Here is an 89,788-nt window from a genome sequence, read left to right as displayed (position 1 = left end):
AGTAAGCATTAGTAGCTAAGTTATATTAAGAAGAAATACGCCCATAGTCCGACAACAAAGGTGGCAATAATATTAAGAATAATACCCGTACGAACCATCTCTGTTTGTTTGATAAGTCCTGTACCAAATACGATCGCGTTTGGCGGTGTCGCAACGGGCAGCATAAAGGCACACGATGCACCAATACCAATGACCAATACTAATACTTCATGCGGTAAGCCCATTTGCTCAGCGATAGCAGCAAATACTGGCACCAACAATGCGGCAGAGGCTGTATTAGAAGCAAACTCGGTTAAGAATATAATAAATGCAGATATCGCAATCATTACCACCACCAGTGGTGCAGCAGATAATGCGTTAGCAACCGTTTCACCAAGTACTAAAGACGCACCTGAGACTTTCAAAACTGTCGATAGCGCAATACCGCCACCGAACAGCATGAGCACGCCCCAATCGGTATTATCAGAAACCTGCTTCCATGATACCAATCCTAAGCTGACCACTGCTGCGGCTGCTGACAAAGCAATGATGGCATCAGTATCAGAAATATCTAAGGCGGCACCAATTTTTTTGGAAAATATCCAGCTTAAAGCAGTAATAATAAAGACAATAATTGTCGCTATACGCGGCTTATTCCACGCAATAGGATCATCTTCTGTCAGCGTGATTTTACGATTCAGATTGGGTTTAAGGAACAGGTACATCGCGCCCAATAATACTGGTAATAACACCAACATCATCGGTATACCAAACTTCATCCAATCAACAAAGGCAATATCAAGCGCTTTGGCAGCAATAGCATTCGGTGGTGACCCGACAATCGTACCCAAACCACCAAGACTTGCCGAATAAGCAATACCCAATAGCACAAACACAAACGTACCGCGATCTTTTTCACGATCAACTTGCGTCAAAATACCTAGCGCCAAGGGCAACATCATTGCCGCAGTGGCTGTATTTGATATCCACATTGACAAAAATGCCGTCACACCAAATATCAAAAATACCGCTGTACTAAGCTTACCACCTGACATCGACAAGATTTTTAAGGCGATTTTTTTATCTAATTGCTGCACATGTAGAGCAGCAGCCAAAGCAAAACCACCAAAAAACAAATAAATCGTTGGGCTGGCAAAGCTCTGCAAACCAATTTTGGCATTGAAATCTGGTATACCAATCAGCGCACCAACGACTACTACTAATAGCGCCGTGATGGTCACGTGCAGTGCTTCTGTTAGCCAAAGCACACCAATGAAAAACAACAATGCAAGACCTTTATTAGCATTGATATCAAATGGTAAAACATTATAGATAATCATAGCGACAATCGCCGCAATAGCGACAACTATCAACCCTTTACCAGTTCCTTTTGGAAAGGTATCGGTAAATAAATACTCATTGCCATCAGTAGGTAGATGGCTGTCTAGTTTTTGTTCTGACATAAAACGTCCTTATTTCCTCAAAGACAATGTGAAAACACCTTACATATCATAGGTACTCTAGTACTCACTTTGTCACTCACCCAAAAAAATACGTGGCTATCATAGCAGATATACAACAGAAAAATGACTTAACCAAGAACTTAATAAATTAATACCAAATTCAGGTATATCAGACATAGCTCTTATATAATTTGTATCTTACCTATACATGAAGGAACGCACCACCTTAACGCAAACAATGATGTTCTATGGTTACACATCGTCACTAAACAGGTGCATACTTTGCCTATACAAGCACATAGCGTGCGCTCATACTTGTTATTAGTTTGACTAAAAAATAAATATCAAAGATGCATTTAATAAACATATTTTCATTAGATTTTACGCTAGCAATTGAATAAAAACAAACAGGAGTATGTCATGACACATGCAAATAGAAAGGATTCCACTACTAAGATGGCACCCAAAGACATCAATCAAGACGGTTTAGCCAAAGAAGATCAGCAGCGTACGAATGATTCTGCACTTGATATGATGCAAGGTATGCATGAACATGAAGATCATAAAGAAGAAGGTGATAAATAAGTTATCGCTTTACGTTTACAGTAAAAATAATAGGCGCTTATCATTATGATGAGTGCTTTTCTCGTCTTGGTTCTCTCTTTTCTGGTAAATGACCTGAAGCATAATTATATAAAAACGCTGCTGTCAGTACAATTGTAATAGGTACTAATAATGCACCATAACCCACCTTGGCATACATAAATGCCCCTACCGCGCTCCCACCGCAAAAGCAATACCAAATAATCGCTTGAAACCCCAGTGTTGGCTTACTGATCGAGCGACCCGCTAGCCAATTACCTATTGCCGCACCCATGTCTGACGTCAAGCCCGTTAAGTGAGTAGTACGAATAACAGCACCACTATAAGTAGCAACCATTGCATTCTGCAAGCCGCACGCCATCGCCGCAGCCAACTGTCCTAAATAGTCGTGCTGTTGGTATAGCCAATAGCTAATCACTAGTAATAGCGCTTCTATATACAGCGCTTTTCCATAACCTTTACCTAGTTTTAATGAGGCTTGTCCAATAACAAAACCGCTTAATATAGCACCTGCTAAAAAAGAAAGTAACAACGCACCAATATACAAAATACTGTGTACATCTAAATAAGCAATCGCCGATGCAAATAAGCTGACATTACCCGTGACATGCGAAACCGACAAATTAGCAAAACCCATCAATGCTGCCGTGTTGACACAGCCAGCACTAAAGGCAAGCACCGCACCACCCCACAATATCCACCTTGGTAATTTAGTTATCATATCTACTACCTAAAGACTGAACTAAAAACAGCACATAGTATAACTAAAAAAGGCAGCCAATTGGCTGCCTCCTTTATTTCTTAAACATTATTTTCAGACGACATTGCTAGGATGCGTCCTCATTACAGGAAGCAATTATTTTGATTCGTCTAGCATCATTAACTGCTCGCTAATAGCAACGGTATTAAATCCTGCATCTACAAACATGATTTCGCCAGTGATACCAGAGGCCCATGGTGATAGTAAGAATAATGCCGCATTGCCCACTTCTGTCTGAGTGATGTTGCGCTGTAGTGGCGCGACTTTTTCACTGATATCGAGCATTTTACGGAATGATTTGATGCCACTAGCCGCCAATGTACGAATAGGACCTGCTGATATAGCATTAACGCGGATGCCTTCACCGCCCATAGAAGTCGCTAAATAGCGAACACTGGCTTCCAAGCTAGCCTTAGCCATACCCATGACATTATAGTTTGGTAAAACCGAGATACTGCCTTCATAAGTCAATGTCAACATAGAGCCGTGACGCATGGCTAGTAACTCACGCGCTTCTTTGGCCAGTGCCACAAAACTATAGCTTGAGATATCATGCGCGATACTGCTGCCTTCACGGGTAGTTGCGTTGACAAAATCACCGTCCAATTGGTCCATCGGTGCAAACCCAATCGCATGTACCACACCATTGATACCATCGCCCCAATGCGCAGTCACTTGTTTAAAACAAGCAGCGATAGAGTCATCAGATGCCACATCACACTCTAATACTAAATCCGCCTCGAACTTCTCTGCTGCCATATCCACACGTTTTTTGATTTTGTCATTTGGATACGTCAAGATCAATGATGCGCCTTCACGATGTAACGCTTCAGCGATTGCCCAGGCGATAGAAAGTTTGCTTGCGATGCCAGTTACGACAAATCGTTGTCCTTGCAGTAGCATAGTTTTTCCTTTTGAATCAATTAGAGTTATTTAAATTAAAAAATTATTTAGAGTTATATATGATAAATAATCAGTGCTAGTAAATCATAAATTAAAGATGGCTTATTATACACGAATTAATTTAAGTAAACAGTCGTAAACTGTATTTGCTTATAATGGCGCTTAATATTGATTAAACATTGAACTACGAGCCACAGCAGTATGAAGTTAAGCAGATTTCAAGTATAATCACAGCCCTTCCCAGCTTGCACAATTTTTATAATAATCCTTTACAACCGTTGTTTGTAAATAAGGATTTAGCGTTAAGCTACACCCACATTTTGGATGGCTGCCAAACTTATGAGTAACACCCCAACAATAACATCAGAATACCAAGAAAATATTGAGTCTTATCGTCAATTGATCGGCTCAACTGGTGAAGACTTGCATCGTCCTGGTCTTGAAGAAACACCCATGCGTGCCGCAAAGGCCTTTGCTCACCTAACCCAAGGCTATCATCAAAATTTAGATGACGTCGTCAATGATGCGCTGTTTCCATCGAGTAATCGTGAGCTGGTTTTGGTTCAGAATATTGAATTTTATTCATTGTGTGAACATCATATGTTGCCTTTTCATGGTATCGCACATATCGGTTATCTACCCAATGGTCAAGTGTTAGGTTTATCAAAATTTGCCCGTATCGTAGATATGTTTGCCCGTCGTTTACAAGTTCAAGAAAACCTAAGCGAGCAAATAGCACAAACCATTATGGACGTCACTGGCTGTCGCGGCGTCGCGGTAGTGATGGATGCCGCACATATGTGTATGATGATGCGCGGTGTTAGCAAGCAACACTCCACCACACGTACGATGTCAATGTTGGGCGAGTTTGTCCATGATAATCAAGCGCGTACGGAATTTCTAAGTGCAATACCTAAGCGTCAACCAGCTTTTTAATTATTCAATAAATCATAACTTAATCTTCAAAAACAAGAAAAGGACGCATTAGCGTCCTTTTTATTGTTTCCGTTTTATTAAAAATTAAGAAGCGATTGGTTTTACGTCATCAATCCAATCACCGTAACCTTCCTTTTCCATATCCGCTAATGGTACAAAACGTAGTGCCGCCGAATTCATGCAGTAGCGCTTTCCTGTCGGTGCAGGACCATCATCAAATACATGGCCTACATGCGAGTCAGCATAACGGCTGCGTATCTCGGTACGAACAGAGAATATACCTCTATCTTCTTTTTCAACAACCATATCTGTACTCAATGGACGAGTAAAGCTTGGCCAGCCCGTTCCTGATTTGTATTTATCACGAGAAGAATACAGCGGCTCACCCGATATCACATCGACGTATAGACCAGGTTCTTTGTTATCCCAGTATTCATTATCAAATGCACGTTCGGTGCCTTCTTCTTGAGTAACTTTGTACTGAATATCATTAAGCGATTTTTTCAATTCGCTTTGCGTAGGCTTTACAAAGGTTTCTGAATTGAAGCCCGTGGTCATTTTAGTATCAGTAGAGGTGCTTGAAGACGCAGTTGGAGTATTTTTTTCTATGCTATCTGTATCAGGTTTAAATTGACTGAAGTCTAACTGATAGTTTTTACCGTATACACTTTCGATAAACTGATAACGACCAGAATTAAAAGTATAGGCTTTATAACGAATCGGATTCTTTTTATAATAATCCTGATGATACTCTTCTGCTGGATAAAACGTGCTAGCAGGAGTAATTTCTATCACCACTGGTTTCTCATACACACCAGAATCTTGTAACGCCTGCTTGGCTGCTTCTGCTGTTTGCTTTTCTTGCTGATTATTATAAAAAATAGCAGGACGATACTGTGTACCGCGATCTACATACTGACCTTCAGCATCTGTGGGATCAGCGATACGCCATAATGCCTGCACTATACCCTCATAGGTTATTTCCGTAGGATCATAATAAACCTGCGCCGCTTCAGTATGACCCGTGCCACCCGCTGATACTTGTTTGTATGTTGGGTTTTCAGCCTCGCCACCTGTATAACCTGAGACTACTTCTACCACACCAGGAATCTTCTCATAACCCGCTTCAACGCACCAAAAACAACCCCCAGCTACTGTCGCCACAGCCAAATTAGGATCTGTCGGTGCATAAGGGTTTTCAGACGTTGGCGTGGTCTTTGCCGTTGTTTCAGTGGCGGCACAGCCCACAAAAAGAGTACTGCTTACCGCTACTACTACAGCAGCGACCCTAGTTTGTAATGTGCGGTTCATCAGGATATCCTAAGAGTTATGGTGTTTGTATAATTATAATAACTCGGTTATGTGACTACAATGCGCCTGTTTTGTTATAAAAATTTAACATGATTCAAATATTATGTACTTTAACTGAACAATAGTTTTTGGATTACGTGTGACTTGCCTGTATTAGATGCTGAGTGTAAGTATGTTCTGGATTATTAAAGATATTTTCAGTATCTCCAGACTCCACGCACACGCCATCTTTGAGTACCATTATCTGTTGACACAACGCGCGCACGACTTTTAGGTCATGGCTGATGAATACGTAACTGATTTGCAATTTGTCCTGAATTTCACGTAGTAATCTCACCACGGTAACTTGCGTGGTGCTATCAAGTGCAGAAGTTGGTTCATCTAATATTAATAAACTGGGTTGCATAATCAGCGCTCGTGCCAGCGCCACACGCTGCCGTTGACCACCAGATAGCTCATGCGGATAACGCTGCGCAAACTCAACAGGCAAATGCACAGTAGCCAAACTGTCTATGACTGCCTGCTGACGGGCACTCTTATCAACACCTTGGACGAGCAACCCTTCTTCAACAATTTGCATCACTGTCATACGAGGATTAATACTGGCAAACGGATCTTGAAACACCATCTGAATCTGCGAGCGAAAAGTACGCAGCTCACGTTTTGACAATGCCATAACATCTTGACCATTAATGACTATCTGCCCTTTAACACGTGCTTGATTGCTGAGCAACTGACTCAATGCCAGTGCCGTCGTCGTTTTGCCAGAGCCAGATTCGCCCACGATACCCAATGCTTGACCTTTCGGTAGCGTTATATCTAACGCTTTCACTGCCTCGAACCAACGCTTGATACCGCCAAATAGACTTTTTTCCATTGGAAATTGTACTTGTAGATTATTTACTTGCAGTACCGTTACCTGCTCATTTTCATTCTCAGCTGAGGTCGTGAGCGCTTGACCAAAATTCTGTTGGATAAGCGTACGAGTGTATTCTGCGTTAGGTTGATTGAACACAGTGGCTGTTTTTCCTTGCTCAATCGTCTTTCCTTGACGCATAACGATGACATCATCACTATAACGTCTGACTAAATTGAGGTCGTGACTGATAAGCATCATTGCCATATTATGCTGACGCTTTAAATCATCTAACAACTCCAGAATCTCATGTTGCAACGTCACATCGAGCGCCGTCGTTGGCTCATCAGCAATTAAAATATCGGGGCGCTGTGCCAATGCCATCGCAATCATAACGCGCTGTCGTTGACCACCTGATAACTCATGCGGATAGCGATTCAGCTTATCGGCAGGATCGGTAATATTGACGTCATCAAGCAAAGCTATACTTTGTTCACGCCATTGTTTCTTTGGAACACCGCTTAGACGCAGTGATTCCGCGATTTGTATAGCAACGGTGTGTAGCGGATTGAGCGCCGTCATCGGCTCTTGAAACACCATGCCGATGCGCTGCCCGCGTATAGTGCGCAACACAGAGTTTCGCCTTTCATTATTGGCTATTGGCAATATTGTCATGCCAGCTGTACCTGCCAGCTGTACTTTGCCCGTAATGGATAAGTTATCTGGTAATAATCCCAATAGCGCAAGACTAGAAATAGATTTACCAGAGCCTGATTCACCAACGATGGCTAAGGTTTGCCCTTGCCTCAGCTCATAAGACAATGCATCAACCAAAGCCGCGCCCATAGCGGTATGAATACTGAGCTTATCTACTGTCAGTATGACTTTATTTTGTTCGTGACCGTGGCTTTCATCTGGTCTGTTGTTTGGCTCATTAGTTATAGTCATATTAAGAACGCCTCGGATCAAAGGCATCGCGCAGCGCTTCACCAACGAATATTAGCAGTGATAAAATAAAGGTTAAACTGAAAAACCCTGATAACGCTAGCCAAGGTGCATCTAGATTGTTTTTGCCTTGTACCATCAGCTCACCAAGTGACGGTGAACCCGGTGGCAGCCCATAACCCAAGAAATCTAATGACGTTAAAGCAATAATATTCGCAGTGAGAATAAAAGGTAACTGCGATAAACTTGAGGCCAACGCATTGGGTAAAATGTGTTTTAGCATGATACGACTGTCCGATACACCCAGATTGCGAGCGGCACGTACATAATCGAAATTACGTGCGCGCAAAAACTCTGCTCGTACCAAACCCACCAAGCTCATCCAGCCAAACAATAACATCATGGCAAATAGCATGGTGATACTTGGGCTAAATAAACTGACCAGAATAATAATCATAAACAGCTGAGGCATTCCGCCCCACACTTCCATGAAACGCTGCCCAATCAAGTCTATCCAACCACCATAATAGCCTTGGACGGCACCGATGATAATACCAATCAACGCCCCTGCAAGTGTCAATGCCAAACCAAATAATAAAGACACCCGCAGTCCATAAATTATCCGCGCCAATACATCACGGCCCAAATCGTCTGTGCCAAGCCAGTTTTGAGCGTTGGGTGCGGCTGGATAAGGAATACCCAATTCAACATTGGGTGTCTGATCGGCAAAGGGAATAATCGGCATGATATAAAAACCCTGATCGTCAATCAGTGCTTGCACCGCAGGGTCTTTGTAATTGGTTTCAGTCTCGAATACACCACCAAAAGTCGTTTCAGGATACGCCTTTACTACTGGAAAATAGTAGTCGCCCTGATATTGCACCAGTAGCGGCTTGTCATTGGCAATCACATTGGCAGCCATACAAATAATAAATATCAGCGTAAACATAAACAGCGATACAACGCCCAAACGATTGCGACGAAAACGGTTTAGGCGTGCCTGCCAGATAGGATTTAGCCTACGTTTTTTTGGCATAGAAACAGGAGATTCAGATGAGGGCGTTGAAGGTAATGGATGACTTGACATTAGCGCCCCTCAAAATCAATGCGAGGATCAATCAAGTGATAACTTAAATCACTGATTAACTGTAATAATAATCCCAACAAAGTAAAGATAAATAGCGTGCCAAATATCACGGGATAATCGCGCTGCTGAATGGCTTCAAAACCAAGCAGACCTAAACCATCAAGCTTAAAGATAATCTCAATCAGGAAGTTACCAGCAAAGAATATCCCAACGATCGCGGCTGGAATACCAGCGATAATAATTAGCATGGCATTACGGAAAACATGCCCGTATAACACTTGCCGCTCTCCCAAACCTTTGGCACGAGCAGTCAACACATATTGCTTGCCAAGCTCTTCTAAAAAACTAAACTTGGTCAAATAAGTCAAACCAGCAAAGCCACCAACCGTACTTGCCAATAGAGGCAAAGCCAAATGCCAAAAGTAATCTTTTACTTTACCAAGCGCACTGAGTTGATCAAAGTTCTCTGAGGTTAATCCTTGTAATGGAAAGATATTCCAATAGCTGCCCCCAGCAAAGAACACCAATAGTATGATAGCAAAGACAAATACAGGTATCGCATGTCCAATCGCAAGCAGCATAGCCGTTGCTTTATCGATTCCTGAACCATGGTGCATGGCTTTATAGACACCGAGTGGAATCGCTATCATATAAATCAGTAACGTACTCCATAGTCCAAGTGAGATTGATACTGGCAGCTTTTCTACAATCAGGTCGGTTACTGACTGACCCTTAAAAAATGACTCACCAAAATCTAACTGAGCATAGTTCTTTAGCATCAACCAAAAACGCTCAGGAGCCGATTTATCAAAACCATATTGGGCATTGATAGCCGCTACCATGTCTTCCGATAAGCCGCGCGTCCCTTGATAAGTACTGCTATTACCACCTGCACTGCCCGCACCAATATTACCAGCCAACGCATTGTCTTTTGCGCCTTGCTCAATAAGTGCGAGCTGCTGCTCAACAGGGCCGCCAGGAGCTGCCTGCACAATGACAAAATTTGCGAGCAATATTAAAAAAAGCGTCGGTAATATCAGCAGCAATCTTTTTAGGATATAACGACCCATAACAGCAGATTCCTAACATAATGAAAGAGACAACAACGGAAAATTTGGCTAAAAATTATTTTTGAGCTCACGTAAAGCGGCAAATACAGTCAAAGACTTATCGTCGTCGAGATTCATTTTAGCCTTCACACCTGCTATCACGCTTGGTTCTTGTGTACGTAAGAATACATTAACCAGACGCTCATGCTCTAGAGTCACAGGCAATGTTGGAACACCCTCTGCCGTTTGTTCCTGTGCATAAGCGAGTGCTTGCTGCATTGCTTCATTAGCGGGTTCAATCGATAGCCCAAAGCGTAAATTGCTGGCCGTATACTCATGTGCAGGATATAACAGCGTCTCAGCCGCTAGACTATTCAAACGCTTAAAGCTGTCATGTAGCTGCTCAATCGTGCCAGTAAATACCCGGCCACAACCCGCACTAAATAGCGTATCACCGCAGAAGCAATGTTTGAGCCCATCGATATCTAAAACATAGGCTACGTGACTCGCTGTGTGACCATATACGTCCCAAACTTGTGCCGAACAGCCCCATGCACTTACTGTGCTACCGTCTTTGATTGTCTGATCTTCATCGACATTATGCTCAGTATGCGCAACCAAATGCGTCATCGGGTAAGCCTCTTGTAGCTCTTCAACACCGCCAATATGATCGTGATGATGATGCGTGGTCCAAATAGACGTTAGCTCTAGATTGTTTTCTTCTAAGTAGGCAATGACAGGCTCAGCTTGACCTGGATCAATGACAATCGCTTGCTTATTATTTTCATTAATCAATGTCCAGATATAATTGTCATTGAACGCTTTAATCGGGTGGATACGAATACTCATGGTGAATCCTTACGAATAATTATCTTTGTTACTTGTTTATCAGAGTTGCTTGTTTATCAGATATCTTTGTGAAATGCTTTAACCTTCAAAATTGTTAGCTTTTACCGTTTTAAATAGCTATCGTCTTAAACAGACACTATTTTAAACAGCTACTTTAAATAGCTACTTACTGCTTTAAATAAGCATTAACGCGCGCTTCTGCTGCCTTATCTGTCCACCAGTAGTCAATACCCACGGCATTGGTAGGCAGTTTTTCAGTGTGGCGGTATTGATTCCAATAGGCGACATTAGTACCTGACTTGCCATATAACGGCACCAGATAATAACCTGCCCGTAATAAGCGGTCGAGCACTTGGGTGTATAACACAATCTCATCACGACTCTTAGCCTTACCTAATTTTGCTATTACCGTATCAATTACTTCGTTTTTAATACCAGCTGTGTTTCTATTACCGGCTTGATCGGCAGCCGAACTGCCCCAAAACCCTGCTTGCTCGGCACCTGGAGACAAGCTTTGAGCAAAGACATCAACGACCATATCATAATCAAAATTTCGCATGCGTTCATAGTATTGCGGGCCATCGACTTGACGCAAGGTCGTGTCAAACCCCAAACGCTTTAAGTTACGAATATAAGGCAACAATACTCGTCCCATGGTTTCGCCTGTCATCAAAATCTCAATTTGAGCGAGCTTTCCATCAGGCTGATATAGCTTCATATCGTTATAGTAAAAGCCAGCATCTAGCAGCAGCTGCCGTGCTTTTAACAACCCTTGACGATTAAAACCCTTTCCGTCGGTAGTGGGTAATTGCCACGCAGCTAATGTTGCCTGACGTTGCACTGGTTCAAGCTTAGCTAATAGAGGAGTCAGCACTGCCATCTCGTTGTCTGAGGGTGTACCAGTTGCCGCAAGTTCTGAGCCATGAAAGAAGCTTTGTAAACGTTCATACTGTCCATGGAATAATGTCTTATTCATCCATTCAAAATCATAAGCCGCGGTTAATGCTTGACGAACACGAATGTCTTGAAAGATTGGCCGACGCATATTCATCACCAGACCTTGCATCGCTACTGGATTTTGACTGCTTATCGTCTCTTTACTCACCATGCCAGCATTAACTGCTGGAAAACTATAACCTGTTGCCCAATTAGATGCTTTGTTCTCAAGGCGGAAACGATATTGACCAGATTTAAAGCCTTCAAACGCAATCTCATCGCTTTGGTAATACACAAATTTAATCATATCAAAGTTATAACGACCGCGATTGACCATCAAATCACGTCCCCAATAATTAGGATCACGCACATAGCTAACTGCACGCCCTGCATCTACGCGACCCAGTTTATAAGGCCCGCTACCCATCAATGGCGTTAGCGTGATTTTCTCAAAATCAGCATCAATAGAAGACTTGGCAAAAATAGGAAACTGTCCGACCGTCAATAAAATCTCTTTATTATCAGCAGAGGCAAAGACAAACTTTACTCGTTGCTTATCGAGCACTTCAATGTCTTTAATATCACCCAAATAGCTACGAATATACATCGGCCCTTTGTTCAAAATCGCATCATAAGTGGCTTTGACATCATTGCTAGTGACAGGCGACCCATCCCAAAAGCGTGCAGCAGGATTGATATGATAAATAATCCAACTGGTATCATCAGGATCATAAGTGACCTTGCTTGCTAGCTGCGGATACATCGTAAAAGCTTCATTTAATGATCCCGTCATCAGAGTATCATATAGATAATCTGTACCAGCCATCGCCACACCAGTGGTCATCCACTTATTAGCAGCGTTAAAAGTGCCGCGCGTATCAAGCGATAGCGTACCACCTGTCGGCGCATTTGGATTGGCATATGGCATAAATGGCGCGTCAATATAGTTAGTAGGACTATTATGACCGAGCGCAGTAGTCGTGATTGGTACTGCGTTACTGATAGGCGCCCATCCCACGACAGCTACCAATAACACAGTTTTTAGCATGGTGTTTTTTATCATAATAAAGTTATAACAAGCCCTTGTGCCAAACCAATGAATATATTTAGAATTTTTCTAGAAATTACAGCTCAATGCAAAACTCACTAAAAATGATACGTAACGCAAAATTTCATCATAACAAATTTAAGTTTTTTAACCTAATGGTTTACCGTGTTAAGTACGCTGTCATACAAACGACTGACTTGATAGAAACACAATTGATTAGGGCGTGTTGATGTTCAATAAAAAAGGCGCAACTCCTAAAAGTTACGCCTTTCACTGTCTAAAGCCAACCTCTATTTAAGCGTGCTTTTTCTCAAACGCTATCATAAAGTCCACCAGTTGCTGTACCCAGTCTAGTGATACGGCATTATAGATACTGGCACGCATACCGCCCACATCACGGTGACCTTTTAGGTTCATCAAACCTGCAGCGGCTGACTCTTCTAAAAACACTTGGTCAAGACTTCTATCTGCCAACGTAAATGGCACATTCATAATAGAACGATGTTTCATGGCTACTGGGTTGTTATAAAAATCGCTGTCATCAATCGTCTTGTAGAGTAAGTCTGCTTTTTGCTGATTAATCTTGCCAATAGCAGCAACGCCGCCCTGCTCTTCTAGCCAATCAAAGACCAGTCCTGCCAAGTACCAAGAATATGTCGCTGGCGTGTTTGACATAGATTGTTTTTCGGCCTGATGCTCGTAGTTCATCAGTAGCGGGCACCACTCACTTGCCTGCCCCAATAAATCTTCACGAATGATCACAATAATCAATCCTGCTGGACCAATGTTTTTTTGCGCACCAGCATAAATCATACCGAACTTAGAAACATCAATCGGTTGTGACAAAATGCAAGAAGACATGTCGGCAATAATAGGCGCATCAACTTGTGGTGGCTCAAATATCTGTAAACCATGAATGGTCTCATTAGCACAATAATGAAAATACGCCGCATCGTCACTCAATTGCCATTCACTTTGATCAGGCACATCGGTAAAGTTACTGTCTTTGCCTGTTGCGACCACATTCGTCTCACCCAAACCCAGTTTGGCATAGCGATCGGCTTCTTTGATTGCCTTGCCTGACCAAGCGCCTGTGGTTAGATAATCTGCGCGTCCACCATTCAATAGATTCAATGGAATCGCTGAAAACTGTAAGCTGGCACCGCCTTGTAAAAATAGCACTTTATAATTATCTGGAATGTCCATTAACGAACGCAATTTCGATTCCGCTTTTTCGGTAATAGCAATGTACTCTTTACTACGGTGACTGACTTCCATGACCGACATACCACTGCCCTGCCAATCAAGCAGCTCATCTTGCGCGCGTGATAATACAGCAGTCGGTATCGTAGCAGGTCCCGCTGAAAAGTTAGGCACACGGTTAGGAGCGACAGTATTGATAGTTGATGTGGTGGTCATAATCATTATCCTAAATATGATGAAATCATCGTTGTTTGTTGGAGCGTAAAGGTTATCGATTAAAATCACTTTAACAGTGATTTTCGTTGTTTTTATTCTCTAATATCTGTTTTGTTCTTGCCAACAGTTTATGCTGACAGTTTATCACCGCACCTATGACGACAAGCCGGCCTAACCAGATAGTTTATCCCAAAGCTGACGTTTTAACCCGCTATCAGCAAGCATTTCATCTAACGTGGGCACAGCAGTAAGTGTCGGATGCTCAAGCCCTTCAGGCAGTTCAGTCAATGCTACTACTTGTATTTCTTCGCTGCGGCCGATTTTAAAGACATATCCTGCAAGGCTGGCGTTGGCAAGCTCAGCGGTATCCATGCCTTCACAAATGGGGAAAGATGTGGCCTCACAAGCGATTGATAGTGCTTGAGTGATGTTTTGCCATAGCTTTTGACTGTCATTATTGAGTGCTTGGATATCAACTAATATTACCCAGTCACCATAGCGCCCTCCTTGCAAGTCAAAAGGGGCTACTTTTTTTAAGCCATCATCGTTGGCTATACTATTAGAAATAGAAAGAGAGGATTGTTCAATAGAAGCCGTTGTTTGCTGCACGATGTGTTCTACTAGGGGTCGAACCGCCACATCAGGAGTACTGCTATCAAAGCTATAAGTGACAGGACTTTGTTCATGCGGTTGTGTTAAGCCTGCATCACTAGCATCATGATAATAGTTACTAATAGATTCATCATCAATGACAGCTGATATAGTATCAGCAGATGCTATATTCGACGTTTCAGCGTTCGCAGCAGCATTACTTTGACGTTCAATAATTGGTTGTGCAATGCTCGTAGCAGACGACGCAGTCTGAGCCGACCTATCAATGATAGAGTCAGGAATAGTAGGCGCAGCAATATCTGCCATATCGATAGTGTTGGAGCTTGGCTGTACCCACTGATTGATACCCATCATCGCTAAAATCTGACGCTGCTGCATACGATGTTGCAATACTGTTAGCGGGTCTGCAATGTCACTCATGTTTCTCTACTATCCTACTCGTCTAAAATGGGTTTACAGAATATTTGTATAAAAAACATCAAATAATAACTTCGATCATGCAATATCTGGCCAGCCCAGTACAAGTCAAGCAATGCCTACGCACTTCGCTCATTCAAAACAGCTTGCGAATACCCAACCAGCGATCAGCTAATAGCATCAAACAGTCATACTCATCTTGACTGACTATCGTATCATGTAACATCACGGTATGTAATGTACTCAGCCATTGTTGATAATGGATATAAGTGTAAGAATTATCAGTCACGTTATTATAATCTATTTGACCGCTTCCCTGTTGCTTCTCTTTATCATTATCATCACATGTATCTGCTGTTGTAGCAGATACAAATGTAGGTACAGTCTCTATCAATGCTAATAACTGGATACTGTTCAGGCTCTGCGTGGTTAATAACAGCCATTGTAAGTTTGCATCGCTCACAGCGGCTAAGTCAATATCAATCAATCGTGCATGGCGACGTAAGTCTACAATATAATGAGTCACGCTAGCATCGTTATAGCCGAGCATTGAACTTTGTCGCTCTGAGATCATTTGGCCTTTGACATCTTTTGACAAACGATAGGCCAATATAGCAAGCATCGTTTTTTCTACACTATCCAGTCCGACAAATATCTGACCAGAAGGATCGAGCTGCGCATATATATCGTTTGCACCAGCTTGCAACGTATGCTGCCAGAACTCACCTTTTCCTGCATTCAACGGCTTGTCACCCAGCACTGTTGACAGTATAGGTAGCAGCGGCTGTAAGTGCAACGCTTGCCATAGTGACAAAATAGAAGGAGCTCGAGAGACATTACTTTTAACATCTGCGTTCTCCGTATCAGCGCTTTCATCAGTTATCTTATCTGCCAGCACTTTACTTAAGTCAGCGCTCAACTGATGATTGATCAGGGCCATAATACCCTGTTGGTAGCGTGTCAGCATCGTACGATATTTTGCTTGCTGACTATAATCCTGATGGCTTTTATTGCTGTGACTGCTTTCATGCTGCTGACGTAATGTTTCAATCATGCTCGATGATAAGTCATGTTGGCTTAGTTTTTTTAGTGCCGTTGTGATGAGTACGCTATCTAAGCGACGGTCCATTGTCGCCACACTCTCTATCAATTTATTATCTATTGTGTGAGGCAAAATTTTCGTTTGGTTATCACTCTTTGTTATGTTAGTTGTAATTATGGCATCAGTCGCAATCTTGCTCCAAATATCGGCTAAGTCATAAGAAGCCGTCACCTCTAGTGCATGACCTTGATGGCATAGCATCACCGCTTCAATTAAGGCTTGCGCTCCTAGCGGATGATGGCTGTGATTAAGTACATACTGTGGTAATGAGACCTTTTTAATATCATCAATACTGATCAAGTCTGCTACCGGCAAATCACTATCAGGTTGTGCTTGCCACGGTTTTAGCTGTTTAAGAGTACCAATATCTTCTGCTTGCACCTGCAATCGTCCGTCAACAACAACATCTTGTTCGATCACAAACTCAAGGCCTTTCTCTGCCTCTAACTCATTATTCATCTCTTGATTAGATAATGATTGAGATTGAAGTGATTGTTTATTAAGTTTTGCTTTATTGCTTAGGCTATTGGCTGTTATTGCTCCCCAATCGCCAAGCCTGCGCTGCTCGTATATCTCTTTTACCTTTTTTTGATTGATGCGCTTTTCTTTGGCAACTTGGGCAGAAAACTTGTGATAAGCATTCTCATTGATGGCACTCATACGCTCAGACAAACTAGGATGCGTGGCAAACCAAGAGACATCGCCTAAGTCCGTGCCACTGCTGGCAAAGAAAAAATGACTGAGCCCATTGATATCAGTGATACCTGTCAAACGCGAGCCAAGTGAGTCCTGATGAATGGCTTTTAAGGTTTCCATGATCGCAGGAGAGCGTGTCAACTGTACACTGGTCGCATCAGCAAGCAGTTCACGCTGACGGTTAAAGCTGTGTTTGATAAGTTGAGCGCTTGCCATACTCGAAAAGCTCAATCCGTGTAACAATAACGTCCACACACTGCGAGGTGCTTGACGATCTACCACAGGTTTATTGTACAGCCACATCGATTGATTTTTCGCTGACGCCTTCTGTTTTTGCGATTGGCTCTGCCAATAAGCCACCCACTCACTGTGAGTGGTAAAGCTTGCGGTCTTCTCCTCAGTACTACGTGCCTGACTATCAATAGTGTTTTGTGATGTGGAGAGGTTTTGATTAACCGCATTATCAAAATAATGGTCATTGCCGATAGGATCACTCCAGTCATACAGTATCTGTAAGCCTGCCAGCACCACCATCAACTGCAAATTGAAAGCAGCATCGCCATGGAGTATATGGCCATACTCATGACCAATAAGTCCATACAATGCCTCATCAGACAGCTTATCAAGCGCCCCTTGAGTCACGACCAACACCATATCTTGACTGTGTCGACCCGCCACAAAGCCATTGATGCCTTGCTCCTCGGGGAGCACATACAAAATCGGCATGGTTAAACCCGAGGCAATGGCCAACTGTTGCGCAATCTCATAATAACGTCGATAGGTTGGCGGAAAATCACGCTCATTACGCACCGCAATATGGCGTGCACTGTAGCGAACCTTTTGCACAGGCTCATGCTGATGAGCAACGCCTTGGCTGTGCTCCCAAGCATCTTGACTGTCATCAATAAATAGCCGCACCGCACCAACACGCTGAGCAATAGAGCGACCACCCGCTTTTAAGCGACGATATTCTAAAAAACTACCGCCAGCGAAACTGCCTAGCGTCCAAAGAATGACCAGCACTAACGCCCAGTGATAAATACCGCCCGTAAATACCGTGAGCAACAGAATCATGACACCAAGTGCCACCGCTATATGCGCAAAGACAATGAGAAAAAATAGCCCATAAAGCAAGAGGCTACGCTGAGTACGTGTGCGCTGTTCACCAAAAAAATCCATCTGATTGTCTTACCTAAACCTTGTATTGCCTAAGCTTTATATTAAATAAACACATAAACGCATGCTAAACACACAAACGCATGTGAATATCAGCCCATATTAACAACAGGTGCTTGAGCAATCGCCTTTCTATCTTCAAACACCAACTGACTTAATGGACGAAAGCCAAAAGTCGTGCTAACCAGATTGTTTGGAAACACTTCGCGATCGTTATTATAAAACATTACACTGTCATTATAGTGCTGACGCGCAAAACCAATGCGGTTTTCGGTATTGGTCAACTCATCCATCAGCTCTTTAATCACACTGTCCGCTTTTAGCTCAGGATACGCTTCCACGACAGCGGAGAACTGCCCTAGAGCTTTGGACAACATGCTTTCTGCTTTAGCAAACAATGCCATATGTTCCATTGAATCTGGCTGATGCTTGCTTGAATCTTGCAAGCTTTGGGCATGATTACGTGCATCAATTACACGAGTGAGCGTCTCTTCTTCATGCGTCAAATAACGCTTAGCCGTTTCCACTAGATTTGGAATCAAGTCATGGCGACGTTTTAGCTGAACGTCAATCTGAGAAAAACCATTTTTTGCTTGGTTACGCGCACGTACCAATTTATTAAATATAGATACCCCAAATACAACCAATATCACCACAACTGCAATAAACAGCCAAACAAACATCTTCATAATCAAATCCTAAAACGTTTTGTATTGATATTAAAGTCTGTTGCATACTTCACCATCGCACTGACAGCGACTATTGGTGAATACTCAACACACTCTAATGTTACTAAAAAGTTAATATATTGTATATTAACTCATATTAATCAATGAAGTTTAGAAATTGAATAAGAAATTAAAATATAAAATGGATAAAATTCACGCAAAAAAAAGCCCTTTACAATAAAGGGCTTAATACATAATACGAGTATTTCTGACTGATTATAAAACCAATTATCAAATTTTAGGCAAAAAAAAGCGACTCCAAAAGCACATCCTCGGCACACACTGTGACTATTACCGTTGCTACCTTCCGGTCCTGGCGGGATTCATAGAACAATGTTGCGAGGCTACCAATGGAGCCACCAGATGCAAATTATACAAGGATTTTTTTATTTTGCAACCCCTGTTATAACATTGAGGTTAATAAATCATTTATAGCGCCCAGTTAAACGATGTTTTTTCTTCAGACACTGACCAAAGCTTGGTGGCTAGCGTCTCATCCAAAGCGACTTTATCTAATGGACACATTCCAATAGCCCCAACGGTTTGCGCGCGCTTTGTAGGCCCATAAAGCCTTTGTTGTTCAAGACCTACTTGCGTGGCACACATTACCTCGGGCCATGATCCTTTTTCAGCCGACTGGGCGATGAAGCGAGACGCAACTACCGCATCACCTGACAATCCTCTTATGGGCGTATATATCTCATTAGACACTAAGGTAATGACAGAGCTCTCAATCGAGATGCACAGTAAAGCGAATGGCGTTATACATCATCCTAAAAATACATCCCATCCCTTAGGGTTATCGCTTTCAAATTGGGACAATGGCTTTACTAAGGCATTGTTTCGGCTACTAATGCTAATAGATAACCCCGTTGATACCTTGATACTTGGGGAAAGCCGTTTACGCGAATTTTACTATGCCCTATTAAAGGGGGAATCAGGATATTCAGCACAACGCGCTTTTGGTGTGGGTAATGAAATTGCTCAATCTATCGAATACTTGTCAGCACATTTGGATGATGTGATTACTATTGAAGACATGGCCAAACACGTAGGAATGAGCCGTGCAGTCTTGCATCGTAAGTTTAAACAAGCCACCTCCATGTCACCTATTCAATTCATAAAATCCATGCGCTTGAACGCTGCTGCCATGAAGATAGCAACGGGCATGACTGTCAATACAGCAGCCATGCAAGTCGGTTACTCTAGCTCATCACAATTTAGCAGAGAGTTTAAACGTTTATATGGCAGCTCTCCCAAACAATGGACCAGTGAACACCGACCTTTAAACAATCCTGCCTATTCATAATAGTCACAAACACCCTATACAGTTATCAAAAACAAGCGATGGCTATGCTTTTCGCTGTCATATAAGTCACGTAAGTCACATAGGTCACAAAATTCTCACAGCAACTCACTCAGTATTTGCTATTTTAATGTATAAAGTTATACCCATACCAACCTTTCTTTGATATATACAAGGAATGGCTTCTTGTGCGTAACCAGATTCTTAACATATTTGTGTATGCATCATTAGAACTAATTTAGGAGACAATAATGAAAACCACGTTACTAAACAAAACAGCCTTAACGACTGGCACAGCCTTGTTACTAACAGCCATGATGGGCAGTGCGCATGCAGAGCCAACAGGTTACGATCAGCTAACGTTTCAAACAGAAGTAAAAGAAGAGATTCAAAATGATGAAGTGCGAGCCAGCTTATACAAAAAAGCACAAGCAACAGATTCAAAAGCATTGGCAACGATGCTCAACACATCCATCAATAACGCGATGAAAATCGCTAAGCGCTACCCTAGTGTGACTGTAAGCACAGGGCAGCAGCGTACCTATCCTCGCTATGACAAAGACAATAAAATTATTGGTTGGACAGGACAAGCCAATATAGATTTGAAGAGTACTGACTTTGCCGCAACCAGTCAGCTCATCGCTGATTTGCAAGAGACGCTAGTGATGGAGAATCTAAACTTTGGGGTTTCAGAGAGTAAGAAAGATGCACTAGAACAAAAACTCATGACCAACGCTTCTCGCGCTTTTCAGCAGCAAGCTAAAAATCTAACTAGCGCATGGGATGCTCGTGGTTATCGTGTGATTAATGTCAATCTCAACACAGGCGGTAACTCCCCTCGCCCTATGTACAGCAGCATGAGTATGAAAGCAAGCTCTGAGGGTGGATCAGTTCCTAGCCAAAGCTTTGAGTCTGGTAACAGTACTGTCTCAGTAACGGCAAATGGTACGATTGAGCTGACGCAGTAAAGTAGCTTGTACCAGTGGTTAGGTTCGTTTATAAACTGAGCTCTTCATACTAAAAAGGCAAGCACCATTATGGTGCCTGCCTTTTTCTTTGCGCTGTTGTTTATGCCGTCGTTATTGATCAATCAGACAAGCTCTAATCACTTTTACCTAACTTTAATAATAGTTTTTGGTATAACGATAGGTTTTGATAAGCCAACAGCTGCTCTGCTTTTCTTTTATTATCTTGCAATGTTGTGTTGTTCTGAATCACATAAATGGTACGCGCAACCTGCTGGAGCTTGCCACCTGCCTTATTGGTCACAACTGCCGTGATATTGTGCGATCCTGGTAAAAGATCTACCGTTGAAATGGAAGCACTTAAACCCTGTGCCACCTCATTACCATCCAAGTAAATACTTACGCTATCGCCCGCTTGTAGGGATGGCTGTACTTGTACATTTACATCGATATTTTGTGCAGGACGACGATAAGCACGCTCTTCGCTTGGTTCAGTGATCGTAAGCTGATAACTGACGGTCGAACTATTATTGTCCCCATCAGATGTACCAGTCGTCTCTGCGCTGGCAGCTTGTGCACTACTGCCAGACTGTTCACTTGCATTGCCATTGTTATTTGAATTAAGCGTATCATTTCTAGTCATAACGCTGGTCTGAGTAACTTGCTTATCCGCTTGCTGCTCATAATTCTGTGGACGGTCGGTAAAGGTAACTTGCCCCGTCTTTTCATCAACGACTTTATAGATAGATGCAGCACTTGCCAAAGGAGCGTTGAGACTAATGGTACTCACAATCACAGCTGTCAACAGCCCTACATTGCTTTTTGAAAAAATTAGTTTTGATGATGAGATCATAGTCAGTTACCCAGTTATAGTGTCTACTATTAATATAATGTTATGACAACCATTATGCGATATTTTTGGTGTTAAATCAGCAATGATTTTAAGGAAAGTCAGTCATGGCATTTGACCAATTATTATTTCGCGCACAAAAAAAACCAGCTAAGAATAACTTAGCTGGTCTTTTTGACTCAAAATAACTGAGTGCTGTAGCGACTAATTAGCAGCTATAGTACATATCGAACTCAACTGGATGTACAGTCACGTTCAGACGTTGTACTTCTTCTTCTTTCAAAGCAATAAACGCCTCTAGCATATCTTTGGTAAACACGTCGCCTTTTAATAAGAACTCGTTGTCATCTTTCAATGCTTGTAGAGCAACATCTAAGCTCTCTGCAACCGTTGGGATTTGTGCTTCTTCTTCTGGTGGCAAGTCATACAAGTTTTTGTCAGCAGCTTCACCTGGATGCATTTTGTTTTGGATACCGTCAAGGCCAGCCATCAACAATGCAGCAAATGCTAAGTAAGGGTTCGCTGTTGGATCAGGGAAACGTGCTTCAACACGAACTGCTTTAGGGCTGCTTACATGTGGAACACGGATAGATGCTGAGCGGTTAGACGCTGAATAAGCAAGCTTAATAGGCGCTTCGTAATGTGGCACTAAACGCTTATAACTGTTGGTTGATGGATTGGTAATCGCGTTCAAAGCACGAGCATGCTTGATGATACCACCAACGAAGAACAACGCTGTTTCAGACAAACCAGCATACTCATCACCTGAGAACGTGTTTACGCCATCTTTCGCGATAGACATATGTACGTGCATACCTGAACCATTGTCACCAACGATTGGCTTAGGCATAAAGGTAGCCGTTTTACCAAACTGATGCGCAACGTTATGAACCACATATTTTAACTGTTGAACTTCATCTGCCTTACGTACCATGGTGTTAAATGCAACACCGATTTCAGACTGGCAAGAAGCAACTTCGTGATGATGTACTTCAACACTACCTTCGCCAACGATCTCTTCAATGCGTTCACACATCACTGAACGCATATCTTGTGAGCTATCAACAGGCGGTACTGGGAAATAACCACCTTTCACGCGTGGACGATGCGCCATGTTGCCCCACTCATAAGTCTCGCCTGTCGACCATGCTGCTTCTTCAGCAGTGATTTTATGGCTAACACCAGACATATCAACTGACCACTTCACATCATCAAATACAAAGAATTCCGGCTCAGGACCAAAATAAGCAGTATCACCAATACCAGTAGACTTTAAGTACTCTTCAGCGCGGCGTGCGATAGAACGTGGGTCACGATCGTAGCCTTGTAGCGTTGATGGCTCGATAATGTCACAAGTAACCACAACAGTTACTGAATCAAAGAACGGGTCGACAAAGGCTGTCTCTGCATCTGGACGTAAGATCATATCTGACGCTTCAATACCTTTCCAGCCAGCAATTGATGAGCCATCAAACATTTTGCCATCTTCCATAACATCTTCGTCGATGGTATGCGCAGGGAAACTGATATGTTGCTCTTTACCACGGGTATCGGTAAAACGAAAGTCAACCCATTTGGCATTTGTTGATTTGATAAGATCTAGTAATTTGTTCGACATAAATAATCTCCGTTGTGTTGATCACGTTATTGCGATGTAAAGTTATTTGTTTAATTTTTTGGTTCAAGAATATTAATATTAGCTGCGTAATTCAAACTAAAGCGCGCTTTCAATATTATGCTTATTATCAGCACTGTCAATGTCTTTAGTCAAGACATCCTTCTAATATCAAGTTTGTGCTTGCCACTCTCACTTTATTCTAACAACATACGAATGATAATAGTAAGCGCTTCGGGCATTTGTTAACAAATATTTTTAAAGCATTTTTTGCTAAAAATAGTTATGACATTGTTATTGCAAAGGCTATGCCAACTTAAATAAGTCATAGCATCAAAGTACTTGAAACGTTGTTTTATTATCAATAATTACAAACATCTATAGCAGAAATATTAAATCATGATATTTATTTTTTAGCCTACTACACTATCAACTTCTTATAGGAGTGCCAATTAGATGATACATATGCATCAATTTGGTGCATAATAAATCAAGCCAATCATGTAAAAAGCATCGTTTTAGTGCAATTATAATTATTGTATTTGCTCAGCTGATAACAAACTAATGATTCATCACATATATTATCCGAGTAAGTATTTTACTGATTACTTACTCGGATAACCTGTACCCTACATTTGATAGACCTTAAAATAATGTTAAGATAACCACGCCTTATTAAGTACATAAGTCAAAAAGTAAAATAGATAGATATAAGCCCTAACAATACAATCATATCCATAAGTTGAAAACCTAATGATTTTGATGATCGATAATTACGACAGCTTTACGTACAATATCGTACAGTACTTCGGTGAATTACAGCAGGACATCACCGTCTGGCGTAATGATCAGGCCACTATTGAACAAATTCAAACCCTTGCACCAGACGTAATTGTCATCGGCCCTGGCCCCTGTGATCCAGACCGCGCTGGTATCTCTTTAGAGGTTATCGAAACATTCAAGGGTGTCATACCGATATTGGGTATTTGTTTGGGCCATCAGGCCATTGGCCAAGCATTCGGTGGTCAAGTGGTCAAAGCTGGTGAAGTCATGCATGGGCGCTTATCTGATATTTATCACAATAGTAAAGGTATATTCTCAGGTCTACCCAACCCTTCTCAAGCCACACGCTACCATTCCCTCGTGATTGACAAAACCAGTCTGCCCGACTGTCTAGAGATGACAGCTTGGACACAGTATGCTGACGGTAGTATTGAAGAAATCATGGGTATCCGTCATAAAACCTTGGCTATTGAAGGAGTGCAATTCCATCCTGAGTCTATCTTGAGCGAAGCTGGTTATCAGCTGCTCAATAATTTTTTACTGGCTCATAGTTTGTCTGTATTACCCAACAGTGAATTACCACAAGTCGGCTAAGCATCATTAAAAAATGCATCAACAGCATTTAGAACGATAAATTTGAAACAAACTTATAAAAATAGTAAGAGAGAACACCATGAGCACGATAAAGATAGAGGATAAAATGACGCCAGATCATATTGCTCAATTGCCTGATGCTGATATTCATAAGTTATTAACGGCATCTTTAGAAAGAATTTTTCAGCACATTGACTTGACCTTTGATGAGATGTATCAAGTAATGCTAATCATTATGCAAGGCAGATGCAGCGATGCCATGATGGGCGCTATTTTGGCTGGCTTACGTATGAAAGGCGAATCAATCGATGAGATTACTGCCTCCGCTAGCGCCATGCGAGCATTGGCTGCTAATATCGAGCCAAAAGGTTGTGATTATCTGGTCGATATCGTCGGTACTGGTGGTGATGGTGCCAATTTATTCAATGTATCTACCGCCTCCGCTCTTGTAGCAGCAGCCGCTGGCGCGCAAGTTGCCAAACACGGTAACCGCGGTGTGTCTAGCAAATCGGGCAGCTCAGATTTACTTGAACAAGCGGGTATTAGTTTGGCACTGAAGCCTGCACAAGCAAAAGACTGTATCGAAAATCAAGGCATCGGGTTTTTGTTTGCACCCAATCATCACAGTGCCATGCGCTATGCCATCCCCGTGCGCCGCGAGCTCAAAACACGGACTATTTTTAATATTTTGGGACCGCTAACCAACCCTGCTGGAACGCCTAATTTGGTTATAGGTGTATTCAACGCTCAACTGTGCGAACCTATCGCTAAAGTGATGAAAAACTTAGGCTCGCGCCATGTGATGGTAGTCGGTGCAAAAGATGGCTTAGATGAAATCAGTCTTGCAACTTCTACTGCCGTTGCTGAGCTAAAAGATGGTGAGATATCTGTGTACGAGATGATGCCAGAAGATGCAGGTATTGAATCACAAACGCTGATCGGTCTCGATGTCGACTCTCCAGCACAAAGTCTGGAACTGATTCGTGCTGCACTATCTGGTGCCGACACTCATGACCGCTCCGTTCTAAAAGCACGTGATATGATTGCCCTCAATGCTGGCGCAGCTATTTATACAGCAGGGCTTGCCAGTAACTATCCTAACGGGGTCAGTCGAGCACAAAAAATCATTCAAAATGGTGATGCTTTGATCAAGCTTGAATCTCTAGCCAAATATACGCAGAAGCTAGCAGCCAATACCTAATTAACGCCATACTGTTGATAGCATTCGATTTACATTTAATGATAACTGGATATAAGCATGACCAATACAGACATACCCTCAGTATTACAGCGCATTGTTGCGACCAAAAAAATCGAGGTAGAAGACGCTCGTAACGCATTACCTCTCGATGAGTTGCAAGCACAAGTGGCGACAGATACTAAACCACGCCGTGGCTTTGCCACCGCTCTAAGGCCTGCAAGCAATAAAGCAAATGGTATTGGCATCATCGCTGAAATTAAAAAAGCATCTCCCTCTAAAGGCCTTATTAATCACAACTTTGCACCCGCACTGTTTGCAGAGCAATATGAGCAAGCTGGTGCCAGTTGTCTATCAGTGCTGACAGATCGCGACTACTTTCAAGGCGATGACAGCTATCTTATGCAAGCGGCTAATGCGTCTAGCCTACCGATATTGCGCAAAGACTTTATGATTGATATATATCAAATCTATCAGTCTTATCTGATGGGTGCTGATTGCGTACTGCTCATCATGGCCTGCCTCGATGACACGCAAGTAAAAGAGCTGCATGCACTCAGTATTCAGTTAGGTATGGATGTATTGATAGAAATACACACCCAATCTGAGCTTGATCGCGCACTAAAACTACCTCGTTCAGCGCATAATATTTATGGTATCAATAATCGTGATTTAAATACTTTTGACGTTGATTTACAAACCACACTCGACTTGAAAAATATTTTAATCAACGCATTGGCTGCTGACACTGATGATACCGTGCAAAAGCCACTTATCGTTACTGAGAGTGGTATCAATAGCAGCGATGATATTCGTTTGATGTTAGACAATGATATTCAGCACTTTTTAATCGGTGAGCAGTTTATGAAAACTGACCACCCTGGACAAGCGTTACAATCCTTACTTGCGGGCGCAGCAGCAGACGAGTAAAGTAACTAAATACCTTTAGCTGCGATATAGCTCGTGAGTTTACACTAGTATAGAACTAACAACGATACAGACTATTAAGTCATTCATTCATCAACCAACGATACGTTAACTTTTATGTCAAACTCTCTATTTTCAAAAGAAATGCAAGATCAGCTCAAAGAGCTAAAAGGCCAACTGAGCAAAGGTCGTGATACCAACTCGCCTGAAGGTGAAAACCAAAAGCCGACGGAGCCAGTTTCCCTGCCAACTCAAAAACAGGTCAAAAAAACAGTCAAACAGTTAGACAGTGAACATATCGATGATGATAAAGTGCTGTTTATGCAAGCGATGCATGGTGTCAATCAGCTTGAAGACAAAAACGTACGCTCGCCTGCCAGTACCACAAAGGCAAGCAAACCTGATGCAGCTACCCTATCTAAACGTGCAGCAGCTCAAGGTAGTGAGGCAAGTGATTTAGGTGCAGGCTTGTCAGATATGCAAGCGCTACTGAATCCTGTGGCCTCTGAAGCCTTTTTGTCTTATAAGCAGCCTACGCTACAAAACAAAGTATTTACCCAACTCAAACAAGGTAAGTTACGCTGGTACGACGCTGTAGATATTCATGGTTGCACCATCGAGGAAGCGCGTGAGGCAATGACTCAATTATTGAGCCAAGCGAAACAAAAGAATGAAACCATGGTAAAAATTGTCCATGGTAAAGGTTCTGAAGCCATTTTAAAAACTTGCGTGAATGGTTGGCTACGTCAACTACCAGAAGTATTGGCGTTTTGCTCTGCTCCGCCAAAAGACGGTGGTAATGGCGCAGTATTGGTACTGTTGAAAAAATCGAAAGTTGATGGTGAGTAGTAGATAGTTTTCGTTCAGTATTAAAATAAAAGGACTGCAATTGGCAGTCCTTTTTTATAATGATAAAACCTAGCTGCTTTTGATACCAAGCGATAGATATCCACTCTATTTTCATACAAACTTTTATTCAAGTGAACTTATCATGAGCATACAAACTATTGAAAACATTGAAGCGCTAAATGAACACATCACTGCTTTGATAGCTATCGAGCCCAGATTTGCACCTGTCTATGAGCAAGTTGGCATACCAAGCCTTAGACACAATACAGGTGGATTCGAACAGCTCATGAGGGCAATGGTTGGTCAGCAGTTATCTGTCGCTGCTGCTGCTAGTATCTGGCAGCGGTTGGTCGATGCAGACTTGATCAGCCCAAAAACCATTAGCGAAGCGACAGATGAGACTTTGCGAACACAAGGTTTATCTAAACAAAAAACTCGTTATATTCGTTCATTAGTCGAGCACGACATAGACTTTATAGCATTAGAAACCATGTTAGATGAAGATATCATACACACACTGACAGCCGTTACTGGTATTGGGCGTTGGACGGCTGAGATGTACTTATTATTTTCTTTAAAACGCGCAGACGTATTCGCGGTTGATGACTTAGCCATTAAAGTAGCTGCAATGCAGTTGCTAGGTTTAGCAGAGCGGCCCACACCCAAACAACTAAAAACCCTGACCCAGGACTGGTCACCGTACCGTAGTGCTGCGAGCCTATTACTATGGTCATACTATGGTTTGTTGCGTAATAAAACAGCCATTCCTTTATAAGTCTTTAGCCACTATTCGCCCTATTGCCATATAGAAAAACCAGATCTCTTTCTTATGTGCTTAAACTTACGTCTTTTTAGCACCCTAATTTCATCTTTTAGCGCTTTTATTGGATCATATTTTTTACTTTCTACTGACTCACTTTTTTGTTCATTGGCGGTTACCTCACTATGACCTTTGTTCAAATCTATAGTAGATTTTTCATCGTTATTATCATCAACAGTAGAGTCGATATGTGACGTGTTCACTATCGACTTATTACTCTCATCTGCTTTACCATTGACTTCACTATCGCTTGCAGTATGATGTTCAAGCTCAGATTGATCGACAATAAGCTGCTGAGTAGGTAAGGCATGCTCCACTTTGTATTCTGCGACCTTTTTTAATACATCGACAAATAAAGTATTTTGTTTGTCGTAGAATTCAGTAATATCAACCGCATTAACATAAGCCTGCAACTGAACGACATAGCAATCTTGACGCAACTCTAAAATATTGACCTGATTCCACTCTTGATTGGTCAAATCATGCTCTTTTATAAACGCATCCAAGTCATTTACCATTTTGAAAATCACATCAAGATCGGCGGTACGCTTAAGATATAAATGATGAAAAAAACGAAACATATCACGAGATGTAAAGTTTTCAATTTGCATTGAAGAAAAATCACCATTTGGTACGGTCACGATAGTACGCGTCAAAGTACGTACGCGTGATGAACGAATACCAATATCGATAACCGTACCTTCATAAGTACCGAACTTACAGTAATCGCCTATTCGTACGGGCGAATCTGCAACAACAACAACGCTCCCAACTAGATTTTCGATGGTTTTTTGTGCACCCAGTGCTAATGCCAAACCACCTACCCCTAACGCGGCAATACCAGTGGTCAGATCAAAGCCCAAATTACCGAAGATAACAATAATGGCAAAAATAAGTAATAGTGCTTTGACTACTTTTCGCATCAATCCTAGGATGGAGACTCGTTCAGTATGATTTTTCCTATAGCTTAAATTCACCGCACGAGTAAAGATGGCGTCAATGACTCGAAGCAACAACCAAGTGGTCGCTACCCACGACGCTATCTCTGTGAAACGATTGACTGGCTCTCGCAGTGTTACTGACACACCAGCATAGACCATCACCTCAGACAATATTAATGCCATAGTTACGACAGAAAATGGCAAAACCACCTTGTTAGGTAACGGCAAGGGCACACCGCGCACATGCGGATAGATAAACCTCAATAGATGATACAACAACCAGACCATAAGATAAGTCAATATAAAACTACTGACCGTCATAGTAAGTGCTGCGACCAAATCGGCTAACTGATAACCGAAAAGCTTCTTACCTTCTAATGAATCAATGGTATAGCGAGATACCAAAGTTGGCTCAGTGTTTGCTATCACTTCTGGTATTGAGCTGATCGTATCACTCGAAAACTGCCAATACTTCTCATCATTTTGCGACACAACTCTTTCGAGTATCAATGACAAGTTTTTATCACCAATACTAATCGTACCTACATTTTCTTGGTTCGGTGGTAATTGGTCGGTTAGATTACCCTCAGGCTCATTACTAAGCTGCAAATCTGGTTGAAAACGGCCACCTGCATCCAGTGCTTGCTTGAACTGCCGTACGATGGTGGTTGGGTTATCGGATTTCGATAAATTTAGATAGTTACTCGCCAGCAGATAGTCATCTTCGCCTAGCGCACTGATAAACCCTTGTACTGTATGCCTTGGTGTATCTCGCCCAAATGAGTCCGGGCGTAATGATTCTACTGACTCTTCACTACTGCTTTCACTCACACCAAGTGTACTAGCCTCAGCTGCAAAGGTATGAGTTGGCCATAACAAACTCAACAGCAGCGCAAGTAAAAACACCATCGCGAGTAATGGTATTTTAATCATAGAGTATGGTGAAGATAACTCAGTGCTGGGAATCAGACGATACTTGATAGACAAAACAAACCTCTTAACTTTATGGGTAGTACAACGGAAAACAATAGATTTCTGACTATGATAGCAACTATTTATAACAGCAGTGCTTTTGATTACGCATTTTTTAGCCAGTTATGTCAGTAACTGCTATCAGTTTTGTAGCATAACCTTTATCCAAGCTTTTCCCCTTTAAGCCATATAATGAATTATTCACAACTAATCATGAATAATATTCACCTTATAATGAGGAAACATTAGGTTAAAGTGGTTTATAAAACGGTCATTTTTATAGATAATAAGCATAGTTTTGCGCATGTATTGCTTTTTGTAATTTTTAACCATTTTAACGTCACAGTGGTTATTTTTTATTTCTGTACTTTTAACATGATTACTTTGGAATTGACTATGTTTTTACCACGATCTTCTTCGACTGCCTATCTTCGCTTATGTATTCTAAGCGCACTTGGCATATTTTCTTTGAATGCAACAGCAGCAACCGATTCTACTGTCGTAAGCAACAACGAAGTACCAGAAGTTGAACTCGATGAAATCGTTGTAACAGCTACCCGCACACCTACTAAAACCAGTAATATCATTGCCCAAACACGGGTTATTGATAGCGAAGAGTTGCAGCGTTATCAGGGTCAAACAGTCACTGATGTATTAAAGAATCAGCCTGGTATGAATATTAGTCAAAGTGGCGGTACCGGCACCGTTAGCAACTTTTATATGCGTGGCTATGACAGCAAGCAAGTTCTTGTAATCATTGATGGTATTCGCTACAGCTCTATTTCTACAGGCGCGCCTGCACTTAATCTATTATCTGCCGATCAAATCGACCGTATAGAAATTTTATATGGCGCATCAGGGTCTAGCATCTATGGTTCTGATGCCATGGGCGGTGTCATTCAAATTTTTACGAAAGGCAATAATATTGAACAATCTAATGTTTCAGCCACAGTCGGGTACGGTAGTAATGATCATTACCAAGTAGGTGTAACAGGACAACTAAAAAATGATACTTCTTCATTGAGCTTAGGTGTCAGTCGCAACGAAACAGACGGTTTTAATGCAATTGCTAGCTCTAATTCTTATGATTACAATGCGGATGATGATGGGTTCGAATCTACCAATGCCAGCCTAGCATTACAACATAAGATTTCAGACAATTTAAGTGCTGGTCTCAACGCTTTATATTCTGACTCTACAACAGATATTGACTCTGCAGGCGATGCTTTTCCAAATGCTTATGCAGATCAACAAAATGGCAGCGCCAATGCTTTTATTCAATATCAAACACCATTAGCCGTCACTAAATTTAGTGTTGGACAAAGTATCGATAAATCTACGACTCACGATGCTTACTCTATCAACTATGAAGATGGTAGCCAGTTTGATACCACCCAAACACAGGTACGGTCAGAGACCAGTATTAATGCACAACCTGGTACCGTTACTATCGGTGCAGAGTGGTTGTCACAACAGTTAGACGCTTCCGATGTTTTAGATTTTTCAGGTTTTCCTGCGCCTGCCACTCTAACTGCTTATGACCCTGAAGATAGAACTGTTAAAAGTGGTTTCGTTGGCTATCAATTATCAGAGGATTATTATGACCTCCAAGCCAATTATCGCGTTGATGACAACTCGCAGTATGGTAATGAGAACACCTACAATATAGGTGCCGCTATACGACCACTAGAGGGTTTACGCATTGGTGCAAGCTATGCCACAGGGTTTCGCGCGCCAACCTTCAACGATTTGTATTATCCCGGCTATAGCAATCCAGACTTAAAGCCTGAGACTAGTAAAAATACGGAAGTGTTTGTAGAGTACAATAAAGGCAATCAGAACTCACGTCTGACAGGCTATTATACTGATGTGGATGATTTGATTAATAACGCTACTAATACTAGTGAGGCACAAATCAAAGGTTTAAGCTTAACTTCTGACTGGAGCGTTAATTCGTTTTTATTTGGTTTGGGTTATGACTATCTGGAAGCTAAAGACAAAACGACTAATAGTGCTAACTATGACAACGAGCTTGTGTACCGCCCTAAAAATAGTGGTTTAATCTATGTTGGTTATCAGCAACCTGCTTTTGATGTGCGGCTTGAAGCTAAATATACTGACGAGAGATTCTCTGATGCTGCAAATACCACCAAGTTAGATGATTACACTTTGTTAAATTTAAGTAGCTCTATTTATCTGACAAATAATCTTCGTGCTAACTTGCGCGTTGACAATATCACCGATGAAGACTATACCCTATCTAATCAATTCGGTACAGAGTACGCCACTGAAGGCACTAGCTATTTCGGCTCTCTAACCTACGACTGGTACTAAAATTATCTAGTTATTGTTACAAGAGACCATCGATTGATGGTCTTTTTTGTGGGTGACATTTTATCTGTCATCTATTACAATGACACCCTCCGAGAGGTGTTGCGCCATGACCGTAAATATTGCATTAAGAGATTAGAATCATGCAAATCATAGGTTATGTTAGGCTCGGTTAACTGTTGATTGTCCTTAACTATATAAAGTAAGGCGATTATCAGCGCAAATAACGGCACCTGCGTTTTTATTCTTTTTATCATAAATTAACCACTGATAGGAGCATATTATGGACGCAGTGTCTAACACCCCCTCTGCCCATACGATCGATCCCTCTTTCACTGACTATAAAGTCGCTGATATCAGCCTTGCTGATTACGGCCGCCGTGAAATCACCCTTGCCGAAGCCGAAATGCCTGCCCTAATGGGCTTGCGCCGTCGCTACGAAGCAGACCAGCCGCTTAAAGGCGCTAAAATTGCTGGCTGTATCCACATGACCATTCAGACTGCCGTACTTATCGAGACACTCGTCGCGCTAGGTGCTGAAGTACGCTGGACATCATGTAACATCTTCTCAACTCAAGACCATGCTGCTGCTGCTATTGCTGCTGCTGGCATCTCTGTTTATGCTTGGAAAGGCGAAACCGAAGAAGAGTATGAATGGTGCCTACGTCAGCAAGTACATGTTGGCGGCGAAGCATCAGGCCAACTTTGGGATGCTAACTTAATCTTGGATGACGGCGGTGATTTGACTGCTTTGATTCATAATGATTATGCTGAGCTTCTTGATAGCATCCATGGTATCTCAGAAGAGACGACTACTGGTGTACATCGTTTGGTTGAGATGCTTGCCAAAGGCACGCTGAAAGTACCAGCCATCAACGTTAATGATGCCGTGACTAAGTCTAAAAATGACAATAAATACGGCTGTCGTCATAGCTTAAATGATGCGATCAAACGCGCAACTGACATGTTCCTTGCTGGTCGCCGCGCCTTGGTTGTTGGTTATGGCGATGTGGGTAAAGGCTCTACACAAAGCTTACGCCAAGAAGGCATGATCGTACGTGTTTCAGAAGTTGATCCTATCTGTGCCATGCAGGCCTGTATGGATGGCTTTGAAGTATTATCTCCTTACATTAATGGTGACAACACTGGCGGTGCAGAAAACATCAACACCCGCTTGCTTGAAGATACCGACTTGATTGTTACCACTACTGGTAACTACCATGTTTGTGACAAACATATGCTAGCAGCCCTTAAGCCTGGCGCTGTTGTATGTAACATTGGTCACTTTGACACCGAAATCGACACTCAGTTCATGCGTGACAACTGGCGCTGGGTCGAGATCAAACCACAAGTTCATCAAATCTTCCGCTCAGATGACGAAAACGATTATTTGATTTTACTTGCCGAAGGTCGCCTCGTAAACCTAGGTAACGCGACTGGTCACCCATCACGCGTGATGGACGGCTCGTTTGCTAATCAGGTATTGGCTCAAATGTACTTGTTCGAAGAAAAATTCGCTGACTTGCCAGATGACAAGCGTACTGACAACTTATATGTAAAAGTACTGCCTAAAAAGCTAGACGAAGAAGTCGCTGCTGCGATGGTTGCAGGCTTCAATGGTACTTTAACTAAGCTCACTGAAAAGCAAGCAGAGTACTTAGGCGTATCTGTCGAAGGTCCTTTCAAGCCTGACGCTTATAAATACTAAAAGGAGCAAGACTGTGAGTAAGCCTGCTTTTTCCTTTGAGTTTTTTCCGGCTAAAACTGAGCAAGGACACGAAAAACTGCTCAGTACTTATGATGAGCTGAATAAATTATCACCTACCTATTTTTCGGTGACTTATGGTGCGGGCGGTTCAACTCGTAACCGTACCTTAGACATTGTGCAAGCATTATGTGCTCGCGGTGATACCCCTATTGCGCCGCATATGTCTTGTATTGGTGATGATAAAAGTGAAATCGCTGAATTATTAGAGCTTTATAAGGGCTTAGGCATCAATCGTTTGGTAGCACTCCGTGGCGACTTACCCTCAGGTCAGGTTGGTATGGGTGAGCTGCCATTTGCACTAGACTTAGTCAAGTTTATTCGTGAGCATTCAGGCGATCATTTTCATATCGAGGTGGCCGCTTATCCTGAAATGCATCCACAAGCTCGCAGCTTTGCCTTTGATATCGATAACTTGGTTAACAAGTTCCAAGCGGGTGCAGATACTGCGATTACGCAATTCTTCTATAACGCTGATAGCTATTTATTTTTGCGAGATGCGTTAGAAAAGCGTGGTATTGATACCGTTGCTAAGCCCTTGGTTGCTGGTATCATGCCGATCACCAACTCTAGCAACTTGCTACGTTTTGCTGATAGCTGTGGTACTGATATTCCGCGTTATGTGCGTAAGCAGTTGACGGACTTCGGTGATGATCGCAAGGCCATTCGTGATTTTGGCTTTGATGTCGTTTATCGCTTATGTGAACGTCTTATTAGCGAGGGAGTACCAGCCATGCATTTTTATAGCATGAATAAGGTTGAGCCTAACAAGCGTTTGGTTGAAGCCTTAGGATTAACAGCATAACCCTTTCTCGAACTTATTGATTAATGACTGGTGCTCTTTGGAGCGCCAGTTTTTTATTGTTAGACTTTCAAATACCTGTCCTATATTTCATACAATGCATCGAATTTATCGATTATTGTTTCATTAAAAATTCAATGCTATATCTCGTAACCTCTAAAATAGTTACCTTTCTTAAGAAAAATCCTCATAAAAAAAATGCCTTTACCGTTACCAAATGATATTCTATTCAATTAGGGCGTGTTGAACATTCAAATGTGGTGCTGGCAGTGACTATTTTTTAGACAATATGCAGTGAAATTTTTGATGCCTAGTCATTCTAGGTTAAACAATTTCGCCATATATTGGCAAAAAAGAGTACTGCCCCAAAGGGCTGATACTAAAATCACCCCAAACGTTGTTGCAAGCCTAGCTAAGGTCTCGACATTATCGTCGGCTTACGCCTAGTTTGGTGCAATTTTAGCGATCAGCAGCCCTAATATTTGAATGTTCAACACGCCCTAATATCAATTTAATTATAGGAATAAAAAACCTGTGAGACGTTTTTTTTATACCATTAACACTAATACTGATAATATTCTCTCTCTACCTAAATTACATACCTTACCCTTAGGCAGCGAGATCGAATTACCAGAGAATATCGTGCATCATTGGTGCCGCGTATTACGGGCAAATGTTGGTGAAAAAGGTGTATTATTTGATGGCTTTGGTGGCGAATATCAGGTACAACTAGAAAATATAAATAAAAAATCAGCGACGGCTACCTTATTGATGCAGCTATCTGATGATAAAGCTGCACCTATTTTTAGTAAAATCGGTCTGGTCATGAGTCGCGGTGAACGCATGGACTATGCGATTCAAAAATCAACAGAGCTTGGCGTCACTGCTATCCAGTTATTAAGTAGTCATCATGGTGAGGTCAATCTAAAACCTGCACAAGTTGGGAAAAAACTGGCTCATTGGCAGCAAGTGGCTATAGCGGCTTGCGAACAGTGCGGACTCAATCGTCCACCACTTATTTTGTCACCTATCTCTATTAATGACTGGTTATACAACCCAGCAGACACCGTCGTTAGCCCTATAGTAGCTGATCTCAGTCAAGATTCTTATTACCAAGTACTACAGCAGCCAGCCGACTTACGTATGCAGTTGAGCGTACCAAAAAAAGGACAGCCCGCGATGCCTGAGTCACTGTTAGCCACCCTGGCACAATCAGCGCCTTATATTGAGCTACTCATTGGCCCTGAAGGAGGACTCAGCGACGATGAACGTCAAAAAGCAGCAGAAATTGGTTTTCAACCTTGGCAAATCGGTAAAAGGGTTTTGCGTACTGAAACTGCACCAGTGGTTGCATTAGCAACCTTACATGCTTTGAGCTATTAATTATCAAATACTAAATAGTGTTGAATATTCAGCACGACTAAAACAGGTAAACTTATCTAGGACATATTTGATACTGCAGCTATGGCACTGATGAAGACTATTTTTTAGACCCTTTGACGTTAAAAATAGTAAATTTAGTTATTCTAAGTGTCTATGTCTAACCATAAAATGGTAAAAAGAGTGCTTTCTCTACGAGTTGGTACTAAAACTGCTCCACATTAGTTATAAAGTTCGCTACGGCACGAGCATTAGCATTATTTTACGCCTTGCTTGGAGCCGTATTAGTAAGCAGCAGTGCTTATTTGGGAATATCAAACACACCCTATTATTTTATTTTGCCATTATGAGTCCAATTATGACTAATGCCACTGCCATTCCAGTCTCAGATAAACAGCAAATACTGGCACAGTTATGCGAGCAACTTGATGACGCTATCTTTATTTTAGATGCCAACTTGTGCTATTTATCGGTTAATGCCTGTTATGAAATGACGATTGGCTATAATGAGTCTTTTTTGCTTGGACGACCGCTTGGTATTTATGCGGCAAAATTTTTATCAGCAGATGAAAGGTCGATTTTAGCGGATATCACTAGCCACCTAAACAGTAGTGGCTTTTATGAAAAACACTTTGCAATGGCAAATCGATATGGGCAAGTCATTGATTGCCATATGACTTATCGTAAGATATGTATCGAGCAGACTGTGTACTACGTAGGTATGGTTCGTGATATGTCAGCAGCTATTAAAGATCAAAAAAAAGTGGCTCATTTACTCAATTATAATCAGGTCACAGGCCTACCCAACCGTAAAGTGTTTTTGAGTAAAACCAATGATTTATTATTAGATACTTACCAAGAAATCGCTATTGTACGTTTGAATATTGATCGTTATCGTAGCCTCGCAAGCCTACTAGGCCCTGATGGCATTAATACGTTGATAAAAAGCTTTGTCACGCGTATTAAAAACCTTCAACTGGATTATCTGACCTGTTTTTCCCATTTTGGTGGTGATGATTTTGTCTTGGTATTCGAATGCCCTGATGCCAATATAGTACGTCAGCAGCTAGACAGCTTAATGCAAATATGTGAACGCCCTTTCTCCTCAGACAAAACAGAGGCAAATATATACTGCCATATTTCCGTTGGTGCCAGTTACTTTCCCAAAGATGATGATGAATTGACTGGATTATTGGCCAAGGCTGAAAAAGCGCTGCATTATGTCAAAAAACAAGGTGGAGAAGATATCTGCTGGTATGACACATCGATTGATGAAGCCACTATCGGCAACTGGCAGTTAGAATCTGAGCTTAGAACTGCAGCTGCTGAAGGTCAGTTTATTCCTTATTACCAACCAAAATTTGAGTTAGCTACTGGTATTATCACAGGCTTTGAGGCTTTAGTACGCTGGCAACATCCGACTCGCGGACTACTGCGTCCAATACATTTCATCGATGCTATTATCACTCATAAATTATCATTTGAACTATTCTCACAAATGGCGGTTCAAATCGCCAAGCAACTGTCTATTTGGCAAGAGCAAGGTTTTTGTCAACATATCTGCATCAATGCTGACGCCACTGAATTTAGCCATCCTAACTTTTTTAAGATGGTACGCAATCTTCTTATACAACATAATATTTCTGCGACGCAATTACATATTGAAGTAACTGAATCTTCTCTAATCCAACGCCATAGTAAAGTAAAAAAACAACTGGGTTTACTCAAAGAACTGGGGATATACCTTGCCCTAGATGACTTTGGTACTGGTTATGCCTCCTTGAGCTATCTACAAGAATATCCATTTGATTTTATTAAAGTTGACAAAAGCTTTATCTCTGATATTGATAACAATCAAACTCAATACGCCATCGTAAAAGCCATTCTAGATTTGGGTACGGCGCTTGATATGCAAATCATCGCTGAAGGCATCGAGACCGAACAGCAGCGTGATGTACTGTTATCAATGGGCTGTAAACAAGGTCAGGGTTATTGGCTGAGTAGACCTGTGGCAGCTGATGCTGCAACCAAAATGTTGATTGAGCAGTACCGTACTCATTAACGCCTATTCGATTATGACTTAATATTACTAATATTTTCATCTGCTTATTTGCCTCAACTTTTGATGCCTAGCTTTGATTGTATAACCGATGCAAGGTAGGTTCATGACTTATCAGTGCTGTCACCAAACTTGTATAATTTCCCATGAACGCCTATCTTTTATAGTGAATTTGTCAGGTCTTATTGAGACTTCAGTTGACTCTGGCAATCATTATTCTTTTCAATACGATTTTATATAATCAACAACTCAGTCCATCTACGTTATTGCCTAGCATTTGTTTAGGCACGTTAGATTGAAATAGCCACACCTGTACGGCGTCGGACGGTGCAGTTAGATGACTATTCTTGACTTTGCTTGATTACATTCCAAAAAGGACAGGAAGTTATGCAATATAAAGCGCCCTTACGTGATATTCAATTCGTGATGCATGAGTTACTTGACAGTGAAAGCCACTATAAAACCTTACCAGCCTTTCAAGAAGCTGATCGTGAGTTGATGGATAGTCTGTTCGAGATGGCTGCAAGCTTTGCTGAAAATGAACTATCACCATTGAACCAAAGCGGTGATGCTGAAGGCTGTAAGTTCGATAACGGTACTGTCACTACACCAAAAGGTTTTAAAGAAGCTTATACAGCGTTTTGTGAGCTCGGCTTCCCTGCTTTGTCTGCTGAAGAAGACTTCGGTGGGCAAAACATGCCTTTTTCATTGTCTACTGTCATTAATGAAATGGTGGGTACAGCCAACTGGTCATTCTCTATGTATCCTGGCCTATCGCATGGTGCCATTCAAACCATCGAACACCATGGTACTGACGCTCAAAAACAAACCTATTTAGAAAAAATGGTCACTGGCGAATGGTCAGGCACCATGTGCCTTACTGAGGCCCACGCCGGTTCGGATTTAGGGATTATTCGTACCAAAGCTGAGCCTAAGGAAGATGGCAGCTATAGTATCACTGGTCAGAAAATTTTTATCTCTGCAGGTGAGCATGATCTGACTAGCAACATCATTCACATTGTCTTAGCCCGTCTACCAGGCGCGCCTGCTGGCACCAAAGGTATCTCATTATTTATCGTTCCTAAAGTAACGGTCAATGAAGATGGTAGTTTAGGCGAAGGTAATAATGTCGTTTGCGGCTCTATCGAGCATAAAATGGGTATCAAAGCTTCTGCCACTTGTGTCATGAACTTTGATGGTGCAACAGGTTATCTGATTGGCCCAGAAAACCGTGGTCTACAGTGTATGTTTACCTTTATGAATGTGGCACGTATCGGTACTGCCGTTCAAGGTTTAACAGCTGCAGAGTATGCATTCCAAGGCTCATTGACTTATGCAAAAGACCGCTTAGCAATGCGTTCGTTATCAGGTGTTAAAGCACCAAAGAAAGCAGCTGACCCTATCATTGTACATCCAGCTGTTCGTAACATGCTATTGACCGAAAAAGCCTTTGCAGAAGGTGGTCGTGCCCTAGTCTATTACCTCTCACACTTTGCTGATGTTGTCGCAAAAGGCGAAGGTGAAGATCTTAAGTTTGCTGACCAAATGTTGTCACTACTGACACCAATTGCTAAAGCATTCCTGACAGAAACTGGTCTAGAAGCGGCCAATCATGGCGTGCAGGTATATGGTGGTCATGGCTTTATCAGCGAATGGGGTATGGAACAAAACGTACGTGATACACGCATCTCTTGCTTATACGAAGGAACAACAGAAATTCAAGCACTTGATTTGCTTGGTCGTAAAGTATTGGGCTCACAGGGCAAACTACTTGCCAACTTTGTCAACATCATTCAAAAATTCTGTGACGAAAACAAAGAAAATGATGAGATGGGTCAATTCATTCGCCCACTTGCCAAACACCTTAAAGAATGGGGCGACCTCACTGCACGTATTGGCATGCAAGCAACTGAAAACCCTGATGCGGTCGGCGGCGCTGCTGTTGACTACATGTACTTCAGTGGCTATGTCACTCTAGCCTATTTATGGGCTCGTATGGCATTAATCGCCCAGACCGCTATTGCTGAGGGCACTAGCGAAAAAGCATTCTACGATGCTAAAGTCAAAACTGCTCAGTTCTACTTTGCTAAGCTGTTGCCACGTACCACTACCCACGTACAACGTATCGGCACTGGTGTAGAGCCATACATGAGCATGGATGTTGATCAGTTCGCCTTTTAATTAAAGCGCTAAAAGTCATACTAATATACTCTTGAGCGGCAATATACTTCGGTATGTTGCCGCTTTATTTTTGCATACGTTTGTGATGACCCTTAACATATAGTCAGAGAAGTCTAAAACAGCTACAAGGCAGCCGACCGCAAATTGTACATATAGTACCTCTAGGGAGGGTAACACCGTAGCGGTTTAGTATGGTCAAAGTATTTTTAAATCGCTACAGTGCTGCTGGGATAAATTTTTCGCAGCCTCTGTGAATACAGCAAGCAAGTAAAGTTTGTACCAGTAGCACCATAATACAATCGTATCGGTTTTATGTTTTTTTGACTATAGTTCGCGGACTATAGATCAACAGGACTTAGTCAGCAGTGACTGTCTGCAAATACCGACCCATCTATCTTTCCACATAACAAGCATCACTGCGATGCCTCTCAGTACTTCAATAGTCGTTGCTAACTTTTAGTGCACGCACGATTCACGAACAAATACACTTGCGCGCAAGCTTATTTGTTAAACTTTGATTATGAGTGAATCAAGTTAAATCAGAAAAACAAATTATTATCTTATCAATTTTATTTATTTGACCAAAGGAATGTTTATGGCTGTTTATAATGCCCCTCTTAATGATATGCGTTTCATTCTAAATGACGTATTTAAAGCATCAGAATTTTGGCAAAACAACGAAAACTTAGCTCATGTTGACATTGAAACCGTTGATATGGTCTTAGAAGAAATGGCAAAACTGTCAAAAAACATTTTATTGCCTATTAATCGTAGCGGTGATGAAGAAGGCGCAACCTTTCACGGTGATGGCGTGGTCACGACGCCAACTGGATTTAAAGAGGCTTACAAACAGTTTGCCGAATCAGGTTGGGTTGGCTTAAGCGGTAATGCTGAATACGGTGGTCAAGGTTTTCCCAAAATGGTCACTATGTTGACTGAAGAAATGGTTTTCACTGCCAACCAATCGTTTGCGCTTTATCCAAACCTGACCGTTGGTGCCACACTTTGCCTAAACGCAGCCGCTTCTGAAGAACAAAAACAGACTTATCTAGAAAAAATGTATAACGGTGAATGGGCTGGTACCATGTGCTTAACTGAGCCACATGCTGGTACTGACCTAGGTATTATCAAAACCAAAGCTGTGCCTAACGATGACGGTAGCTATGATATCTCTGGTACCAAAATCTTTATTACTGGTGGCGAGCATGACCTAACTGACAACATCATACACTTAGTATTGGCAAAAACCCCTAATGCACCGGAAGGTTCAAAAGGCATCTCACTATTTGTGGTACCAAAATTCTTGGTCAATGACGATGGTAGTTTAGGCGAGCGCAATACATTGGCAGTTGGTTCTATCGAACACAAAATGGGTATCAAAGCATCGGCCACTTGTGTCATGAACTTTGATAGCGCAAAAGGCTGGATGGTGGGTGCAGAAAACACTGGTCTGTCTTCAATGTTCATTATGATGAATTATGAGCGCGTAACGATGGGTTTACAAGGACTCGGCGGTTCTGAACTTGCTTATCAAAACGCTGCTTTATATGCCAATGACCGTGGTCAAGGCCGCAGCGATACACAAATTCAAAGCCCAGAGAAACCAGCTGATGCCATCATCCATCATGCTGATGTGCGCCGTATGCTCTTAAATGCTAAAGCCAACACTGAAGCGTCACGCTGCTTTGCGATGTACGTGGCCAAAAATCTTGATGAAGAAAAATTTAGTACCGATCCTGATTCAGCAAAAGCCGCTGCTGCTCGTGTTGCATTACTAACACCCGTTGCGAAAGCATTTTTGACAGATAAAGCGCTAGAGGCCACTGTAGATTGCCAGCAGGTATTTGGTGGTCACGGCTATATCCGCGAATGGGGTATGGAACAAATCGTTCGTGATACGCGTATCGCCCAGATCTACGAAGGCACAAATGGTATTCAAGCACTTGATTTATTAGGTCGTAAAGTGGCTCGCAATAATGGCAAATATATCACTCACTTCTTAGGTGAGATTCGTGACTTTGTCAATAATATGCAAGCAGATCATGGTATCAAACAAGCGACGCTAGACGCAGCAGATACAATCGAAGCGTTAACCACGACTGTACTTAGCAATATTAGCGATCGTAAAAGTGAAATTAATGGCTGTGCCGTTGATTATATGCATGCCTTTGGTTATCTAGCTTACTCGTACATGTTTGCTTTAATGGTCGAAGCGGCTAACGGTAAAGAAGGTGGTTTTTACACCAACAAAGCCAAGCTTGCAGACTATTTCGTGGGGCGTATCTTGCCACGTATCAATGCTCATGCACAGATGGTCAAAGCTGGTAGTGATCCGATGATGAATTTTGATCTTGACTACTTTGATGTACCCGCCAGCTAAGTTATTATCATAGATAATATTCAAAAAAAAGGACAGCCATATAAGCTGTCCTTTTTTTTGCCAAAATAACTCTCATCATAATTTCTAACAAAATAATTGACTATCAATATGTGACTAAGATAAAAATAACGTACAATAAATCGTCGTTCGCATTAAATAAAAGTCTGATTAAATCTTTATAAATCATACTTATTTTGATCAATTATATGATAAAAACTACTAAAACAATCATAACAAAAGGTACGACGTGTCAGAAATGAAACATATTCTACAGCAAATTACGGCCTTGAGTGATGTACCTGATCCCTCAGTATTAAAGCGCCTAATAGATGCACTACGGGTAGGTGATAAAGAACCTGCACTGGCCAACGAAAATATTCAGTCCCTTATTGATATCCTGCGCCAACATCCAGAATATGCTGATGGGCTCTCTAGCTTTGTCCTCAAGATCATCATTCAGTATCGCCAAATTGCACTATATACCGACACTGGTATCATGTCAGACCAAGGGTTTTTCAATAGCTTACGCCGTTTAATCGGTCATCGTATTTTGCCGATATTACCGCAAGAAGACTCCGTGGTTGAATTGGTCGGCTATTTGTTCAATAAAAGCACTGATGAGCGCTGGCTCGCTAATATTAAAGAAGAGAAATGGGACGAATTGGTAGAGGTACTAAAAGTCGAAGAGAAGCATTTAGACTTAGTCGCCAATGTGAAAAACAGTATTTTAAACGCTATTATTATTTTATCTTATCGCATCAGTGGTATTGGTTTGCATCCTGATTTGATGGACTCTTACCCACAGATGCTGAATTACTCAGCGGCATTTGTTGCGCAGAACCAAGAAGCGGTACTATTCGTCAATGAATATAGACAAGCACATGAGCTTGATACCTTAACAGATATTACTCCCGAGCAAGCCGTTGATCCGGCGCCTTTGTTGGTAATGATTGAGCAGTGCGAAGATATCGTTGCCACGGTACGCAAACGTATTTATAAAACAGGTATCTCAATTCGTTTGACTAATATGATGCTACGCTTAGATCAAAGCTTACAACGTATGCGTGTCTTAACAGAGCTAGTGACAAATGATGATCAAAAGCGTGATCGCGCTGTGATTGATCTGATACAAACACTGATTAAGACTGCCAATCGCCGCTATAGCATTGGTTATTTGATTAATAACAATACTAAGCTGCTCTCTCGTAAAGTCACTGAAAATGCCAGCCGTGTTGGTGAGCATTACATCAGTACCGATAGAGTCGGCTATCGAAAAATGTTTAAAAAAGCCTCTATTGGTGGCTTCATGATTGCGTTTATGGCTACTATTAAAATACTAGCCTATCAGTTGGCGCTTGCTCCAATGGGACGTGCCTTTGTCAATAGCATGATTTATGGACTGGGTTTCGTCTTTATCCATGTCATCCGCGGTACTGTCGCGACCAAACAGCCAGCTATGACTGCAGCTGCTATTGCTTCTACCATATCTGAAAGCTCAGGTAAAAAATCCCACCAATTGACCAAGCTATCAGAATTAGTCGTCGATATTCTACGTACTCAGTTTATTGCCATCATGGGTAACGTGATGCTAGCAGTGCCTGTCGCTCTTCTCATCTCATTTGCATGGCTACAGTATACAGGCGTACCGATGATTGACACTGAAAAAGCGGAACATTTGCTCCATGATCTTGATCCTTTTCAGTCACTAGCACTCCCCCATGCTGCCATCGCTGGTGTGTATTTATTTCTAGCAGGTTTGATAGCTGGTTACTACGATAATTTGGCCGTTTACAACAATGTAGGTGCACGTATTCAACGTCATAAACTCCTCAAGTTTATACTACCCAAGACATGGCTCACTCGTTTAGGGGGCTTTGTAGAAGCCAATCTCGGTGCCATTATGGGTAATTTCTTGTTCGGGGTATTCTTAGGCAGTACAGCAACGATTGGCTATATTTTCGGACTACCCATCGATATTCGCCATATTGCATTTGCCTCGGCGAATTTGGCACATGGTTTATTTAATATATCCGCTGATGATATGAGTTGGAGCATTATTTTAATATCGATACTTGGCGTCGCACTTATCGGTATCGTCAACCTGCTAGTGAGTTTTTCCTTAGCACTGTTTGTCGCGCTACGCTCTAAAGAAGTGAAATTTTTTGAATGGAGTCGTTTGACTAAACTGGTCTTTGGTCACATCATTAGTCACCCTTCTGACTTCTTTTGGCCACGTGACAAACCAATGAAGTACGCACGTATCGATAGTCAAGGGCATATGATATTTGACGATACCTCAGCGCAGAGAAATGGCAAAACATTACCCAGTAATTATGTCGTACGACGCTTGTCTGATGTCAGGATCTTACCTGAGTCCAAGCAAGGTAATTCCCAGCATCCTCAAACAAACACTGATATATACTATGATAATCAACCTGGGGGCGACCACGCACAAGCTCACGCTCCTTCTCACAATACTGTTGACCTTGACGATAGTTTGATGGATGAAGAGCTCAATAGTGTGCCCTATACTGACGATATTCAATATAATCAAACACCAAATGATTTTGATAGTGATAATAACCATGCGGAATCTTCTGTGAGCGATACCAAAACATCGTTACCAAAGCCTAAAAAACCACCAAACCTGCCCAGTTAATATTGCAGATGTGGTGGTTTTGGACTTGGTCAGCTGTTGGTATTAAAGTTATTTACTATACGATTTAGCAAGGTCATTTCCCAACTCTGACACTGACACCAAAAAGCCGAGCGTATTTGAGTATGCCTATAGCAAATTCAAATACGCTCGGCTCCCTAGTGAATTTTCAAGATTTGCCATAAGCTAATGGTTTACGTTAGTGGCGTAACTTCATTCTTTAGGTATACTAAACTTACCTGATATCGTAACAACAATCCAAAAAATAATACTGACCGCCGAAAGTCCTATCAGCACGGATGGTGTATAAGTGACAAACCATAATTCGAGCGCACCAATCGTTAGAAAAGCACTGATAGTACCTATAAAAAATAAAATCAGATACTTAAAAAGAGAATTAATTCTAAAATTAAAACGTTTTAAAATGACTCCAACTATTATGGCGACCAAAGCAAATACAACAGTTAATAGCAAAGTTGCTACCACTGCTGTAAAAATTTTAACCGGCGCCTTCATAAAAAATGCCGCTAATACTAACAACGACATCACTAACATACTAACCATCATTATGACACCTACAAAATGACTTATCATAAACTCATTTTTCTTAGGCATTCTTACCGTAATGAAAGGTGCCTTACTAATGTTGGTGTGCTCATTATTCATGTAGAATCCAGTGGTGCATTAAAATTATGCTCAGGAGATAGAGTAAAAGTAAAAGCCAAATAAAAACACCATAAAAAGCTGTGGTCAGCAGAACGACTAATGTAAGATGGCAAGTTTCAATTCATTGATGATCACCCCTTAAGCTACCAAGGATGTCATTTTTAAATAGATAATAGAATACGATTGGCAAATGCTCAAAGTGAGGTGCTAGAAAATAAATTGGGTAAATTAGTAACCTTGTTCGTTTAGTTCCCTATATTTATAAGTACTGTTTGACTCCCTATACAAGTATTGATCTGCCAGATAGAACCTCAACGTATATAGGCTGTTCATATAATTCAAGGCTATTGATATCATGCACTACTTCAGCGTTTCTACTCTTGTGAAAGGTGAAAGTTGCAAACTTTCCAACCTCATCGTCTTGAAAACCTATGGTCAAATTAACGCTCTCTAAAGGGAAGTCTATAAGCCATTTTTTCTTAAATTTGTTAGAAAATATGATGGACTGGATGAACGGGTCTTGGTCTGTAAAATCTTCTATATGAAACCTATTAGTCGAAACTTCATAACCCGAAAAATCGGTAAACTCTTTTTCAATCTCATATTTTTCACTTAAACAGCGAGTATAGCTTGAAGGGAATATTTTTTCTAGAAAAATGCAGTCACCTATCGGCAAAAACCCTTCTTTTAAGATAAGACCTAACTCCTTATCTAATGTACCTTCTCGTATTTCACTTTCGTTAACATCTAGAAACTCTTTCATTATTAGATTGGTGTAAATCATAGCTTTCCCCTAAATCTCTTATTAATCCAGTGCAGGCGCTATTAATAATATAAAAATTATCAGTAAATCTTTTTTTATACTTATTGATTTGAAGTAAGGATCGTAAATTAGGGTATACCCCAAGGAAACCGCCGAACAAGCCCCTTAATTGATTTAAAGAACCACTCAAAACAGACTCTATTTTCAGAACTGCTTTAAACAAACCACTTATCTAATCTTACATACCACTTTCAGTTACAACCCTCATTATGAACTCGGACACTGCGCGCTTGACGCTATTACCTGACCGTCACCCAATCTATAAGCCAATAGACAATTGCCCCACACACAACCGCCATCGAGCGCCCTCGCATATGGCAAGTCAATCTCACCTTTTAGCGCAGCCCAATGACCAAATAATATCTTGCGCGTACGCGGTACTTGCCACTCAAACCATGGCAAAAAACCTTCAGGCATCAACTCATCTAAACCTGCTGAAAAACCAAACTCAAGCGTGCCATCCTGTTTACATAGACGCATACGCGTAAAATAGTTAGTGATAGCCCGCATTTTAGTAAAACCATTAATATCTGGCTGCCAATCATCAGCTGATTTGCGATACAAATTCGGTAATAAGCGATCAAGCTGCCATAAACTGCTTTGTAATTGCGCTTCTACTTGTTGTGCATAGCCTGCTGCTTCATCGATACTCCAATGCGGTGGAATACCGGCATGAACCAGCACTGTCTGCTCATCAGGATAAGCCAATAGTGGCTGATGCCGCAACCACTCCATTAACTCATCGCAATCAGCAGCAGCAAAAACTGGTGCGGTCTTGTCTTTCTTTTTAAGTTTTGCCGCACCGCGCCATACCGCCAATAAATTAATATCATGATTACCAAGTACGGTAGCTGCAGCACCTTGCTCACAGAGTACTTTAACATCACGTAAAACACTCAATGAATCCTCACCACGCGCTACCAAGTCACCTGCAAACCACAATTTATCTTGTGCTGGATCAAAATCTAAAGTTTCTAGCAACTTAAGATAAGCAGCATAGCAACCTTGCAGATCTCCAATGACATACTGATGGCGAAAACTCATGGTACCTCTATGCTTTTAGATATGAATTTATATAAAAGCACTCTTAAGTGAGTGCTCTTAGCTTGAATCATTTTATGTGAATACTATTGAGAAATGATCGGCTGCGAGTCAATCAACAAAAAGTTAAATCAACCTTCTACGTTGCGCGCCTGATTGCTCAAATTGACAAAATCTTTCACACTTAAGACTTCAGGGCGTGCCTGCGGATCGATACCGCAAGCTGCAAAATCGTCTTCACTCAGTGTTGGTAATAACGCTGATTTTTTGAAGATAGCACGTAGCGTCTTGCGGCGATGGTTGAAAGTTTCGCGTACGACAATCGCAAAGTATTCTTCATCTTCCGCTACGATTGGTTTGTTGATATGTGGCGTCAAACGAAATACAGCACTGGTGACTTTTGGCGGTGGATTAAAAGCACCGCGTGGTACGGTCAATAGATAATCTGTGTCACAATGGTATTGCATAATGACTGATAAGCGACCATAAGTTTTGCTGCCCACATCAGCCGTGATGCGCTCGACCACTTCTTTTTGCAACATAAAATGCATGTCTTGAATCACATCAGCATAGCTGAGTAGATGGAAAAGTATCGGGGTAGAGATATTATATGGCAGGTTGCCGACCACACGTAGCTTGCCGCGCTCAGGACTATACAGCTCACGATAGTCTACATGCATCGCGTTGTCTTTAATAATCTCAAAATTCGGATGACTGTTGGCACCAATACGAATACGCAAACTGTCTGCCAAATCACGATCTAACTCTACTACGGTCATCGCGTCGACTTCTGCCAATAACGGCTCGGTTAACGCGCCCATTCCTGGTCCAATCTCGATTAGGTTGTCATCACGCTCTAGACGAATACTTTCAACGATTTCGCGAATGACGCTGCCATCATGCAAGAAGTTTTGACCAAAGCGCTTACGCGGTTGGTGTTTAACAGCACGTAGGCTGCTAGAAATAGATTGAGCATCAAACGGAGTTTTGGACATAGAAAAGTCTTAATGTATAAAAGATAAATGGGCAATAATGGCAACAATATGCCAATCATATAATGACGAATTATACCACAGCTCAGAATTAGGCTGTATTATTGAAAAATTATTATCGATAAGATACTCATACTTTATCGCAATAAATACAGTGACGTTTTCTACCCAATGTCATTTGTTATAACGCTCGTTATCTGAATTACCCGATAAGTTAATCCAGTCAACACGATAGCACTCTAAATTGTCTAGTTACTCATGATAGAAAACGCGTATAGGATGAAAGACAATCTACCAATTAGATTCCTGAAAAAATTTAAGTAGTGCTTAGTTTATCTTAGAGCCCTATTATTGTAAGATAAATTTAATTGGAGGATGTAAAAATGGCGATCATTTGGATGATAGCTGGTGGTGCTGTTGTTTATATAATATTTGCCCTGAAGAAATATCAAGATGCAAATGAGGTTGGTTTGAGATCAATGTCTGAATGGTTAGGTGTTTTAGAACATAGTAATGCAAAGCAAAGGGAAAAAATGTCACACAGTTTGATTCTATTTGCTGGAAAAAGTCTAGAGCAACAAGGAATTTTGCCTAAGAACGGGTTGAGAAATGCAATAATCCTAAATAGGGAGGTATCTAAAACAAATTTTATTATGTTAGTAGGTGAAGAAGCTGCTAATTTAGACTCGTTTGACATTGAATATAGAGAAAGAGCCTTGGATGCAACTATTGCGAGAGACTATTTTTCATATTGTCTTACGTTGATTTTAGCTAAACGTGGTGCAGAGGCAATAGCTATGCTAGCTTTTAAATCTCGTTATCCACTTTGATAGCCTTTCAATTGAAAAACATTCGATTAAAATAGTGATGTTTTTAAGCATAATGATGTACTACACTTAAAACGATAAGGTTTATTTATGGAAATATTGGGGATAGTTGCCATTTTTGTAGTTATATATCTTTGGTTTCGGTATAAATTCAACAATTCCCGCAATAAGAAATATAAGTTTTTCAATATTATTGTCTATACAGCAAACTTCTTAGCTAAAAACCCAAAAGAATTGGCTATAACTATTGACGATGTTTCTTATACGGAGCTATTAGAATTTGTTAACGAAAACCCTTCTATAATTATGGAGCTCAAGCAGATTGATAACTCAGCTATATCTTTTGATGTCGTTATAGAAGGTAAAAGATATGGAGTTATCGGCCGAAATTACATTATGAACCAGCTATCATTTATGGCAAGGGCTTTGTAATTAAAAAATATGTAAAGGCTGTTTATGCTTATTTGAATCTTAGTAGGATTGTCCTATAAGTCTCCAGACAACTCAAACCATTGCTATTATTGTTCTATAGACGTATATTTTATATCTAACTAGAGAGTAAAGCAAATCACCTTATTTTTAGCCATAGGTATACCCCAAGGGAACCAGCTATTTCACTCTTCAAACCCATGAATAGACCACTTAAAATAGGTCCTATTTAATGGTTTATAAATAGGACCTATTGACGGTAACCTCATCCAACACTGCGTAAAAAATCTTGTTAAGGTACCGACTTATACAAGAGGTTTTTCAATAAGTGATTTATCCGCCATCTCATTTGCCATCAGCAGCGCTTGATATAAGCTAGTAGCACTCGCCCCGCCTTGCCCTGCCAAATCAAGCGCTGTTCCGTGATCAACCGAGGTACGAATATAAGGCAGCCCTAAGGTCAAATTAACCGTATCACCAAAGCCGTGTGATTTGAGCACTGGCAACCCTTGGTCATGATACATAGCAATCACTGCATCGCATTTTGCTAGATGTCTTGGGGTAAATAACGTATCCGCTGGCATCGCCTCTGATATGTCTACGCCTGCATCGATGAATTCTTGCAATACTGGATTGATAATATCAATCTCCTCAACACCTAAATGGCCGCCCTCGCCCGCATGTGGATTGAGGCCGCATACTAAGATACGCGGATGCGTTAAGCCAAATTTTGCTTTCATCTCATCAATGACAATCTGCACCGTTTGGCGTACATTGTCAGATGTGATTGCAGCAGGGATATCTTTTAGTGGTAAATGTGTGGTGACCAGCGCGACTTTCATTGCTTCGTTTGCAAGCATCATGACCACTTTCTCGCAGCCACTTTGCTGCATAAAAAACTCAGTATGACCGCTAAACATGGTGCCATCCAATAACTTGATATCAGCATCTATCAACGCTGACTTTTGCAGTGGACCGGTGACAATAGCAGCCACAGTTTTGTTTGTTGCAAGCTTATGCGCGATATCCAGTTGTTTGGCCACCATTGCTGAATTGCTAATATTGATTTGCCCAGAGATAACTGGTGCTGCACAAGGTGTATGAAGCAAAATAAAAGCACTGTCACTATGGGTCGTATTCGGTGACATCTGCTCTAAGAAATCATCTGCGTCTATATTTGCGTCTACTGTCTGCCATGATGGACAGTTTTTTAATGCGCCTGCCATTACGAGATTCTCTGCACGCACTTTCATGGCAGTGCTATCCGCAGTTACCCAAATTGGACGGTCAAAATCTTGTAACTTACCCTCTGCTGCTAATAACAGCACGACATCCATACCAATGCCCGCAGGCTCACCTGTTGTGATTAATAATGGTAGCTTGTCTTGCATAATAACGACACCTTTACATTTATTTTAAATACATGATTTTATTATATTTTTTATGAAAAAATCAAACACTTACGACCATATTTGAGTAGCTATCTCTCAGCGCAAAAATATCAATTATTCCAGAAATAGTTGTTCATAGCGCCCGAAAAAATTGCATAATGTGTTAAACTTTCGCATCTGATTGTAGCATTTACTGGCAAGTATAAGACCCTGTTTTAGTACTTCTATCGTAGAAGCCTGCCACATTTGTTTTTCAACATCGCTATTACGACCAATACTGATACCAAGTAGCTATTTATTTATTCACTCCCTGTTTTATATTGACTTTTAACACATTAGGCGCTCATGGCAGATACCGAAAAAACCGACGACTTACTCAATCAAACACCGCCGCACAATATCGATATTGAAAAAGCGCTGCTGGCGTCATTGATGAGTATCGAAGAGGCTTACGATAAAATTGCTGATATTGTCACCAAAGATGACTTTTATGCTGGGCGACACCAATATATTTTTGATGCGATTGCTCATTTGGCAGCGGTCAATGAGCCTTATGACACGGTCATGGTGCATGACTGGTTGGAAGCGCAAAAGCTACTTAAAGGCGCAGGTGGTGACAGTTACTTGGCTGATATTTTAAGTCAAAGTCCTGCTACCTTATTTAACCTCACTGCTTATGCACAGCGCGTACGTGAGCTATCAACCTTACGCCAGTTGATTACCACGGGCAATGACATGTTAGCACTTGCTTATAACCCAAAAGACCAAAGCGTCAGTGATATTTTGGATAATGTTGAGGGAAAAATATTCAGTATCAATGAGCAACATAACAAACGTGCTGAGCAGCGTGGACCAGTCGGTATTACTTCTGTGTTAACCAACGTCATCGATAAGATTCAAGAGCTAAAATCAAATCCAGACGGCATGATTGGTTTACAAACACCTTTTGCTGAGCTGAATAATAAAACACAGGGTTTGCAAGCAGGAGATTTAATCATTGTCGCCGCGCGTCCTTCGATGGGTAAAACAACGTTTGCCATGAACTTGGCAGAAGGCATTTTATTTAACGAAGACCTGCCCGTCGTGGTATTTTCGATGGAAATGCCCGCTGAGTCTATCGTGATGCGTCTACTGTCCTCATGGGGTGCGATTAATCAGACGCACCTACGCTCTGGACAAATGAATGAAGATGAATGGGCAAAAATGATGAATGCCATTCAACACCTACAATCTAAGCACTTATATATCGATGATAGTACTGCTCTGCCTCCATCTGAGATGCGCTCACGCTGTCGCCGAATCGCCAAAAACCATGATGGTCGCCTAGGTGCTATCGTGGTCGATTATCTACAGCTGATGAAGGTGCCGAGCCTAGATGGTAACCGCGTTGGAGAAATTTCCGAAATTTCTCGTAGCTTAAAAGCCTTAGCACGTGAGCTTGAGTGCCCAGTCATTGCGCTATCACAGCTTAACCGTAGTCTAGAGAACCGTCCTAATAAGCGCCCAATTATGTCGGATTTGCGTGAATCTGGTGCAATTGAGCAGGATGCCGATTTGATTATGTTCATCTATCGCGATGAGGTTTATAATGAAAATTCAGATCACAAAGGCGTGGCTGAAATCATCATTGGTAAACAGCGTAACGGCCCTATTGGTACCATACGCTTAGGCTTTGAAGGGCAATTTACCCGCTTTATCAACCTGACGCCAGAATACTATCAAAACGTCAGCTTTGAGAATGACGAATAATAACCGCTTCACCGACTATAGTCAGTTCGATATAATTTCGATACAAGGAAACCGAGTGTGAGTTATACATTAGTATGCTTAGCGAGGATGACGATGTAGCTGGTTTATATAGACTTGACTATATGCTTGCTCAACCTTGAACATTTGATAATAAACAGCTCTTAATAACCATAGCCAGTGCCACATCAGCCCTTTTGATGCAGCATTGGCTTTATCACTTCATAACTTTGCTAATAAAGAAGCCCATTATGCGTACTATCACTATCAAACCAGCAGCCATTACTCATAACCTCAACCAAGTTAAAAAACTGGCACCGCATTCTAAAGTACTGGCCATGGTCAAATCCAATGCTTATGGTCATGGCGTCGCCGCCGTTCTCCCAGCGCTAGAGCAAGCCGATGGTATCGGTGTCGCCACTTTAGCTGAAGCTCTCGAAGCAAGACAGTTAGGCTGGAATAAAACCATTGGTTTAATCGAAGGTGCCTTTACTGCCGATGAATGGCAGCAAGCCATTGACCATGATATTAGCTGCGTCATTCATCATGCACCGCAACTGCAGTGGGCATTAGAAAACATTCCACCAGCTAGTAGCGCGACTAGAGTGGTTTGGATTAAATACAATACAGGTATGAATCGCTTAGGTTTCGATGCTGAAGGTGTTATTGCTGCTGCTAAACAGCTTCATGAAGCTGGATACCGGCTTATCCTTACTACGCATTTTGCTAATGCCGATGATAGCGCTCATCCATTAAATGCGATGCAGATACAGCGTTTTACAGAAGTATTAATGACTCTAAAAGAGAGCGTTAGCAACGACATTAAAGGCTCATTGTGCAATTCAGCAGGTATCGTCAACTTTCCACAATACCACTATGACTGGGTACGTCCCGGTATCATCTTATACGGTAGTGCACCGGTCGTTGACAAAAGTGCCACTGAATTAGATTTACAGCCAGCGATGGAGTTTAGCGCGCAAATTATCGCGTTACAAACCGTTCATGCAGATAATGCCATTGGCTATGGTAGTCGCTGGGTAGCACAGCAAGATACGAGAACAGCGCTAGTCAGTATTGGCTATGGAGATGGCTACCCACGTGTTGTCACTGAGGATGCTTATGTATCTGTCATTGAGGCAAGCAGCAATCAGAGTTATCAATGCGCAGTACTTGGACGTGTCGCAATGGACATGATTGTGATTGATATCAGTAACGCGCCAGAAGACATTGCTTTAGATAGCAAAGTGATACTATGGGGCGATGCACCGCACGTTGATGAAGTCGCTGCGCATGCGGGTACGATTAGCTATGAGCTACTATGCCGCCTGAGCATACGTCCGAAGCGTATACAAGCATAATAATTATTTATTATTGTAATATGTAAATGCGACATATAACGGCGAACTTGCCACCTGCTGGAGTGACTAAACAATCAAACTAAATTGGGCGTTTACATTAGAAGTAATTGCGCTATACTAAAAGTTTGTTGTCACCCCAGTATACGCGCTGACGCGATGCTATTGAAGACTGATAACGTTTCACTGACTGCGATCGACTGCTAGGATTACTATGAGTTTGCGCCATTTTTTGACCCTCTCTGATTTAACCAAACAAGAACTAGAAACCCTTATCAAACGCGCAAGCGAATTACGTAAGATGCAACATGCTGGCGAGATATATCAGCCGTTTGTTGGTCGTACACTTGGTATGATTTTTGAAAAATCTTCAACTCGTACACGTATTTCTTTTGAAACAGGTATGGGCCAATTTGGTGGTAGTGCTATCTTCTTGTCGCCAAATGACACGCAGCTTGGGCGTGGTGAGCCGCTAGAAGATTCTGCCCGTGTGATCTCTAGCATGGTTGATATCATCATGATTCGTACCTTTGGTCACGAAAATGTTGAAACCTTTGCTGAATACTCTAGCGTTCCTATTATCAATGCCCTAACTGATGAGTTTCATCCTTGCCAGTTGCTGGCTGATATGCAGACTTATTATGAGCATCGCGGCAGTATCGAGAATAAAATCGTCACGTGGGTTGGTGATGGCAACAATATGTGTTCGTCATTTATGCAAGCGGCCAATCAGTTTGGTTTTGAGCTTCGTGTGGCAGCGCCTTATGGTTTTGAGCCAGACCCTAAGCTGATGGAACGCTTCTCTCATTGCGTCAGCCTCGTCGAAAACGTACAAGATGCTGCAAAGGATTCAAACTTAATCGTCACCGATGTATGGGCAAGCATGGGGCAAGAGTCTGAACAAAGTACCCGCGCTCGTCGTTTTGCGCCATATCAAGTCACACCTTCGCTATTAGATAAAGCCGATCCTGAAGTCGTATTTATGCATTGTTTGCCAGCCCATCGTGGTGAAGAAATCTCTCATGACATGCTGGATGATCCACGTTCAGTGGTGTGGGATGAGGCAGAGAACCGCTTACATGCCCAAAAAGCATTGATGGAGTTTTTGTTAAAAGATAAGATTAAGTTGTCTTAATTATTGATACAGCATCATTCTTAGAACAGTACATAAAAAGGCAGATTATTCAATAACCTGCCTTTTTTATGGCGCAAAAACATCAAAAGCCAACAACATCAAAGAGCCGTTATGAGTAAAACCAGACTAAAAATGCTACATAAAAGCCTAGCGATATGTTTTATCTTGTTTTTCACCACAATCTTACTTAGTGCGCTTGGTTTCAAGAACTTAAGTAAATTGGTACTTTACGCTATTTTCCCCGTATTTTTTTGGGGGTATTTTCACAGTGCTATCTTTGTATTTAAAAGCAATAAAAAATTCTTTAGTCGGATTAAACACAAACAGACTATTTTTACCGATTCCTTGACCGATGATGAAGATGACCCACCTTATCAAACAACCACCTTAAATAAGGATAAAGGCGATAAACTATGACATCAATTAACGAGTAATAGTCTCAACCCCATTACTACTAGCCTTTAATAAAACATCAGCTTGGTTAGCGGCAAAAATGCCATTACACACCACACCCACGATATTATTCAGCTCTTTTTCAAGCTCTATTGGATTACTCACATCCAAGTCATAGGTGTCTAAAATAACGTTACCATAATCGGTGACAAAGCTTTCACGGTATACTGGTTCACCACCTAATTGAGCCAATTGCCGTGCAACATAAGAACGCGCTTGTGGTAAGACTTCAATAGGTACTGGAAACGCGCGACCCAAGACCTCGACGCTTTTGCTCTCATCAACCATGCATATAAATTTGTTAGAAGCTGCTGCCACGATTTTTTCACGAGTAAGCGCGCCGCCACCGCCTTTTATCAGTTGCAAATTCTCATTCACTTCATCAGCACCATCGATATAAATATCAAGCGTGCCAGCAAAGTTTAAATCCACTATTTCAATACCAAGGGCACGAAGTTTGTCTTCAGTAACCTGTGAGCTTGCCACCGCACCAGCAAGCTTTACTGTCGGTAATAACTCAATTAAGCAATTGACTGTGCTACCTGTGCCTACACCAAGTATCATGCCATCTTCAACATAATCTAAAGCAGCTTTGGCTGCGGCTTGCTTTTGTGCTTGCTGATCACTCATCATAAATCCTTGGGAAATAAACGGACAGTCAGTCCTATATAAATCGGATACGGCGTCAGGCTCGCTTAGCCTACCACTTGTAGTACTTTCACTCGCCTACCTTGTATCCAAATTATCTTGAACCGACTATCATCATTATAAAAGAGGTAAAATGCGCCGCCATTATACCCGATGAGTTTGATCGATGTCAGCGTAATACAGCGTAATGACCACGCTAATCGCAAGAGATCGATTCAATCTTTAAAAGGTAGACAGATAAGGCAACCATAATACTAATGCCAGTAGTGTGACCAATAACACAGGTGGTGTAATAATCAGCCCAACTTTCATGTATTGTCCCCAACTGATTTTATAGTCTTTTTCTGCCAATACATGAAGCCACAATAAAGTGGCAAGACTACCTATCGGTGTGAATTTCGGTCCCAAATCATTACCAATCACGTTCGCATAGATCATCAGTTCACGAGTCGCATCAGGCACTTGCGCACTATCGATAGCCAGTGCACCAACCAAGGTAGACGGCATATTATTCATAATAGAGGCTACAATAGCAGAGAGGAATCCAGTTCCTACCGTTGCGATAACCGCACCTTGCTGCCCCAACCAATTTAAGACTTGGGCACCATAGGCCGTTAACCCTGCATTGCCCAAACCATAAACCACCAAATACATGCCGATTGAAAACAATACGATTTGCCAAGGGGCTTTTTTCAAAACATCGGACACAGAAACCACCGCATCACGACCACCTTGCCACCAGCGACCTGCAATTGCCATTAATATTAACGCAGCGATTCCTGTCACCAAGGAAATTGCAATTCCTAATGATTCGGTCGTAAAGTAAGCAACGAGTAGCAAGGTTAATAGAGGAAAGGCCGCTTTGAAGACAAGCGGATCTTCAATCGCAGATGCTGGTGCACTCAGCTCAGCCACAGAATAATTTTTTGGAATATGCCGCGCATAGGCAATCCATAACACAGCGAGTGTCGCAATAACGGAAACAATATTGACCGGCACCATGACTGCTGCATAACGACCAAAGCCAATGTCAAAATAATTGGCACTAACAATATTGACTAGATTAGACGTCACTAATGGCAGGCTCGCAGTATCAGCAATAAAGCCAGTCGCGATAATAAAAGCCAAAGCGGATGGTGGTGAAAACTTAAGGCGTAGTAGAATGGCGATGACAATCGGGGTCAAGAGCAATGCAGCCCCGTCGTTAGCAAAGAAAGCTGAAATGAACGCACCTAATATGACAATCATAGGAAATAATAAGCGCCCTTGCCCATTACCAAGTCGGGCCACATGTAGCGCTGCCCAACCAAAAAACCCCGCTTTATCTAAGATAAGTGAAATAATAATAAGCGCCACAAAAGTAAAGGTCGCATCCCAAACGATGTCCCACACAATACCCACATCGGACAACTGCACGACACCAAAAGCCAAAGCAACTAATGCGCCACCCATCGCGCTCCATCCAATACCCAACCCTTTAGGCTGCCATATCACCAGAACCAGAGTGACTATAAAAATAGTTAATGCAAACATGGAGCAACCTTATGTGTTCTGAATGTGATCCGACCGTCTTTAGCCCATTTAATATAAGATATTAAAGAGACTTTTGATTGACACGTTTTGATAACTCTTCAGCGCTTTCTACCCGTTCAGAGTAACGGTCGGTTAGATAGGCAGAGCGCCCACGGGTGAGCCAAGTGAATTTGACTAACTCCTCACAGACATCAACGAGACGCAAATACAAAGGGGATTTATCCATATGATCGTCGTCATTAAACTCTAAAAAAGCTTTAGGAATAGACGATTGGTTAGGAATCGTAATCATCCGCATCCAACGACCAAGAATACGCAACTGGTTGACTGTGTTGAAACTCTGACTGCCGCCACTGACTTGCATCACCGCCAATGTCTTACCTTGGGTCGGACGTACACTACCGGATGATAGTGGAATCCAATCAATTTGTGCTTTCATAATACCCGTCATACTGCCATGACGCTCTGGACTCACCCACAGCATTCCTTCTGACCACTGGGCCAGCTCTCTCAGCTCTTTTACTTTAGGATGATCGGCATCAGTGGCGTCAGGCAATGGCAAGCCTGTCGGATCAAAAGTACGCACCTCGCAGCCATACCAGCGCAATAAGCGACTCGCTTCCTCGCTTGCTAATCTAGAAAATGAGCGCTGACGTAAAGAACCATATAACACCAGTATTTTAGGTGGATGACGTGGATCGTGTGCGCTAATCAAAGACTCAATATCAATGGGCTGTATACTATTTGCATCAATATTCGGCAAGTCACTCAAATCGACTACATCTAAATCTGCTGTGTTATTTGCCATGGTGAATCACTTCCCCATCTTCTTTAGTGAAGCTACTGACGGGAGTCTCTAATAACTCAAACACGCGCTCTGATGGGCGACATAAAGCAGCACCTTTATCGGTCAGCACGATAGGACGATTGATTAAAATCGGGTGCGCCATCATGGCATCAATAATTTGATCATCAGATACGTCAGGATTGTCTAGTCCAAGCTCATCATTAATAGGCTCTTTACTACGTAGCAATTCTCTCGGAGAGATATTCATTTTTTCCAATAGTTCAACTAAGTAGTCACGGGCTGGTGGGGTTTTCAGGTATTCCACGATATCTGGCTGCTCACCTGACGCTTTCATAATGGCTAAAGTATTGCGAGAAGTCCCGCATTTTGGATTGTGAAAAATTAATGGTGTCATAGCAATCTCACTTATTGTCTGAATATGTTTTTTGAGTGTGTTTCTTAGGGTCTTAATTATTAGCTTACTCAAGGTTTGAGTCATTACTATTAACGACTTCACATCCGCTTAGACTGTCTATCAGTGAGGCACACAGTTCTGGATGGCCCGCACAACAATCTTGCAATAGAAACTGGATAACCATCTCCATATGTGATAGTGAAGCACGATAGATTATCTGCCGACTTTGTCGTTGAGAAACCACCCACCCCGAGCGCGCTAGTACTGATAGATGGGCTGACATGGTGTTATGTGGCACAGATAATTGGCGGGCGATTTCACCCGCAGGTAGACCAACAGGCTCTTGGCTGACGAGCAACCTAAAAGCCTTTAGACGAGTATCTTGAGAGAGCGCAGCAAAGCTTGCAATAGCATTAGTTATTTCCATATGTCCAATAATACAGACATATTAAAATAATTCAATATTTTTTGCACAAAATATTCATCCAAACCTAGCGGTATATTTTCTTAATATGGTTCCAAATATTAAATCACTTCAAAAACTACAATAGGGTCTTGCAAGATAATCAAAATCAGCATAGGCTAATCTATTTAATTTTTATATTCATCCATCTACACTTTGTATTAGGAAAAATTATGTTGTCAAATTGGGTACGAGCCATCTTGCAAGCCACCGTCTATGACGTTGCGATTCAAACACCTCTTGAGGTGGCGCCCAAGCTGACCCAGCGTTTTGCCAATGATATTCGTTTTAAACGCGAAGACTTACAACCAGTCAAATCTTTCAAATTGCGCGGTGCTTATAATCGTATTAGCCAATTGAGCGATGAACAAAAAGCGCGCGGTGTTATTTGTGCATCAGCAGGCAACCACGCACAAGGCGTTGCTTACTCTGCTCGTAAGCTTGCACTTAATAATATTATCGTGATGCCAACTACCACACCTGACATTAAAGTTAGTGCTGTTAAAGCATTAGGTGGTAATGTCGATTTGCATGGTGACAGCTTTGATGAAGCCAACCGTTATGCTATTAATCGCGCTGAAACAGAAGGGCTGACCTTCATTCCACCTTATGATGATGAGTTGGTCATAGCCGGTCAAGGCACCATTGGAATGGAGCTGACACAACAGTGGCGTAATATGGACTATGTTTTCGTCGCCGTTGGCGGTGGTGGTCTTATCTCAGGTGTCGCAGCTTTTTTGGGTGAAGTGGCCCCCCATGTCAAAGTCATCGCTGTAGAAGCCGAACAATCTGCATGCCTAAAAGCTGCTCTTGAATCAGGCGAACGCACCAAACTTGAACAAGTGGGACTGTTTGTCGATGGCGTAGCCGTTGCTCAAATTGGCGAGTTGCCTTTTGATGTGGTACGTACACAAAAAAGCGACAACTCAGGCCCCATTGTTGAGCCTAATGTCATTACCTGTACCAATGATGAAGTTTGTGCTGCAGTCAAAGATGTTTTTGAAGAAAACCGCAGTATTGTAGAACCTGCGGGCGCATTGGCTGTAGCTGGTATGAAAAAATACATTGAGGCAAACAATATAAAAGATAAAAACTGTGTCGGCATTGTTTGCGGTGCAAATATGAACTTTGATCGCTTGCGCTATATCGCTGAACGTACCGAAATTGGCGAGAAAAAAGAAGCCATTTTTGCAGTAACTATACCTGAACAAACCGGTGCATTCTTAAACTTCTGTCGTCGACTACATGGACGTAATATCACTGAATTTAATTATCGTGCTTATAGCAAAAAATCACCAGACTCTATGGAGCCGGCAGCAATATTTGTCGGTATTGCCTTAAAAGAAGGCGATAAAGAACGTCAAACAATTAGCAACCAGTTGGCTGCTGATGGTTATAACGCCTATGATTTAACCGATGACGATGTTGCTAAATCACATATTCGTCACTTGATTGGTGGTCATGCCCATGTCGAAAACGAGCAGCTACTGAGCATTGTCTTTCCAGAACGTCCAGGTGCATTGCTCACTTTTTTAGAAAAGTTGGGCGATGATTTCAATATTACGTTATTCCATTATCGCAATCACGGTGCCGCTGAAGGTCGCGTATTAGTGGGATTACAAGCCTCAGAGAGCAACTCTCGCCAGCTACAAGATGCACTGCTCGATATCGGTTATAACTGTACCATGCTCAATGACAATATCGGCTATCAGCTGTTTTTGAAATAATTGGAGTAAATCTAAGTACTCATTTATCAAGGCGGTATTTCAATCATGAAAAACCGCCTTTAATGAATGGTTATTATTCATTTTTAATTATTGTTAATAGGTATTAGATAGTGTTAAAAAAAATATTGGTATTCATATTGTTGCTAGTGTTGGTAATTGTAGGATATAGGCTTATCAAACCCAAAAACTCAATAAGTACATCAACCTCTGATGTTGCATCTGACATTTCGACTAATTCCACTTTTACATCTACTGACTTTGAGGATATAGCGCCAACCTACGTAGACTCAGACTCATCATATATCTCAAATAGTCATAAAACCATTGTCCTATCGCCAACTGTAGCAAAATTCTCGTGCGATGGTAGGCAGCATTGCTCTCAAATGACTTCATGCGCCGAAGCAACCTACTTTATACAACACTGTCCTAACACTAAAATGGACGGTAATCATGACGGAGTGCCCTGTGAGCAGCAGTGGTGTAACTGATTTTTATAAAACATAAAATGAGAATACAATGCATACTCCTACAACTTTCGCCGAAGAAAATCTAGAAAACATTATTGATTTTATCACAGCTCACCCATTAGCTACATTAATTGCCCAAACCAAGGATGGTATCGAAGCCTGCCATATACCTCTGTTTTGGCATAGCGATAACCCTTCATCTGAATACGGCTGTCTTTACGGTCACCTAGGTCGCAGAAACCCCATTTATCAACACGTGTTACCAGATACTTCATGGTTAGTCATCTTTCAAAATTCCGGGCATTATATCAGTCCCACCTGGTATATTAGTAAAGCAAAGACCCATAAAAAAGTCCCCACGTGGAACTATCAAAGTGTGCATATCCAATCTCAAATCGAGTTACTAGATGACACTGATACGCTTAAATGGATATTAGCAACCATGACCGCACAGCAAGAAACTATCTCAGACAACCCTTGGTCATTAGCAGATGCTCCCATCACTTATATAGATGCTATGTGTCAAGGCACGATTGGTTTTAAACTCAACATAGAATCCATACAAGCTCAATTTAAATTGAGCCAAAATGAAACAGCGGAAAACCTCTCAGGGATAATAAGTGGCTTGAAAGCGTTAAATACAGATGAAGCCACGGCAATGGCTGTCAAGGTTACAAATCATAATGCCCGTTAACCTAAGATCTTTATACTTACCGACTATAATAAAAGCTTATTTGAAATCAGGAAATATGCCCTAATCTTATTTTAAATAAACTTAAATAAAAATAGAGTTACTTTTATGAAAAATAGCAAAGGTAATAACAATCAAGAACTGACTAAAATACGTCTCGATAAATGGTTATGGGCAGCACGGTTTTATCGGACACGCACCCTTGCCAAGCAAGCCATCGAAAGTGGACGCGTACATTATGGTGGTAGCCGCGTAAAAACCAGTAAAGAGATTTCGATCGGTGATGAGTTAACCATTCGTCAAGGCTCAGCGACTGCGATGACAGAAAAGACTGTCATCGTCGAAGCCTTGAGCGCACAGCGTGGCAATGCTACGGCTGCCGAAATATTGTATTCAGAAACTGAAGAGAGTGTAAACCGCCGTGCTTATTATGCAGAACAGCGCAAACTTGCCAATCTTGCACGTCCTGATAACAAACCCAATAAAAAAGAGCGCCGCGATCTTCAACGATTCAAAAACAATCAATAGTAAACAATAAAAGATGATTTAAATATAAGAGTACTAAGCACAGATATAATCAGCATGACGCAAAGATGACGATATGGCAGATTCATATAAAAAGTACTGTTATGAATATTGTTGTGATGAGTATTGCTGTATCAGATGACCATATTGTTTAGGCTATACTCTTGCCATTCCAAGCATTAATCGTTACGATGACAGCCGATTCACCTACTCAATAACATGCTGATAAAAGCCGTACTAATAATGCTGGTCTCTTATCGCATGTTTTTTTGTTATACAAGGTCATACTATGATAATGAAAACCTGTACGCCATCATCTGTATTATTGGTTTGCTTAGGCAATATTTGTCGCTCTCCAACAGCTGAAGAGATTTTTCGCCAGCAAGCAGCCATTGCCGGATTATCAATAAAAGTGGATTCTGCAGGTACTGGTGACTGGCATATTGGTCATGCGCCTGATGAGCGTGCGCAACGTCATGCCAAAGCTCACGGCTATAAAATCAACAAACTGATTGCCCGCCAAGTAAACGAAAATGACTTTCGTAATTTCGATTTAATCCTAGCGATGGATGCCCAAAATTTAGCCGACTTACAAGCCATTGAGAATGACTTAGCAGATACTGAGAATAATAGAGCCAAGCTGGCTTTATTCAGTGAAGAAGATCCGACTTATGGTGGCGATGATGTGCCAGACCCTTATAAAGGCGGTGAAGATGTATTTGAAGAAGTCATTGAACGTATAGAATCAAGTGCACGAGCTTGGATTGAAAGCTGGAAAGCTCGCTAACGCTAAAAACTGTATTGTTCCTATTTTTACATCTTGTATCTTTTATGATGAGCATCATGTAACTTATTATCTATTTGCCCTATAGGCTATGTTATGACCTCAGTTTCTCGCCTTGATCTAAACTCTAGTTTGACTAACACTGACTTGACAGCTGACGTATTACAATGTCATTCAGTCGATTTGTCACAGGCCAATACCATGGCACTGTCCTGTATCGCGGATACTGTCGTAGCATTAACAGAAGAGAGACAGCTCGACAGCTTCATGGCAAACTATATAAAAGAAAAGGCCCAAAAGAAACCGTTATTCGTATTATCTGGTGGTAGCAACGTATTATTACCAGCACAATTAAATGCCATTGTATTGCAACCAAAAATGCGTGGCATCAGCTTAATCACTCAGACAGAGCATTATGTCGATATTGAAGTAATGGCAGGTGAAAACTGGCATGATCTGGTGATGCATACTGTCAACCAAGGTTGGTATGGATTAGAGAATCTTGCATTAATACCTGGGCTCACTGGCGCAGCTCCCGTACAAAATATCGGTGCTTACGGTGTCCAATTAGAAGACTGTCTACAGTATGTCCGTGCTTATCACTTACCCACACAGACTTGGCATCGCTTATCAGCTGATGACTGCCAGTTTGGCTATCGCGACAGTATGTTTAAGCGCGCACCAAATACATGGATCATAAGCCGTGTGGGTTTCAGGCTACATACAGATGTCAGCAAAATCTTAGCCAGTTATGGTGACGTACAGACAGCAGCACAACGCTATGCTGAACAGCAAGGCCGCAAACAAGCCGCGCCTATGGATGTAATGCAGGCTATTATCGACATTCGCCAACAGAAACTTCCTGATCCCAAAAATCTGGCTAATTGTGGCAGTTTTTTCCAAAATCCTATCATCGATCAAACGCAATTTACCACTTTAAAAAATACCTACCCTGCTATAGTTGGCTATTCCATGACTGACAATCAGGTGAAAGTTGCGGCTGGATGGCTCATTGAGCATGCGGGGTTAAAAGGTGGTGGTATTGCACCAATTGTTACTCATCAGCATCAAGCATTGGTACTCACCAATCACAACCCTTATCAGGCCACTCAAGAAGAGGTTGCAACTACCCAACGATATATCGCTGATATCATCTATGATAAATTTGCCATTCAGTTATCACGTGAACCGGTTTGGGTAAATATGGATGCTTCTATTGGGTATGATGAGCATGTGGTTTAAACAACTACTCTCTAAACAGCTATTATCTAAACGATTATGGCGCTATTACTTGCGCTCAGCCGAACGCATGATGAGACTGTTTCATATCATAAACATCACCTTTTTACTCGGCTCAACGACTGTTATCTTAGTCCTGATTAGTTTATTCACACCACTATTCTCACAAGTGATTGTGTATTTATTTACGCTCCTACCTCTACCTCATATATCTGGAACGGCAATGAATTCACCCCCTACCGCTTACGTGGTATTAGGTGGCGGACTCACCAATGACCATAACAATCAAATCATACTCAACAGCTATAGTCTCAATCGTGCCCAAACTGCTGCTGGTGCATATCATGACCTACCCCTGCCCATCGTACTCAGTGGTGCTGAAGCACCTTGGCTTGGTCAATGGCTTATCGAACACGGTATCGATGGATTAATAAGCGAAAATGCCAGTATGAATACCTGCGAAAATGCACGCTTTACTGCCAAACGTATTCCACTGCGTCATGTTTATCTGATTACTGACAGCTATCATATGGCACGGGCTCGTAGACAGTTTGCGCTTAATGGCATTAATAGCACACCAATAGATGCACCTTTACCCGTCAACCGTGATTGGAAAAAACCGGCACAAAATTTAACGCATTCAAGACGTGCGGTTTATGAAGTTGCTGCCTATTTACGTGATGTGATACGTCCGCAGATGGACTGTCGTCAGGCCAAAGAGGTTACATCACAACAGTTATTAACGCCGAGAGGGAGTGTAACAAAGACATCTAGTGAATAGAATAAATCTAGGCACATGTGTAAAGTGCATACTATATTATCATTATCCTCGCTATCTACCACTTCACATTCATCATCACAAACAATCACCACACTCATAATAGGTGTATAATGCCCAAAGAAATTGCACTTTAAGAGACATTCTATGCTCAGTATATTCTTATTAATTCCACTAAGTCTCATGTTATTTGTGGTTGCCATTTGGGCAGTACGCTATGCTGTAAAATCAAACCAATTTGAAGATTTGGACAACGCATCGCAGCGCATTATACTAGATGATCGTCAAGAGCGTCGTCAGACCATACAAGCTCATGAGAGGTCAGAATCCACTCAACAAGCAAGCAAGGATACAGCGAGTGATGACATGAGTCATACTGACATAGCATCTAATAATCACTCCAATGCTGATAATAACCCCAAAATATAACTTTGGGTATCTGAGCTCCGCGTGACCTACTGTTATGTCTCATTCAGTACCATTTATATAAGTAGATTAATCTTTCACTATTTTTAGGAGAATCACCCCATGACCACAGCTTTACTCGTTGCGGCGTTACTAATGGGTTTTTTTGGTTCACCACATTGTTTGGGTATGTGTGGTGGTCTTGTGACAGCGTTTGGATTGTCAATGAAAGAGGCTAGCCCCGCTAAACGCCGTGCCCTTATCGCCACCTATCATCTAGGTCGTTTGACCAGTTATGCGTTTTTAGGCTTAATAGCTGGGCTGATTGGCACTACTGTCCTCGAACCTTTAATGATGGGAAATAGTCTACCGCGCATCTTATTGGGCTTGGTATTAGTATTTGTTGGTGTGACAATGCTTGGCGCACCATTCTTAAATAAACTTGAACGTTTTGGCATGCGTTTTTGGCAATACCTGAGCCCACTTCGCCAAAAAGTATTTCCACTAAATACCTTTCCACGCGCCCTAACCGCTGGCTTACTTTGGGGGTTTTTACCTTGTGGCTTAGTTTATGGCGCCTTGCTCATCGCAGTTGTTGCTCACAACCCATTAAGTGGCGCAGTACTTATGTTCGTTTTTGGTTTAGGTACAGTGCCTATGCTAGTTGCTACTCACGAAACAGTTGGTTGGTTGCGTGACAAAATTGGGCGTTTTCGCTTAAGACAACTAAATGGTGCTGTCATGGTAATATCCGGTTTGGCTATCGCTGTCGTACCAATAGCAATGTCCACTATGCATGGTGGGCATGATATGTCTCATATGCATGGAGACCATATGGATATGAGTGACACTATGGATCATAGCAACCATCATATGACGCCATCTGATGATGAGACCCATCATGAAGGTATGGATCATAGTATGCATGATATGAGTCAAGAAACGATGGAACATGCTCACTAAAGCTTATGTAGTCAAAGAAACATAAAACCGATACGATTGTATTATGATGCTACTGGTACAAATTTTACTTGCTTGCTGTATTCACAGAGGCTGCGAAAATTTATCACAGCAGCACTGTAGCGATTTAAACATACTTTGACTATACAATACATTGAAGCTAAAACACCAAAAATAAAAAGCCCTTAACATCATGACTGACGTTAAGGGCTTTTATCATTTTATCAACCGCTCATAAGGATAATACAAGCTGCTTCAAAACCTTTATTCTTGCCATTGTTCAAGTGTAAATTTGGTATCTAAATGCGTCTCTAATGCAGGAATATTAAAAGCATCATCCTCACTAACGAAACTGATACTAATACCTGTCTGCCCAGCACGCCCTGTACGACCAATACGGTGTACGTAATCATCCGGCTGATCCGGTAAGGTATAATTTACCACATGACTGATATCATCGACATGGATACCACGTCCTGCTACATCCGTCGCGACTAAAATACAAGCATGGCCATCCTTAAAACGCTGTAAATATTTTTCACGTTTTTGTTGGATAACATCACCTGACAGCATCACAACTTTATGTCCTTGACGCAGCTTATGATAAAGACGTTTTACTTGATCTTTACGATTGGCAAATACAATGACTTTATCCACCGCAGGATCACTAATAATACGCTGCAATGCTTCTAACTTTTGATCCTCTGTCAATAAATAAAAATGCTGATCAACCAATTCACTGGTTTTATGCTCAGGTTCAATTTCCACAAATTGTGGCTCATGCAACCAACGATAAGCCAAGTTCATCACATCTTGATTAAAGGTGGCAGAAAACAATAAACTTTGGCGGTCTGTATTGGATGGCATACGGCCTACTAAGCGCTTGATGTCAGGAATAAAACCCATATCAAGCATTCTATCCGCTTCATCTAATACCAATACTTCGACACGATCCAGATAAACCATGCCTTTATTGGCAAGATCAATCAATCGACCAGGTGTCGCAACCAATATATCGACATATTGACGCTCAAGCTCATACTGTTGTGTCTCATAATTAGTACCACCCATGATACAGACACTGTGTAAAGAGGTATATTTGGTCAGAGCAATACAGTCGTCAAATATTTGCTGAGCCAGCTCACGAGTTGGTGCCATTATTACCGCACGTGGTTCACCTAAATAACGCTCCTCATCACTAGTGAAAGGACGTTTAAGTAACGTCTCCATAATGGTCAATAAGAACGTTGCTGTCTTGCCAGTACCTGTTTGTGCCTGTCCAATAGCATCTTGATTGGCCAACGTATGTGGTAGTATTTGTGCTTGAATAGGCGTTAGTTCACTAAAGCCCAAATCACTTACCGCACGTAAGGTCGATGTTGAAAGTGGCAAATCAGTAAATGTTGTGAAATTGCTCAAAAAAATATCCTTTTTAATTAATCGCTCGTTCATTATTAATTATGAATAAGCTCGTAACAACTTTGGTAAAACTAGGCATTCTTAACCCATTTAGATAACTAGCAATTGAATTGAAAACATACCCTAAGCATCGTGTAGACATAAAAAAGCCAAGCCCAATGTCTGATCCTACCAATGACGCTGATATTAACGCAACATGGATAAGATAAAACGGGCTTGACTCAGTAGTATATCAGTAGTTTGTACAGACATTATAGCTAAACCACTATAATGTCCGAATAGATTACTCTGCTACTTTTCTGACTTCTTCAGCCTGAAGACCCTTTTCGCCCTCTACTACACTGAACTCAACCTTTTCGCCATCTGTTAAAGAGCGATAGCCATCACCTTGAATCGCGCGAAAATGGACGAAAATATCTTCTCCGCTATCACGTTGAATGAAACCAAAACCTTTCGAGTCATTAAACCACTTAACGGTACCTTGCTCACGAGCTGACATAATATTACTTCCTAAAAAAGTCTGCTTAGCCCCAAATTCCTTTGCAAAACTGCATACAATCGGGATCTAAGATCATGAAATCAAAAAATGAGAGTTTTACTCTAGTGCGTGTCTGCATTTAAAAAATAGTGATAAAAATGAGAGAAACTGCAACCAAACAAGAGAAGTAGTACAAATAATATCAAGATATCAGTCAGCTACTTGATGCCGTTTAGCGAAGTTTTATCCATTTTTGATCCATATAACGTTTGATATTCAGATTAATGACACGCCATAATCACTATTACCTAAACATTACACCTACTTTATAAATTTAACGTAACAATAGCAACAAACTTGTAATACTTATTGCATAAAAAATATCATAGCACGGGTTTTTAGCAACATAAAGACTTTTAACATGCTTTTTGATGCTTAGGTAAGTTTTTCATGTAATTTTTTTATAACCCCCACCAGCAAGCTGTTATTATAAAGAAATAAGCAGCACTAGCATTAAATGATAAAATTTTCTTTTCTAAGCGTCAGATACCTTACAATAGAGCACTAATCTAAGACAATAGCTACAGAGACCATTATGACCACTCCTTCTCAATCTACCGCAGCTGCCACACCCTCTAGCCAAAAAAGTATCCAAACACGCACGCATAAACTATTACTGATTAATGGAGTTAATCTAAATTTGTTGGGTAAACGCGAGCCTGAAATTTATGGTCATACAACACTGGCAGATATCGAGAAACACTTAATAACACGTGCCGCTCAGTACAATATTGAGTTAATATGTATACAATCAAATCACGAAGGCCAAATGGTTGATAACATTCAACATTATGGACTATTGGCAGATACAGCAGCACAGGTAGATGCTATTATTATAAACCCTGCCGCATTTACACATACTTCAGTTGCCATACGTGATGCATTATTAGCCACACAAAAGCCCTTTATAGAAGTACACTTATCCAATGTTCATGCACGTGAACCTTTTCGCCATCACTCTTATTTAAGCGATATCGCAGTTGGGATTATTTGTGGCTTGGGACAGATAGGCTATCAAATGGCACTGGATTATTGGCTAGACAACCTCTACTCTATAAATATTTCTGACTGATGTTTAGGGTTTGTTAAACATTAAGGCTACTGATCGCTACAACTGCACTAGACTAGGCGAAAATTGATGATAACGTCGAGACCTCAGCTAGGTTTTCAACAATAGCGAGGTTTTCAACAATGCTTGGGATAATGTTAGCATCAGCCTTTCAAGGCAGTACATTAAAACGCAGCCTAGTTAAACAGTAACGGTTGAATAAAAACTAACGTTACGACTGAATAAACAACCCACTATATGGTGATATGAATGGCAAAATCGTCTGGAAAGCGCTTTATGAAACTCGCTGGCATGACTGCAAGTATTGCCGGAAAAGCAGCTAAAAACTCATTTAAGCATCTCTCAAGTGACGAAGAAAAACGTTTACAAGCACGATCAGAGCTAATGCAAGAGGTGGGTATCCAGATAGCCGAAACACTTGGTGAAATGAAGGGTGCGGTAATGAAGGTGGGACAAATCGCCTCGCAATACAAAGATGTATTTCCACCTGAAGTGGCAACTGCTCTAGAAAAGCTACAAAAAGATGCACCGCCCATGCCCTACGCACAAATACAGGCGCAAATAGAACGTGAGCTCAAAGCACCTGTGACAGAATTATTCAGCAATTTTGAAGAAATGCCATTTGCTGCAGCATCTATTGGACAAGTACATAAAGCCATACTACCATCTGGTCAGAGGGTCGTCGTAAAAGTCCAGTACCCTGGTGTCGATGAAAATTGTGATAGTGATCTCAAACAAGTACGTATGGCTTTAAAAATTGCTGGTGTACTGAATATGAGTAAGCAGCTACAAGAACAATTGTTTAACGAGATTCACCAAAGTCTGCATGATGAATTGGACTATATAAAAGAAGCGCATAACTTACGAGTATTCGGTGCGTTTCATGCAGAGGATAAAGGTCTTATTATTCCAAAAGTCATCAGCAGCCACTCGTCTAAGCGAATTTTAACCTTAACAGAAGAGATAGGAGAGACTCTAAGCGTCGCGGCAACTTGGAATAATGAGATCAAACAAGAGATAGCAAAGCGTCTATTTCATTTTACCGCAGGACAACTGTTTGGCTTATATCGTATGCACTGTGATCCACACCCAGGAAACTTTGCCTTTCGTCAAGATGGCAGTGTTGTGGCTTATGATTTTGGTAGTATTCGCAGTTATAGTGACAACGAAGTTCAATTGTTTCGCCGTTTTGCCAAGCATGCCATCAAAAGCGATGTAACAGCACTCGAACAGGATTTAATGGCTTTAGACATTCGCCGTGATGATGAAAAAGATATTCCTGGTGAATTTTATAAAAAATGGTTATCTATCGGCTTAAAACCTTTGTCTATCGAACCGTATCAAAAAGGTAGTTTTGATTTTGGCAATAGTCAAGTACATCACGAAGCCATTGCACAAATGCGCACCTCTTTGAAGTATTTTGGTCAATTCCAACCTTCTGCAACAACCATGATGCTCGATCGCACTGTCTCAGGTCAATATTGGAACTTGGTCAACTTGGGTGTTGAGATTGACCTATCACCACTCGTGCACGAGTATATTGAAACCTAAAAACATGGATAGCAATAACAACAGCTATTAAACGTGCAAGGCATGACCACAGCGATCGCAGAACTCAGCTGCAACAGCATGACCGAATTTGCCACAGTTCGGACAAGTCACAGGACTAAGTTGAGGACGCATATTACGCGCTAGCTCAGAGGTGAAAATCCCTGTTGGCACTGCAATGATCGAATAACCTGTAATCATAACCATACTTGCAATCGCCTGACCCAATGGTGTTTTTGGTGACATATCACCATAGCCAACCGTTGTCATGGTTACAACCGCCCAATAAATAGACAGCGGAATACTGGTGAAACCGTTCTTTGGACCTTCTACTACATAGATAATCGAGCCAAATATCGTAACCAATAGTACTAGCGATAAGAAAAATACCGTAATTTTTTGCTGGCTGGTTTTAAGTGCCGAAGCCAAAAACCCCGCTTGTTGCATGTAAGCTTTGAGCTTAAGTACTCGGAAAATTCGTAAAATTCGTAAAATTCGTATTACTAGTAAATATTGAACACCTACGAACATCAGACTTAAATAACTTGGCAATACGGACAACAAATCCACAACACCAAAAAAACTAAATGCATAACGCAAACGATTCGGGGCTGAAAACAGCCTTAAAATATACTCAATCGTAAACAGAATAGTAAAGAACATTTCTGCATAAAAGAAGATAAGTCCATATTGTAAACGTAGGTACAATACACTATCAAGCATTACCACAGCCACACTGGCTAAGATGGCAATTAATAATACAATATCAAAAATCTTACCCAAACGGGTATCCGTGCCTTCAATAATGACATGAATGCGGTTACGTAAGTGTGTAATGGCTTCGGCAGTTGATTGCTTCATAGATCAGTAACTTTATCAGGTCAATGGCTTAATAGTATCTAGTAATATAAAACTGGATCAATAAGACCAAGTTGGTCAAAACACATAAAACTGGTTTATAATATTGCTCACTCATCATAGTGAAGACAATCTATCAGTTGCCACAGTGTAGCAAAAAAGCACTTCCAACGACATACAAATCGTTCATGTGTTAGCAGCTATGTTACTTTAGATAAATAAACTAATCATATTATAAAAATACGTAACTCAGTACTAAATATTATGATTAAACACTATTGAAAGCATAATAAATAATACGCAAAACCTAAGGATTTTATATGGCAGGTCATTCAAAGTGGGCAAATATCAAACACCGTAAAGCCCGTCAGGATGCGGTAAGAGGTAAGGTATTTACCAAAATTATTCGTGAAATCGTTTCTGCTGCCAAACAAGGTGATCCTGACCCCGATAAAAATCCGCGCTTACGTGCCGTCATTGAAAAAGCATTATCAGTTAATATGACTAGAGACACGATTAACCGTGCTGTCGCTCGTGGCACAGGTGGCGGTGATAATGAAAATATGGAAGACGTCAGCTACGAAGGCTATGGTGTTGGTGGTGTGGCTGTGCTGGTAGAAACCTTGACTGATAACCTTAATCGCACAGTCAGTGAAGTACGCCATGCCTTTACCAAAAATGATGGTAATCTTGGCACGTCAGGCTCAGTGGCCTATCTATTTACCAAACGCGGTGAAATCGTCTTTAACGATATAAGCTTAGAAGACGAAATCATGTTGGTTGCATTAGATGCTGGCGCGCTTGATATCGAAAATGATGGCGAAAGCTTACTTGTCATCACCGAGTGGGAAAGCTTTGGTCAAGTAAAAGATGCGCTTAATGCAGCAGGCCTGGTTTCTGACAACGCAGAAGTGACCATGTCGCCATCAACCACGGCTGAAATAGACAATATTGATGATGCCGAAAAAGTCATGAAGATGATCGATATGTTAGAAGACGCTGATGATGTTCAGGAAGTTTATACCAATGTTGCCTTTACTGCTGACGTGATGGCCCAACTCGAAGGGTAAGTCAAATAATCTCAAATGTAGCTTATGTTACTGATCTGTGAGGTCTAAATATCATAAATAACCTTTAATATTAATTGTTTACACTTTAGAACCAGACAGTTTCTTACTGTCTGGTTTTTTGTTGTCACAAGTATGCCCATAGACATTGTTTTTGGGAAAGTTGAGGCATATAATCGCACAAAAACGGTAATAGTTATTATTTGCAACAATGCGAATAATTAAGGACTCTCTATGAGTATTACGATCCTCCCTTCTCAAAACCCCACTACTGATACGTCTATTCTTTCTGATAATAAACCTACATCATCTCCTGTGTGCTCATTATTAGACTTAGACAAGCGCCAGCCTGCCATTATCGATGAGATTGTCGCCAATAGCCGGTTTGGTGAGATCGATGGTGCTATTAGTCAACGACTAAAAGATTTAGGATTTTTACCCAATACTTTGGTTCACATTGTAGCCAAAGGCTTATTTGGTAGGCCACCTTATGCCGTGCAGCTCAACACAGGCGCACAATTTAGCTTACGTGCCGATGAACTGATAAAAATACAATGCCGTGCTGTCACATAAAGGCAAATGGTAAAAGTCACTAATTATTGGATGCCCACCAGCTCTATCCAAATGCTTTTCTCATATAGTCGATTCAATTTAAAAGTCATACAAGGCAGCCGAGCGTAGAGGTATATTAAATACTTTAAGCAAGGTTAATGCGGTAACACTTTTATAGTGGAATGACTATGCCAGTCCTTTTAACAGCGGTTCATAAGCTTATGTCCTCTTCAGCAACCCTTTCAGTACCAGCCAATAAAATAAAAGCCAGCACTGCTCCTATCACATTGGCTTTGGTAGGCGCACCCAATTGCGGCAAAACCGCAACCTTCAATGTGCTTACAGGCTCTAAAGCTAAAGTAGCAAACTACTCTGGCGTTACGGTTGATAAACGCAGTGCCAAACTACTTAGGCACTCAAACGTCAATATTTTAGATCTACCGGGCACCTACAGTTTGAAGACGGCAAGTCTCGACGAAGAAGTCACGCGTAAAGTGTTATTCGGTCAAATGCCAGGGGAATCTATCCCTGATGGCATCCTTTTTGTGGCCGATGCAACCAACTTGCGCATGTCATTACGGATGTTACTTGAGCTCAAAAGTTTGGGCTTGCCCATCATCGTGGCACTGAATTTAAGCGATGTGGCACAAAGCCGCGGCTTAGTGGTTGATGAGTCTATATTGTCAGATGAGCTTGGCGTACCTTTTGTGAAAACCGTTGCCATTAAACGTAAAGGCTGTGAGCAGTTATTCACACTGGCTGACGAACTTATTAAACATATTGGTAGCCGCGACAAACCTGTATATTTTTTTAATAGCGATACTGATACCCACATGCTGTATCAGCAAGCTGATGATATTTTAAGCCGCGCAGTAACTAGAGCACAACAACTACCAAAATGGCATGAGCGACTGGACCAGCTGACATTACACCCTGTTATAGGCGTGGTCATTTTATTAGTGATTCTGTTTGTTATATTTCAAGCTGTCTATGCCTGGGCAGCACCGATTATGGACAGCATCGAATGGCTGGTGGGTAGTATTGGCATTTTATTGTCACAATGGCTGCCAGACGGCATATTACAGAGCTTAATTGTAGATGGAATTGTTGCGGGCGTGGGTAGCGTATTGGTATTTGTGCCACAGATTACCTTGCTGTTTTTATTTTTATTAGTCCTTGAAGACTCAGGTTATTTACCACGAGCAGCATTTTTGTTAGACAACTTATTAGCAAAAGTAGGACTGTCTGGACGCTCTTTCATTCCCCTACTCTCTGGTTTTGCCTGTGCTGTACCAGCTGTGATGTCAACCCGTACCATTCCTAGTCATAAAGAACGATTAGTGGCCATTGCTGTGCTACCCATGCTGACCTGTTCCGCTCGCTTGCCTATTTATGCGCTTATTATTGCAGCGGTGATACCCAGTCAAACAGTATTGGGCATATTCAACTTGCAAGGCATCACCTTATTTATATTATATGTTGCCGGCACATTTTCGGCGGCCTTGGTATCGTGGTTATTTAAACGTTTTAGTGGCACAAAATCAGAATCGTCTGCATTTCCCTTGCTAATGGAGCTACCAACGTATCGTATGCCAAACGTGAAGCATATTGCAGGAGAGCTTTGGGACAAAGTAAGTGCTTTCTTAATGAAAGCAGGTACGGTTATTTTTGCTCTATCAGTTGTGCTATGGGTATTAGTGACTTTTCCATCAGCACCTGCAAATGCAACTGGTCCCGCAATTGATTATAGCTTCGCTGGTATGCTCGGTCATGTTATTGAGCCTATTTTTGCACCGATTGGCTTTACGTGGCAGATGTGTATTGCATTGATTCCGGGGCTGGCAGCCAGAGAAGTCGTGGTAGCCGCTTTGGGTACCGTATATGCGGTAGGTGATGTGGGTGATGAAATCATCAACCAAACATTGATTCCTATCATTCATGCTCAATGGGGCTTAGCAACAGCCTTTTCATTTTTGGCATTTTATGTATATGCGCCTATGTGTTTGGCCACGCTTGCCGTGATTCGACGTGAAACCAAATCATTAAAGCAAACATTAATGATTACGGGGTATCTGTTTGCCTTGGCTTATGCAATGGCATGGATTGTTTACCGAATTGCTGGCAGCATTTTTGGATTTTAAGGAACTCACGAAGGAGTTAAAAATGAATATATGGTTAGAATACCTCATCGTGTTTATTATCGTTGCGATATCTTTTTATTACGTGTGGACAAAAGTTATATTTAAGAAGTCAAAAGGATGTTCAGGCTGTAAAAAATGTAAGTAGTAAGTAGCCAGAACCCTTAGAGATAAGAACAACCTACAACACTAGTGCTTATCCTCATATATAAAAAACGCCAAACCCATATCAGGTTTGGCGTTTTTTATGTGTGCGATTATCTATCAATAGACAACGTTTAAACGCTTTAGCAGTCGACACCCTCAAGGGTTAACAAGTATATTTTTTTATCCAATCCACCCGTATAACCACCGATCTTACCATCACTCGCAATCACACGATGACAAGGGACGATCAGACTAAATGGGTTTCTACTATTGGCTTGGGCAACCGCACGGAATCCTTTTGGGCTATTAACACGTTTTGCTAGTGTTCCATAGCTGATAGTCTCGCCATGAGGGATTGTCTGCAACCCTCTCCATACTCTCTGCTGAAACTCTGTCCCTAGAGACATATCTAAAGGCAAGTCAAAATCTTTGCGAGTGCCATTAATATATTCATTGATTTGCTCAATAGCAGTCAGCAAGAGAGCCTGAGTTTTATTAGAAATACTTAGGCTATTTCTATCTATAAACTCAAAATCACTATCATCAAGCTTGTAATGCTTTTTAAGCTTAGGCACTGATTTTGAGCTGTGCCAAGAGTTACCTGCTAGCAACCAATTGACCTCGACCAACTGAGGACTGTCATGCTCACTATAACTGGCACTGGCAATTAAGGTCAATTGATGTGCTCCAAGAGCCGTTGTAGTGACTATCATGACTTTTCCCGCTGTTAACTGTCTAGAGGTTTATGTAACTTATCATATTTATCTAAAATGACTCTTGTTTGATATGTTTAATTGCTGACCTTATCTTCAGCTTTTTATAGAAATACTGAACAATAGCGGCGAGCAAAATCAAGGTCGATAAAACAATAGTCAGTATAAACGCGATCGTCTTGTGGTAAGGCACTGGATCGCCAGTACTAAGCTTGATAGCCGTTGTCGTGCCTTGCCTCTCAACCCCCACGACATTACCCTCAATACGATATGTTTCAGTTTCATTTAATGGTGCAGAAACAATTTTCCCTGCATTTATCCAGTAATTATCGCCGCCCTCACGATAGGATCCCGTCATGGGCACAACAGCATGCTCATCAAACTTATAAAAATAACCCGTAGGTAATTCAATGGTGACTCCATTGTGTGAAGTTATTGAGCGGTCAGACTCGGGCTGATCGGCAAAATAGTTTTGCCAATAGGTCGCAGCACCTTCTTGCACCCATGTCCGGATACTTGAAGATAGCAAACTGTACGATAAGAAATCGAACCGTATAATCGGCTGACTCAGCATGCCCTTTATCTCATCAATTTTAGCCTGATTGCTCATCTCAGAATTATCGCCATTCGGGCTAAAACGATCGACAAGTTCTTGATAGATTACATTGCAATCGAACACAGGGTCAAAGGCACAAGCGCTGTCGATATCGCTGATATAAGTTGGACTCGTAACGATCTTATCTGCACCATAACCAGAGCCAAAATCATCCCGAACATTACGAGGCTTAAAGTTAAAAACCAGCTGATTTTGAATATAATCAGGCAATGCCGCTGCCCTCGTAACGTCTTCACCCAAGATAATCACATTACAATCTGGGGCATTTGCACCAAACAACTTCGTCACTACCGCACAGGAAAGTGCCTGATTGCTATTTAATACGAGCCGATCTCCCAGCGCCGGTGGATCATTCGCAAGTTCTTCATGATTGGCATAAGTTCTTGTTTCTGGCGAATCATTGTATGTATTTTGAAATATAGACTCGGGCGTGATGTCCAGTTGATTATAAAAAGGATATGCCAAACCCAGTGCTATTACGGCTCCACCTGCCCACAATAGCGTTCTAAGATTCAGTACTTTTGACTGCTTACAATATCGCTCAAATACAGACTGAAACGGATTTAACTCAAGTAGCTGATAGCCTGAACTTTTATGAGCCGTCAATTCAGCCGTGTATTCGGTTTCATTGTTATGGCCGCCAAACCGAAATTCGGTTTTTTGCTTATCATCCGGAAACCGTAGATGATACTGTGGACCAAAATAAAATTCGTCGTCAGAGGATAAAAACTTACTCTGAAGTCGCTCAATAGATAGCTTTGTGATTCGGCCCTTAGCAGTCAAAACGTCTTGTTTTGGCTTATGCGCTAAATAGGTTTTGGCAAAGCTTGTACCAGCGAGTAGTGCAAATAGGAGTGCGATGATCGAGTATGTCCAGCTCGACCACAACGCCGGTAAATAAATAGTTGCTAACAAACAAAGCAACATTAGCCAAACATAAACCATGCTAGCGCCATACCATAAGTGGTTACGGCGCAAATGTGCTTCTAGATCAGACTCTTTGCGGTTCTTAGTAATATTCATAGCGAGTGGGTCAGCTTCACCGTCTTCACCGTCTTTACCTTCTCGCCAAGCGGTTTCAGCCCACTCAGTAACATTGACACCATTAACGCTAATGACAGCACCAAATAGCATGCCCGCCGTTTTGCTTGTCCCAGATTTTGTAACAGCAATCTCGGCCGTGTTGTCATCACCCCGCATGAGCATGTCAAGGTTATAGGGCGTGATTAACTCAATGCCTGCAAATATTTTATGGGTGGTGGCGTTGCCTTGATAAGAGAAGGTCCTGTAAGCGAGCTCACCCCCAGTGACCTCGTAAATATCGTCGCTTCTGAGTGCTAATTCATATTTATCTAGATAAGGGGTGATGTAGTTTTTTTCAGTTTGTGTCAGCTTGCGTGTAGGATCTTTGAGATTTTTTAACTTCACAAGACTACGTGTGAATTGAAACACAAACATAAACGCGACAAAAAGGACAATCGCTGCCAATCCCAAGCCAGCTAAGGCACCTAAAACATCCATAAAAACCCTTCAAAATCAAAAAATTGGAACACTATTTATTATAATTAGCGTCTTCACTTTATATTTAAGACTTCTTCGTCGCCTAAAACAACTTATCAAACACTACTCTTTATCATCAGTCTCGAATAACGCTGCGACAAACTGCTTAGGACTAAAGGCACGCAAATCATCAATTGACTCACCCACGCCAATGTAACGAATCGGTACATCCGTTGTTTCAGCAACATTAAAGACCACGCCACCTTTGGCCGTGCCGTCTAGCTTGGTGATGGTAATACCAGTCAGTGGTACGACTTTGTTAAATAATTCAACCTGATTAATTGCATTTTGACCTGTGCCAGCATCAAGTACTATCATACCTTCGTGCGGTGCGCTTGGGTCAGCTTTACGCATCACGCGCACCACTTTTTCAAGCTCTGACATCAGGTGTGTTTTGTTTTGCAAACGTCCTGCAGTATCAGCAATGAGCACATCAATATTTTTTGCCTTAGCAGATTGCATGGCATCAAAAATAACAGAAGCACTGTCTGAGCCATGACCTTGGGCAACCACTGGAATACTATTACGCTCACCCCAAATTTGTAGCTGCTCCGTGGCTGCTGCTCTAAAGGTATCGCCAGCAGCTAACATAACTGACTTGCCTTCACCTTGTAATCGCTTAGCCAATTTACCGATAGTAGTGGTTTTACCTACGCCATTGACACCTACCATCAAAATAACAAATGGTTTTTTGGTACTATCAATCACTAGCGGCGCAACTTTGGGGGTCAAAATATCAACCAGCTCAGTTTGCAAGGCTTTGTATAATGAGTGAGCGTAAATCAAATCACCACGGTCGGTCTGTTCAGTAAGGCTTTTGATAATACGGTTGGTCGCATTGACACCAATATCGGCAACCAGTAGCTGGTCTTCGACTTCTTCTAACAGTTCATCATCGATCTCTTTACCACCGATCAAGATATTGACCATACCTTCGGCTAAGTTTTTACGTGACTTACTAAGCCCCGTTTTCATACGGTTAAACCAACTGCCTTTTTTATCAATTTTTTCTGATTCTGCTTCTAGTTTCGTTGACGTGACACTAGCAACTGAATTAGAACTATTAGCTGGACTAACACTCGCACTGTTTCCTAAATTCTCTTGCAGTGGCATAGTTGGAATGTTTGCAATATCTTTATCACTAATAGCATTAGCAACTGAATGACTGCTTTCAGAATTTTTAGCGGCAACCTCAGCGTTGGTTCTTGACTCTGTCATAACAATCGGCGTGCCCAACTCGACATTTTCATTTTCAAATGTGGTCGTTGGTGTAATATCCTCAGCCTCATCAATAATAGGCACCGATTGCGCCGGTAGACTGGGTAAAGTAATATCATCGTCATCCAAGTCGTCAAGGTCACCATCTAGATTGATGACCACACGGTTACTGTTGTTTGGGTTATTCATAAGCTTGCCCTAAAAGTTATCACTACCAGTTATTTGTTTATTTTAAATGGGTTTATCAGCCGTCGTGTTTTTACCATCAGCATGACAAATAATTTTGCCCTAGTTTAGCATAATTCTAGTGGCGCTCAGCCCTTACCCTCATAGACTATCGTCAAAAACCACTGGTTTAGAAGGTGACATAATCAGTTTAGAAAGTTTTGCTTAAGATTTGGACACAAAAATCTGACCTTGAGCATGCTAAACTTCTCCTACTCTACCAACTCTTACTATAAAATTTACTATATTTGTTTAACCACTACTTATTCAACAATTACCCCTTTAGGAACTACCTATGTCCTCACTATCTAACACTTATAAAAAATACAGTAAAAAAATAACCAGTATCAGTGCAGCTACTCTGCTAACGACAATTGTATTGTCAGCAACAGGCTGTAATACCACACATGATATCAAACCAACTGCCAGTGTCATGGTCGGTGCACACACCTCTTTATAAGCTTTCTCTTGTTATAATTAAAGTTGATATACTCACTCATTGGTTGATATACCTTTAATTTACCAGTTGCCATTTATATAAGTAGAACTTAACATGACACAGCCTTTATCATCGTCTTTACTACTACTACCTAAAACCTCATTACGAGTTGCCTGCGCTTTCGCAATGTTAGCTACTCTTGCAGCTTGCCAAACTAATGCCATTGATTCAAATCCCTTATCGACTGTTCAGAGTCCAGCAACTCAAAGCACCGTGGCGCAAGAAAAAACGTCCAATGATGCTCAGCAGCCAGCATTGGCCATAGACATGTCAGGTCGACATGAATACCAATTAGAAAACGGCCTAAAGGTAGTGGTAAAAGAAGATCATCGCGCACCAGTGGTGATGACGCAGATATGGTACAAAGTAGGCTCAACAGATGAACCTGCCGACAAAGGTGGTATCTCGCACCTACTTGAACATATGATGTTTAAAGGTACAACTGATGTATCAAGTGACGACTATGAACGCTTGATTGCTAAATTTGGCGGTGTCAATAATGCCTTTACCAGCTACGATTATACTGGTTATTACGAGCTGTTCCCTGCAAATCGATTCCCTTTAGCGCTTGAGCTAGAAGCCGATCGTATGAAAAACCTATTGTTCAATGATAAAGAGTTTGCCAAAGAACACCAAGTCGTCATGGAAGAACGCCGTCAGCGTACCGATGACAATCCACTCGCAAAAGCGTATGAGTCATTCCGATTGCTCGCATTGCCCGATAGCCCGAAAGGTGAGTCTGTTATCGGCCCCATGAAGGAGATTGAATCAATCACCCTACCAGAATTAAAGGCATGGTATCAAAAGTGGTACGCGCCAAACAATGCAACCTTAGTCATCGTAGGTGATGTTGAGCCAGAAGAAGTCTTGACGCAAGTCAAACGCTATTTCAGTGAGCTAACCCCAAGTAATTTACCTGAACGCCCTAGCATTAGTCAAAAAGGTTTTCGTGGCTATCAACAAGTCGATTCAGAACAAGCCGTACAAGTACCTGTGTTATTGATGGGCTATAACGTACCAAGCCTTATTACCGCTGGAGCAAGTAACGAAAAACAAGCGTATGCGCTTTCACTGGCTCAGGACGTATTAGATGGTGGACTATCAGCGCGTCTTGAGAGTCGACTCATACGTGAACAAGGTATACTAACCACGGTTGGCACTTCTTATGACTTGCTAGATCGAGGCGATGGACTTTTCTTAATTCAAGCAACACCGCGTGAAGGCGTTAGCCTAGAACAAGCGCAGCAGGCCATCATCGCTGAGATAGAAAAACTAAAAACTGATCCCATAGCCGCCGACGAAATTAGCCGTGCCAAAACCAATACGGTGACCGGATTGGTCTATGCACAAGATAGTATGGAAGGTCAGGCTCGTATGATTGGCTCCTTACAGTCTATCGGTCTAGATGACAGGTTACTTGCCGAACTACCAACCAAACTAGATGGTGTGTCAATCGCTGATATACAAGCGGCCAGTAAAAAATATTTAGTAAAAGACAATTTGACGGTGATGCATATCATTCCACCTCAAGACCAAGACGATACAAAGAAATAATGGTGAGATGTGAATGTTAAGCCCGATCATACAGACTTTATTATTAATAAGAAGAAAACCATGAATAAGCATAATGACTTGTTGCACATAAGCAAAAAGCCTTTAAACAATCCATCAACAATCAACGCATCAACGCTTATAAAACGAGGATGTCTTAGCGCTACTATATTGTTAAGTTTGACAACATTAACAATGACAGCGCAAGCAGATTCAGCAGCTGTTGAAGAATACCATGGCTCCGCCTCAGTCGATACCAGCGCACCCATTGCTGCATTATCAAAACTAACCAGCTTAGATAATACCAATGATTTAACCGTTACTGTACCAACGATTCAACAGTTCAAAACCAAATCAGGTGTACCAGTACGCTTTGTACAAACAACCACCTTACCAATTGTTGATATTGATTTGCGCTTTAACGCTGGTAGTGCCCGTGACAACAGCATCCAGCGAGATGGTTTTGGTATTGCTAACATGACAGCGACCATGCTGACGCAAGGCTCTAAAAGCTTAGATGAAAATCAATTTACCCAAGCCGTTGAAACACTCGGTATTAATTTAGACAGCAGTGCTTATAAGGATATGTTTATCGTCTCGCTACGGAGTTTATCTGACGATAAACACTTGCTACCTGCTATTGATTTAATGACTCAAATGCTCAGCGATCCTGCTTTTGATGATGATATTTTGGCACGTAACAAAGCCCGATTGTTGGTTGGCTTACAACAACAAAAACAAGATCCCAATAGTCTTGCTAGCATTGCTTTTAATAAAGCATTATATGGCGAGCATCCTTATGCCCATCAATCAGCTGGTACGCTTGAAAGCGTACCCAACATCAGTAAACAACAACTGATAGATTTTAAAAACCGCTATCTAGTCGCGGCTAACGCCTCGCTTGCTATGACAGGAAACCTCACCTTAGCACAAGCAAAGCAACTTGCTGAAAACATCACCACTAATCTACCAACAGGTCAAATGGCCGCAGAGCTACCTGAACCAAAGCCTTTAAATCAAGCCAAGCATATTCACATTCCATTCCCTAGCACTCAAACCACTGTACTCATGGGACAATTGGGAAGTAAACGCGCGACCAATCCAAAAGATCAACAGCAGCAAACCAATTTTGCTGTCGGTAACGAGGTAATGGCTGGCGGGGATTTTAATGCACGACTGATGACTGAAATTAGACAAAATCTTGGCTACACATACGGTATATCAGGATCTATGAATCCAATGCTCGCAAAAGGTCCCTATCAAATCGGATTTTCGACCCGTAATGATAAAGCTCGTGCTGCCATTGATGCCAGTTTAGAAGTTATTAATGATACTTTAGATGAAGGTATTACTAGTAGCGAGATGCAACTGACAACAGATAGTCTTAAGAATAGTTTCCCAATGGGGTTTGCAAGTAATGCGGGAATTAATGGTCTACTTGGTATGATGAATTTTTATCAGTTACAAGATAACTATCTGACTAATTACGTCAACCGTATTGATCAAGTAAAACTATCAGAGGTCAATCAAACAATGCGAGATACACTAAAGCCTGATGATTTTTTAATTGTCACCGTTGGACAAGATGACCCTTGGAAAGATGACAAGACTAAAAAATAACCCTGTAAACGTAGAGAGCGATACCAATTGGCATCGCTCTCTACGTTTATTACGCTTAATCGCTACTGCTCTGAACTCTAGCTGTTCTTAGCTTTTTGTGCTAAAAACGCTCTCGGCTAGAAAGTAAAAATTGACACACCTCAATCGGAAACAGTTACCGCAACGTCATAAACAAGATTTTCGGGCTTATAGGTTGCACCATCGTAAGCCAATCGAATCACATGTTTGTCATAAGACTCTACTTGATAATCACCGTTAGCAAAATTGTGCAATATTGGTACGATTAATAACGTTTCGATTTGACGGTCATTTACTTTAACTGAAATTTTTTGTCCATCTTGTGGATACAAGAAATAATCACAATAGTCACTTGTCATTACTTCTGCAGTACGCTTAATAACCTGGCTATCAACCCCTTTCTGTATTAACTTTGGACAAACATCAGGACGTTCCGAAGCCAGTCTGGCATAAGAATTCTTGATACTTTCTTTAACATTTTCCGCTTCCTTTATATTACTATCGAGGGTGATAGTAGATTGTGCCTCTATCGGAGATAAATCCTCAGAAGCTTTATCTATATTACAGGCCGTTATTAAAAAAAGAGCTGAACCAAATACAACCATATAGCTGATATTGAACTGAGCAAAGACCTTTTTGGAAGCATTAAAGCGATTTTTTTTCATCGATACTGACTGCCAGTGTTTCATAAATACTACTTGTAATAGATTTTTTATAAAATAAAATTTAACTCAGATTCAAAAGTTCACATTACAATCAATCACTTACTTATCTAAAAAAATTAAATATGGTTCTTTTATCTTATAAAATAAATGATATAAATATAAATAATAGCTCATTATAGTATGGATATAATTTCTCAATACAAGTATAACTTCTGAAAATTTATGACTTATGCGTTTAATGCCAATAAATTTAGGTCAGTTAGAGCTAACTAAGTGAGAAACTTTATATCCAATTGACTACAAAACCCCGAGTCTCACTGCCAACTCTATGCCATACGCGACAATGACTGATGGTGTTTAGAGCCGTCTCAAATTTATAAAGACCTAAGTTAATAGCAACTTAAGTTAGTAATGGCTTAGGTTAGTAACGACAAGAAGAACTACTGCTCGCATGATGAAACCCCCATTTACGATAACCATCAGTATCTAGATGGATGGCTCCCGTCGCATATAAACCTAAACCAAAATTATGGGCTGCTCCTTGATATTGCCAAAACTGGCATAGACCATCTTGCATTGTACTCAGCTGCCATAAATTACTTTCATATTCTGGCACCCAAATATCCATGGCACTGGCATTCATATGCTTACTACTATCAGCCCCACCCGCACAGTCATTAAGACCAGGACTACGATATACAGAGCGTATCTCACTACTTGCTGGCAATATACCTTGTTTTTTCAACTCACTATATAGACGCAATGTGGGTACAATATTTGGCCATAACTCTTTCGGTGGTAGTTGATAAGGCTCATAGCCACACTTCTTCCAACTACGTGCGGTCGTCAATAACTGAGATAGTGGTGGTACGTTTTTTGCGCCCACTTGTGAGATGAGATAACGCTGATACTCTGCCACTTGTTTAGCACGGTAACTGTTATTGTTTAACCATACGTTAAAGTCCATACTAATCACATCATGATCACCATGGTTATGAGCCGTGTTAGAATCAGGCACACTCCGAGCGATATTCACACTTTTATTCTCTTCAATAGATAGACGAGCCTGCAAATTAAAATCACGCTGTTTTTGGGCAATCAACCCCTGCATGCTATCGCGATTAATCACATTTTTTTCACTCGTGACACGAGAACTATCATCTGAAACATTTTCAGATGGCTGAACATAAATAGTGCTACCGCCTTGACGTACTTGAATACGACGTTCACTATTATCACTGATAATATCGGCATGAGCAGGAATACTACTAGCATACAAAACCAGTAGTGCAATCACAGGCTTGTGAATCTGCCTGTTACGAGGGAGTTTTTTATTATTCATTGCAGGAGGCTACCGCTAAAAACGTTTTATCGATACTATCAAATTTTCAGTAAGCAGGCTAAACTATCGCTTCTAATTAGAGGCTTGATATTTGTAATTAACACTTATCCTCATAATTTTTATAGTCATGTAACTTTATTGCTTAGGTGTTACTTTATTCGCATTATTTCATTAAGGCGTATTAAAAAAAAATTTAGATAAAACTTTCCTCTTACACCAATTACCAGACTCACTTTGCCTATGTCTTCTAATCCGCAGTATCGTTTTTCACGCCAAAGCCATCATCTCGGCCAAGGCCATGCACCGACGTTATGGCAACGTATTCATATCGATCCGTGGTTAACCCTACTTTTATTGACTGTCTGCTGTATTGGTTTGACGATTTTATATAGTGCTGCAGGCCAAGATGTTAGTATGGTTGTACGCCAAATGGTCAGCTATGCTGTCGCATTTACTGTCATGTTTACCATGGCGCAGATACCACCTAGTATCTATCGTACCTTTACACCCATATTTTACGTACTTGGACTCATCTTGTTGGTGTTGGTTGATGTCATCGGTGAAGTACGCATGGGCGCTCAGCGCTGGATCAATTTACCAGGATTTGGTAGTGTGCAGCCTTCAGAATTTATGAAACTTGGCATGCCAATGATGTGTGCTTGGTTTTTGTCCAAACGTGATCTACCACCATCCACTTCTAGCATCGCTATAACATTGGGATTAATTATTGTTCCTGTCTTATTAATTGCTAAGGAACCTGATCTAGGTACCTCGCTATTAGTGGCAGCCAGCGGTATTTTTGTACTGTTTTTAGCAGGTCTGTCTTGGCGTCTGATTTCGGCAGCTGCCGTTTTAGCCATTCCTCTTATCGCTTTTGCTTGGAATTTTCTATTACATGATTACCAACGTACACGTGTACTCACACTACTAAACCCTGAGGCCGATGTACAAGGCGCCGGTTGGAATATCATTCAATCCAAAACAGCAATCGGGGCTGGTGGCCTCACTGGTAAAGGCTATTTAGAAGGTACACAATCACATCTGCACTTCTTACCAGAAGGTCATACTGACTTTATTATTGCCGCATTTTCTGAGGAGTTTGGCTTACTAGGTGTTTTGCTATTGATGTTTATCTATTCCTGCTTACTAATGCGCGCACTATATATCGCCTCTACCCACCCTGATACCTATAGCAGATTATTGGCAGGGGCGATCGCTATGTCGTTCTTTGTCTATATATTTGTCAATGTCGGTATGGTTGGTGGCATTCTACCAGTCGTTGGTGTTCCATTACCCTTTATTAGCTATGGTGGTACAGCTATCGTGACATTAATGGCGGGCTTTGGACTACTCATGTCCATTCATACCCATAAGTCAGGTTAACGTCAGTTTATTAATCATACAAATAGGATGTGGAGTAGACAGTACACTTCCTACAAAATGATGGTCACAACAAGATAGATGACAACCAAAAAATAGTACAAACCACATCAAGATATCAGCAAGTTACTTGACACCATTTGGCCAATATTTGGTAATTTTCAATACCTTTATCGTTTAATGCCTAAATTGAAGGTGCGCTCTAAATTATATGAATTTAGGGCGTGTTGAACATTCAAATATTAGGACTGCTGATCGCTAAAACTGCACCAAACTAGGCGCAAGCCGATGATAATGTCAAGACCTTAGCGAGGTTTGTAACAACGTTTGGGGTGATTTTAGAATCAGCCCTTCGGGGCAGTACTCTTTTTTGCCAATATATGGCGAAATTGTTTCACCTAGAATGACTAGGCATCAAAAATTTAACTGCATATTGTCTAAAAAATAGTCACTGCCAGCACCACACCACATTTGAATGTTCAACACGCCCTAATGACTTCCCATATTTAATTATTT

The 89,788-nt window shown here is 41.4% G+C and carries 75 protein-coding genes, 1 other RNA gene and 1 pseudogene; 41 read left to right on the top strand and 36 right to left on the bottom strand.

All coding sequences use genetic code 11. The features are described from left to right. Nucleotides 1-20: 20 nt before the first annotated feature. Nucleotides 21-1,442: an SLC13 family permease gene (locus ACT3QP_RS02570; RefSeq protein WP_444524357.1), complete on the bottom strand. Its 1,422-nt coding sequence runs from the start codon at nt 1,440-1,442 to the stop codon at nt 21-23. A gap of 420 nt (nt 1,443-1,862) precedes the next feature. Between ACT3QP_RS02570 and ACT3QP_RS02565 the strand changes: the two genes are divergently transcribed. Beyond that, on the top strand, nt 1,863-2,027 hold the full coding sequence (locus ACT3QP_RS02565) for a hypothetical protein (protein ID WP_444524356.1): 165 nt from the start codon (nt 1,863-1,865) through the stop codon (nt 2,025-2,027). 43 nt (nt 2,028-2,070) lie between these two features. On the opposite strand, the gene ACT3QP_RS02560 is transcribed toward ACT3QP_RS02565, so the two are convergent. Continuing rightward, complete coding sequence (locus tag ACT3QP_RS02560) at nt 2,071-2,766, bottom strand: YoaK family protein (protein ID WP_192519462.1); 696 nt, start codon at nt 2,764-2,766, stop codon at nt 2,071-2,073. A gap of 135 nt (nt 2,767-2,901) precedes the next feature. Continuing rightward, the gene (locus ACT3QP_RS02555; protein WP_444524355.1) at nt 2,902-3,708 is read right to left on the bottom strand and encodes an enoyl-ACP reductase FabI; all 807 of its coding nucleotides are present in this window, start codon (nt 3,706-3,708) and stop codon (nt 2,902-2,904) included. Nucleotides 3,709-4,047: 339 nt separating this feature from the next. On the opposite strand from ACT3QP_RS02555, the gene folE reads away from it, so the two are divergent. Beyond that, entirely contained in the window at nt 4,048-4,644 is a 597-nt protein-coding gene (gene folE, locus ACT3QP_RS02550) for a GTP cyclohydrolase I FolE (RefSeq protein WP_444524354.1), read from the top strand. Between the two features lie 84 nt (nt 4,645-4,728). On the opposite strand, the gene msrB is transcribed toward folE, so the two are convergent. From msrB to ACT3QP_RS02490, 12 genes are all read right to left on the bottom strand, one after another. After that, a complete protein-coding gene (gene msrB / locus ACT3QP_RS02545) occupies nt 4,729-5,955 on the bottom strand; it encodes a peptide-methionine (R)-S-oxide reductase MsrB (protein ID WP_444524353.1) in 1,227 nt (408 codons plus the stop codon). 133 nt (nt 5,956-6,088) lie between these two features. Continuing rightward, the gene (locus tag ACT3QP_RS02540) at nt 6,089-7,759 is read right to left on the bottom strand and encodes an ABC transporter ATP-binding protein (protein WP_444524352.1); all 1,671 of its coding nucleotides are present in this window, start codon (nt 7,757-7,759) and stop codon (nt 6,089-6,091) included. A 1-nt stretch (nt 7,760) separates the two neighbouring features. Then, nucleotides 7,761-8,792 carry an ABC transporter permease gene (locus ACT3QP_RS02535; protein WP_444524360.1) on the bottom strand — a complete coding sequence of 344 codons (1,032 nt, stop codon included), beginning with the start codon at nt 8,790-8,792 and terminating at the stop codon, nt 7,761-7,763. A gap of 50 nt (nt 8,793-8,842) precedes the next feature. Continuing rightward, nucleotides 8,843-9,913, bottom strand: coding sequence for a microcin C ABC transporter permease YejB (gene yejB, locus ACT3QP_RS02530; protein WP_444524351.1), 1,071 nt, complete (start codon nt 9,911-9,913; stop codon nt 8,843-8,845). A gap of 48 nt (nt 9,914-9,961) precedes the next feature. Beyond that, nucleotides 9,962-10,741 carry a hydroxyacylglutathione hydrolase gene (gene gloB / locus ACT3QP_RS02525; RefSeq protein ID WP_444524350.1) on the bottom strand — a complete coding sequence of 260 codons (780 nt, stop codon included), beginning with the start codon at nt 10,739-10,741 and terminating at the stop codon, nt 9,962-9,964. A gap of 166 nt (nt 10,742-10,907) precedes the next feature. Then, nucleotides 10,908-12,740 carry an extracellular solute-binding protein gene (locus ACT3QP_RS02520; RefSeq protein ID WP_444524349.1) on the bottom strand — a complete coding sequence of 611 codons (1,833 nt, stop codon included), beginning with the start codon at nt 12,738-12,740 and terminating at the stop codon, nt 10,908-10,910. A gap of 279 nt (nt 12,741-13,019) precedes the next feature. Then, nucleotides 13,020-14,144, bottom strand: coding sequence for a 3-phosphoserine/phosphohydroxythreonine transaminase (gene serC / locus ACT3QP_RS02515; protein ID WP_444524348.1), 1,125 nt, complete (start codon nt 14,142-14,144; stop codon nt 13,020-13,022). Nucleotides 14,145-14,315: 171 nt separating this feature from the next. Next, complete coding sequence (locus tag ACT3QP_RS02510) at nt 14,316-15,176, bottom strand: hypothetical protein (RefSeq protein ID WP_444524347.1); 861 nt, start codon at nt 15,174-15,176, stop codon at nt 14,316-14,318. A 133-nt stretch (nt 15,177-15,309) separates the two neighbouring features. Next, a complete protein-coding gene (locus ACT3QP_RS02505) occupies nt 15,310-18,150 on the bottom strand; it encodes a M48 family metalloprotease (protein WP_444524346.1) in 2,841 nt (946 codons plus the stop codon). Between the two features lie 89 nt (nt 18,151-18,239). Next, nucleotides 18,240-18,836: a LemA family protein gene (locus ACT3QP_RS02500; RefSeq protein ID WP_192519451.1), complete on the bottom strand. Its 597-nt coding sequence runs from the start codon at nt 18,834-18,836 to the stop codon at nt 18,240-18,242. A gap of 295 nt (nt 18,837-19,131) precedes the next feature. After that, an RNA gene (gene ffs / locus ACT3QP_RS02495) (signal recognition particle sRNA small type) lies at nt 19,132-19,228 on the bottom strand. A gap of 76 nt (nt 19,229-19,304) precedes the next feature. Next, entirely contained in the window at nt 19,305-19,481 is a 177-nt protein-coding gene (locus tag ACT3QP_RS02490; protein ID WP_444524345.1) for a hypothetical protein, read from the bottom strand. Here ACT3QP_RS02490 and ACT3QP_RS02485 point away from each other — a divergent pair. Together ACT3QP_RS02485 and ACT3QP_RS02480 are read left to right on the top strand one after the other, a co-directional pair. Continuing rightward, entirely contained in the window at nt 19,471-20,184 is a 714-nt protein-coding gene (locus ACT3QP_RS02485) for an AraC family transcriptional regulator (protein ID WP_444524344.1), read from the top strand. The genes ACT3QP_RS02490 and ACT3QP_RS02485 overlap by 11 nt on opposite strands. Before the next feature lie 248 nt (nt 20,185-20,432). Then, nucleotides 20,433-21,149 carry an SIMPL domain-containing protein gene (locus tag ACT3QP_RS02480; protein ID WP_444524343.1) on the top strand — a complete coding sequence of 239 codons (717 nt, stop codon included), beginning with the start codon at nt 20,433-20,435 and terminating at the stop codon, nt 21,147-21,149. Nucleotides 21,150-21,282: 133 nt separating this feature from the next. Here ACT3QP_RS02480 and ACT3QP_RS02475 read toward each other — a convergent pair whose 3' ends face one another. Both ACT3QP_RS02475 and glnA read right to left on the bottom strand, forming a co-directional pair. After that, nucleotides 21,283-21,936 (bottom strand): DUF4124 domain-containing protein, encoded by a 654-nt coding sequence (locus tag ACT3QP_RS02475; RefSeq protein WP_444524342.1) that lies wholly within the window; start codon nt 21,934-21,936, stop codon nt 21,283-21,285. A 268-nt stretch (nt 21,937-22,204) separates the two neighbouring features. Beyond that, nucleotides 22,205-23,614 carry a type I glutamate--ammonia ligase gene (glnA, locus tag ACT3QP_RS02470; protein ID WP_192520688.1) on the bottom strand — a complete coding sequence of 470 codons (1,410 nt, stop codon included), beginning with the start codon at nt 23,612-23,614 and terminating at the stop codon, nt 22,205-22,207. A 750-nt stretch (nt 23,615-24,364) separates the two neighbouring features. Here glnA and ACT3QP_RS02465 point away from each other — a divergent pair. The 5 genes from ACT3QP_RS02465 to ACT3QP_RS02445 all read left to right on the top strand — a co-directional run bounded on the left by ACT3QP_RS02465 (nt 24,365) and on the right by ACT3QP_RS02445 (nt 28,737). Continuing rightward, nucleotides 24,365-24,988, top strand: a complete 624-nt coding sequence (locus ACT3QP_RS02465) for an anthranilate synthase component II (protein ID WP_192519951.1) — start codon at nt 24,365-24,367, stop codon at nt 24,986-24,988. A gap of 79 nt (nt 24,989-25,067) precedes the next feature. Continuing rightward, nucleotides 25,068-26,189, top strand: coding sequence for an anthranilate phosphoribosyltransferase (gene trpD, locus ACT3QP_RS02460; protein WP_444524341.1), 1,122 nt, complete (start codon nt 25,068-25,070; stop codon nt 26,187-26,189). A gap of 57 nt (nt 26,190-26,246) precedes the next feature. Beyond that, nucleotides 26,247-27,116, top strand: coding sequence for an indole-3-glycerol phosphate synthase TrpC (gene trpC / locus ACT3QP_RS02455; protein ID WP_444524340.1), 870 nt, complete (start codon nt 26,247-26,249; stop codon nt 27,114-27,116). 114 nt (nt 27,117-27,230) lie between these two features. Next, nucleotides 27,231-27,962, top strand: coding sequence for a Smr/MutS family protein (locus ACT3QP_RS02450; protein WP_444524339.1), 732 nt, complete (start codon nt 27,231-27,233; stop codon nt 27,960-27,962). 142 nt (nt 27,963-28,104) lie between these two features. Next, the gene (locus ACT3QP_RS02445; protein ID WP_444524338.1) at nt 28,105-28,737 is read left to right on the top strand and encodes a DNA-3-methyladenine glycosylase family protein; all 633 of its coding nucleotides are present in this window, start codon (nt 28,105-28,107) and stop codon (nt 28,735-28,737) included. Between the two features lie 20 nt (nt 28,738-28,757). Here the strand turns inward: ACT3QP_RS02445 and ACT3QP_RS02440 are convergent, their stop codons facing one another. Then, nucleotides 28,758-30,710 (bottom strand): mechanosensitive ion channel family protein, encoded by a 1,953-nt coding sequence (locus ACT3QP_RS02440; protein ID WP_444524337.1) that lies wholly within the window; start codon nt 30,708-30,710, stop codon nt 28,758-28,760. Nucleotides 30,711-31,091: 381 nt separating this feature from the next. Here ACT3QP_RS02440 and ACT3QP_RS02435 point away from each other — a divergent pair, with 381 nt between their 5' ends. From ACT3QP_RS02435 to ACT3QP_RS02400, 8 genes are all read left to right on the top strand, one after another. Next, nucleotides 31,092-33,029, top strand: coding sequence for a TonB-dependent receptor plug domain-containing protein (locus ACT3QP_RS02435; protein WP_192519956.1), 1,938 nt, complete (start codon nt 31,092-31,094; stop codon nt 33,027-33,029). A 280-nt stretch (nt 33,030-33,309) separates the two neighbouring features. Further along, entirely contained in the window at nt 33,310-34,734 is a 1,425-nt protein-coding gene (ahcY, locus tag ACT3QP_RS02430) for an adenosylhomocysteinase (protein WP_192519957.1), read from the top strand. Nucleotides 34,735-34,747: 13 nt separating this feature from the next. Then, entirely contained in the window at nt 34,748-35,596 is an 849-nt protein-coding gene (locus ACT3QP_RS02425; RefSeq protein WP_192519958.1) for a methylenetetrahydrofolate reductase, read from the top strand. 531 nt (nt 35,597-36,127) lie between these two features. Then, the gene (locus ACT3QP_RS02420) at nt 36,128-36,976 is read left to right on the top strand and encodes a 16S rRNA (uracil(1498)-N(3))-methyltransferase (protein ID WP_192520021.1); all 849 of its coding nucleotides are present in this window, start codon (nt 36,128-36,130) and stop codon (nt 36,974-36,976) included. A 355-nt stretch (nt 36,977-37,331) separates the two neighbouring features. Continuing rightward, nucleotides 37,332-39,035, top strand: a complete 1,704-nt coding sequence (locus tag ACT3QP_RS02415) for a putative bifunctional diguanylate cyclase/phosphodiesterase (protein ID WP_444524336.1) — start codon at nt 37,332-37,334, stop codon at nt 39,033-39,035. A gap of 384 nt (nt 39,036-39,419) precedes the next feature. Then, the gene (locus ACT3QP_RS02410) at nt 39,420-41,213 is read left to right on the top strand and encodes an acyl-CoA dehydrogenase C-terminal domain-containing protein (protein ID WP_192520023.1); all 1,794 of its coding nucleotides are present in this window, start codon (nt 39,420-39,422) and stop codon (nt 41,211-41,213) included. A gap of 595 nt (nt 41,214-41,808) precedes the next feature. Further along, on the top strand, nt 41,809-43,593 hold the full coding sequence (locus ACT3QP_RS02405) for an acyl-CoA dehydrogenase C-terminal domain-containing protein (RefSeq protein WP_192520024.1): 1,785 nt from the start codon (nt 41,809-41,811) through the stop codon (nt 43,591-43,593). Nucleotides 43,594-43,840: 247 nt separating this feature from the next. Next, nucleotides 43,841-46,252 (top strand): site-specific recombinase, encoded by a 2,412-nt coding sequence (locus ACT3QP_RS02400; RefSeq protein WP_192520025.1) that lies wholly within the window; start codon nt 43,841-43,843, stop codon nt 46,250-46,252. Between the two features lie 210 nt (nt 46,253-46,462). Here ACT3QP_RS02400 and ACT3QP_RS02395 read toward each other — a convergent pair whose 3' ends face one another. From ACT3QP_RS02395 to rsmA, 4 genes are all read right to left on the bottom strand, one after another. Next, nucleotides 46,463-46,915, bottom strand: a complete 453-nt coding sequence (locus ACT3QP_RS02395; protein ID WP_192520026.1) for a hypothetical protein — start codon at nt 46,913-46,915, stop codon at nt 46,463-46,465. 280 nt (nt 46,916-47,195) lie between these two features. Next, nucleotides 47,196-47,699, bottom strand: a complete 504-nt coding sequence (locus ACT3QP_RS02390) for a hypothetical protein (RefSeq protein WP_192520027.1) — start codon at nt 47,697-47,699, stop codon at nt 47,196-47,198. Nucleotides 47,700-47,945: 246 nt separating this feature from the next. Then, nucleotides 47,946-48,782, bottom strand: a complete 837-nt coding sequence (locus tag ACT3QP_RS02385; protein WP_444524335.1) for a symmetrical bis(5'-nucleosyl)-tetraphosphatase — start codon at nt 48,780-48,782, stop codon at nt 47,946-47,948. 128 nt (nt 48,783-48,910) lie between these two features. Continuing rightward, complete coding sequence (gene rsmA, locus ACT3QP_RS02380; protein ID WP_192520823.1) at nt 48,911-49,774, bottom strand: 16S rRNA (adenine(1518)-N(6)/adenine(1519)-N(6))-dimethyltransferase RsmA; 864 nt, start codon at nt 49,772-49,774, stop codon at nt 48,911-48,913. Between the two features lie 380 nt (nt 49,775-50,154). Between rsmA and ACT3QP_RS02375 the strand changes: the two genes are divergently transcribed. Beyond that, the gene (locus ACT3QP_RS02375; RefSeq protein ID WP_444524334.1) at nt 50,155-50,601 is read left to right on the top strand and encodes a hypothetical protein; all 447 of its coding nucleotides are present in this window, start codon (nt 50,155-50,157) and stop codon (nt 50,599-50,601) included. 87 nt (nt 50,602-50,688) lie between these two features. Continuing rightward, complete coding sequence (locus tag ACT3QP_RS02370) at nt 50,689-51,030, top strand: hypothetical protein (protein ID WP_444524333.1); 342 nt, start codon at nt 50,689-50,691, stop codon at nt 51,028-51,030. A 302-nt stretch (nt 51,031-51,332) separates the two neighbouring features. On the opposite strand, the gene pdxA is transcribed toward ACT3QP_RS02370, so the two are convergent. After that, nucleotides 51,333-52,418, bottom strand: a complete 1,086-nt coding sequence (pdxA, locus tag ACT3QP_RS02365; protein WP_444524332.1) for a 4-hydroxythreonine-4-phosphate dehydrogenase PdxA — start codon at nt 52,416-52,418, stop codon at nt 51,333-51,335. Between the two features lie 345 nt (nt 52,419-52,763). On the opposite strand from pdxA, the gene dnaB reads away from it, so the two are divergent. From dnaB to ACT3QP_RS02345, 4 genes are all read left to right on the top strand, one after another. Next, nucleotides 52,764-54,167 (top strand): replicative DNA helicase, encoded by a 1,404-nt coding sequence (gene dnaB, locus ACT3QP_RS02360; protein ID WP_192519929.1) that lies wholly within the window; start codon nt 52,764-52,766, stop codon nt 54,165-54,167. 248 nt (nt 54,168-54,415) lie between these two features. Further along, the gene (gene alr, locus ACT3QP_RS02355; RefSeq protein ID WP_444524331.1) at nt 54,416-55,522 is read left to right on the top strand and encodes an alanine racemase; all 1,107 of its coding nucleotides are present in this window, start codon (nt 54,416-54,418) and stop codon (nt 55,520-55,522) included. Nucleotides 55,523-55,733: 211 nt separating this feature from the next. Continuing rightward, on the top strand, nt 55,734-56,654 hold the full coding sequence (gene argF, locus ACT3QP_RS02350) for an ornithine carbamoyltransferase (protein WP_444524330.1): 921 nt from the start codon (nt 55,734-55,736) through the stop codon (nt 56,652-56,654). Nucleotides 56,655-56,765: 111 nt separating this feature from the next. Beyond that, nucleotides 56,766-57,071, top strand: a complete 306-nt coding sequence (locus ACT3QP_RS02345) for a hypothetical protein (RefSeq protein WP_444524329.1) — start codon at nt 56,766-56,768, stop codon at nt 57,069-57,071. Between the two features lie 6 nt (nt 57,072-57,077). On the opposite strand, the gene rpiA is transcribed toward ACT3QP_RS02345, so the two are convergent. The 5 genes from rpiA to ACT3QP_RS02320 all read right to left on the bottom strand — a co-directional run bounded on the left by rpiA (nt 57,078) and on the right by ACT3QP_RS02320 (nt 60,917). Beyond that, complete coding sequence (rpiA, locus tag ACT3QP_RS02340) at nt 57,078-57,737, bottom strand: ribose-5-phosphate isomerase RpiA (RefSeq protein ID WP_442062365.1); 660 nt, start codon at nt 57,735-57,737, stop codon at nt 57,078-57,080. A gap of 240 nt (nt 57,738-57,977) precedes the next feature. Next, nucleotides 57,978-59,288, bottom strand: coding sequence for an arsenic transporter (locus tag ACT3QP_RS02335; RefSeq protein ID WP_442069873.1), 1,311 nt, complete (start codon nt 59,286-59,288; stop codon nt 57,978-57,980). 61 nt (nt 59,289-59,349) lie between these two features. Beyond that, a complete protein-coding gene (gene arsH, locus ACT3QP_RS02330; RefSeq protein ID WP_444524328.1) occupies nt 59,350-60,096 on the bottom strand; it encodes an arsenical resistance protein ArsH in 747 nt (248 codons plus the stop codon). After that, entirely contained in the window at nt 60,086-60,490 is a 405-nt protein-coding gene (gene arsC, locus ACT3QP_RS02325; protein ID WP_444524327.1) for an arsenate reductase (glutaredoxin), read from the bottom strand. The genes arsH and arsC overlap by 11 nt, the downstream gene beginning before the upstream one ends. Nucleotides 60,491-60,554: 64 nt before the next feature. Beyond that, a complete protein-coding gene (locus ACT3QP_RS02320) occupies nt 60,555-60,917 on the bottom strand; it encodes an ArsR/SmtB family transcription factor (protein WP_444524326.1) in 363 nt (120 codons plus the stop codon). A 209-nt stretch (nt 60,918-61,126) separates the two neighbouring features. Here ACT3QP_RS02320 and ilvA point away from each other — a divergent pair, with 209 nt between their 5' ends. The 9 genes and pseudogenes from ilvA (at nt 61,127) to ACT3QP_RS02275 (ending at nt 68,532) form a co-directional block, all read left to right on the top strand. Then, complete coding sequence (ilvA, locus tag ACT3QP_RS02315) at nt 61,127-62,680, top strand: threonine ammonia-lyase, biosynthetic (protein WP_444524325.1); 1,554 nt, start codon at nt 61,127-61,129, stop codon at nt 62,678-62,680. Nucleotides 62,681-63,012: 332 nt separating this feature from the next. Further along, nucleotides 63,013-63,168 (top strand): annotated as a pseudogene (locus tag ACT3QP_RS02310) (excalibur calcium-binding domain-containing protein); the annotation flags it as partial. 28 nt (nt 63,169-63,196) lie between these two features. Further along, nucleotides 63,197-63,841, top strand: a complete 645-nt coding sequence (locus tag ACT3QP_RS02305) for an FMN-binding negative transcriptional regulator (RefSeq protein WP_444524324.1) — start codon at nt 63,197-63,199, stop codon at nt 63,839-63,841. 105 nt (nt 63,842-63,946) lie between these two features. Next, complete coding sequence (locus ACT3QP_RS02300) at nt 63,947-64,366, top strand: RNA-binding S4 domain-containing protein (protein WP_444524323.1); 420 nt, start codon at nt 63,947-63,949, stop codon at nt 64,364-64,366. Between the two features lie 286 nt (nt 64,367-64,652). Beyond that, complete coding sequence (locus ACT3QP_RS02295; protein WP_444524322.1) at nt 64,653-65,150, top strand: low molecular weight protein-tyrosine-phosphatase; 498 nt, start codon at nt 64,653-64,655, stop codon at nt 65,148-65,150. Nucleotides 65,151-65,243: 93 nt separating this feature from the next. Further along, the gene (gene murB / locus ACT3QP_RS02290) at nt 65,244-66,389 is read left to right on the top strand and encodes a UDP-N-acetylmuramate dehydrogenase (protein WP_444524321.1); all 1,146 of its coding nucleotides are present in this window, start codon (nt 65,244-65,246) and stop codon (nt 66,387-66,389) included. After that, nucleotides 66,379-67,167, top strand: a complete 789-nt coding sequence (locus tag ACT3QP_RS02285) for a YdcF family protein (RefSeq protein ID WP_444524320.1) — start codon at nt 66,379-66,381, stop codon at nt 67,165-67,167. The genes murB and ACT3QP_RS02285 overlap by 11 nt, the downstream gene beginning before the upstream one ends. A gap of 144 nt (nt 67,168-67,311) precedes the next feature. Further along, complete coding sequence (ccoS, locus tag ACT3QP_RS02280; RefSeq protein ID WP_444524319.1) at nt 67,312-67,593, top strand: cbb3-type cytochrome oxidase assembly protein CcoS; 282 nt, start codon at nt 67,312-67,314, stop codon at nt 67,591-67,593. A gap of 99 nt (nt 67,594-67,692) precedes the next feature. Beyond that, nucleotides 67,693-68,532 (top strand): urease accessory protein UreH domain-containing protein, encoded by an 840-nt coding sequence (locus ACT3QP_RS02275; RefSeq protein ID WP_444524318.1) that lies wholly within the window; start codon nt 67,693-67,695, stop codon nt 68,530-68,532. Nucleotides 68,533-68,793: 261 nt separating this feature from the next. Here the strand turns inward: ACT3QP_RS02275 and ACT3QP_RS02270 are convergent, their stop codons facing one another. Next, on the bottom strand, nt 68,794-69,981 hold the full coding sequence (locus ACT3QP_RS02270) for a DEAD/DEAH box helicase (protein WP_444524317.1): 1,188 nt from the start codon (nt 69,979-69,981) through the stop codon (nt 68,794-68,796). Between the two features lie 250 nt (nt 69,982-70,231). Further along, on the bottom strand, nt 70,232-70,447 hold the full coding sequence (locus ACT3QP_RS02265) for a cold-shock protein (RefSeq protein ID WP_192519604.1): 216 nt from the start codon (nt 70,445-70,447) through the stop codon (nt 70,232-70,234). Nucleotides 70,448-71,021: 574 nt separating this feature from the next. On the opposite strand from ACT3QP_RS02265, the gene aroQ reads away from it, so the two are divergent. After that, nucleotides 71,022-71,558, top strand: coding sequence for a type II 3-dehydroquinate dehydratase (aroQ, locus tag ACT3QP_RS02260; protein ID WP_444524316.1), 537 nt, complete (start codon nt 71,022-71,024; stop codon nt 71,556-71,558). 246 nt (nt 71,559-71,804) lie between these two features. Further along, nucleotides 71,805-73,106, top strand: coding sequence for an ABC1 kinase family protein (locus tag ACT3QP_RS02255; protein ID WP_444524315.1), 1,302 nt, complete (start codon nt 71,805-71,807; stop codon nt 73,104-73,106). Nucleotides 73,107-73,133: 27 nt separating this feature from the next. Here the strand turns inward: ACT3QP_RS02255 and ACT3QP_RS02250 are convergent, their stop codons facing one another. Beyond that, nucleotides 73,134-73,964: an ion transporter gene (locus tag ACT3QP_RS02250; protein WP_444524314.1), complete on the bottom strand. Its 831-nt coding sequence runs from the start codon at nt 73,962-73,964 to the stop codon at nt 73,134-73,136. A gap of 317 nt (nt 73,965-74,281) precedes the next feature. Here ACT3QP_RS02250 and ACT3QP_RS02245 point away from each other — a divergent pair, with 317 nt between their 5' ends. The 3 genes from ACT3QP_RS02245 to feoB all read left to right on the top strand — a co-directional run bounded on the left by ACT3QP_RS02245 (nt 74,282) and on the right by feoB (nt 77,721). Continuing rightward, nucleotides 74,282-75,031: a YebC/PmpR family DNA-binding transcriptional regulator gene (locus tag ACT3QP_RS02245; RefSeq protein ID WP_444524313.1), complete on the top strand. Its 750-nt coding sequence runs from the start codon at nt 74,282-74,284 to the stop codon at nt 75,029-75,031. 231 nt (nt 75,032-75,262) lie between these two features. After that, nucleotides 75,263-75,601 (top strand): FeoA family protein, encoded by a 339-nt coding sequence (locus ACT3QP_RS02240; protein WP_444524312.1) that lies wholly within the window; start codon nt 75,263-75,265, stop codon nt 75,599-75,601. 200 nt (nt 75,602-75,801) lie between these two features. Beyond that, nucleotides 75,802-77,721 (top strand): ferrous iron transport protein B, encoded by a 1,920-nt coding sequence (gene feoB, locus ACT3QP_RS02235; protein ID WP_444524359.1) that lies wholly within the window; start codon nt 75,802-75,804, stop codon nt 77,719-77,721. 284 nt (nt 77,722-78,005) lie between these two features. Here feoB and ACT3QP_RS02230 read toward each other — a convergent pair whose 3' ends face one another. The 3 genes from ACT3QP_RS02230 to ftsY form a co-directional block, all read right to left on the bottom strand. Beyond that, complete coding sequence (locus tag ACT3QP_RS02230; protein ID WP_444524311.1) at nt 78,006-78,578, bottom strand: methylated-DNA--[protein]-cysteine S-methyltransferase; 573 nt, start codon at nt 78,576-78,578, stop codon at nt 78,006-78,008. Between the two features lie 52 nt (nt 78,579-78,630). Next, nucleotides 78,631-80,715 (bottom strand): hypothetical protein, encoded by a 2,085-nt coding sequence (locus tag ACT3QP_RS02225; protein WP_444524310.1) that lies wholly within the window; start codon nt 80,713-80,715, stop codon nt 78,631-78,633. A 102-nt stretch (nt 80,716-80,817) separates the two neighbouring features. Beyond that, complete coding sequence (gene ftsY / locus ACT3QP_RS02220) at nt 80,818-81,867, bottom strand: signal recognition particle-docking protein FtsY (RefSeq protein WP_444524358.1); 1,050 nt, start codon at nt 81,865-81,867, stop codon at nt 80,818-80,820. 625 nt (nt 81,868-82,492) lie between these two features. Between ftsY and ACT3QP_RS02215 the strand changes: the two genes are divergently transcribed. The 3 genes from ACT3QP_RS02215 to ACT3QP_RS02205 all read left to right on the top strand — a co-directional run bounded on the left by ACT3QP_RS02215 (nt 82,493) and on the right by ACT3QP_RS02205 (nt 85,867). Beyond that, nucleotides 82,493-82,657: a hypothetical protein gene (locus ACT3QP_RS02215; protein WP_444524309.1), complete on the top strand. Its 165-nt coding sequence runs from the start codon at nt 82,493-82,495 to the stop codon at nt 82,655-82,657. Between the two features lie 93 nt (nt 82,658-82,750). Beyond that, nucleotides 82,751-84,250: a M16 family metallopeptidase gene (locus ACT3QP_RS02210; RefSeq protein ID WP_444524308.1), complete on the top strand. Its 1,500-nt coding sequence runs from the start codon at nt 82,751-82,753 to the stop codon at nt 84,248-84,250. Nucleotides 84,251-84,310: 60 nt separating this feature from the next. After that, on the top strand, nt 84,311-85,867 hold the full coding sequence (locus ACT3QP_RS02205) for a M16 family metallopeptidase (protein WP_444524307.1): 1,557 nt from the start codon (nt 84,311-84,313) through the stop codon (nt 85,865-85,867). Nucleotides 85,868-86,007: 140 nt separating this feature from the next. On the opposite strand, the gene ACT3QP_RS02200 is transcribed toward ACT3QP_RS02205, so the two are convergent. Next, nucleotides 86,008-86,574, bottom strand: a complete 567-nt coding sequence (locus ACT3QP_RS02200; protein WP_444524306.1) for a hypothetical protein — start codon at nt 86,572-86,574, stop codon at nt 86,008-86,010. A 397-nt stretch (nt 86,575-86,971) separates the two neighbouring features. Continuing rightward, complete coding sequence (locus ACT3QP_RS02195; protein WP_444524305.1) at nt 86,972-87,892, bottom strand: D-Ala-D-Ala carboxypeptidase family metallohydrolase; 921 nt, start codon at nt 87,890-87,892, stop codon at nt 86,972-86,974. A gap of 240 nt (nt 87,893-88,132) precedes the next feature. Between ACT3QP_RS02195 and rodA the strand changes: the two genes are divergently transcribed. Continuing rightward, on the top strand, nt 88,133-89,275 hold the full coding sequence (gene rodA / locus ACT3QP_RS02190; RefSeq protein WP_444524304.1) for a rod shape-determining protein RodA: 1,143 nt from the start codon (nt 88,133-88,135) through the stop codon (nt 89,273-89,275). Nucleotides 89,276-89,788 lie beyond the last annotated feature (513 nt).

This window comes from Psychrobacter sp. AOP7-B1-24 (assembly GCF_052376215.1).
GTDB lineage: Bacteria > Pseudomonadota > Gammaproteobacteria > Pseudomonadales > Moraxellaceae > Psychrobacter.
Note: the sequence above shows the minus strand (reverse complement) of the source record. Positions and strands in the feature narration are given on the sequence as shown.

What these genes read in the sequence shown, in the direction of transcription:
- ACT3QP_RS02345 (WP_444524329.1), top strand. Translation starts at nt 56,766, where the DNA reads ATGAGTAAAACCAGACTAAAAATGCTACATAAAAGCCTAGCGATATGT.
- ACT3QP_RS02540 (WP_444524352.1), bottom strand. Translation starts at nt 7,759, where the DNA reads ATGACTATAACTAATGAGCCAAACAACAGACCAGATGAAAGCCACGGT.
- ACT3QP_RS02335 (WP_442069873.1), bottom strand. Translation starts at nt 59,288, where the DNA reads ATGTTTGCATTAACTATTTTTATAGTCACTCTGGTTCTGGTGATATGG.
- ACT3QP_RS02245 (WP_444524313.1), top strand. Translation starts at nt 74,282, where the DNA reads ATGGCAGGTCATTCAAAGTGGGCAAATATCAAACACCGTAAAGCCCGT.
- ACT3QP_RS02265 (WP_192519604.1), bottom strand. Translation starts at nt 70,447, where the DNA reads ATGTCAGCTCGTGAGCAAGGTACCGTTAAGTGGTTTAATGACTCGAAA.
- pdxA (WP_444524332.1), bottom strand. Translation starts at nt 52,418, where the DNA reads ATGCAAGACAAGCTACCATTATTAATCACAACAGGTGAGCCTGCGGGC.
- ACT3QP_RS02320 (WP_444524326.1), bottom strand. Translation starts at nt 60,917, where the DNA reads ATGGAAATAACTAATGCTATTGCAAGCTTTGCTGCGCTCTCTCAAGAT.
- ACT3QP_RS02285 (WP_444524320.1), top strand. Translation starts at nt 66,379, where the DNA reads ATGTGGTTTAAACAACTACTCTCTAAACAGCTATTATCTAAACGATTA.
- ACT3QP_RS02410 (WP_192520023.1), top strand. Translation starts at nt 39,420, where the DNA reads ATGCAATATAAAGCGCCCTTACGTGATATTCAATTCGTGATGCATGAG.
- ACT3QP_RS02570 (WP_444524357.1), bottom strand. Translation starts at nt 1,442, where the DNA reads ATGTCAGAACAAAAACTAGACAGCCATCTACCTACTGATGGCAATGAG.
- feoB (WP_444524359.1), top strand. Translation starts at nt 75,802, where the DNA reads ATGTCCTCTTCAGCAACCCTTTCAGTACCAGCCAATAAAATAAAAGCC.
- ccoS (WP_444524319.1), top strand. Translation starts at nt 67,312, where the DNA reads ATGCTCAGTATATTCTTATTAATTCCACTAAGTCTCATGTTATTTGTG.
- ACT3QP_RS02395 (WP_192520026.1), bottom strand. Translation starts at nt 46,915, where the DNA reads ATGAATAATGAGCACACCAACATTAGTAAGGCACCTTTCATTACGGTA.
- ACT3QP_RS02210 (WP_444524308.1), top strand. Translation starts at nt 82,751, where the DNA reads ATGACACAGCCTTTATCATCGTCTTTACTACTACTACCTAAAACCTCA.
- folE (WP_444524354.1), top strand. Translation starts at nt 4,048, where the DNA reads ATGAGTAACACCCCAACAATAACATCAGAATACCAAGAAAATATTGAG.
- aroQ (WP_444524316.1), top strand. Translation starts at nt 71,022, where the DNA reads ATGACCACTCCTTCTCAATCTACCGCAGCTGCCACACCCTCTAGCCAA.
- ACT3QP_RS02490 (WP_444524345.1), bottom strand. Translation starts at nt 19,481, where the DNA reads ATGTGTGCCACGCAAGTAGGTCTTGAACAACAAAGGCTTTATGGGCCT.
- ACT3QP_RS02275 (WP_444524318.1), top strand. Translation starts at nt 67,693, where the DNA reads ATGACCACAGCTTTACTCGTTGCGGCGTTACTAATGGGTTTTTTTGGT.
- trpC (WP_444524340.1), top strand. Translation starts at nt 26,247, where the DNA reads ATGACCAATACAGACATACCCTCAGTATTACAGCGCATTGTTGCGACC.
- ACT3QP_RS02225 (WP_444524310.1), bottom strand. Translation starts at nt 80,715, where the DNA reads ATGGATGTTTTAGGTGCCTTAGCTGGCTTGGGATTGGCAGCGATTGTC.
- alr (WP_444524331.1), top strand. Translation starts at nt 54,416, where the DNA reads ATGCGTACTATCACTATCAAACCAGCAGCCATTACTCATAACCTCAAC.
- glnA (WP_192520688.1), bottom strand. Translation starts at nt 23,614, where the DNA reads ATGTCGAACAAATTACTAGATCTTATCAAATCAACAAATGCCAAATGG.
- ACT3QP_RS02295 (WP_444524322.1), top strand. Translation starts at nt 64,653, where the DNA reads ATGATAATGAAAACCTGTACGCCATCATCTGTATTATTGGTTTGCTTA.
- arsH (WP_444524328.1), bottom strand. Translation starts at nt 60,096, where the DNA reads ATGGCAAATAACACAGCAGATTTAGATGTAGTCGATTTGAGTGACTTG.
- ACT3QP_RS02520 (WP_444524349.1), bottom strand. Translation starts at nt 12,740, where the DNA reads ATGATAAAAAACACCATGCTAAAAACTGTGTTATTGGTAGCTGTCGTG.
- msrB (WP_444524353.1), bottom strand. Translation starts at nt 5,955, where the DNA reads ATGAACCGCACATTACAAACTAGGGTCGCTGCTGTAGTAGTAGCGGTA.
- ilvA (WP_444524325.1), top strand. Translation starts at nt 61,127, where the DNA reads ATGTTGTCAAATTGGGTACGAGCCATCTTGCAAGCCACCGTCTATGAC.
- ftsY (WP_444524358.1), bottom strand. Translation starts at nt 81,867, where the DNA reads ATGCCACTGCAAGAGAATTTAGGAAACAGTGCGAGTGTTAGTCCAGCT.
- ACT3QP_RS02305 (WP_444524324.1), top strand. Translation starts at nt 63,197, where the DNA reads ATGCATACTCCTACAACTTTCGCCGAAGAAAATCTAGAAAACATTATT.
- trpD (WP_444524341.1), top strand. Translation starts at nt 25,068, where the DNA reads ATGAGCACGATAAAGATAGAGGATAAAATGACGCCAGATCATATTGCT.
- murB (WP_444524321.1), top strand. Translation starts at nt 65,244, where the DNA reads ATGACCTCAGTTTCTCGCCTTGATCTAAACTCTAGTTTGACTAACACT.
- ACT3QP_RS02510 (WP_444524347.1), bottom strand. Translation starts at nt 15,176, where the DNA reads ATGAGTGACATTGCAGACCCGCTAACAGTATTGCAACATCGTATGCAG.
- ACT3QP_RS02230 (WP_444524311.1), bottom strand. Translation starts at nt 78,578, where the DNA reads ATGATAGTCACTACAACGGCTCTTGGAGCACATCAATTGACCTTAATT.
- ACT3QP_RS02565 (WP_444524356.1), top strand. Translation starts at nt 1,863, where the DNA reads ATGACACATGCAAATAGAAAGGATTCCACTACTAAGATGGCACCCAAA.
- rodA (WP_444524304.1), top strand. Translation starts at nt 88,133, where the DNA reads ATGTCTTCTAATCCGCAGTATCGTTTTTCACGCCAAAGCCATCATCTC.
- ACT3QP_RS02415 (WP_444524336.1), top strand. Translation starts at nt 37,332, where the DNA reads ATGACTAATGCCACTGCCATTCCAGTCTCAGATAAACAGCAAATACTG.
- ACT3QP_RS02445 (WP_444524338.1), top strand. Translation starts at nt 28,105, where the DNA reads ATGAGCATACAAACTATTGAAAACATTGAAGCGCTAAATGAACACATC.
- ACT3QP_RS02390 (WP_192520027.1), bottom strand. Translation starts at nt 47,699, where the DNA reads ATGATTTACACCAATCTAATAATGAAAGAGTTTCTAGATGTTAACGAA.
- arsC (WP_444524327.1), bottom strand. Translation starts at nt 60,490, where the DNA reads ATGACACCATTAATTTTTCACAATCCAAAATGCGGGACTTCTCGCAAT.
- ahcY (WP_192519957.1), top strand. Translation starts at nt 33,310, where the DNA reads ATGGACGCAGTGTCTAACACCCCCTCTGCCCATACGATCGATCCCTCT.
- ACT3QP_RS02200 (WP_444524306.1), bottom strand. Translation starts at nt 86,574, where the DNA reads ATGAAACACTGGCAGTCAGTATCGATGAAAAAAAATCGCTTTAATGCT.
- ACT3QP_RS02450 (WP_444524339.1), top strand. Translation starts at nt 27,231, where the DNA reads ATGTCAAACTCTCTATTTTCAAAAGAAATGCAAGATCAGCTCAAAGAG.
- rpiA (WP_442062365.1), bottom strand. Translation starts at nt 57,737, where the DNA reads ATGAGTGATCAGCAAGCACAAAAGCAAGCCGCAGCCAAAGCTGCTTTA.
- ACT3QP_RS02555 (WP_444524355.1), bottom strand. Translation starts at nt 3,708, where the DNA reads ATGCTACTGCAAGGACAACGATTTGTCGTAACTGGCATCGCAAGCAAA.
- yejB (WP_444524351.1), bottom strand. Translation starts at nt 9,913, where the DNA reads ATGGGTCGTTATATCCTAAAAAGATTGCTGCTGATATTACCGACGCTT.
- ACT3QP_RS02375 (WP_444524334.1), top strand. Translation starts at nt 50,155, where the DNA reads ATGGCGATCATTTGGATGATAGCTGGTGGTGCTGTTGTTTATATAATA.
- ACT3QP_RS02250 (WP_444524314.1), bottom strand. Translation starts at nt 73,964, where the DNA reads ATGAAGCAATCAACTGCCGAAGCCATTACACACTTACGTAACCGCATT.
- ACT3QP_RS02255 (WP_444524315.1), top strand. Translation starts at nt 71,805, where the DNA reads ATGGCAAAATCGTCTGGAAAGCGCTTTATGAAACTCGCTGGCATGACT.
- gloB (WP_444524350.1), bottom strand. Translation starts at nt 10,741, where the DNA reads ATGAGTATTCGTATCCACCCGATTAAAGCGTTCAATGACAATTATATC.
- ACT3QP_RS02215 (WP_444524309.1), top strand. Translation starts at nt 82,493, where the DNA reads ATGTCCTCACTATCTAACACTTATAAAAAATACAGTAAAAAAATAACC.
- ACT3QP_RS02240 (WP_444524312.1), top strand. Translation starts at nt 75,263, where the DNA reads ATGAGTATTACGATCCTCCCTTCTCAAAACCCCACTACTGATACGTCT.
- ACT3QP_RS02535 (WP_444524360.1), bottom strand. Translation starts at nt 8,792, where the DNA reads ATGCCAAAAAAACGTAGGCTAAATCCTATCTGGCAGGCACGCCTAAAC.
- ACT3QP_RS02465 (WP_192519951.1), top strand. Translation starts at nt 24,365, where the DNA reads ATGATTTTGATGATCGATAATTACGACAGCTTTACGTACAATATCGTA.
- ACT3QP_RS02385 (WP_444524335.1), bottom strand. Translation starts at nt 48,782, where the DNA reads ATGAGTTTTCGCCATCAGTATGTCATTGGAGATCTGCAAGGTTGCTAT.
- ACT3QP_RS02560 (WP_192519462.1), bottom strand. Translation starts at nt 2,766, where the DNA reads ATGATAACTAAATTACCAAGGTGGATATTGTGGGGTGGTGCGGTGCTT.
- ACT3QP_RS02300 (WP_444524323.1), top strand. Translation starts at nt 63,947, where the DNA reads ATGAAAAATAGCAAAGGTAATAACAATCAAGAACTGACTAAAATACGT.
- ACT3QP_RS02370 (WP_444524333.1), top strand. Translation starts at nt 50,689, where the DNA reads ATGGAAATATTGGGGATAGTTGCCATTTTTGTAGTTATATATCTTTGG.
- ACT3QP_RS02435 (WP_192519956.1), top strand. Translation starts at nt 31,092, where the DNA reads ATGTTTTTACCACGATCTTCTTCGACTGCCTATCTTCGCTTATGTATT.
- dnaB (WP_192519929.1), top strand. Translation starts at nt 52,764, where the DNA reads ATGGCAGATACCGAAAAAACCGACGACTTACTCAATCAAACACCGCCG.
- ACT3QP_RS02480 (WP_444524343.1), top strand. Translation starts at nt 20,433, where the DNA reads ATGAAAACCACGTTACTAAACAAAACAGCCTTAACGACTGGCACAGCC.
- ACT3QP_RS02270 (WP_444524317.1), bottom strand. Translation starts at nt 69,981, where the DNA reads ATGAACGAGCGATTAATTAAAAAGGATATTTTTTTGAGCAATTTCACA.
- serC (WP_444524348.1), bottom strand. Translation starts at nt 14,144, where the DNA reads ATGACCACCACATCAACTATCAATACTGTCGCTCCTAACCGTGTGCCT.
- ACT3QP_RS02500 (WP_192519451.1), bottom strand. Translation starts at nt 18,836, where the DNA reads ATGAAGATGTTTGTTTGGCTGTTTATTGCAGTTGTGGTGATATTGGTT.
- rsmA (WP_192520823.1), bottom strand. Translation starts at nt 49,774, where the DNA reads ATGTCCAAAACTCCGTTTGATGCTCAATCTATTTCTAGCAGCCTACGT.
- ACT3QP_RS02205 (WP_444524307.1), top strand. Translation starts at nt 84,311, where the DNA reads ATGAATAAGCATAATGACTTGTTGCACATAAGCAAAAAGCCTTTAAAC.
- ACT3QP_RS02505 (WP_444524346.1), bottom strand. Translation starts at nt 18,150, where the DNA reads ATGGATTTTTTTGGTGAACAGCGCACACGTACTCAGCGTAGCCTCTTG.
- argF (WP_444524330.1), top strand. Translation starts at nt 55,734, where the DNA reads ATGAGTTTGCGCCATTTTTTGACCCTCTCTGATTTAACCAAACAAGAA.
- ACT3QP_RS02195 (WP_444524305.1), bottom strand. Translation starts at nt 87,892, where the DNA reads ATGAATAATAAAAAACTCCCTCGTAACAGGCAGATTCACAAGCCTGTG.
- ACT3QP_RS02405 (WP_192520024.1), top strand. Translation starts at nt 41,809, where the DNA reads ATGGCTGTTTATAATGCCCCTCTTAATGATATGCGTTTCATTCTAAAT.